Source organism: Serratia sp. PL7 (genome assembly GCF_945957435.1).
Genome location: NZ_CAMFLB010000018.1, coordinates 1 through 115,343, shown reverse-complemented (window position 1 = coordinate 115,343; position 115,343 = coordinate 1). Strand labels below are relative to the sequence as shown.

Below are 115,343 nucleotides of genomic sequence, written 5' to 3'. Positions count from 1 at the left end.
CACGGTGATATTCGCCAGCAGATGGTGTTTATCGGCATCGCTGGCGTGATGGACCCACCGCGCCCTGAAGCGGTCGCCGCCATCGCCGAATGCCAGCAAGCGGGGATCCGCGTGAAGATGATCACCGGCGATCACCAAAAAACGGCCATGGCCATCGGGGCTATGCTGGGTATTGGTAACAGCCAGGATTCTATCACCGGTTCCCAACTGGAACATATGGATGACCAGGCGTTGGCAGAAGCCGCCGTGCGTTACGATATCTTTGCCCGTACCAGCCCGGAACATAAGCTGCGTCTGGTAAAAGCGCTGCAGGATAAAGGTGGCGTGGTGGGGATGACCGGCGACGGCGTCAACGATGCGCCAGCGTTGAAACAGGCTGACGTGGGTATCGCTATGGGGATCAAAGGTACCGAGGTCACTAAAGAAGCCGCTGATATGGTGCTGACCGACGATAACTTCGCCACCATCGCCAGTGCGGTAAAAGAAGGCCGCCGCGTTTACGACAACCTGAAGAAAACCATCCTGTTCGTACTACCGACCAACCTGGCACAGGGCCTGCTGATCATCATCGCCATTCTGGCCGGTGCCATGCTGCCGCTAACGCCCATCCAGATCCTGTGGATGAACATGGCCACCTCCACCACCCTGTCCTTCGGCCTGGCCTATGAGCCCGCCGAAAAAGGGCTGATGCACCGTAAACCGAGGGTGCCGGGCAGCAACGTGTTGGATCTGCACGCTATCTGGCGCATCGGCTTCGTTGGTGTGCTGATCGCCATCAGCGCCTTCGCACTGGAAGCCTGGATGGCACCACGTGGCTACAGCAGCGAGCTGATCCGCACCGTGTTATTGCAAACTCTGGTCACCGCACAATGGGTTTACATGTTCAACTGCCGCACCGCAGACCGCTTCCCGCTCAACCGCCAGTTGTTCCTCAATAAGGGCCTGTGGTTGGTGAGTGGCGTACTGTTACTGCTACAGATGGCCATCATTTACCTGCCGTTTATGAACGCGCTGTTTGGTACCGCGCCGCTGCCGCTGTTCTATTGGGGAGTGACGTTGATGATAGCCATTGGGCTATTCCTGATCGTAGAAGTAGAAAAATGGGTGATTAACCGCATCAAAGCGAGCCGAAAAACGCTATTATAAGCGCGTAAGGACACGCAACTTTCACTAAAACGCCCGGCAAACCCTGCCGGGCGTTTTATAACGTTAAAAATACCTAGGAAAAATCTCATAAAACCGAGCATAAAGCGCACAACAAACGGCTCTTATAATACAATCCGCCCCCAAGACGGTCAGGTTATGCTTTTTGGGTAGTGCGATTGATTGTACGTGGCAAAGTTTTACCCTTTTCGACTAGGCTCAATTATTTAGTATCAGACTGCCGTGCCATCAAGCCGGCCGTAGGCAGGAATGGCAAATGAAGATGTCGATAAAGGCCAGAAGGTTGGCTGCCAGGACACAGGGTTTATATAGCAACCCGATCCGATCGCGTCGCATGCTACCGATCCTGCTGCTGGCTATGTTGATGTTTCCCAGCTTGGCCGGGGCTGATACACAAGATCCCTACCAAAAACGTATTCATACCGTCACCACCGTGGTGGTGGGGATTATCAGCTATGCTCGCTGGCCCGCTAAACCTGATCCGATCCGCTTGTGCGTGACTGCGCCTGTCCAGTATGCAGAAGGTCTGTTCGACCCGGTATTGCTGACGGCACCGCAGCCAATCAAAACCCTGCGGATCGAGATAGATAATCCGCAGTTGGCAACTAGCTGCGATGTAGTGTATTTGGGCGACGTCAATGCCGCTCAGAAACAAGATTTTTTCCACCGCATTTCGGGTCATTCGATCCTCAGCATTAGCGAAAAGGATATGGAATGTGCTGTTGGCAGTGCCTTTTGTTTGCAAATCAGCAACGATCAGGCGGGTTTTAAAGTGAATCTGGACTCACTGGCGCGCAGTGGCGTGCGTGTTCACCCTAACGTGCTGCAATTGGCGCGTAAAAAGGGGCCGCCGCAATGAAACTGTTAGGTCACAAAGGTTCGGCTACATCTCGCCCCACGCTGGGACAAGTGCTGCAACGGATGAACCTGGGGCTGGCGCTGATCGCCGTCAGCGCCGCGGGGATTTTCCTGACGTTGCTAGCGCTGTTTGCCCTGCGAGCCTACGCCAACCATAACCTGCATCTGATTGCCCGCTCGATCAGTTATACCGCTGAAGCCGCCGTGGTGTTTGAAGACCGCCCCGCCGCTCGCGAAGCATTGATGCTGATCGCTTCCAACGAAGAAGTGTCGGAGGCCAAGATCCTGGATATGCAGGGGATCGCCTTGGCCAGTTGGAGCCATCCAGCGGATAGCCCATTGCATGGGTTGGAACAGATGGTGGCCCGCTGGATCTTGCCGGAAGCGGTGGTTCTGCCCATCGCCCGTGAAGGCAAACAGATCGGCCTGGTCTGGCTGACCGGCAACGGCAGCAGCCTGCTGAAATTCTTGCTGCGCGGTATGGTGGGCATGATTGCCTGCCTGATGCTCAGTACGTTGTGCGCCCTGGTACTTTCCCGCAGAATGCTCAGAGGGATCGTGACCTCCTTGGACGATATCACCAACGTTGCCCATACGGTGCGTCGCGATCGGACTTTCGAACTGCGGGTGCCTTCAGCACCGATTGCCGAGCTGCACGAACTGAGCTGTGATTTCAACGGCCTGCTGGATGAAATCGAAGCCTGGCAACAGCACCTGCAACAAGAGAATGACGCTTTAACCCACCAAGCCACTCACGACAGCCTGACCGGGTTGCCAAACCGGGCCTTCTTTGAAGCTCAGTTGGGCCGCGCGCTGTCAGAGCTCGAACCTGATGAAAAGCTGGCGGTACTGTTTATCGACGGCAATCGTTTCAAGGAGGTGAACGATAACCATGGCCATGCTGCCGGTGATACCGTCTTGATCACCATCGCAGAGCGCCTGCGTAGCAGGTTGCGCAAGCACGATCTGGTCGCCCGGATGGGGGGCGATGAATTCGCCATCCTGCTGGCGCCACTCAAAGACACCAACGATGTGTTGCCGATTGCCGACATCATCATCGAGTGTATGCAACAGCCCATTGTGTTGCCCAACAAGGAAAGAGTGATCGCCGCACTGAGTATCGGCATCGCGTTTTACCCTGAACATGCCTCTACCACTCAGGAACTGCTCAACGAAGCGGATGACGCAATGTACCGGGCAAAACACCTGTCCCACGGAGGCTGGCGGTTAGCGATGCGCAAATAGCGCCAGCACCGGGCCTCAAACAACCAAAAAGAGAAAAATCAATGTTACAGCAAAATTTTAAACGGACTTATTCCCTACTGGCGTTAGTATTTATCACCTTGCTCACGCTGGCAGGCTGCCAGAGCAAACCACAGGGGCTGACGGCGGAACAGATCGCCTTACTGCAGGCGCAAGGGTTCAAACTGACGGATAACGGCTGGGAGTTTGGCTTTTCCGACAAGGTGCTGTTCGGTAACAACGTCGGTAAATTGAGCCCTCAAAGCACCGAGATCGTCGAGAAGATGGGCAAGGCGCTGAAGAGCGTTAACATCGTACAATTCCGCCTGGACGGGCATACCGATAACTACGGTGAAGACAGCTACAACGACCAGCTTTCACTACGCCGCGCCAACGCCGTGGCCGATGTCCTGGCCGGTGTCGGCATCCCGCGTGCCAATATAGAAACTCGCGGAATGGGCAAACGCCAACCGGTAGCCAGTAACGCCACTTCCAGCGGGCGCGCTGAAAACCGTCGCGTGGCGATCGTCGTCACCCCTTAAGAAACAGCAAAGTTCACCTAATGGTGAGCATTAGCGGTTATACTTGGCGATCGTCATAGGGGATCTGGGAACCGGTGCTGAAACGGGCTACACTCAGGCCGCCAGACATCCTATAAAAACTGATAGAGAGGCTCGGAGCAACGTGGCTCAATACGTCTATACCATGCACCGCGTCGGCAAAGTGGTTCCGCCGAAGCGTCATATTCTGAAAAACATTTCCCTGAGTTTCTTCCCTGGGGCCAAAATTGGCGTACTGGGCCTGAACGGTTCCGGTAAGTCTACCCTGCTGCGCATTATGGCCGGCATCGATACCGATATCGAAGGGGAAGCTCGCCCGCAGCCGGGCATCAAGATCGGCTACCTGCCGCAGGAACCGCAGCTCAATATGGAGCACAGCGTTCGCGAATCGGTTGAAGAAGCGATGGCAGAAGTGGTCGGTGCCCTCAAGCGCCTCGATGAAGTGTACGCACTGTACGCTGAAGAAGGGGCCGACTTCGACAAGCTGGCCGCTGAACAAGGCCGCCTGGAAGAGATCATTCAGGCTCACGATGGTCACAACCTCAACACCCAGCTTGAGCGCGCCGCCGATGCACTGCGCCTGCCGGAGTGGGACGCAAAAATCGCCAACCTGTCCGGTGGTGAGCGCCGCCGCGTAGCGCTGTGTCGCCTGCTGCTGGAAAAGCCAGACATGCTGCTGCTGGACGAACCGACCAACCACCTGGATGCCGAATCCGTGGCCTGGCTGGAACGCTTCCTGCACGACTTCGAAGGCACCGTGGTGGCGATCACCCACGACCGTTACTTCCTCGATAACGTGGCTGGCTGGATCCTGGAGCTGGACCGTGGCGAAGGCATTCCGTGGGAAGGTAACTACTCTTCCTGGCTGGAGCAGAAAGACGCTCGTCTGGCGCAAGAAGCCTCAACCGAAGCCGCTCGCCGCAAGTCGATCGAGAAAGAGCTGGAGTGGGTACGTCAGGGGGCCAAAGGCCGCCAGTCTAAGGGCAAAGCCCGTCTGGCACGCTTTGAAGAGCTTAACAGCACTGAATACCAGAAACGTAACGAAACCAACGAACTGTTTATCCCACCTGGCGCACGCCTGGGCGATAAAGTGGTTGAAGTTAACAATCTGCGTAAATCCTACGGCGACCGCCTGCTGATCGAAGATCTCACCTTCGCGGTACCTAAGGGTGCCATCGTCGGCATCATCGGCCCGAACGGCGCGGGTAAATCCACGCTGTTCCGCATGATGTCCGGCCAGGAACAGCCTGACTCCGGCAGCATCGTGCTGGGTGATACCGTCAAGCTGGCTTCGGTCGATCAGTTCCGCGACAGCATGGATAACTCCAAAACCGTGTGGGAAGAAGTTTCCGGCGGCCAGGACATTATGCGCGTGGGCAACACCGAAATGCCAAGCCGTGCCTACGTTGGCCGCTTTAACTTCAAAGGCGTCGATCAGGGCAAACGCGTGGGCGAACTGTCCGGCGGTGAGCGTGGTCGTCTGCATCTGGCCAAGCTGCTGCAGGTTGGCGGCAACGTACTGCTGCTCGACGAACCAACCAACGACCTGGATATCGAAACCCTGCGCGCGTTAGAAAACGCCCTGCTGGAGTTCCCGGGCTGTGCGATGGTGATCTCGCACGACCGTTGGTTCCTTGACCGTATTGCCACCCACATTCTGGACTATCAGGATGAAGGCAAGGTGGAGTTCTTCGAAGGTAACTTTACCGAATACGAAGAGTACAAAAAGCGTACTCTGGGTGCCGATGCGCTGGAACCTCGCCGTATCAAGTACAAGAAAGTCACCAAGTAACATCCGGTTGGCTATCTATGCTCTCAAGCCCGCATTTTGCGGGCTTTTTGTTATCCCCAATCCAGTGCCTGCGCATAATCCACAAAGACCGGATGCTGGATCACCACATCGATAAAACAGGCCAGAGCCGGGGAATTAAGCTTACGGCTCGGATAAACCAGATACAGTTCATTGCCTTCGGCTTGCCACTGTGGCAACACTTCCACCAATTGCTTTTGCGCGACCACCTCACGGCTGAGAAAAGCGGGCAACAGCGTAATACCCGCCCCCAAAATGGCACATTCGCGCGCATATAACAGATTATCGGTGGTATGCCGCAGCGGCAATTGCCAACGGTAGTACTCTTCACCCCGGCGCAATATCCAGGCAGGCCAGGCGCGGTGAGCGATGCAAAGATGCTGCTGCAACTGCTGCGGATGCAGCAATGGCGGGTGTTGGGCCAGATAGTCCGGTGCAGCCAACAAATAACGGGGAGCATGCCCCAGACGGCGGCCAATCAACGAGGAATCCTGCGGTCTGCCGGTACGCAATGCCGCATCAAACCCCTCCTGCACCATATCCACCATGGCATCTGACACTGACACTTCCAACGAGACATCCGGATATTGGCGCTGGAAATCTGCCGCCAGACGCGGAAGCAACGTCGCCCCCAGCCCGGCAGGCGTGGAGATGCGTAGACGGCCACTGGGGTTATCGCGTAAGCGCTGCAAGGCCAGATCGGCCCGTTCGGCAGCAGAGAGCATCTCCTGGCAATGTTCAAGATAGCGCTCACCGGCAAAGGTCAAATTTAACTGCCGGGTGGTGCGGTTGAGCAAGCGCAGACCGAGCTTTTGTTCCAACTGGCTGACACGCTGGCTGACGCTGGATTTAGGCAGCCCGGCCCGTTTGGCTGCCGCAGTAAAACTGCCGCACTCTGCCACCAGCGCAAACAACGCCATATCCTGCAACTGCTTGAACATAATTGTTCACCTCAGACGAACACTTAGTTAGTTATTGTCCATCTTATCACTCTACTCCTCAGGGTCTACACTGGGACTATTCATGCGAAGGAGCACAATTATGTTAATCAAAGCCATTGCCGTCGATCCGAAAAATCCAGCCGTTTTTATCGAGATCGCTCCAGAAAAACCCGCACCGGGTCAATACGATCTGCTGGTGGAAGTGAAAGCCGTTTCCGTTAACCCGGTCGATACCAAGGTTCATGCTGGCCTGCAAAAGAATGGTTTGCAGCAGCCACGTATTCTCGGCTGGGATGCCAGCGGCGTGGTGCTCGAAGTGGGCAGCAGCGTCAGCGGGTTCAAACCCGGCGATGAGGTATGGTATGCCGGGGATATTACCCGTCCAGGCAGCAACAGCACCCATCAGCTGATTGACTCACGTATCGTGGCACATAAACCGGCCAGCCTGGACTGGGCACAAGCCGCCGCGATGCCGCTGACCGCGCTCACCGCGTGGGAAGCCCTGTTTGAACACCTGAATATTCAGCATGCGGCTGCCGGTAAAACGCTGTTGATCATCGGCGGTGCCGGTGGCGTGGGCTCGCTGGCGATCCCCCTGGCGGCACAGCGTAGCAAGGTGAAAGTCATCGCTACGGCCTCTCGCCCGGAATCAGCTGCATGGTGCCGCGAACGGGGTGCTGAACTGGTGGTGGATTACCGCGACCTGAAAGGCAACCTGGCTAAAGAAGGGATTGAGAGCGTGGATTATATCCTGTGCTTGAACGATACCGACGGCCACTGGCAAGCCATCAGCGATCTGATCGCCCCGCTCGGCCATATCTGCACTATCGTCGAAAACAGCCAACCGCTGGATCAAAACGCGTTGAAGCTGAAAAGCGCAGCGCTGCATTGGGAATTCATGTTCACCCGCAGCATGTTCACCACGCCGGATATTGCCCAGCAAGGGGAGATCCTCAAACAGGTGGCGCAATTGCTCGATGAGGGTAAATTGACCACCACGCTGAGCGAAACGCTACAGGGGCTGACGGTGGATACATTGACCGCCGCGCATGCCAAGCTGTTGGATGGGCATATGCAAGGTAAGTTGGTGATAACTTACTAAGTTAGTGGGGTTATCGATGTGTCAGGTATCAATAACTTGCTATGGCCCCCTCACCCCAACCCTCTCCCACAGGGAGAGGGAGCTGATAGCCTCTGCTCGTTTGGAAGTGAAGAGAACATCTTGGCAAACTCGATCGCCTCCCCATCAAAGGTGAGTCACGACAATTTCAGATACACTCGATCGGTCCCCTAATCCAAGGTGAGTCACGACAATTTCAAACACACTCGATCGGTCCACTAATCCAAGGTGAGCCACGACAATTTCAAACACACTCGATCGGTGCCCTCATCCAAGGTGAGTCACGACAATTTCAAACACACTCGATCGGTCCACTAATCCAAGGTGAGCCACGACAATTTCAAACACACTCGATCGGTTCCCTCTCCCTGTGGGAGAGGGTTAGGGTGAGGGGCACTACATCGCCACTACACCGACATTTACCCGCCTAAAACGTCCCTAAAACTTCACCAAGCGGCTGGCATCCGCCGCCAGCAGTTGCTGCACCAGCTCGACACAGCGCAAGAAGCGTTCCTCGTAATCGCTCGACTCTACGTGCGCATATTCGATGTTATTGGCGTGCAGCATCTCTTCCAATAAATACTGAAACGCCTTGCGATCGACCGGGCTACCCAAGCTGCGCAATCCGTCGGCCACCCAAGGGGTATTATTCTCCAGCAGGATCACCAGATCGAAACGGTATTCGTCGATCAACGCTTGAACGAACGGATGCTCCCGCCCTTCATACTTTTTACAGAACGCCTGCGTGGTGACAAAGTCGGTGTCGATAAACGCCACTTTATTGGCGTATTTCACCGCAAAATCCACGTACTGGGCCTGTCCAAGCGCGATCTTGTCATAATCGGAATACTGCAACGCCATCTCGTCACCCCCAAGGTGGGAGAAGACGTAGTCACGGCCATATTCCCAGGCGCTGGTGGTGTTGAAGATGTTCGCCAGCTTGTTGACCAGCGTTGACTTACCGCTGGATTCACCGCCCAGGATCGCCACCGTACGAACAAAGAACGGCTTCACTTCAGTGGGGATGTAGTCCCAATAGCGGAACGGATCCTGACGGATCTGGCTGCCGCTGATATTCATAAAGGAACGCTCAGGATCAACCAGGATGGTTTCAATCCCCAAATGTTCGCGGTAACGGGGAGCATCAAGTTCTTCGCTGGAATAGATATAGCTCGGGACGATGCCCTTTTGCTCCATAAAACTCTTCACGCCGTTGCTCCACACGTCCCAGCCGTGCGGGTAAGGTTCAATGCCCTTTTCGTCGAAAGAGTGAATATGGATATTTTTCTGGTATTTAAAGGTCTGTAACAGCCAGCGCAGACGATCGCTGACCGTCGGCTGCTGTGACATAGAGCTGTTCTCGAACAGCAACAGATCGCGCGGCTCATCGTGGCACAGGATCACATGCAGCTCGTCAACCTGGCTACAGGCACGCTGGATCAGATAGATATGGCCGGTATGCAGCGGGTAAAATTTACCAAACACCACGCCGACTTTCTTCTCACGGCGTGGGAATTCCAGCCCCAGGAAACGGTGCAGGGCTTCCAGCTTCTGCGCGCTCGGGCTTTTGATTTTGTCGTTCAACAGCTGGCTGAGGTAGCCCTTGGTCATGCTACTGGCATCAGCTACCTGCTGTAAGGTACATCCCTGTTGCTTAATCGCTGCCTTGAGGTAATCGAACTGCCGCATAAACCCTCCCGTTTATTATGCTAAACAAAATAGCATATTCCGCGCAGCGGGCGGCAATTAATAAAACTGTTCCAGTACGTCCAGCGCATCCGCCAGCTTCTTGACGCCGAACACCTGCATATTGGCCGGTGGTTTCTTCGGCACGTTGGCATGTGGCACGATCGCCCGCTTGAAACCGTGTTTGGCCGCTTCAGAAATACGCTCCTGGCCGCTAGGCACCGGGCGGATCTCCCCTGCAAGGCCCACTTCGCCAAACACCACCAGATCGTTAGGCAATGGCCGGTCGCGCAGGCTGGAGACCAACGCCAGCAGCAACGCCAGATCGGCACTGGTTTCGCTAACCTTGACGCCGCCTACCACGTTGACAAAAACGTCTTGGTCGGACATCTGCAAACCACCGTGACGATGCAGCACCGCCAGCAGGATCGCCAAACGATTCTGTTCCAGGCCTACGGCAACGCGGCGTGGGTTAGACATCATCGAATGATCGACCAGCGCCTGGATCTCAACCAGTAGCGGTCGGGTGCCTTCCCAAACTACCATCACCGAACTGCCGGAAGTCACTTCATCACCCCGGCTGAGGAAGATCGCGGAAGGGTTGCTCACCTCACGCAACCCCTGCTCGGTCATGGCGAACACTCCCAGCTCGTTGACCGCACCAAAACGGTTTTTATGGCTGCGCAGCGTACGGAACCGGGAATCGGCATCGCCATCCAGCAACACGGAACAGTCGATACAGTGTTCGAGGACTTTCGGCCCGGCCAGTGAGCCATCTTTGGTGACGTGGCCAACCATTACGATCGCCACGCCGCGAGTTTTGGCAAAGCGGGTGAGATAGGCCGCCGTTTCGCGCACCTGTGCCACGCTGCCTGGCGATGACTGGATATCCGCCATATGCATGACCTGGATCGAGTCGATCACCATCAGCCGCGGCTGCTCCTGCTCGGCGATCAGGCAGATCTGCTCGATGCTGGTTTCCGACAGCATGTTCAGGCCGCCGGTGGGCAATCCAAGCCGATGGGCACGCATCGCGACCTGTTGCAGCGACTCTTCACCTGTGACGTACAGGGTTTTCATCTGCTCGGCGAGTTTGCACAGCACCTGCAACAGCAGCGTACTTTTCCCCGCGCCGGGGTTACCGCCGATCAGGATCGCACTGCCCGGCACCACACCGCCGCCCAGTACGCGGTCAAATTCCAGAAAGCCGGTAGAGAAACGCGGCAGCTCTTGCAAACTGATGTCCGAAAGCTTCTGCACCTTGCTGATACCGGCATCGCCCGCATAGCCGCTTAAACGCTCGCTACGGGCAGCGGAAGAGGAGACTGAAGCCAGACGCACTTCTGTAATGGTGTTCCAGGCCTGACAGGCACTGCATTGCCCCTGCCAGCGCGGATAATCAGCGCCGCATTCATTACAGACAAATGCCCGTTTTACTGCTTTTGCCACAGCTTACCTCACATCGTGTTTCAAACTGCCGCAGAGCACACAGAGCACTCCCAGCAGATCGGCATGGCGGATCGAGACCTGCGCCTTCTCATAGACCTTAGGCTTCGCGTGATAGGCAATACCCAGCCCGGCCACCTGCATCATTTTCAAATCGTTGGCACCGTCGCCGATCGCTACGGTTTGCTGCGGTGGGATCCCCAGCTTCTCTGCCAGCGCCACCAGAGTATCGGCCTTGAATTGCGCATCCACGATCGGCCCCAGCACCTCGCCGGTCAGCTTACCGTCGCGGATCTCCAGCTCATTGGCTGCCACGGCCACCAGCTTGAGCTTGTCACGCAGGTACTCGGCATAATAGGTAAAGCCGCCGGAAGCAATAGCGACATGCCAGTCCAGCGCCTGCAGCTTGCGCACAAGACTGGTCAACCCAGGCATCAACGGCAAGTCGTCACGCACCTGTTTGAGGATATTGGCATCGGCCCCTTTCAGCGTCCCCACGCGTTGGCGCAGGCTGGCGGTGAAATCGAGTTCGCCGCGCATCGCGCGTTCGGTCACTTCACTGACCTGCTCGCCCACTCCGGCCAACTTGGCGATTTCGTCGATGCACTCAATCTGGATCGCCGTTGAGTCCATATCCATCACCAACAGGCCCGGCTTGCGCAGGTTAGGAATTTTGCCCAGTGGGGCAACGTCTAGCCCGCTTTCGTTCGCCAACAGTTTGGCGCGCGCAGTTAGCGTGCCCGCCAGGCGTACCACCTGATAATCTTCCACCGCCCAGGCCGTCACGATCACCATCGCGGCCCCCAGCTTACGCTGGAACTGAGTAATACGCTCTTTATCCAGTTCTCTGCCATATAGTAGCCAACCGGTGTGGCCCGCCCGATAATCCAGCGGCATGACTTCGTCACCGCTCAACGAAAGGGGCAACCCCGGCCATTGAGAGATCTCGGCGGGGAGATCGCAATAGGTCAGACTATTTGGCATCCTTAACTCCTGAATAACACTGCATGATAAAACGACGCATCAAGCTATCCTATCGCCATTGCTTCTGGCAACATATTACCCTATGAATCTCTAGTTGGCCGCTCTAGCGCATCCATGCGCTCGCGGTATTGGTACATCTCGGTTCCGCACAGCCAGGTGGTCAATCGTGACTCCCGGATGACCGCCCTAAAGGAAGCCTAATGGCTAAAGCTAAACTGAAATTCCGCCTGCATCGCACCGCTATTATCCTGATTTGCCTGGCGTTGCTGGTGCTGTTGATGCAAGGTGCCTCCTATTTTAGCCTGAGCCACCAAATGGCGCGATCGGAACAGGTCGAAGAATTGGCACAAACCTTGACCAAGCAGGTGGCTTTTAGCCTGACTCCGCTGATGGATGGCGATAGCGACATAGACAACCAGCAGGTTGAGCGCATTCTCACGCAGTTGACCGATCACAGCCGTATTCTGGACGCCAGCGTCTACCAGTTGGACGGCACCCTGATCGCCCACTCCGGCGAGCAGATTAGCGTGCGCGATCGCCTCGCACTGGATGGCAAACGCGCGGGCAGCTACTTTAACCACCAGCTCGTCGAGTCAATCCAGGGCAAAGATGGCCCACTGGGCTTTATCCGCGTGACGCTGGATACCCACGTGCTGGCCACCGAATCCAAACAGGTGGATAACACCACCAACCTGCTGCGCCTGATGATCCTGCTGGCGCTGGCCATCGGCATTATTCTGGCCCGTACCCTGCTGCAAGGCCGCCGCAGCCGCTGGCAGCAGTCGCCGTACCTGCTAACCGCCAACACGCCGCTGGCAGAAGGTAATACGGTAGACGATGGTGATGACGAGAAACCAGCAGAGCAGGAAGAAACGAAGAAAAGCTGATGGTATTCTGAGATTGATGCCAAAGTGGCAATGTTGCTGAATCTCATGCTCGAGCGTAGAGGCGTTGCATGCTGCGCCCGTTCAGATGCCCCATGAATTGGCAACGTAGCGAGTCGGCTGGTGAATAGAATACAAAAGCAGTAACAATCTGAAAAATAACAAATATTTGTATTATTTTACGGCAAAATGAATAGATAAAATGGGGCGCAGCGTGCTGCGCCCGCGAGGTCATTACGCTTTGTCGCCCAGCAGGACAGATTCCAGCGCGATAACGATCATCTCGTTAAAGGTGGTCTGACGCTCGGCAGCGGTGGTCTGCTCATGACGCAGGATATGGTCGGAAACGGTGCAGATGGTCAACGCCGTGCTACCGAACTCTTCATACAGCTCTGCGGCCACGCCGTAGATGCCTGCCGCTTCCATCTCTACGCCCAGGATGCCGTACTTCTTCATCACCTGGAACATATCCGGATCTGGCGTGTAGAACAGATCGGCGGAGAAAATGTTACCCACGCGTGCAGGGATGCCCTGAGCAGCCGCAGCGTCTACCGCATTACGCACCATGTCAAAATCCGCAATGGCCGCATAGTCGTGGCCTTTGAAGCGCATACGGTTAACCTGGGAATCGGTGCAAGCCCCCATGCCGATCACCACATCACGCAGTTTGACGTCATCACGCACCGCGCCACAAGAGCCGACACGGATGATTTTCTTCACGCCAAACTCGGCAATCAGTTCACGCGCATAGATAGAGCAGGATGGGATGCCCATGCCGTGGCCCATTACCGAGATTTTACGACCTTTATAAGTGCCGGTGAAACCCAACATGCCACGCACGTTGTTCACTTCCACCGCGCCTTCCAGGAAGGTTTCTGCGATGTATTTTGCCCGCAGCGGATCCCCCGGCATCAGCACTACGTCAGCGAAATCACCCATCTCAGCGTTAATATGTGGCGTTGCCATAATCACTTCCCTCAATTCATTGAAATAAAGACGCTGGCGTGAAGGCCAGCGTCATTAAAAGCGGTATTAAAGCATGGATTTGCCGTAATCCATCGGTGACACGCCAAAATAGCTGGCGACGGTCTGGCCGATGTCGGCGAAGGTTTCGCGATGCCCCAGCGAGCCTGGTTTGACTTTCGGGCCATAGACCAGAACCGGGATATGCTCACGGGTGTGGTCGGTGCCTGGCCAGGTCGGGTCGCAGCCGTGGTCAGCGGTGAAGATGATGATGTCATCCCCTTTCACCAGCTTCAGCAGCTCTGGCAGGCGACGGTCGAACAGCTCCAGCGCGGCTGCATAACCTGCTACGTCACGGCGGTGGCCGTAGGAGGAGTCGAAATCAACAAAGTTGGTGAACACTATGGTGTTGTCACCGGCTTTTTCCATCTCGACCAAAGTGGCGTCGAACAGGGCGTCGATCCCGGTAGCTTTCACCTTCTTGGTGATCCCCACGTTGGCATAGATATCGGCAATCTTCCCGATGGAAACCACTTCGCCGCCCTTCTCATCAACCAGCTTTTTCAGCACGGTCGGAGCTGGGGGTTCCACGGCCAGATCGTGACGGTTACCGGTACGCTGGAACTCACTCGGCTTATTCCCCAGGAACGGACGGGCAATCACACGGCCGATGTTGTAGCCACCTTCGGTCAACTCTTCACGAGCGATCTCACACAGCTCGTACAGGCGATCCAGGCCGAAAGTTTCTTCATGGCAGGCAATCTGGAACACCGAGTCCGCTGAGGTGTAGAAAATCGGCTTGCCGGTTTTCATATGCTCTTCGCCCAGTTGATCCAGGATCACGGTACCGGATGAATGGCAGTTCCCGAGGTAACCCGGCAGGTTGGCACGCGCCACCAGCTTGTCCAGCAGTTCCTGCGGGAAGCTGTTGTGCTCGTCAGAGAAGTAGCCCCAGTCGAACAAGACTGGCACACCGGCAATTTCCCAGTGGCCTGATGGCGTATCTTTACCGGAGGAAAGCTCGCTGGCATGGCCGTAAGCACCGATGATTTCAGCGTCTTTATCCAACCCTTCCGGGAACTTGCCGGTCGATTCTTCCGCCGCTTTGCCCAAGCCCAGACGGCTCAGGTTTGGCAGGGTCAGCGGGCCGCTACGGCCCACGTTGGCTTCGCCACGTGCACAGGCAGCAGCAATATGGCCAAGGGTATCGGAGCCTTCATCGCCAAAGCTTTTGGCATCTTCACTCGCGCCAATGCCGAATGAGTCTAATACCATAATAAATGTACGTTTCATCATACTCTCCTGCGTATTCACGCTGAGGGCGACAGCGAAAAGGCCGCTGCCACTCCTGATTCTTTAGACAGAGGTTATTCGGTGATGCGTTTGTAGACCACCGGCGTGACTTCTGGCGCTTTGTCGCCCAGAACCATCGCGCTGCGTACCGCATCTGCCGCCTGCTGCCAGCTCTCTTCGTCGTTGGCATGGATCACCGCCAATGGACGCTGGGTATCGACAGTGTCGCCCAAGCGAGCCACATCGGTCAGGCCCACGCTGTAGTCGATGCTGTCGGTCGCGCGACGGCGGCCACCGCCCAGTGACACCACCGCCATACCCAGTGCACGGGTATCCATCGCGGTAATGATACCTGGTTTCTCGGCATAAACCGGCTTGGTTAACGTCGCGGCTGGCAGATAACTGTCGTAACGCTCGATAAAATCGCTTGGGCCTTTCTGTGCCGCCACCATGCGGCCAAAGATTTCCGCCGCTTTGCCGTTATCCAGCACCGCCTGCAGTTTGGCGCGCGCGTCAGCATCGTCGGTGGCCAGGCCGCCAGACAGCAGCATTTCCACGCTCAACGCCATGGTCACTTCCAGCAGACGCGGATTGCGATATTCCCCGGTCAGGAAGCGTACCGCTTCACGCACTTCAACCGCATTACCGGCGCTGGAAGCCAGCACCTGATTCATATCGGTCAGCAGCGCGGTCGTCTTGCAACCGGCTCCGTTGGCAACGCCCACAATCGCCTGCGCCAGATCGTCAGAAAGCTGATAGGTCGGCATGAAAGCACCGCTGCCAACTTTCACGTCCATAACCAGCGCATCCAGCCCTTCGGCCAGTTTTTTCGCCAGAATAGAACCGGTGATCAGCGGAATGGAGTCGACGGTAGCAGTGATATCACGCGTCGCGTAGAAACGCTTGTCTGCCGGAGCCAGTGAGCTGGTCTGGCCGATAATCGCCACGCCAACGTCTTTGATGATCTTACGGAACGCGTTGTCGTCCGGGAAAATATCAAAGCCAGGGATCGCTTCCAGCTTGTCCAGCGTACCGCCGGTATGACCCAGACCACGGCCTGAAATCATTGGCACGTAGCCGCCACAGGCTGCCACCATCGGGCCAAGCATCAGCGAAGTCACATCGCCCACACCGCCGGTGGAGTGTTTATCCACAATCGGGCCGTTCAGCGACAGGCTTTTCCAGTCCAACACCGTGCCGGAATCACGCATTGCCATGGTCAGCGCCACGCGCTCTGGCATGGTCATGTCGTGGAAATAGATGGTCATCGCCAGCGCGGCAATCTGTCCTTCTGACACCACGTTATCGCGAATGCCGTTAATGAAGAAGCGGATCTCGGCTTCGCTCAACGGTTGCCCGTCACGTTTTTTACGGATTATTTCTTGTGCCAAGAACAAAGTAGCCCCCTGTTTTAGCTAAATAGAGTCATTCGATACGCCTGCGCGCTGCGTTAACGGGGCCGCTTGGCAGCCCCAACGCAACAAGACGTGAGAGAAAATCAGTAACCGTTGCCAGCGGCTTGGGTGCTATGCCCCAGCGTGGTCAGCAGGCTGGCTAACAGGCTCGACGCACCAAAGCGGAAGTGGCGCGCATCGGCCCAGTCTTCTCCCAGCAGACGCCCGGCAAGTTGCAGATACTGTTGAGCATCTTCTGCGGTACGCACGCCACCGGCTGGCTTGAAGCCAACGGTTTTGCCTACGCCCATATCACGGATCACGGTCATCATCAGCTCAGCGCTTTCCAGCGTGGCGTTGACCGGCACTTTACCGGTAGAGGTCTTGATAAAATCAGCCCCGGCCTTGATGGAGATCTCGGAGGCTTTGCGGATCAGTTCCGCCTGCTTCAGCTCACCGGTTTCGACGATCACTTTCAGCAGCACGTTGGCAGCAGCGCAGGCTTGCTTGCACTGTTTGACCAGCTCAAACCCGACTTCCTCGTTACCGGCCATCAGGGCACGATAAGGGAATACCACGTCAACCTCATCGGCACCGTAGGCGATAGCCGCACGGGTTTCCGCCAGGGCGATGTCGATATCATCATTGCCATGCGGGAAGTTGGTGACGGTGGCGATACGGATATCTGGAGTACCCTGCTCACGCAGCGTTTTGCGGGCAATCGGGATAAAACGCGGATAGATACAGATGGCGGCAGTATGGCCTGCCGGGCTGTTCGCCTGACGACACAACGCGATCACTTTCTCGTCGGTGTCATCTTCGTTCAGCGTGGTTAAATCCATCAGGTTCAGCGCGCGTTGCGCTGCTGCGGTTAATTCGGTCATAAAACTCTCCAACTGAGCATTCTGATGTTGGCGAGCGGACTTGGTTCCTTGAAGATAGCGCGTGGGATAGTCTTCCCACGCCAGCAACTGAGATCCTTCTCACCGCACATAGCCCTTCGATTTTCGCATAGCCAGCAATCGCCATTTGAACACGATCACTCTGGCATATTTGTGTTCTGATTCACACTACACAGGATAGCACTGTAACAGGACTGAATTATATGTGAAGATCATCACAAAATAACGCGATATTGTTCACAAATTCACTAAAGAGACGGCGGTCATCAGGCGAATGCCCTTTTGGCAGGCAACCAGGCCCCTTCAGGAGCCTGATTGTTGATACCAAGTATAGCTTACAACGCCAGGAAGAATCCGGCGATGGTGGCACTCATCAGGTTGGATAAGGTACCGGCTGCCACCGCTTTCAACCCGAAGCGGGCAATGTCGTGACGACGACCGGGTGCCATGCTGCCTAAACCCCCCAGCAGGATCGCTACGGAAGACAGGTTGGCAAACCCGCACAGCGCAAAGGAGATGATCGCCTTGGTGTGCTGTGACAGTACCTGTAGCCCCTCAGCGGCCACCACGTCATCCGGGCGCAGGTAAGCACCAAAGTTCATGTAGGCCACGAATTCGTTAACGATCACCTTCTGGCCGATAAACGACCCCGCGACCATCGCTTCACTCCAAGGCACACCAATCAGGAAGGCGATCGGCGAGAACACCCAGCCCAGGATCAGTTCCAGTGACAGCTGTGGGAAATCGAACCAGCCACCAATACCGCCAAGAATACCGTTAAGCAGCGCGATCAGAGCGATAAATGCCAACAACATCGCCCCCACGTTCAGCGCCAACTGCATACCAGATGCCGCACCCGAGGCAGCGGCATCGATGACGTTTGCCGGGCGCTCGTCTTCGGCGATCAGCTTCATCGCATCGGCTCGGTCTTGGGTATTTTCGGTTTCCGGCACCATCAGTTTGGCAAACAGCAACCCACCCGGTGCGGCCATAAAGGAAGCGGCAATCAGGTATTCCAACGGTACGCCCATCTGGGCATAGCCCGCCAGCACGGAACCGGCTACCGAAGCCAGGCCGCCGCACATTACGGCAAACAACTCCGACTGGGTCATGGTGGCGATATAAGGGCGCACCACCAGCGGCGCTTCGGTCTGCCCCACAAAAATATTGGCCGTGGCTGACAGCGATTCGGTCCGCGAGGTACCCAACAGCTTATGCAAACCACCGCCTAAGAGCTTGATCACCACCTGCATGATGCCCAGGTAATAGAGCACCGCAATCAGCGAGGAGAAGAACACAATCACCGGTAACACACGCAGGGCGAACACGAAGCCGCCACCGCCGAACACTTCAAACATTTTGTCGGAAACCAGGCCACCAAAGATGAAAGAGATGCCCTCGTTACCGTAAGCGATGACGTTTGCCACCCCTTCCGACATGCCACCAAGAATACGGCGTCCGATCGGGACATAGAGCACCAGCGCGCCAATGCCAATCTGGATGATAAACGCGCCGAGTACGGTACGCAGTTTAATAGCGCGCCGGTTGCTGGAAAGCAGCACCGCAATGGCGATCAAGACCACCATACCGACCAGGCTCATGAAGAGTTGCATACGAGTATGTCCCTGTTGCGAAGAAGAAATGCCCCCGGCCCGCTGGATGAAACGGGTTGCCCAAGGGCGATAATGGGACGCAATTATACTGAGCGCGGCGGGATGAGACTCGTTTTATGTCACAAATATATACAAGTGGAAGCAACTGAAAATCACACAATGTGATTCAAGTCACATTTAAAGTGAGAGGTGCGGCCCTAATGCAAACAGGGATTGGCTATTTTGTTGTAGCTGTTCGGCAATCTCGTCGGCAGATTCAGGCCGTAGTTGGCAAAGCACCTGAAACACCTCCGCAGCCCGTTCAGGCCGGTTCGGCTGCCCTTGATAACCCGCCAACGGCATGTCCGGTGCATCGGTTTCCAGCAACAGCGAGGTCAACGGCAACTGCGCCATCACCTGACGGGTTTTCTGCGCCCGCTCGTAGCTGATCGTGCCGCCAACGCCAATGTAATATCCCAGGCGAATAAAGGCCTGCGCCTGAGCCAGACTGCCAGCAAAGCCATGCACTACGCCACGGCGCGGTACCTCGGTACGACGCAATGCGGCAGCTAACTGATCGTGGCTACGGCGAGAGTGCAGGATCACCGGCAAATCATACTGCTTTGCCAGCTTTAGCTGTGCTTTGAGCAGCCCCTGTTGGCGTTCGAACTGCGGTTCGGCCATATACAGATCCAACCCAATCTCCCCTACAGCCACCAGCTTATGCGGCTTGCTTGCCAGGAAACTTGCCAACTGTTGAAGCTGCTCATCATGGTGCTGGGCGATATACAGCGGGTGTAACCCCAGCGCGGCAAACAGCGGAGTATGTTCACGCGCCAGTTTGAGAATACGCACAAAGCGATCGGCCGTGACCGCTGGCACAATAATTTGCTGCACCCCGGCTTGCGCGGCCAATGCCAGGCTCGTCTGCTCATCCTCGCAAAAAGGTGGGAAATCAAAGTGGCAATGGGTATCAGTAAAGGCGTAACTCACAGCACATCTCCGTCACCCGGCAGGATGATTTTTGGTGTCGCTTCAGGCTGCACGGCATGGCCCTGCGGGTTGAGCACATCGGTAATAATCGGCGAAGGCATCCGCACGGTTTCCGGCTGGATCAGTCGACGCGAGAGCGACTTTTTCACCTTCATACCATCCATCTTTTCCTGCTCCAGCAGCCAGTGGCCTACCGTCGCCAGGAAATAACGCCCACAACGGCGGCCCAGATGATAGTCGCGATTCAGCGCAGGCAAACGGCTGCCGAGCGCATTGCTCGCCAGCGGCTTAGGCGGGTATATTTCGAAGATACGCAGTTTGCCGGGCGGCTTTTCAATAAATTGCTGGATACGCAAATAGCTCTGCTCATGATGCTGCAACACCCGCACCATTTGCTGCAGGCTGCTTTCACCCAGCCATTGCTCCATGCGTTTCATCCACTTCGGCGTATAAACCATCTGTGAAGGTACGGTGCGGATCACCACGATGGTATCCGCCCCACGGCGATAGGCCTCTTCCACCGGGATGGCATCGCTGATGCCACCATCCTGATAGCTGACGCCGTCCAGCTCTACGCCCATGCGGTAAAAACCGGGGATAGCGCTGGAAGCCTTGATAGCCGGTAACCAGTTATCCCGCACCGCAGGCAAATAAACCGGCGCAAAGTCATCGCTGCGGCAGGCACACATCAAAAATTCACGGCCATTGACCAGCTGTTGTTCCGCCACGTCAAACGCCAGCGGCAGCTGTTGCGAAGTGATATCCAGCAACCAGTCGAGATCGATAAGATGCCCACCACGCACAAAGCGTAGCGGGTTAAAGAAATTGGCGGAAGTGGTGTAACGGGTGATCACCCGCCGTGCGTAGCCCATCTGGCCACAAATAAATGCCGAGAGGTTCTGCGCACCGGCAGAGGTGCCGATCATCAGATCAAATGGGTTAAAGCGTGCGCGTTGGAATTCATCCAGTACGCCAGCGGTAAAGATACCGCGCTGTCCGCCGCCCTCACACACCAGCGCCATTTTACCGGGCCGGTATGGTTTATACGCCAGGGGTTCTATATTACCGAGCGTGATGGGTATTCTGTATCCCAACCCCGTATCCTCAATGTGGCCGTTTTCCCGAGGATACCTCTTCTTGCTCTCTTCCGTAATCTTCTTGTAATACGCCAGAGAGGCAGTCATTGCTCCCTGTCAGCCACAGGCCGTCATTGCCGGAAAACTCCGCCCATGCCTGCCAAACCTGGCCTTTCAGCTGTTTCCAACGGCCAACAATGATGTCGCTATTCATGACCTGCCTCCTGGCGCCGAGAAAAAGAATCAAGCTTTGTTACAGTTTAGAGAGACGCTAAGGGCGCCGACGGCCGGTAAACAGGCTGACCAGGAACAAGATGATCCCTACCACGAACACCACTTTGGCGGCCCAGGCAGCAGTACCTGCCAACGAACCAAAACCCAGTGCTGCGGCGATCAATGCAATCACTAAAAATATAATGCCCCATCGAAACATAAGCCTCTCCTTACCATGGTGATAAAAATTTCGCGTTTGGCTCGCCCCTGTAAGGTGCGGCTTAAAACTGCGGATTATTCTATTTCTGGTAGTGCATCCCAGGCGTTAGCCTGGGAGTTATCGCTTACTGTTACTGACGATTAAGGTTTTACCGCCAGATCGTTCTTGACGCTTTTCACGCCATCAATGGCTTTGGCAATACTTTCTGCACGGTCAGACTGTGCCTGGGTTTTCACCTCACCGGAAAGCTGCACCACACCATCGGTGGTTTCTACTTTCACGTTGCGTGAAGGCACGATGTCATCGGCCAGCAGTTTAGCTTTCAGCTCGCTGGTAGTTGCGGTGTCACCGGCATAGGATTTCACCGACTGGGTCGCTTGATCTTTCACGTGCAGCTTATCGCTGACGGATTTGACCCCTTCCACCCGGCCTGCAACGCTAACCGCTTGCTCAGCCTGAGCCTGAGTGGCGACAAAGCCGCTCAACGTCACCACACCTTTTTCGGTTTTCACCGAGATGTCGGTGCTTTTAATGGCTTTCTCGTCAACCAACGCACTTTTAACTTTAGCCGTTATGCCGCTGTCATCCATATAGTTGTCGACTTTTTTCATGGAGCTATCGATTTTGGCACCAGTACTATCAACTACGCCTGATGCTTTGTTCATCATGGTCTCTTCAGCCAAGGCCGAACCACTAACCAGTACCGAACCCAAAACGACTGCCATCAGCGAATGTGCAAACTTGGTATTTTTCATCGATCTCTTCCTTCTTGTTGTAGAACCCCAAACTGCTGTGGGCTCTGGTGCCGCCAGAGTGCGGCTAACTCAAATGAATACTTCACGATCTCTATACAATCAAACGTTCACGACCGGACTATTGCTCTACGGTAAACATACCTGCAATGCCCGTGCCAAGTTAAAAACGCCGTTAAAAATCAACAACAACAAAACAAATGAGCAACAATTAAGCGTAAAACTGTCGTCTATTGGAGACATATAGCGGTTGATTTGGGATCCACATCACTATCTTATTGATATTGCTAAGATAGGACTGTCTCCTATCGGCAACACTACCGAATAACTCTCTAAAATATGTGGGTACAATAGTATTTTACGCTCAGATGTCGCTATGCACCCTGATAAATATAGACCATCAGCGAAAATTTGCCGCCAGATCGCGGAAAATCTTGTTCAGTTTAGACAAAATGATTAGTGAGAAGGGTTTAATAATTAGCAGGATGGGGGCTGAAGAAGGAAAACACAGGGCGCTTAGAAGCGCCCTGTTGACGAGATTAATGCTCGCGAGTTTTGCGGAACACCACTTCTGGGTAACGTTCCTGAGTCAGATTGAGGTTAACCATGGTTGGTGCGATATACGACAGGTTGTTGCCGCCGTCCAGCGCCAGGTTCAGCTCGTTCTTACGCTTGAACTCTTCGAATTTCTTCACGTCGTCGCACTCGACCCAACGGGCTGTGGAGACGTTAACCGATTCATACAGCGCTTCCACGTTGTATTCGCTTTTCAGACGGGCAACCACCACGTCAAACTGCAGTACACCCACCGCACCCACGATCAGATCGTTGTTGGCGATTGGGCGGAATACCTGCACCGCGCCCTCTTCCGACAGCTGGACCAGCCCCTTCAGCAGTTGTTTCTGCTTGAGCGGATCGCGCAGGCGGATACGGCGGAACAGTTCAGGCGCAAAGTTCGGAATACCGGTGAACTTCATATCCTCACCCTGGGTGAAGGTGTCGCCGATCTGAATGGTGCCGTGGTTATGCAAGCCAATGATGTCGCCTGGGTAGGCTTCTTCAACGTGCGAGCGGTCACCGGCCATAAAGGTCAGCGCATCGGAGATCACCACGTCTTTGCCGGTACGAACCTGGCGCAGTTTCATGCCTTTCTCATAGCGGCCAGACACCACGCGCATAAACGCCACACGGTCGCGGTGTTTAGGATCCATGTTAGCCTGGATCTTGAACACGAAGCCGGTGAATTTCTCTTCGGCGGCGACCACTTCACGGGTATCGGTTTTACGTGGCATTGGCGCAGGCGCCCAGGCCACCAGCCCATCAAGCATATGATCGACACCGAAGTTACCCAAAGCGGTACCGAAGAACACCGGGGTCAATTCGCCTGCCAGGAAGGCTTCCTGCTCAAACTCATGGGAAGCCCCTTGCACCAGTTCCAGCTCATCACGCAGCTGGGCGGCCAGATCTTCGCCTACGGCAGCATCGAGATCCGGGTTGTTCAACCCTTTAACGATGCGCACTTCCTGAATGGTGTGGCCTTTACCGGTCTGGTACAGATAGGTTTCATCTTTATAGAGATGGTAAACCCCTTTGAACAGCTTGCCGCAGCCGATCGGCCAGGTGATCGGCGAGCAGGCGATTTTCAGTTCGCGCTCAACTTCGTCCATCACTTCCATCGGATCGCGGATGTCACGGTCAAGTTTGTTCATGAAGGTCAGGATCGGCGTATCACGCAGGCGGGTAACTTCCATCAGCTTGCGGGTACGATCTTCAACGCCTTTTGCGGCATCGATCACCATCAGGCAGCAGTCCACCGCCGTCAGGGTACGGTAGGTATCTTCGGAGAAGTCTTCGTGCCCCGGGGTATCGAGCAGGTTAACCAGGCAGTCGCGGTACGGGAACTGCATCACCGAGGTGGTGATCGAGATACCACGTTGTTTCTCCATCTCCATCCAGTCGGATTTGGCGTGCTGGCTGGAGCCACGGCCCTTTACCGTACCGGCGGTCTGGATAGCGTGTCCGAATAACAGCACCTTCTCGGTGATGGTGGTTTTACCCGCATCGGGGTGCGAGATAATGGCGAAAGTTCTTCTTTTCGCAACTTCGCGGGCGAATTCACTAGGAGACATGTTTTTCACGTTTCTATGGTTAGTCCGCCCTGCTCATCATCACAACGCGCCGATCGCGGCGCCAGGCAAAGCGGTAATAAAAAGATAGTAGCCGAGTATTTTCGCTGATTTACCAACCGGTGACAATCAATGGTTTCTTCGGCATAAGATAATGGCAGGCCAAACCGGCTGCACAAAGGGAGGACTGTAAGTCGCTATCCCAGCGGCAGTGCCATAACGATCGCGTCTTCGCGGCCACTGGCTGCAGGGTAATAGTTGCGGCGTACCGTTACTTCATTGAAGCCAAGGTCTTCGTAGAGCGCTATCGCACCACTGTTGGAAGCTCGTACTTCCAGCCATAGAGTGACCACTCCACGCGCTTCCAATTGCTCGATCACGGCAGTCAGCAGCATGCGGCCAAAGCCCCGGCGCTGCCAGCTTGGATGAATAGCAATATTAAACAGCGTGGCTTCGTCCAGCACGATTTGGGTAATGGCAAAACCCGCCATTTGCCCTTCGGTTGCCAATTTCAGGTTAAGGTAACGTTCGCCCTGATTGCTGGTTAGCGTCGCCTCCGTCCAGGGAAACGCATGGCTGGCTTGTTCAATCTTGAAGGCTGTGGCCAGATCGGCCGCTGTCAGGGTAGAAATGCTGTTCATGATGACAAATCTGCTGCCAGAGTGCGCGTTTCGCACCCGCATCTTGAGAAAGCTCGGCCAGCGCCGGGCTATGTAGCTGCGCGCCGGCCACCGCTAGCGGCTCCGTGACGCCCAACCGCCAACTGTTACACTCGGTATCTTGCGGCAGCATCGCTACCTGATCCGGTGTCAGGCCATAGGTTTGTGACGCTGTCAGCCCCAGGCTGCGCAGCACGTCACAAAACAACGGGTCGTGCTGGTCTGGCAATGCCTGCGCCACCACCAGCAGGCGCACGTTCGGGGGCACGCTTACCGCCACCTCTCCCTGCAACACTCCAGGGCGGCGTAATGTCCACTGCGTAATCCCCAGCTGTTGTAACAACCAGTCGCGTTTTGATGCCATGCCGATCCCCGTGTGTGACGCACCCTACCTGCCCTATTGCCGCGCTATGCTAACAAACCCAGGCAGCCTGCGCCAACAAACCCGTCGAACATCTCGCCACAAAGCTCTATAATCTCCGGCTAAATCTTGAGGAGCCGAAAACTGATGTCTGCATTAACCCCCGCCAGTGAAGTCATGCTGCGCCACAGTGATGAATTTATGGAACGCCGCGTGCTGTTTGCCGGCGATCTGCAGGATACCCTGCCGGCCCAATTCGAGGCCGCGGATGTGCGTGTCCATACCCAGCAATACCATCACTGGCAGTTACTGAACCGGACGATGGGAGAGCATGCACAGTTCGGCCTGACGGTCGATCCTGCCTTCGTCGCCGAGTGTGATACGCTGGTGTATTACTGGCCAAAGAGCAAGCAGGAAGCGCAGTTCCAACTGTGCAACATCCTGGCCCTGCTGCCGGTTGGCGCAGAAATTTTTGTCGTCGGTGAAAACCGCAGTGGCGTACGCAGCGCGGAACAAACGCTGGAAGGCCATGCCACGCTTGCCAAGATCGACAGCGCTCGCCGCTGTGGGTTGTATCATGGCCGCATCGATGTGCAGACCCAGTTTGATCTGGCCGACTGGTGGGAAAGCTATCAGTTGCACGATCTGGAAGTGAAGACGCTACCTGGCGTGTTCAGCCGTGACGGCCTGGACGTCGGCAGTTCACTGCTGCTCTCCACGCTGGAAAAACACATGAAAGGCAAAGTGCTGGACGTGGGTTGTGGCGCTGGCGTAATGGCTTCGGTGCTGTCTAAACTGTCGCCGAAAATGAAGCTGACCCTCAGCGACGTCAACGCCGCAGCGGTGGAATCCAGCCGAGCAACTCTGGCTGCCAACGGCATTGAAGGGGAAGTGATCGTCAGTAACGTCTACTCCGACATTACCGGCCGCTTTGACCTGATCATCTCCAACCCACCGTTCCATGACGGCCTGGCCACCAGCCTGACCGCCGCAGAAACGCTGATCCGCGGGGCGTTAAAACACCTGCCAATCGGTGGTCAACTGCGCATCGTCGCCAACGCCTTCCTGCCTTACCCGGACATTCTGGATGCCACCTTCGGCAGCCATGAAGTGTTGGCACAAAATGGCCGCTTCAAGGTGTATAAAGCCACCGTAGCCCGCCAGCCACGCGATGCGAAGAAGAAAAGGTAACAGGCCCCTCACCCTAACCCTCTCCCACAGGGAGAGGGGATCGATCGTGCCACCATTTGACTACAGCACCCTACCTATAAATTCAGCCACGCGACTGAATAACTTGTGTACCTGACCATGGCTCCGTACCCGCCCCCTCTCCCTCGCACAAGTGTTCCTGACGCCTCCGATTTGTTCATCGGGAGAGGGTTGGGGTGAGGGGAGATTGCTCGCCTGACGAACATTTATCCCCAAGGTAGGCCATCAGCCGTTAATCAACTCCATACCCACCGTTGTATAGCGTGCCCCCGCCACGCCTGCCAGAGGGAATACCGCCTCGATCGCCGCCAATTCCTGCTCGCTCAGCGTGATCTCCGCTGCTGCCACGTTTTCTTCCAGATAGCGCCGACGTTTGGTACCAGGAATTGGAACAATATGTTCCCCCTGCGCCATCACCCAGGCCAACGCCAGTTGCGACGGAGTTACGCCTTTCTGCCTGGCCAGTTCACTGACCTTGGTGACTAGTTCCAGATTGCGAGCAAAGTTTTCCCCCTGAAAACGTGGATTATCGCGGCGGAAATCATCTGCCGCCAAGTCCTCGAGACTCTGGATCGCCCCGGTCAGAAAGCCACGTCCAAGCGGGCTATAGGCGACAAAACCAATGCCCAAACGTTGGCAAGCGGCCAGTTGCCCCTGCTCAGCGTCCCTGCTCCACAAGGAATATTCAGTCTGCAACGCGGTGATCGGATGCACCTGGTGGGCGCGTTCCAACGTTACAACGGAGGTTTCACTCAGGCCAATATGACGGATCTTGCCCTCTTTGATCAGATCAGCCAGGGTGCCAACCACCTCTTCGATCGGTACCGTCGGATCGACCCTGTGCTGGTAGTAAAGATCGATGGTTTCTACCCCTAGCCGCTGCAAGCTGCCTTCGACCGAGCGACGGATATAGTCCGGTTTGCTGCTCACGCCCCGCGCAGTGGGATCGGCCGGATCGCGCACAATACCGAATTTGGTGGCCAGAAATACCTGGTCACGTTTGCCTTTGATCGCCTTGCCTATCAGTTGTTCATTGGTGTGCGGGCCGTACATATCTGCAGTGTCCAGTAGAGTCACCCCCAGTTCCAGAGCCCGATGCAGCGTGGCGATAGCTTCCTGCTCATCATAACCCGTGGAGTAGAAATCGCTCATCCCCATGCAACCTAAACCCAGGGCAGAAACGAGGGGGCCATTAGTACCTAATTTGCGCTGTTGCATTGTGTGGTCCTTATTGAACATGGATGTCGAAACAAAGTCTGGTTGTTTATGCCACAAAGATAAATAATGCAGATTGCACATCACTGTTCATAAATCACCAACAATGCGGGCGGCAAAATGGATCAGGTTCAGGCTATGCGCATCTTTACCCGGATCGTGGAACTAGGCAGCTTCAGCCGTGCGGCCGAACGATTGCAACTGCCGCGAGCCACGGTAAGCAACGTGCTCAAACGCCTTGAGCAACGGCTTGGCGTCAGATTATTGGTGCGCACCACGCGTCAGGTACAGGTCACCGCCGAGGGAACGCTGTACTACCAACGTTGTCTGCATCTACTGGACGCCCTGGAAGAAGCAGATACCCTGTTCAGCCACCACAAGCTGCAACCCACCGGTAAGGTGCGGATCGATATGCCCCATTCGCTGGCGCGAGAAGTCGTCATCCCAGCGCTGGATGAGTTCTATCAGCGCTATCCAGAAATAGAAATTGCGCTGGGGGCCAACGACACCCATGTCGATCTGCTGCGCGAGGGGGTAGATTGCGTGCTGCGGGCCTGGGAGACCGAAGACGATACGCTGGTAGCCCGACGAATTGCCCAACTACCACAGCTCACCTGCGCCTCTCCTGGCTATTTACAGGCGTTTGGTACCCCGCAGTCGATCGACGAGCTGCAACACCATCGAGCGGTGGGCTATTTCTCCTTGGTGAATAACCGCAACTACCCGCTGGAATTTTGCCGTGATGGCCGCCTTGAGCTGCGCGAATTGCCAAGCAGATTGAGCGTTAGCGGGGCCGATGCCTATACCAGTGCCTGCCGTGCCAATTTGGGGCTGATCCAGGCGGCGCGTTATATCATCTCCCCTTGGTTGCAAAGCGGCGAACTGGTGGAAGTGTTGGTAGATACGCCACCACCGCCGATGCCGATCTACATCATGTATCCGCCTGGTCGTTTCCTCGCGCCGCGTGTCAGGGTATTGATTGATTGGCTGATTACGTTGTTCGAAGGCCATAAAAAGCGCTGATATGCCGTTTTTTACAGCAAACGCCTCCAATCCAGGAAATAACTATTGACGTACCCGCCAAAATCTCTAGAATTCGCCTCCGTGGTAGCGTTACTCCGGTAGCGTATCTGGTAAGCGAAGGTGGCGGAATTGGTAGACGCGCTAGCTTCAGGTGTTAGTGTCCTTACGGACGTGAGGGTTCAAGTCCCTCTCTTCGCACCAAATAACCACATGATTTATATTGCACAGCATCGAATGCGAAGGTGGCGGAATTGGTAGACGCGCTAGCTTCAGGTGTTAGTGTTCTTACGGACGTGAGGGTTCAAGTCCCTCTCTTCGCACCAAGCTGGTGATATAAATCGACATCAAAGCAACACATCAAACTGTGCGAAGGTGGCGGAATTGGTAGACGCGCTAGCTTCAGGTGTTAGTGTTCTTACGGACGTGAGGGTTCAAGTCCCTCTCTTCGCACCACTTGATGGGTTCTCTTCCAGCTGTTCCTGCGTTAAAACTCACTGAAAAAACCAACACGCTCAGGCGTGGTTTTGTCGTTTCAGTTAAAGCTGAAATGCAGGCTGATTGCGGCCAGTCCACCTGCTAGAGCCATGCAGGAAGGGAGCAGCAGGTAATGACGCCAGCGGCTGTTAAACAGCATCACCAGCGTAGCCAGCATGGCAACCACTATCAGAGTACGCAGTTGCATCATATCCAGGTCGATCAGCGCCAGAAACGGCATCAGGGCGCAAGGCAGCAACACGCCCCATGCGCTGGCAAGCCGATTCCCCAGGCACCAGCTGATGCCCCACAATCCACAAGCGGTAACCATGGCAGCTAACATGATAACCCTACCTTTCAAGTGATAATGATAACCAATATCATATAACACTTTTTTTAGGCCCGCACTCTTTTCAAGATCCGGCTGAACGCGGATGACAGCCTGCGCGAAAAATGTTAGTTTCACATAAGAAAATTCTTAACATTTATAGTCTGTTAATAATAACCAAATGGAATTATTCAACAGGCGTTGTCTAACATTTTTCCTTCGACCGGCCCCATTGGTAAAGAGTGATCCCCGTATGAACTCGCGTTCTTATCAGCAACTGCAAACCAGCAAACAGCGTTTATCCCTGTTTCTTTTCTTGTTGATGAATGCCGCCTCTGCCATTTTTACTTTATTCGTGCCCTTTAAAGAAATGCCGGCATTCACGCTGCCGCTAATCTGCATTCCGGCGATTTGCCTGGCGGCCATGCTATTTACGCTGTATTCGCCCCGCCACTACGTCCAAAGGCTCAACCTGCTCGCCATCATCCTTGGGCTACTGTGGGCGGCGCACATCTATTGCAAGAGCCAGCTTATCGCCAGTGACAACCACGGTTTTTTGCTGATCAGCCTGTTCAGTATTTTCTTTATCAGCGCGATCTCACTAACGGATAACCTGCTCGCCTTCTGCCTGCACGCCATACCTTCGGCACTGATTATCCTGTGGCTGGACGGTATGCATAACACCATGCGTATTCTGTTCACCACTCTGCTGCCGATTGTTGCTTTCTCGGTCCATCATTTGCTGTTGAAGCGCAGTGAAATGTTTACCCAACATCTGGTGGCCAACCTGTATCACGAGCGGGATAAGTTCAGCGATCTGAGTATGCTCGATCCGCTAACCGGCCTGTATAACCGCCGTGGGCTGGAGAGCAAACTCGATCAGTTGCTCTCACCGACCTCAGGCAACCACTTTGTGCTGCTACTCGATATCGACCATTTCAAGGTTTACAACGATCGCTACGGCCACACTCTGGGCGACCAAGCACTAGTCCAAGTGGCAGCGACCATCCGGGATGCGGTACGCTCACGGGATATCGTGGTGCGTTACGGCGGCGAAGAGTTTTTGGTACTGTTGACCAACGTCGGTGAAGACTACGCGGCCTATCTGGCGGAAAAGGTGCGCCAATGCGTGCAGGAATTGACCATTTCCCATCGTTTCCAAACGCAGGAGACAACCAAGGTGACGTTAAGCGCCGGGATTTCTGCGCTGGATAAGCTGGATATCGACTCAGCGATCTGTGCCGCCGACGCCGCGCTGTACCGGGCCAAAAACTGTGGCCGCAACAATATTCAGCTAGCCTCCAGCCAACTCGCCATGTAGTGGTGCCCGTTTAGCAGCATACGGCGCCCCTATCATTGAGCAACATTGCCACTTTTACCACATGCCAATCGCGCCGTAGCGCATTACACTAGCGGACAACTTACGCCTTCCCTGTCACATTTTTAAATGGAACACGACCGTTGAAGACCTCACTCTCCACGTTATTGCTGGCGCTTGGCCTGTGTGCCGTGCCGTTAGCCAGCCAAGCGACCGACGCGCAGCTAACCTCACAGATTGTCGATCAATATGCTGAACATATCTTCTTTAACAGCGGCGCAACCGGTATGGCGCTGGTGGTTATCGATAATAATCAGGTAGTTAACCGCAGCTTTGGCGATACCAAACCGGGTAACGATCTGCGCCCACGGCCAGACTCGCTGATCCGCATCGCCTCCATCACCAAGCTGATGACCAGCGAAGTGATGGTCAAAATGGCAGCGGAAGGTAAGGTCAAACTCACCGATCCACTGCGCAAATATGCTCCCAAAGGCGCTATCGTCCCTGCCTACAATTCACGCCAGCCGATTACCTTGCTGAACCTGGCAACGCACACCAGCGCCCTACCGCGTGAGCAACCCGGTAAGAAGCCACCGAAAACGCCGGTGTTTACCTGGCCCACCAAGGCACAGCGCTGGCAATGGTTGTCTCATGCCACCATTACCGTGCCACCGGGCGTGCGGGCGGCCTACTCCAACCTGGCCTACGACCTATTGGCCGATGCGTTGTCACGTGCCGCTGGCAAGCCTTATAACGCCTTGCTGCGTGAGAAAGTCACGGGTCCACTGGGGATGGTTGATACCACACTGACGCCAAGCGCAGAACAATGCTCACGTCTGATGGTGGCCGCTTCTGGGCCAAGTGCCTGCCGCGACACCACGGCCGCCGGAGGCAGCGGTGGCGTTTACTCAACGCCGCGCGATATGCAACGCTGGATGCAACAGTTCCTCTCCTCCAACGTATCTGGCGCACGCAAGCCAACGGCCTTGACCGAACAAACCATGTATTTCCAGCGCAAAGATCTGGCATCACTAAAAGGCATGGATGTACCGGGTGAAGCCTCTGCTTTAGGATTGGGCTGGGTATATATGGCACCGAAAGACGGCCTGCCGGGGATCATCCAGAAAACCGGCGGTGGCGGCGGCTTCATCACCTATATGGCGATGGTGCCGCAGCAAAATATCGGCGTGTTCGTGGTCGTTACCCGCTCGGAATTGACCAAATTCACCAATATGAGCGATCCGGTCAACCGGCTGGTCGCGGATTTGGTGGCGAATAAAGGCTAAGCCGATCCCACTTACGACAGGACATGTTGCGTAGCGCGATAGGCGGAAGGTGAGCAGCCTTCCAGCCGATTGAAGAAGCGAGCGAAATAGGCGGGATCTTTAAACCCCAGGCTGTAGGCCGTTTCATGCACCGTGCAGGCGCTGAACAGCAGCAGCCGTTTGGCTTCACGCAACAGGCGATCGAAGATCAGCCTTTTGGGTGGCCGGTTGGCAAAGCGGCGGCACAGGTCGTTGAGGCGTGATTCCGTCACCCCCAGCGACTGGGCATATTCCGGCACCGACAGGTGATCGCGAAAACGCTCGTCCACCATCTTGTTAAAACGCTGGAACAGCTTCAGTTCACCGCGCACGCCGCTGGCGGCCTTATCATCCAATGAGGTATTGCGCAGCATCAGCGTGAAGACCGCCTGGGCCAGCAATGCCAACGTCTGCTCGCGCCCGGCCATCTTTTGGCTAAACTCGCGGGCGATCAGTTCCCAATAATGCCCAAGCGCCGCCAACTCCTGTGGCACTGCGGCCAGCGAAAGGCAAATCCCCGGCATATCCAGCGCCAGATTGCTGCCCGGGTACAGGCGCTCCAGCAACGGCCAGATCAGTTCCTGGCGCACCGTTAACACGTGGCCGTCGCTGTCTGGTTCGGTGAAAAAGGCGTGTGGCACCGAAGGCGGGGTGAGGATAAACAGCGGAGCCTGCACCGAATAGTGTTGATCGTCCAGCTGCAGCTCTATCCTGCCGGTGGCCAGATAATGCAGTTGGAAGAAACGGTCGTGCCAGTGCACCTGCATATCCCGGCCAAAAAACGCCGCCAGTCCGGCAAAGGTTTCGTAGTGCACCTCATCAGCGGCGTAACGCGCGTCATACTCTTTGCCAATATCGATATTGGCGATAAAGCCGGTACTTTTCTGCACGCTGTCCTCCGGTGAAAATAAGACAAGGAAATCCCCCGCTCCCAAAAGGAGAGGGGGCATCGCCTGAAGCAATATCCAAAGTTTATGGCGTGGCCCGTGGGCGTGAATCCTTCATCGGGATACGCCATACCAGCACGGCCCCGATAATCAACAACACCGAGACAAAATAGAGCCCGGAGTTAAAGCTGCCGGTCACATCCTTGAACCAGCCGATCAACAGTGGGCTGACCGCCGAGCCGATGTTACCGGTGGCGTTGATCACTGCGATCCCCACCGCTCGAGCTTCAAAGCTGATTGACTGATCCGGCGTGGTCCAGAAGATCGCCATCGCGGTAAACGAGCCGACCGACGCCATCACGATCCCTAACAGTTGGACCATACTGTGATTGGTCGCCGAAGCCAGCAGCCAACCCGCCGCGGCAAACAGATAAGGCAGTGCGGTGTGGAACTTACGCTCCTGCAGGCGATCCGAACGTTTACTCCACCAGATCATACCGGCGATGGTACAGATTTGCGGGATCGCCGCCAGAAAACCGATCATGATGTTACTGCTGCTCTGGTTGAAGCTCTGCAAGATCTGCGGCGTCCAGATATTGATGGCGCTCAGGGTATTGGTGAGGCAGAAATAGGCCAGCGTATACATCAGCACCACCGGTGTCAGTACCTCACGCCACAGGCTGCGCTGTTGCAACGCCCGGTGGCTGCTTGGCCCTTCCGGCTGCACCAGTTGCAGTTTGTCGGCTTCCATCATCGCCTTCAGGCTGGCCTTCTCTTCGCTGGTCAGCCACTTGGCCTTGGCCGGCGTGTCGTCCAGATAGAACCACACCACCACGCCGAGGATCACCGAAGGAATGCCTTCCAGCAGGAACAGCCATTGCCAACCTTTCAGGTTCATCATGCCGTCCAGCGCCAGAATATAGCCGGACACCAACGAACCCACCGCCATCGTGACGGGCATGGCAATCATAAACAAAGCGTTGGCCCGGGCGCGGTAGAACGCCGGGAACCAGTAGGTGAGATACACCAGGATCCCCGGCAGGAAGCCCGCCTCGGTAATACCGACGATCATCCGCAGCACGTACAGACTGGTTGGCCCAGTGGCAAACATGGTGCAGGTAGAAGCAATGCCCCACAGCACCATGATGGTGGCGATCCAACGCCGTGCCCCCACCCTGCTCAGCATCATGTTGCTGGGGATGCCGAAGATCACGTAGGTGACGTAAAACAGCGTTGCGGCCAGGCCGAACATGGTGGAGCTAAGACCGAGGTCCTGCTTCATGGTCAAACCGGCAAACCCGATGTTGATACGGTCAAGGAACGAGAAAACAAACAACACAAATAAGAAAATAATCAGGCGCCGAAATAACTTTTTAATCACCGACTGCTCGGTGGCGGTTAACGCTTTATGTTGCTCTGCCGGGTTCAGTGGCTTGAGCGAATCGACGTTGCTCATGATGACTCCGATTAGTAAACGCTCTGGGATGGAGGTGGCTCCGCCGCTTTATCCTGTTTGAAACTGCTGAGCAGGGAGTCTGCCGCCCGTACCAGCAGAGTGGTATCCACGCCAACGGCAACAAACAACGCGCCGGATGCCAGATAGTGCTGCGCCAGTTCCTGCTGTGCCATCAGGATGCCCGGTGCCTTGCCTGCGGCACGGATGCGGGCAATGGCATCATCAATAGTGCGCTGCACTTCGGGATGCTGCGGATTACCGGCAAAGCCCATGTCGGCACTCAGATCCGCCGGGCCGATAAAGACGCCGTCGACCCCTTCCACCTCCAGGATGGCATCCAGATTTTTCACCGCCTCTCGGGTTTCGATCTGTACCAACACACACATCTGGCTGTCGGCAAGATGCAGGTAATTCGGCACCCGGTTCCAGCGCGAGGCGCGAGCCAACGCACTGCCAACCCCGCGAATGCCGTTTGGAGGATAGCGGGTCGCCCGCACCGCCTCCTGCGCCTGTTCGGCGTTTTGGATCATCGGGATCAACAGGGTTTGCGCACCAACGTCCAGCAGTTGTTTGATCAGCACCGGATCGTTCCAGGCCGGACGCACCACCGGATGGCTGGGATAAGGCGCCACCGCCTGCAACTGCCCCAATACCGTTTGCACATTGTTAGGCGCATGTTCGCCATCGATCAGCAGCCAGTCGAACCCGGCGCCGGCCAGCAGTTCTGCGCTGTAGCTGCTGCACAGCCCCAGCCACAGGCCGATCTGCGGGCGTTTTTCCTGCAAGGCCTGTTTGAAATGGTTAGTTATCATCGTGTTGCTCCTTAGACAAACCGGCAGCTGATGCAGCCCATCGGACCATAGTCGGCATGGAAGGTATCGCCGCGCCGTGCCGCCACCGGGCGGGTGAAGGAACCGCCAAGGATGATTTGCCCGGCCTCCAGCTCCACGTCATACGGGGACAGCTTATTAGCCAGCCAGGCCACGCCGTTGGCCGGGTGATTGAGCACCGCCGCCGCCACGCCAGATTCTTCAATCACGCCATTGCGATACAGCAAGGCACTGATCCAGCGAAGATCCAGCGCATCAGGCTTGATCGGCCTGCCGCCCATCACCACACCGGCGTTGGCAGCATTGTCAGAAATGGTGTCGAACACCTTGCGTGGTCGCTGGGTTTGCGGATCGACGTTATGGCTGCGGGCGTCGATGATCTCCAGCGCCGGGATCACATAGTCGGTAGCGTTATAGACATCAAATAGCGTGCAGTTCGGCCCACGCAGCGGCTTCGCCAGCACAAACGCCAGTTCGACTTCGACGCGTGGCACGATAAAGCGATCGATCGGAATGTCGCTGCCATCGTTAAAGAACATGTCGTCCAGCAGCGCGCCGTAGTCCGGCTCGGTGATCTGCGAGCTGACCTGCATGGCTCGCGAGGTCAGCCCGATCTTATGCCCCTTCAGCGTGCGCCCTTCGGCGATCTTCAGCTCAACCCATTGGCGCTGGATAGCATAGGCATCTTCTATAGTGATCTCCGGGTGATCCAGCGATAACGCGCGGATCTGTTCCCGGCTCTGCTCGGCCTGATGCAGGCGCTGCACGGCTCGGCTCAGTACGTCTTTATCCAGCATTTACCACCCCTTGTTCAGTCCTTGCTAAACAGCGCATGAACGTTGTTTTGCTTGTAATTCAGCACCGGATCCAGCTCTTCCATGGTGAAAGAGAGGGCCAGATAGCGCTTGGCCATCAGCGCTGCAAAGTGATCCTTGATCAGGATGAACAGCATTTCGCCCACCTGTTGGCGGCTCTCCAGACTGCGGCCGTGGCCAATCTTCAGCGTCATATGTACAAAGGCATAGTTCTGCTTGCCGTCGGCCATCTGCCAGGTATCCAGCCAGATGGCGCGGCTCCGGATGCCAGCCAGCGGGAAGATGCCGGTTTCCGCCAGCGCGTGATTAACCTTGTCGAACAGCGCTGGCAAATCCGCCTCCCGGCGGATGTTGTCGGTACATTCAGCGTAAAAATGGGGCATTGGGTATCCTCAGGCTTGAGCGGGAAGCGGGAATATGCCGTTGACCTGGCCGGTTCCGGAACTGGCAAACAGCGGGGTAACGAACTCCACCTTGCCCTGGTACTTGTCCCAACCCAGCAGGCCCAGCAACATCACGGTGTCGTGCATATTGCCTTCGCCATAGCAATAATCGGCGTACTCCGGCAGCATTTCGCAAAACTCGCGGAAGCGCCCTTCTTCCCACAGTTTCACTACCCGTTCGTCCATCTGCTGGTCGAACTGGCGGGTGTAGCTGTTCATGCCCTGCTCGGCACGTTGATCGTCGATAAAGCGGTGTGACAGCGAGCCGCTAGCCAATACCGCCACGGTACCGTCGTATTTCTCAATCGCAGTTTTGATCGCTTCGCCCAGGCGGCGGCTATCGGCAAAGTCATGCACGGTGCAGAAGGCAGAAATGGAGATCACCTTGAAGTGGCGGTCGCTGTTCATGTAGCGCATTGGCACCAGCGTGCCGTATTCCAACTCCAGGCTTGGGATCTCATGGGCCTTGGCACGTACGCCAAGCTTGCGGGCTTCATCGGCAATCATCTGCCCCAGCTCCGGGTTGCCGTCATATTCATAGGTCATGTCACGAATGAAGTGCGGCAGCTCGTTGCTGGTGTAAAGCCCTTTAAAATGCGAGTTACAGTTGATGTGGTAGGCGCTGTTCACCAACCAGTGGGTGTCGAATACGATAATGGTGTCGACGCCCATTTCACGACAGCGGGCGCTGATCTCTTTGTGACCATCAATGGCGGCTTGACGGCAGCCATGGTGTTCTCCTGGCAATTCAGACAGGTACATCGAAGGAACGTGTGTAATCTTTGCGGCTAATGCTAATTTACCCATATGTCCTCCTATCCCCTTTATCTTTCAGCCTGCAGCACGGCAGGCCGCAGGCTGATATCTATCGGGTCTAGTCCTTGGTTGTTGTTTTAAAGGGCACGGAGCTATCTCACACTCCCCAACGTGGGATCGGGTGATCCCCCATGGAGATACAAACGTTTTTCATCTCGGCAAACACTTCGAAGCTGTACTCACCGCCTTCACGGCCGGTGCCAGAGGATTTCACCCCGCCAAACGGCTGGCGCAGATCGCGTACGTTCTGGGTGTTGACGAAAACCATACCCGCTTCAATATTGCGGGCCAGACGCAAGACTTTGCTCACATCCTGCGTCCAGATGTACGACGCCAGGCCGTACTCCACATCGTTGGCCATGCGCAGGCCATCTTCTTCTGATTTGAACGGCAGGAGGCAGGCCACCGGCCCGAAGATCTCTTCCTGCGCGACACGCATACTGTTGTTAACATCGGCCAGCACCGTTGGGCGCAGGAAGTTGCCATGGCTCAATCCGGCCGGTTTGTCCGGGCCACCAGCCAACAAAGTGGCTCCTTCTTCGATACCCAAGCGAATATAGCCGGAGACTTTTTCCCAGTGCTGCGGGCTGATCAACGCACCGACCTGGGTATTGGGATCCATCGGATCGCCCACGCGCAGGCGGTTGGCACGCTCGGCAAAGCGTTTGACGAATTCCGGGTAAATACTTTCCTGAATAAAGATGCGTGAACCTGCGGTGCAGCGTTCACCGTTAATCGAGAAGATGGTGAACAGCGCAGCATCCAGCGCCCGTTCGATATCGGCATCCTCAAAGATCAGCACCGGTGATTTGCCGCCCAGCTCCATCGAGAATTTCTTCAGCCCAGCGCTTTCAATAATGCGGCGGCCGGTTGAGGTCCCCCCGGTGAAGGACACCGCACGCACGTCTTTATGGCGTACCAGAGCATCCCCCGCCGTTGCGCCATAGCCTTGCACCACGTTCAGCACCCCGGCAGGAATACCGGCTTCCAGCGCCAGTTCACCCAGGCGATCCGCCGTCAGTGGCGACAGTTCGGACATTTTCAGCACTGCGGTATTGCCCAGCGCCAGGCAAGGCGCGGTTTTCCAGGTGGCGGTCATAAACGGCACGTTCCACGGCGACACCAGCGCACACACGCCCACCGGTTGGATCAGCGTGTAGTTGAGCATCTTGTCGTCTACCGGGTAGGTGCGGCCATTCATCTGCTGGCAGATCTCGGCAAAGAACTCAAAGTTGTGCGAGGCGCGTGGGATCAGCACGTTTTTGGTCTGGTGGATCGGCAACCCTGTATCTGCGGTTTCCATCTCGGCAATCTGCGGTACGTTCTGGTCGATCAGTTCACCCAGGCGACGCATCAGACGTGCCCGCTCTTTCATCGGCGTATTGGCCCATTTCGGGAAGGCTTCTTTTGCCGCAGCGACTGCCTGGTCGATTTCGAGCTGGCCACCGGACGCCACTTCCGCCAGCACTTCGCCGTTAGCCGGGTTGGTGGTGGTGAAATACTCTTTGCTGGCGACGTTTTTGCCGTTGATCCAATGGTTGATGGTTTTCATCCCTTGCTCTCCTCGTAATCTTTTTCACTGATGATGTGGTTAACCAAGCGGCCAATGCCTTCGATCTCAACCACAATTTCATCCCCAGGCTGCACGTCGGCCAGCCCTTTCGGCGTGCCGGTGGCGATCATGTCGCCAGGCTGCAACGTCATAAATTCACTCAGGTATTCGATCAGGAACGGGATGTCGAAAATCATGTCAGCGGTGGTGCCGCGCTGGCGCAGTTCACCGTTAACGTAGGTGCTGAGCGTCAGGTTATGCGGATCTGCGACATCGTCACGATCGACAATGTAGGGGCCGATAGGCGTCAGAGTGTCGCGGCTTTTCACCCGCAGGTTGGGGCGGTAGTAGTTTTCCAGGTAGTCGCGGATGGCGTAGTCGTTGCACAGGGTGTAACCGGCCACGTAATCCATCGCCTGTTCACGGCTGACGTTACGCGCAGTTTTACCGATCACCGCCACCAGCTCGGCTTCGTAGTGCATGTATTCCACCTGCGCCGGTCGCACGGAAACCTGGCGGTGACCGGTCAGGCTGTTTGGCCCTTTGAGGAACACCAAAGGCTCTTCCGGCGCTTTAAACTCCAGCTCACTGGCGTGATCGGCATAGTTAAGGCCGAGGGCAAATATCGTGCCCTGCGCCGGTGGCAGCCATTCCACATCGTGCTCATCGAGCTTGCTGCCATCGGGCAGGATAACGCTTAACTGGTCGTCTACGGTGACGTTAACAATCTGGCCATGATGGCGGATACGAGCATGTCTCATGGTTATTCTCCTGCCTGCGTCACTTGGTTGGTAAGGGTTGGCAAACCTGCGGCCCGCACCGTCACTTGATCACCCGGCTTGATCTCAACCCGCTGGTGTGGCGTGCCAATCAGCACCGCATCCCCCGGTTGCAGGGTAATAAAATCGCTGATGGCGGCGATCAGTTCCGGCACCGAACGCACCAGATCGGCCGTTGACCAGCGATCCTGCTCCACGCCGTTGATTTCGGTGATAATTTCCAGATTGCGGGTGCTAGCCAATGAAGCCACCTCTCCCAGCGGGCAGAAACCGTCACGGCATTTGGCCTTGATCGCCGGGCGATAGAAGCTGGTTTCCGGCAGGCTGACGTCGTTAGCCAAGGCATAACCGGCCACATAATCGGCCACCTTATCCGCCGCCACCTTGCGTGCGGTGCTACCAATCACGACTGCCAGCGTTGCGCCACTTTGCACGGTTTCACCGGCCGGGAACGGAATGCTGCCGCCGTTGGCAAGATAGGTATTACGCGGTTTGATAAACCACACCGGCGTCTTGGGCGGCGTTTGGTAAGGGGCGGCGCGAAACGCCTGATCCCAGGCATCAAGCTGGCTGCGGTGGTTAAGTGCTACGGAAAATACGGTGCCTTTCATGCAGACTCCTTCTACGGATCGCCAATCATTAATATGTTAATGAATACTTTTATACGCTGTTCAGCATTTACGCAACGTTGTTAATTTAATTTGTGATCGTGATAACGAAATATTCACAAATTATGCACATTAGCGTTAATAATCAGCAAATTAACCTTTTTTGCAGGATTTTTACGTAACGGATCGCGTTTTGCCGTTCTCCGCTGGTCAAAAATTGGCTACTATTAAGTTGTTAATAAAATTAAGCCAAGGCCATCGACATGCATGAATCGTTAACCATCGCCCTGTTGCAGGCGCGTGAAACCGCCATGGGGTTCTTCCGCCCGATCCTGAAAAGCCACAATCTGACAGAGCAGCAATGGCGCATCATTCGCGTATTGGCCGATAACCGTTCCATTGAGTTTCACGAGTTGGCCGCAGAAACCTGCATCCTGCGCCCCAGCCTGACCGGCATCCTGTCGCGCATGGAGCGGGATAAGCTGATCTTTCGCCTCAAGCCGGTTAACGATCAGCGCAAGCTATACGTGTCCTTGACCCAGCAGGGTCAGGAGTTGTATGAACTGGCACGCCACCAGGTGGAACAGGGATATGGGGAGATAGAAGCGGCATTCTCGAAGCAGAAGATGGAGCAGTTGATGGTGTTGCTCGACGAGCTGATCCGCTTGGGGGATCAACATGCCAACAACGTAGTTGCTCACAAATAGCCCAGTCCCCCAACCCAGGGAACTGACAGTCCCTGCTCTGTTGGGAGAAAGAGGGTAATCTCAGCAAACTCGATCGCCCCCTAATACAAGGTGCGTCACCGAATTTTCAAACCCACTCGATCGGTCCCCTCGCCCTGTGGGAGAGAGTTAGGGTGAGGGGGCATCCTCAGAGACTAGCAGGTTGAGCTTCCGGCAACAGCGCACCACCATCCACCACCAGCGTCTGGCCGGTGATATAGCTCGCAGCCGGTGAGGCTAAAAAGACCATTGCGGCAGCGATATCCTCCGGCTCCCCCAGCCTGCCTAACGGCACCGCAGAGGCAATCGCCTGGTTCACCGCGTCCCCGCCCAGATTTGCCATCGCGGGCGTGCGGATCATCCCCGGCTCCACGCCGTTCACCGTGATATTGTCAGATGCCAGTTCCAACGCAGCAGCACGAATAAAGCCGTTAACTCCCGCCTTGGAAGCCGCATAGTGCGCCAACCCTGGGTAGGCCACCCTTGGCCCTGTGACCGACGAGGTCACCAGAATGCGTCCGCCCCCCTGGCGCTTCATCCACGGCAATGCCGCCTGCGCCAGAAAGAACGGGGCCATCAAATTGACGCTTAACGTACGTTGCAGCAGTTCAGCATCTATCTGGCTAAACGGCCTTAGCGGAAAATAAGCGGCGTTGTGGATCACCACGTCCAGCCGTTGATGCTGCTGCGCTGTCAGTTCTACCAGCTCGGCAATCTGCCCTGCATCAGCCATATCACAACCTGCGGCTTGCACTTGCCAACCCAGCTGGCACAGGCTTTCAGCCACCTCCTGCGCCTTTTGCCGTTGTAGATCGGCCATCACCACCTTGGCCCCCAAACGAGCAAAGGCGCTGACGATCGCCAGCCCAATGCCCTGCGCACCGCCGGTCACCAGCACCACCTGCCCGGTAAACGCATCACTGGCATAAATCGCCGTCATCGGCTCAGGCCTTTGGGTAATGCGTGGTGTTAAGGATCTGCGCGTGAGCGCCCACGGCAAAGTTGCTCAGGCTGCTGAAATCACTGCCCTGATAGCCGAGGATCTTGCCATCGGTGCGCATCTCTTGCAGATCGATCATCACCACGCCCAGCGTTGGGATGATTTTTTCGCGCCAGACGAACAGATAAAGCTTCTCCGCCACTTTGACGTAATGGCAGCGATCAACATCCGCCAGCCCTTTCTCGACCCCATCCAAACACTGCCAGGCGTAGAAATTATTGTTCAGATAAATATGCTCATAGCGCTCCGTCGGGCTGTAGGTATACATATTACGCATCCCGATCAGTTCGTCGGTAAACTGTGGCAACGCTGCATCGCTGTTGTCCAGGCGGCCAAAGCGGAATTCAGCATTCACCGCAGTCAGCGGCAAGCCCTGCTCCACCCGGCTAAAGGCATCCAGCCGCGCCTGTGACTCATCCGGCAGTTGGCCATAGACGGCGGTAAAGTTACCCTGCTGACGATCGCACACCAGCGTAACGCTGCCGTTGGGCCGCTGCGGATCGAGGAAATCGATAAACAGGATCCCTGGACGAATGCCGGTGGCTCGGTAATCAACCCGTTGATCTCCCCACTGCAGGGTTTGATCGTCGTTAAAGCTGCAGTGCACCGTTTCCCCTTCGGCAAAATGGAACGCCAGCGTAGTACCGGCTAAATCCTGCTGTGCCAGCGTATGACTGTGAGGAGCGAAACCTTCCGCCAATGCGCCAACCTGAATAAATACCGCTTCTGAACTCATGACAATCTCCTTACAGGGAAGTGAAAGCTAAGGTCGGCACATCGACAATGGTGGAGCCGCCATCGGCCACCAGCGTCGCACCGGTAATAATTGACGCCTGCGTTGAGCAGAGAAAACGACACACTTGGGCAATCTCTTGCGCACTGGCCGGGCGGCGCAGCGGCACATCGCGACAGACATGTTGATAGGCCTGCTCGAGCGTTAAGTTATGTGCCGCCATCAACGGCTGCATTTCTTCATCGGCCATCGGCGTGGTCACCCAGCCGGGGCAAACGGCGTTGGCACGTACGCCCTGTGGGCCATAATCGCGGGCGATGGAACGCATCAGACCGATCAGCGCATGTTTGGCAGTGACATAGCCACATACCTCCGGCCCGGCGGCCAACGAGGCAATCGAAGCCACAAACAGCAGATTGCCACCGTGCTTCACCAGCTCCGGCAAACAGGCCCGGGCGCTGGCAAACGCGCTGTTGAGGTTGCTGTCCAGCGCTTGCTGCCATTGGGCATCGGTGACTTCGGTGATACGGCCCAACCCCATCCCGCCAGCGCTGGCGATCAGGCAGTCGATACGTCCGGCCTGCTGTAAAATCGCTGGCAGAATGTCGGTGTGCCAACTGGCTCCGCTGGCGGCGTCCCCAACTACGGCATGTGCTCCAATCTCCGCAGCCAAGACGTTCAAGGGGTCGCGGCGGCGGCCAACGATAAACACCTGGTCCCCCTCCTGCACCAGCAAACGCGCACAAGCAGCGCCAATGCCGGTTCCGCCGCCGGTAATGACCACCACTCTACTCATTACATTTCTCCATCAACTGGCCGATCATCAGGAAACTACTCAGCAGCAAGCGCTGCTGCTCGGCCTCCAAGCGCAGATAGCGACGGCTGGCGGGTAGGCGGCTGACCACTTCGGAAGCGGCAAAATGCTCAATATCCAACTGCCAGCGGCCCTCTGTTATCGTGAGCGTGGCGCGGCGAAAATCGAGCTTGGCTAGCGTGTCGCCGATTTGTGGGTATTGCTGCAACGCGGCGATCAACTGCCGAGCACCATCATGTTTGGCCTTGGTGCGATAAATCACGCCATTACGGCGCAGCCAGCCACCGGTGATGATGTTGAGCACCTGCGGCTCGGTAAAGCGTACGCTGCCCTGCAAACGAAAACGGTGGGTGACGATATGCGCCAAAAACAGTGATTGCACCTGTTCGGCCACCTCGATCACCGGCCCTTGTGGCAAGGTGAGGCGTAACTGAGTCGCAGCCACCCGTTCACAGGCGTAAGGCCGCAGGTTATTGGCCAGGCGATCCATCGTCGTTCCCGGCCGATAGCCCGAAGGATCGCGGTGCCAATAACGATTAAGTGAGGGAAGTAAGCCGATCAAATTCCACCTCCGCAGCTTCTGCCTTGTTGAAGGCACTCTCCAGCACCTCTTCCACCGGCACCGGTTTAAACGGATTCACCTTCTGTACGCACAGGGTCCAGAACAGTGCATAGGCGGAAGTCAGGCCGATCATGATGCCAAACGGGATATACACATCGCGCGGGTTCATGCCCGGTGGTGTGATGTAGAAAATCGCCAGCACGATACCGACGCTGGAGACAATCTGTGGCAACGGGAACCAAGGGGATTTATAGGCGCGTGGCAGATCCGGACGGCGGATACGCAGGATCACCACCGAGCAGGTCACCAGCAGGTAAGCCACGCCCCAGGCACATACGGCGGCCAGCACCATCGGCATAATGCGGTCCAGATTGCCCTGAATGGCAAAAGCATGAACGCAGGGGATCAGCACCGCAGCGGCAATCGCGACTACCGGAGTTTTAAAGCGCGGGTGCAGATAGGCGAAGATGCGTGGCATAGCGCCATCCAACACCATGCCGTAGATAATACGTGGTACCGCCGCCATCAGGGTGTTAATGGTGGCCGCCCCGGCCAGCAGCAGCCCGACGCCCAGCCAGTATTTGCCAAAGTTACCCATGATCTGGCCAGCAAATGCCGGGATGGCCATTGGCGTATCCAACAGGTGCACGTTATTGGCCGCATCAACCACCACGTTTTCCACCTGGTGGCTCAGTGCCGCACCGTATAACGCCATACACAGCGCTACACCGCACAGCCCCAGGGACATGGCCCGTGGGATCACACGGTGAGAACGCTTAATCTCCGGTGCCATCGGCGTCACCAACTCGCAGCCGACGAACATAAACATCGCCATGCCGACCAGGCTGAATACCGCAAAGGGATCGCCGACATCCAGTGTGGTGCCAAACCAGCCTTCCAGCGGTACGGCATGCGGCAGCAACAGCCCGGCGATCGAAAAGATCATCAAGGTGCTCCACATGCAGAACGTCAGCACGACCTCAGCCTTGCCAAAGGCTTCGATGCCAAACGCATTCAGAATACCGAAAATGATCACCAGCCCCACGCCGATCATCCATGAGCTGTTATTGCTCTCCATCAAGGTGTTGAGATGCTCAAAGTTCACCAACGCCATGATGCCGGAAAGAATGGTTTCGGCGGTCCCGGCAAAGATATGGACGATCAGATAAGCAGACAGGGTGCCGGTAATGGCAAAAAAGCGCCCCATACCGCAGGAGATATAATCATATACCGAGCCGGTGGTGGGCAGGATTGCCGCCGCTTCGGAGAAGGTGGTGAGCTGGGCTTGCATCATGATAAAGGCGATCAGCATCGCCAGCGCGAAGGTGTCACCGCCGATACCAAAACCGCTGGTAACGGTGAGGATCACCGGGCTGGCCATGATCACCCCAACCGAACTGGCTAACGTGGTGGGGAACCCGACCTTGCCCCGTTCTAGCTGGGCATTGAGCCGCGACGACAGGTTCATGGTATTTCCTCTTATAGTGGTTTTGACCCGGTGTTGTAGCCGCCAAGGGCGGTAATCTCACTATAGGAAGGAAAGCAAAAGGCTGGCTATCGTCCTTAAGGACGAGGTTGATTAACTTGTGGCAGAAATCACGCTGGAGCGCCACATCATCGCCCCTTGCGACGTTCTGGCAAAACTACGTAACGGTGCCAGCACCTCAGAGAAGAAAGCGTAGTAACCGGCACACAGTCGGTTGTAGCGATCCTTACCGATATGCGCCGGGCAACCACCCTGACACACCATCTTCACGCTACAGCTCTGGCATTCGCGCCGCAGGCTCTTGGTTTTACCAAACTCCATCTCGATGGCAGTATCCACATACTCGGCAAACTGACTGGCAAGATCAAAACGGCCCAACCTATGCTTGGCGTCGATCAGATGATCGCAGGCATACACACTGCCGTCCGGCTCCATCACCAGATTGCCACCACAGCGGGCAGAGTGGACACAGTTGGGGCTGACGTGGGTGAAATACTGCGCGTAAACGTGCTCAATATTCATGATAAAAACCTGGCCGAGATGGCCCTGGCTACGCCAGCGGCGGTAGATCGTCACCATAAAGCGTCCCCAGTTGGCGGCACTCAAGCCATAACCTGCCGCCGGGGCATCGCCTTCCAGCATCAGTGGCTGAAACTGTAGGTAACGCACACCCAACGCGACAAAATGGTCGTACATCTCCTGTGCCCGCTCAGCTACACCATCATGTACCACCACCAGCAAATTGAATTCAATCTGATGCCGCTGCAATAACGCAATACCACGCAGCGCCGCGTCATAGCTGCTGTTGCCACGTTTATCCGGTCGATGGGTATCCTGGATCTGGCGGTCGCCGTCCAGACTGACGCCGATAATAAACTGGTGCTGTTTAAACAGGCGGCACCAGGCCGCGTTCAATAGAGTGGCATTGGTTTGCAGACTGTTGCTGATCGATACGCCCGGCGGCGCATACTTTTGCTGTAACGCCAGTGCCCGTTTGTAGAAACCGATCCCCGCCAACAACGGCTCACCGCCCTGCCAGACAAAGTTGATCTCCCGGCTGTAGCGCGGCTGGCTGGCGATATACTGGCGGATAAAACTCTCCAGCAGCGCCTCATCCATCTTCTGCGCTTGGTCCCGCTGCGGGTAATAACAGTAGTTGCAGGCCAGATTACAGCCTGCACCGATCGGCTTGACCAACATATGAAAAGGCACGCTGGCGCGCGGCACAGCATTCACCGGGATCTGCTGCGCGCGCAGCAAGGCAATATTCACTCTGCCGCCTGCAATACTGGTTTCTGGGTCACAGGATCTAAACCGATGTAGCGATGGGTTTGTGGATCAACGCCAAGATAATCAATCTCTTTACCTGCCGCCTCAACCACCATGCCCTTATCGGCATACTGCTGATATTCGCCACTCAAGCGTTTAACGCGATCGGGCTGGCTAGCTGCCAGATCGTGGGTTTCTAACGGATCGTCCTGCAGATTGAACAGCCCCCACGCCGCCATATTCGCCTGCGGCCCACCGGCGACTAACCGCCGCAGCTTCCAGATGCCATCGACATAAGCCGCCTGGTTATGCAGCTCTACGCCATAGGTAGAACGCGGTGCGGCGGCGATATCACCGCTGAAATAGCGTTTAAAGCTCACGCCAATCATCGGGATGGCTGGCTTGGCCTTCAGGGGTTTGCTGGCATCAATATTGGCAAACTCATACAGCGTTGGCGCAATATCGTAGACCGCCATCGGCGTTTTATCGATGCCACCTCGCTGCTTCAACTGCGGGGCAGAAATGATGAAATCGGTATTGATCCCGCCCTGCGCACTGGTGGTTTTATGGTAATTGGCATAAGGCGCGTTGCTGACGTTGGCCCAGTGCGGCCCGTAAGAGATAAACGATCCCTTGCGGCCCAGGTTGGCGTAACTGTTGTCGAACTGATGCCAGAATTCAGGTTTGGAGCCGTAGTAAAAACCGCTGGCCGGGTTGGCACCGTTGTCGGTGGCAAAGATGATAATGGTGTTCTTATCACGCCCGGTCTGTTGCAGTGTTTTCATTACCCCGCCGATCTGATCGTCCATATAGGCGATCATCGCCGCATACACCTGCATGGTTTTGGCCGCATATTTCCGCTGTTCCGGCGTCATGGCCTGCCACTCTTTTTCCAGTGCCAAATGCGGCATTGGCGTGCTGTCGGAAATAATCCCCAGCGCCTTCAAGCGGTTGATACGTTGCTGGTATACCTGCTGATAACCCGCATCATATTTGCCGTCAAATTTGGCGATCCAGTCGTCAGGAGCCTGTAGCGGATCGTGTGGCGCGGTAAACGCCAGATAGGCAAATACCGGCTGGTCTTTTGGCGTGTCGGTGATCCATTGCTCCAACTGTGTGGCGTAAGCTTTGCTGGAGTAAAAATCCTGTGGTAGGGAAACGCGCTTGCCGTTCAGGGTATAGAAAGTATGGAAGGCTTCAACCGTTCCCAGGGGTACGGCGTCGTCAAAATGGCTGGTACCACCGCCCATAAAGGCAAAGGCGCGTTCAAAACCGCGATCGGTTGGCCCGGATCCGTCGGTATAGCCCAGGTGCCATTTGCCCGCCATCATGGTGGCATAACCAGCATCTTTAAACCGTTCCGGCATGGTGGTAACCCGATCGGTCAGCCGCATCTCATAACCGGGGCGGGCGACGGTGCTTTCGTACCACCACATGCCACCCATGCCAGCCTGCTGGTTGGTGTTGCCGGTCATCAGCATCGAGCGCGCTGGTGCAGACATTGGCGAAGTATAATATTGGCTCATACGTACACCCTGTTCCGCCAGAGCTTGCAGGTTGGGCGTGGGGATCTCACCGCCAAATGGGCTGATGTCGGAGTAACCCATATCATCCGCAATAATGATCAACACGTTAGGCCGCTCACCGTCTGCCGCATGAACCATGCCCGATAATGCGCTGCTCAATGCCACCGCCAAGGTCTTTTTCTTCATCACTGTCAGGCCTCATCTTTTTATCTGGTGTAGAACGCCAAGTTTTGCAGTGTAGTAAGTCATCGAAAAGTTTGGCTATCGTCCTTAAGGACTAGCCCGGAGGAGAGCGAAAATGGCAAGGGCGTGGCGCGGAGCAGAAGAGGGAGAAACGAGAAATCACTTTAAATTCAGCAGCAACCGTCAATATCATTCATTAATGTATTAATGAAACCACTACTCATCGGCTGTTGGATACTCCACCACTCAGCATGGGGATGTTGTTATTAATGTATTTTATTGCAATCCGGCTCACGTTGTTAATATGTTTTCGTTGTGTTGCATAATTGCTACACCTATGCTTGTATCGTTCACATATTGTCCAGATACCTTTGCAGGTGTCCTTCAGGGTACTGAGCGATCAACGGAGGAAAATGCATTATGACCACCACATCATCCTTCATGCGTAACGACGCTTTTATCTCAAGCTGTCTGAATACCATTGCGCATCTGATCCCAGTTTCAGCCGGGGTTTTTTATCTGGTGGACCCGGACCTGCGGCCAGATCACTACATTCTTCATGGTATTAGCGATGATACCCATCAGCAATATCTGGACCATTTTCAACAACTGGACCCGTTAAAACCGGCCAACTTCCACCAGCAAGACATCCAGATGGTGAACATGACGCCAGCGGCGATCGCCAATAACCGCCACTATTATCACGACTTTATGCTGCCCAATCGCATGCGAGACATGACGGAGATTTTTATCCGCCAGCGTAAGCGGATTATTGCCGGGGTTTCTCTGATCCGCGATACGCCGTTCACCGAACTGGAGCGCAGCCGCTTACGTGCGGTGCTGCCGTTGATCGAGTTGGCCACCCGCGATCTGCTGCCAGACAGTGAAGCCCAGTTGCTCACCGCCAAAGAGCAGGAGATCGTCAATATGGTGCGTGAAGGGGCCAGTAATAAGCGTATCGCCTTGAAGCTCGGCATTTCTCTATCGACGGTGAAAACCCATATGCGCAACATCTTTGCCAAAACCGCCGTGGTCAACCGCACCGAACTGGTCTCCAGCGGTTTTATTGCCTACGGCTGATCCTGACTAAAGCAGCAACAATCAACCATCCGCCAATGCTGGCGCGGCTTCCCCATGCTTAAAAAGCGTGGAGGGTAACGATTGACGAAACGCAAGGATAACGACGATGTCCAGTGATGCAGTTTCTGTGCCTTCTACCGGGGCCTTGCTCCCCTGCCCACTCAGGCTGTTAACGGCGATTATCGTGTTTGCCGCCATCGCGCCGGGGATCCTGATGACCGCTCCCGCCGTCGCTGCCCAGTTAGCCAGCCAGTGGCACCTCACACCTGGCCAGATCGGCCATCTGTTTTCCACCGAACTGGGAGCCATGAGCATTGCCACGCTGCCTGCCTGGTGGTGGATCAGCCGGATCAACTGGCGCAAGATAGCCGCGCTGGCGGCTGTGGTGTTCCTGATCGGCAATCTGACCTCGGCCATGGTCACTGATTTCAGTCTGCTGTTGGTCTTGCGATTTATCGCTTCACTGGCCGGTGGTACGTTGATGATCCTCTGCATTTCTTGTGCGGCAGGTACCGCCAACCCCAGTCGAGTCTATGCCTTTTGGGTGCTGGGCCAACTGCTGCTAGGCGTGTTCGGCTTGCTGGCATTGCCCCCGCTGTTTGCTCATTTCGGCCTGATGGCGGTTTACCTTATCCTGGCGGCGATCATGCTGTGTTGCCTGCCGTTACTAAGTGCATTCCCCAGCGGCTTCCGCCATAGCCACAGCGCGGCCAGTCAGATGCCTCCAAGCCCCCCCATCTACAAACTGTTTGCCGTGCTGGCGGTATTGGCCTTTTACATCAGCCTGAGTGCGGTCTGGACCTTTATCGGCACTATCGCCGAAGCCGCGGGCCTTTCACCGGTGCACAGCGGGCAGGTGCTGGCAGCCGCCACCCTGTTTGGCATCATTGGGGCTGGCGGGGCGGCACTGGTTGGCGCAAGACGCAGCCACAAGCCGTTGTTGTGGGTCGGCTACGGCCTGTTGATTGCCAGCGTCCTGCTGCTGAGCCGCAACCCGCTACTCATTCGTTTCACCCTCGCCGCCGTGATGTTCAAGTTTACCTGGACCTTTGTGCTGCCCTTTATTCTGGCGCGCGTTTCGGTGCTGGATAACAACGGCAAGCTGATGAACAGCATCAATCTGGTGATTGGCGGCGGCATGGCCATTGGCCCTACGTTGGCGGGTTATCTGATCGAATCTTCCGGCGGGATCAACGCATTGCTGATCGGCGCATTGAGCTGTGCGCTGCTGTCACTGCTGCTGATCTCGCTGGCTTCACCGCGCGCGCCGCGCCGTTTAACAGGAGTCATAAGGTGAAAAGAACAACCGGCTTTTTCTTCGATGAACGCTGTTTCTGGCATAGCACCGGCTTACATGCCACCACGCTGCCGGTGGGCGGCTGGGTGCAACCGCCATCTGGAGCCGGGCATGCCGAGTCGCCGGAAACCAAGCGGCGGATGAAAAACCTGATGGACGTTTCCGGCCTGTCGCGTCAGCTCAAGCTGCTGAGCGCCGAGCTGGCCGATGAGGAAGATTTACTGCGCATCCATCCGGCACATTACCTGCAGCGTTTCAAACAGCTGAGCGATAACGGCGGCGGCATGTTGGGGGAAGAGGCTCCGCTGGGGCCTGGCAGCTATGAGATCGCCAAACTTTCCGCTGGGCTGGCCTGTGCTGCGGTAGAGGCGGTGCTGAAGGGCGAACTGGACAACGCCTATTCCCTCTCACGCCCGCCGGGCCATCACTGCCTGCCGGATCAATCGATGGGGTTCTGCTTCCTGGCTAATATTCCCATTGCCATCGAACGCGCCAAAGACCGCTTCGGGCTGGGCAAGGTGGCAGTGATCGACTGGGACGTGCACCACGGCAACGGCACCCAGCACATTTACTGGCAGCGCGACGACGTGCTGACCATCTCGTTGCATCAAGACGGCTGTTTCCCGGCGGGCTACGCCGGTGAACAAGATCGCGGTGAGGGAGCCGGAATGGGTTACAACATCAATATTCCGCTGCTGGCCGGGGCCGGTGACGACGGCTATCAATACGCCATGCAGCAAATCGTCATTCCAGCGCTAGAGCAGTTTAAGCCAGAGATGATCATCATCGCCTGCGGTTACGATGCTAACGCCATCGATCCTCTGGCGCGGATGCAGTTACACAGCGACAGCTTCCGAGCCATGACCGCCCAGGTGCAAAGCGCTGCGGATCGGCTCTGCGGTGGCAAGCTGGTGATGGTGCACGAAGGGGGCTATGCCGAAGCTTATGTGCCGTTCTGCGGCCTGGCGGTAATGGAAGAATTGAGCGGCATACGCACCGAGGTGCAGGACCCAATGCTGGAATTCATTCAGCAACAGCAACCCCGCGAGGCCTTCAACCAGTTCCAGCGCGCTGCTATCGACCAGCTAGCACGCCAATTCAATTTATAGTTACATTCAGAGGCGTGGCAATCCACGCCTCTGGCCAGTACTTATCGGATAAAACGGAAGGTTTTCGACTGGCAAGGCGCCAAGGTAGTGAAATCCCCTTTTGCTATGCCTTGCTGTGGCAACGGTTGCTCGTCCATACCGGTTTCCAGCCATTCCTGCGCTGGAGCCGCCAACGTTAACGCTCCGCCGATCGACACCTGCTCCGAAGGGTTATACACGCGAATAATCAAAGCATCGGCATCCTCAGCCTTCTTCAACACGCTCAATACTGGGCCTGATTCTGGCATCGAAAGCAGGCTAAAGTGCAGCGGCGTGCGGAAGGCCGCCAGATTGAGCTTCATCGCATCAAACGGGATTTTGTTGTAACAGCGCACCGGAGTGACGTAGGCCCGGGCCTGCTGCATCACGCCCGCCTGGTGCGGATCTCCTGCAAAACCGAACAGGCTGAACCGACAATGCAATTTGCCACGCATCTGGGAGTCTGGCGTTGGCAGTTTGATGCCGGAAGGGCGACCCGGCCGCAACAGCAATTCCTCTTTACCCAGCACGCCTACCGAGCGGAACAGCGTCAGGGCAAAGGTATCGCGGCGCTCACCCACAATCTCGAACTCACGCAACCCCTCGGTAAACAATGCCATGCCATGCAGATCGTCATACAAGGCGGCAAAGTTCATCAGTTGCCACACCGGGATCGGCGCCTCTTTCCAGCCCTCTTGCTGCCAAACGGCCATGGCCGGATCGTCCACCGGGCGAGTAATGCAGCCAAACTGGTTATCCGCCAGCACGTTTTCACTGGCGAACGGCGTTGGGATCAATACCCGCACGCGGTGATCGTCGGCCTGGTTATCCAGCCACATCTCAATGTCGATGCGGCGGCTGTTGTGCGCCAACGTCACCTGGCACTGTACATCCAGGTAACCGTCGCTAAGCCGCTCCGCCCGCTGTTGCAGATTGGCTGGCAATGCCATGCGCAGTTCCAGTGTGGCGATACTCTGCCAAGCCTCATGTTTGATGGCGGTAGCCACTGCGCTTTGCGTGGAATAGATCAACCACTCTTCACGGGAAGGCGAATAGTCATACTCATCGCCATCGTCGGAGCCATCTTCCAGTTGCAACACCTGCTGATAGAGATAGCCGCTCTGTTTATCGGTAATATCCAACGTACCGTTGGCATTCAGGGCAATGCGGTAATACTCGTTTTCCAACAGTTCTGCCGGTTGCGCCGCAGCTTGGCGTTGCTGACCTGCGTGATTGGCATGAATATGCAGGGTGCAATATCCCATCGCGGGCAATGGGCGACAGAGCTGAATGTCGTACTCCATAAAGGGATCGTAGTTGCCGTAATGCACAATCTGGCGATCCACCAGCCCAGGATCGATCTCCCGCGCGGCGCGGATAAAATACTCCACCGGCTGGCCCTGTTCATCCATCAGCGAGAACTGCTGGGCACGAATACGAATGGTGGTGTTGATCACCTCTTCACGCGGGTAAGGCAGCAGGTTGAAGAACGTCAGTTTGTCGGCATCTGCGTGCTGTACCGGCATATTGTCGACAATCTTGCGCATGTAAAAGCGCACCAGGTTTTCCGCCATGTCGTCCGCCAGAATAAAGCGCGTCATGATCTCCTGATGTACCTTGTCGCTACAGCAACAGCCGATACTGTCGTGGGCGTGGTTTTTCAGGATCTCTTTCCACATTTTCTCCAGCAGGCCGTGATGGTATTCAAAGCCCAGTGACCAGGCGATCGCCGCCAACGGCTCGAGGATATTAACGATCTTGTTCTCGATCTCGGTGTGGGCGATCTTGATATCCATGCGGGTTGACGAGATGGTGCGGTGCACGCGCATGTATTTACCGTCGTTAAATTCGCCCTTCAGCGTCGCCAAACGTTCACGACTGGCTTCGATCCGCTCAAAGACCTCTTCAAAACGGCTCATGACAAACTCACGCTGTGGGTAAATCTCGCGCAGTTTGGCCATCACCTGGAAGATATTCTGTTGCAGCGGCATCTGATCGTGGCCGTTCGGCAACAGGATATCTTTGGTAACCGAGGCGTTTTCCAGCACGGTGAAATAACTGTCCAGCCGTTTGCGCAGCCCGGCTTCATCTTCGGGCAGGTATTTACCAATCGCGTAACCCAGCGGCAGCACCTGTGCCGCAACTTCGCTGCCGTCGTTGCTTTGCCACAGGAACTCAGTCTTGTCGGTACCGTGGCGCTCGGAGCAGCCGCGCCAGAACATGGCGCGCGTGATACCGAACCCGTTGAAAATATGCGGTAACTGCGAAGACATGCTGAAAGAGTCCGGCAGATAGCCGATCTTCATCGGTTCGCCAAAGGACAGGCAGTCGCGCATGCCATACATCAGGTTGCGCACGATCGATTCCCCTGACACCACCATGGTATCGGTTTGGGTATACCACGGCCCAACGATCAGCTTGCCAGCCTGCACCAACGCTTTCACCCGCTCGTGATTTTCTGGCTTGATGGCGAAGTAGTCTTCCAGCACCGCCGTTTGCCCATCCAGCACATAGAAACGGTACTCGGCATCGGTTTCCAACCGGGTCAGGATCTCTTCCATGTTGTTTATCAGCAGGATGCGTGACTCCTCGGTGGTGAAATACCACTCACGATCCCAGTGCATATGCGGCGTAATGTGAACACGTGATACAGCTTTCATAATCAATTCCTAAGATGACGTAACCAAGCCCCTCACCCCAACCCTCTCCCCAGAGAGAGGGAGCTGATGACTCCTGCCCTTTTGGCAGCAAAGCGGTAATCTCAGCAAACTCGATCGCCCCCTTATCCAGGGTGCATCACCGAATTTTCAGATCCACTCGATCAGTCCCCCCTCACTAAAGGAGAGGGTTAAGGTGAGGGGAAATCAACTTACTGCGGCTGAATGAGGGTGTATTTGCCCTGCTTCATCGCCTGACGCCGCCAAAGGATCAGCACCAATGTGGAGATCGCCGTACCAAGCAGCGCCGCCCCCAGCCAAATGGCTGCCGACAGCAGGCCACCGAGGCCATTATCGTGCAGCAGGAACAGCGAGAAGATCCCCGCGCCCGGCGTCGAAAGGCCAATCCCCATCCCACCGACGATCGCGCCGGTCACCAGCGATCCCACCAGGAAGGAGCCGATCACCCGCACGGGATCTTCGATCGCCATCGGGATCGCCCCTTCGGTAATGCCTGCCAGGCCAAGCAACCAAGTGGATTTACCGGTTTCAATCTCGAACTGTTGGAACAGCCGTGGAGCCAGCAAGGTGGAGGCGGTGACCGTAAAGGCCGAAACCATTTTGACCGCGCCAAAGATCGCATAGGGGCCGAACACGCCGTTGGCCATCGCCCCCAGGCAGAACGCATAAGCCGCCTTGTTCACCGGGCCGCCGAGGTCGAACGAGCACATAAAACCGAGGATCGCTCCCAGCACCAACGCGTTGGTACCAGACAGGCTGTTAAGCCAGGCGGTCAGGCTGTTGTTCAACCAGGCCACCGGCTCCCCGATCACAAACAGCATCAGGCTGCCCGCTACCAGCGTGCCAATCACCGGGTAAAGATAAAACGTCAGGAAGCCGTTGAAGTTGGGGCTGAGGCGCACATGGTTCTTCACCCAGCGCATCAGATATCCGGCGATCAGGCCGCCCACAATACCGCCAAGGAAACCGGAGCCAATCATGTTTGCCGCCAACCCGGCCGCAAAGCCTGGGCCAAGAGCCGGTTTATCCGCCAGCGAATACGCCGTGTAGGCCGCCAGCACCGGTACCATCAAGATACCCAGCATGCCGCCGCCCAGCTTGCGGTACATCCACAACCAGGAGTTCTCTTGATCAAACAGATGCTGCAGGCCAAAGATCTGTGCCAGTAAAACCGAAACAGCCAAGACCGTGCCCCCCGCCACAATCAGCGGTACCGCAAAAGAGATGCCGCTGAGTAACGCCTGTTTGAGTTCGGTCTTCACGCTATTTTTCTGCACCGGCACTTCGCTCTGCTGCACCCGTGCAGCACCGTTAGCGGATTGGCCCACAGCCAATGCCTGCTGCAAAATGCGTTCTGCGTGCTTGATGGGCTCGGCGACCGGCGTTTCGATACGGGGAATACCGTTGAAGCGCTCCACTTCTTTAATCGCGACTTCGGCAGCGAACACGCAGGCCGTCGCGCTATTTAGCTGTTCCGCCGTCAGGCGGCCTTCGATCCCGTTAGCCCCTTGTTTCTCAACATACACGTTGATGCCGAGCTTGCGCCCCGCCTTTTCAAGATATTCCGCAGCCATATAGGTATGGGCGATACCGGCCGGGCACGCGGTGACGCACACCACCGTAGGCCGCGTATCATCCTGCGGTTTTGGTGCAGATTCCGGCGTCCCTCCAGCCAGCAGGGCCAACAACTGTTCCGGCGTACGAGCATTTAGAACTGCCGCGCGGATGTCGTCATCCACCAGCGCCGTCGTCAGGCTGGTCAGTAATTGCATATGCGTGGTACCAGCCTGTGCCTGCGGGATCGCCAGCAGGAAGATCAGGTTGACGCTTTCCGGCCCATCGATCCCTTCCCACTCCAACGGCGTGTTCAGCGTGGCAACGGCAAATGCCGCTTCCTTTACCGCATCGCTTTTACCATGGGGCACCGCCAGCCCTTCCCCCAACGCGGTAGGGCCTTGCGCTTCCCGGGCAAAGACCTCGCGGAGAAACGCAGCTTTGTCATGCAATTTGCCTTGCACGTCTAGTTGGTCGGCAAGCTGATGAATGGCCTGATCGCGCCCCGCAAAGGCCACTTGCAGGTTTATCAGGCTGGGGTGGGTCAGGCTGCTCAGGTCCATCTTTATCCTCACGCTGAAGCCAGGGCGGCTCCGTCAATAAACAGGCGGCGATCATACCAAGACAATCCACACCAATTTGTGATCAATTTCAAATCAACGCTATTTTTGTATTAAATTTGTATTAATTCAATTTAAGGACAACTTAACGAGGTATGGCGTTATTGGTTTGTTTATCCCTGGCCTGGGGCTAGAATGCGCACAGCAGATCCAACAACCAGCCGGGGACACCAAAGCGTGAGCAAAAAGCCTATTTATCGCCAGATTGCGGATACCCTGCGCCAACAGGTTGCCGATGGTGAACTCAAGCCCGGCGATGCGTTACCGACCGAGGCTTTACTGCGCGAACAGTACAACGTCAGCCGGGTAACGGTGCGTCAGGCGTTGAAATTACTGACCGAAGAACAGGTGATTGAGAGCATTCAGGGCAGCGGCTGGTACGTCAAAGAAGAGAAGGTGAATTACGATATCTATCAGCTCACCAGCTTTTATGAAAAGTTGGCGGATCGCAACGTGGAAACCCACAGCGACGTGCTGATCTTTGAAGTCGCCAAGGCCAGCCCAACCATCGCCGAAGCATTGCACCTGACCACTGAAGACAAGGTGTATTACGTCAAACGGGTGCGCTATATCAAGCAAAAACCAGTGACGCTGGAAGAGACCTGGATGCCGCTGGCACTGTTCCCCGACCTCAGCTATGAGGTGATGCAGAAATCCAAATATCACTACATCGAACAGGTCAAAAAGCGGGTCATTGACCGTAGCGAGCAGGAGATCATCCCGGTAATGCCAAGCGAAGATGTGGTGAAGGCGTTAGGGATTGATCCACAGAAACCGATCCTGGAGAAGGTCTCCACCGGTTTTCTCAACGACGGCACGGTGTTTGAGTTCAGCCGCAACTTCTTTAAAAGCGAAGATTACAAGTTCACCCTGGTGGCCAAGCGGATACGCTGAGCTTTTCCCATAAAAAAAGACGCCCGAGAGCGTCTTTTTTATCACAATAGCAAAAATCAGTTCACTTTAACCGGCATACCGGAACGCGCCTTGATGGCCGCGTCCACGACGCTCTGGTCAACGGCTGGATCCATCAGCACTTTGCCAACCGGCGCGGTGATGGTGATTGGCACTGGCTCTTTCGACTTCAGCTCATCTTCGTTGGCAGACAGCGGGTTGTGCACTTCCAGGTAACGTGAACCGTCTGGCTCTACGGAGGCCTTCACCGGCTCGTTGATGAACTGCACGCGAGTACCTACCGGTACGCTGTCGAACAGGTATTTGATGTCGTCAGCACGCAGACGCACACAGCCGTGGCTCACGCGCAGGCCGATACCGAAGTTGGCATTGGTTCCATGGACCGCATACAGACGGCCAACATAAAGGGCGTACAGACCCATCGGGTTATCCGGGCCTGCCGGGAATACCGCTGGCAGGATTTCACCATCGGCAGCGTACTCTTCACGCATTTTAGCGGTTGGCGTCCAGGTTGGGCCTGCTTTCTTGCGTTGTACGGTGGTGACCCAGTTCAGCGGCGTATCTTTACCCAACTGGCCGATACCAATCGGCAGTACCACGACGGTCTTGGTGCCTTTCGGGTAGTAGTACAGACGCATTTCTGCGCTGTTGATGATGATGCCTTCACGCGGGGCGTCAGGCAGGATCAACTGCTGTGGGATGGTCAGCGTGCTGCCTGGCAGCGGCAGGAACGGGTCAACGCCAGGGTTAGCTTCCAGCATGTTGCTCAAGCCCATCTGGTATTGAGCCGCAAAGCTCTCCAGCGGCAGTTTGCTGTCTGCAGGCACGGTGATCTGAATATTTTCCCCAACCAGACGGCTGTCTTTGGCGGGCAAAGGGTATACAACGGCGAAGGCAGCCTGGCTGAATGCAACCAGAGCGGTAAACAGGGTTAATAACGCGCGAATGCTCATTTTCATCTTCGTAGTAAAGTGGTGGCCGCACTGGCTAAAAATGGTATGTGTTCTGCCCGGCCTGGTTTGACCGGATGCGCATTATATGTGCACTTGCCGCCAAGATGGAAACATTACTCGCGCCGATACCTCACTTTTTTGTAGCCGGATATGGGGAAAAGTGTTCTTTTGGTAAATTCCTGCCTTAGCGTAGCCCACTGACCTCTTCGCTACGGCGGATCGGGATAAGATATTCACAGCTGATCGCCGCCTGTTCGTCACCGTAGCAAACGCCTAATGCCGGGTAAAAACGCTCAATATCCTGCCCTGGCCGCCGTACCGCATTCATCTGCGGAATGGCCGTGTCATACAGCCGGGCGATAAAGTTCTGGAGCCCTGCAACCTGCCCCTGATAGGCAAAGCGGGCATACTCCCCGGGTTCGATCGTCACCGTTTCACCTGCCGCCTCTTCCTCTGGCAGTGCCGCCGTATACACCATCTGTTGACGATCCCGCTGCTGGGTGTCTGCCTTCAGGCTCATCAGGCCATACGCGACGGTGGGTAATTCCTGTTCCGGATGCAGCAAATGCCGCCAGGCGTGTTGGCGTAGCCGCTTTTTCGAGGGCCCCAATTGCCCCAACGTGCAGCTACCCTGCTGAGTATGGCCGACTAGTTTCATCGAAGGCAGCACAATAATCTGCGCCTCTTGCATTGGCTCATGGGTCATATTCAACGGCGGTTGCAAACCATAACTAGGCCAGTCCACGCTGCGACGATAAGCCGCCGGTGGCAAACCAAACTGTTTTTTAAATCCACGGGTGAAAGTCTGCTGCGAATCGAACTGGTATTTATCTGCGATACAGGCCACCGTGGCGCTGGTCAGGCGCAACTCACGTGCCGCCGCCGTCAACCTTCTGCGCCGGGCATAGGTCCCCAACACTTCGCCGGTGTGCTGCTTGAACATCCGTTGCAGGTGCCATTTGGAATAGCCGGATTTGGCCGCGATGCTGTCCAGCGTCAAGGGCTGATCCAGGCTTTGCTCAATCCAGGCCAGAAGCTGACTGATAACATTTTCCTGATGCATGGCCTCTCCTCTGCGTTGTCGGTCATGAGCGTGTTACCACAAAACACGCCAGTGGCGCTTACTCTATCGACGTTGGCGCTAGACCACATTGCACAATCAAGACATAATATTGCTCAAATACGCCAATATGATAATTGTTCTCATGAAAGCCACTTGCCAGGATCCCAGACCCGATATCGATAACGTGCCCCGCGCCATCTTCGCGGTTCAGGCATCAAGCGTGCAGAAAGACTGGGAATGCACCCATCATCGCCACCGCAAGGCGCAATTGATTTACACGGTGCGCGGCATGATCCGCTGCGAGGTTGAAAATGGCCTGTGGCTGGTGCCACCACAATGTGCCTTGTGGATGCCCAGTAACGTCAGCCACAACGCGCGAGCTACCAGCCAAAGCGAGTGCTATTGCCTCTTCGTTGAGCAGGATGCCATCCCTGGTTTGCCACAAAACTGCTGCACCTTGACGGTATCTCCATTACTGCGAGAACTGCTGTTGCAGGCCAGCCAGTTCGATATTCTCTATCCGGAAGAGGGTCCGGAAGGCCGCATTGCGAAGGTTTTGTTGGATCAACTGGCCGCCGCGCCGCTGGAGAACCTGCACCTGCCGGTGTCCAATGATGCCCGCATCCGCCAATTGACCGAGCAACTGCTGGCCAACCCGGCCGATAAATCCACGCTGGGTCAGTGGGCGCAACGCATTGGCATGAGCGAACGTTCGCTCAGCCGAACGCTGCAACAGCAGATGGGCATGAGCTTTGGCCACTGGCGGCGGCAATTACATGTGATGCTGGCTCTGCAACGCTTAACGCAGGGGGAAAGCGTCCAGACCGTAGCGTTAGATCTCGGCTACGAGAGCGCCAGCGGTTTTGTCACCATGTTCCGTAAAGCGGTAGGTAAGCCTCCGGCCCGTTATCTGGCGGAAAAAGCCGCCGCAGACCAGGCGCTTGCTGGTGCGATAAGACTGTAAGCCCACACCTCGACCGATCATGTTGCTGCATCTGTTCTGGTTAATTCTTACACAACCTGCTATAACTGAGGATAGTTTGGTTAGAATAGTTAAAACGGTTAGCTTTAGCTAACAGGAGAAGAGAATGCTGGCCCGAGAAATCGACATCAACAGAGATGGCCTCAGGATCAGGGAAGATGGGCTGCAGATGGTCATCAGTAAAAGGAAAATGAAGGCGCAGAAGCCTTTCTTTCAGCTGAAAGTTGATATAGACAACTCAACGTCTCTCGGTGTGGTTGAAGAACACCTGAAAATCATGTTGCAAACTCTCCGCCAGGTTAGGGAAGCTGAAAATGATCATGGCGACGTTTGCCACATCGACGAGACACGTTTTGAAGCCATGTTTCATAGCCTGGAGCAACAGATCAATCCAGATGACACTGCCAGGATAATTCTTCCGCGGGATACGCAAGAGCCCGTCAACCACAGCGGGCTGGTTGATATTTCCAAGGTGGAACGCGGGCGTGAGCACATCCTGGCGGCCAGCGAATGGCTCACGGCAGAGCAGATTTCCCATCTGGCAGGCTTTGCTACCGAGAATCCCTCGGCCCAGCCAAGCAAATGGAAGAGTCATAACCGCATATTTTCATTGAAGAAAGGGGCAACACAACTCTTTCCCCGTTATGCGCTGGATGATAACTATCGTCCTCTCCCCGTGATGGCAGTGTTACTCGCCAGCTTTAAAAACCTGAAACGCGGCTGGGGGCTTGCCCAGTGGTTCGCGACGTCAAACAACCTGTTGGCTGGCCGCCGCCCCATGGAGATGTTGCAGTCATATCCGGCCAATGTGATTGCGGCGGCGGAATATGAAGCGAAAAGGATCGTCGATGGAGCAGAGCAAAGTTAAACAGAAGGGTGAGCCCAAAAAGGAAGATTTTGGTTCACCCGTTTTTCTTGGCCGCAAGATAGCCGCCCCTGGCAAGACCCTGCGGGTAAGAATCGAAGCCATCCCCAAAGGCACGGTGTTACATCGCTGCCATGATGCGCAGTACCCCGGAGACAGTTTTAATCCCGGCAGAATATTGCTTCCCCATGAGTACGGAGCCCGTTTCAGCCCTATCAGGGATGCAGCTTTGGATCTGATCCCCACCATGTACCTGGCCAGCAGTTGCGAAGCCGCTATCGCGGAATCGGTTTTTCACGATGTGGTCGCCACAGGCAAAACAGAATTTTTCGATTTACGCCCATTTACCCATATGCATTACATCCAGCTGAAACTGGAGCGGGATCTGAACGTCGTCAGTTGCCGAGCACAGGATTGTCTCTATATGGGCATCGATCGCGATGAATTGATCGGCAGTACCCAGCTCGAATACTCGCAAACCCGAGCCTGGTCACAGGCTATTTATCAACAGCATCATAACGTTGACGGAATGAAGTGGTACTCAAAAAGAAATGACGATCATTTTGCCATGATCCTGTTTGGCGGCCAACGGGTCATGGATAGTGAACTCTCGATAGCCGAACCCTCAAGCCGTCTCCTCAGCCATAAAGCCATTGGCCAAATTATCCAAAAGACCGCCGAGCGTCTGGGCCTGATCCTGACCGAAGAGTAGACACTGGCCGGATATTCTCTTCTCTCTGATTGCCCTAAACGTGACTCTTATCGCCCCAAGCAACAAAAGTGCTCCCCTTCCGTAAGAATAATGATTATCATTCACAAATATAGTGAGCCGCATGCAATGACATGACCGGCCAGATTTTGCTTTCGATTCAATGTTGAGCCCGATTTAGCCACCGAGCAGCAGCCCGGTGGCGGCCTGTATTTTGATCAAATGGAGCTTTTATGAACGCTATGATGACCACCAGCCGTAAGTTTGGCGGACGTGCGGTTTACCCTCTGTTGCTTCTCAGCAGCCTGATGTTTTCCACCTCTGTACTGGCACAGACAGAAACGGAACTGCTGCGTAAGCCGGTAGGTAAAGGCGCTTACGAGATGGTGTACAGCCAGGGCGAGAATGCGCTGTATCTGGCAACGTCACAGAGCCGCAAGCTGGATAAGGGCGGCATCGTCTATCGCCTTGACCCACAAACGCTGGATATCACGCAGATCATTCATAACGATATCAAACCGTTCGGTGCCGCCATCAACACCAAGACCGATACTCTCTATTTTGGTAACACCACCAGTAACTCGCTGACCGCGATCGACGGCAAATCCGGCGAAGTGAAAGGCCGCCTGGTGCTGGATGCGCGTAAACGCTCTGATACCGTGAAACCATTGGCCCCACGTGAGCTGGTGGCAGACGCGACCACAGACACCGTCTACATCACCGGCTTGGGCGAGTCCAGCGTGGTTTGGGTTGTGGATGGCAAGGATCTGACTCTGCGCACCACCATCACCGAAACCGGTAAATACGGTACCGGCCTGGCGCTGGATGCAGCGGCAAGCCGCCTGTATGTGACCAATGCCGATGGCGAGTTGGTGACTATCGATACCAAAACCAACAAGGTGCTGTCACGTAAGAAGCTGGATGAGTCGAAGGAGCACTTCTTCCTGAATATCAGCCTGGATCCGGCAACCCACCGTGCGTTCATCACCGATTCCAAGCAGCCGCAGGTACTGGTTGTTGATACCAACAACGGCAACATTCTGCAGAAGATCGACGTGCCGGAATCCCTGGCCGTGTTGTTTAACCCAGCACGCAATGAAGTGTACGTTACTCATCGCCAAGCGGGCACCGTGAGCGTGATCGACGCCAAGAGCTACAAGCTGTTGGAAACCATCAAGACACCAACGCATCCGAACAGCCTGGCACTGTCACCAGATGGTAAGACGCTGTACGTGAGCGTGAAGCAGGCTTCAAGCCGTGAAAAAGAAGCCACCGATCCAGATGACGTGATCCGCATTGCGTTGAAATAATAGCGTTATTCTCCCTCACCCTAACCCTCTCCCCAAGGAGAGGGAATCGAACGTGCTACGGTTTACGCCTGCGTTTGACCGCCACACCGCTGGGGTGAGGGAAGAATAGTGTCATGTTGTCTGCAGGCAACCTGGCTTTTTTATCCTTTGGCTCCCGCTAATGTCAATCCACGTCAAGCTCCTTGACGAAGCTTATCACTTAATTTACCTGAGCTTATCTTGAGCTCGCGATCGCGATGTCCTACGGTATCGGTAGTTTGAATGGATAGCTAACTGACCGTAAAAAGGATCAATGATCATGGTTAAGTCTTTGAGAAATCCGCTGATTGGTTTGCTGTGTTTGTCGACGGTGGGTTGTGCCAATATGACCAACGATGAGGTCGCGATCACCGGTGTGGTGATCGGGCTAGGTGCACTGGTCGCATTGGCACTGCTAAGTGATGGTGACGACGATAAGGGTCATAAAGTGCCGCCCCGCAAGGAGCATGGTAACAGAGGTGATCACAAAGGCGGTGATAAACATGGGTATGGGAAGGATCATGGAAAAGGTCATCCCGGACGTCGTTAATCCCTGGCAAAATCCGCAGACTCCCGAGACTACAGACATTTATTCATCGGCTCGCCAGCATATTGTTAAACGGACATATCATGCAGCGCCCCTTCGGTCGAACATGAGCGGTCCCTACTAACCTTGGCATTACCGGGGAGCCTTCCTTCTCCCCGGTTGATTACACCATCACCGTGCGATAAAGCAGTTCATCCAGCGATTTGTCGCTGCGGGCCGGGCTGTCGGGCAAGGCTTCCTGCCGGGCATCCGCCGTCAGCTCCTGCGTGATAAACGCGTGGATCCTTTCCCTACGCGGGCCGTACTCCGCCTCGCCTGCGCGCCGTTTCGCCGCCAGTAATTCATGGATTTCCGCCAACAGCAGCGGATCTTCCACCGTGTCAGCCAACAGTTGGTCAAAACGCATCGGCGGCACGCCCTTGCCCGCTTCTATCCAGCGCACCACCAGCAACGGGCGCAGCACGTAGAAGTATTTCTTCAGCCGTACCTGCTCCCCCTGCAAATAGCCACGGAAGTTTTTCCTGGCCATCGACAGGTAGTGCCAACGCGCCCGCTGCGCGGAGAACCATTCAGGCACTACACCTCGCAACGCCGCAACGCTCTCAGGGGCTTCCTGATATACCACCGGTGAATCCAACCACTCGATCAACGTTGGGTTGGCCCGCTTCAGCAGACCAAGCGCCTTGCGCCATTCCCAGCCACAGATATCCAATTCATGATCGATTGGTAGTTCGATCACATCCCGGTGTGGCTCCACCCGTAAATACCATTCCGGCGGGTGGACATACAAAAAGCGCACGTCGTAATCGCTGTCCGGCGAGGCAAAGCCCCAGCCGCGGCTACCGGATTCGCAGGCATAAAGCACCCGCACGTCGTAACGCTTTTCCACCTCACCCAGCACCTGCCGGACTCTTTCCCGCATGGCGCTATCCACGCCGTTTACTCGCTGTTCCATCACGTTATCCTTTTACGCATACCACCTGACGCAGGGTATGGACGATTTCCACCAGTGAGGACTGTGCCGCCATCACCGCATCGATATCTTTATAAGCCATTGGGATCTCATCGATCACCTCGCTGTCCTTACGGCATTCCACATGTTCGGTTGCCCGGATCTGATCGGCCACGGTGAAGCGTTTTTTTGCCGCCGTACGGCTCATGGTGCGGCCTGCGCCATGGCTGCAAGAGCAGAAACTCTCTTCGTTACCCAATCCGCGCACGATGAAGCTTTTCGCCCCCATAGAGCCAGGGATGATCCCCATCTGGCCTTTCTGCGCAGACACGGCCCCTTTACGCGTCACCAACACCGGCTCACCAAAGTGCGTCTCACGCTGCACATAGTTATGGTGGCAGTTCACGGCCTCTTGCTGGGTAGTGAACGGTTTGGTCACGATACGCGACAGCGCCGCCAGCACGTGCTCCATCATCACTTCCCGGTTATGGCGGGCGAAATCCTGTGCCCAATCCACGGCTTCCATGTAATCGTCAAAATGCTGGCTACCTTCCTCGAAATAGGCCAGGTTACGATCCGGCAAGTTAGCGATATGCTGTTGCATATCCTGCTGTGCCAAGGCAATAAACAGTGAACCGATGGCATTCCCCACGCCACGGGAACCGCTATGCAGCATCACCCACACCTGCTGCGTTTCATCCAGGCAGACTTCGATAAAGTGGTTACCCGTTCCCAACGTTCCCAGATGCTGATAATTGTTGGTTTTCAGCAACTGCGGATATTTGTCGGTCAAGCGCTTAAAGCGTGGCAGCAAAGTGGCCCAATGCTGATCGACCGTTTGCGGTGGCGTTTCCCAGGCCCCTTTATCTCTTCTTGAACGGGTCGAGGTACGGCCATGCGGCACCGCCTGTTCGATGGCGCTACGCAGCCCAGCCAGGCTATCCGGCAGATCGGCGGCCACCAGCGAAGTACGCACCGCAATCATGCCGCAACCAATATCCACGCCAACGGCCGCCGGAATAATCGCGCCACGGGTAGGGATCACACTACCAATGGTGGACCCCTTACCCAAATGCACATCCGGCATAACCGCCAAGTGTTTAAAAATAAACGGCATTTTCGCCGTATTCAGCAACTGCTCACGCGCTTCTGGCTCTACGGGCACGCCCTGTGTCCACATTTTGATCGGTGCGCTATTAACCGGTGCCATCAACTCATAATTATTCTTCATTCTTTAGTCATCCTTTTTCTTTTGACGTAGTGGATATAGCGAAAGGCGTGCCAACTCGGTCAAAAATACCCATTAAAAATACAATTAATTGATATTTAACCAATAAATAATTAATCACAGATGACTGGCGATGTTGCCAACAAGCCGGTATTTTATCTTTCAGGATAGTATTTTATCGCAAGGGATAATATGAAACGCAGGGTTGTGATTGGAGTGCTGGGCACCACGCTGGATAAACGTGGCAAACGGGAAAACCGCTGGAGCAAATGGCGGCCAACGGTGGGTCTGTGCCAGCAGCCCGATCTGCCGATCGATCGCCTGGAGCTGCTGCATCAGCCGCGCGATAAAGGCATGGCGCAGCAGGTGGCGGAAGATATCGTAGCGGTTTCGCCAGCCACTCAGGTGGTGTTACAGGAAGTGGCACTTAAAGATCCCTGGGATTTGGAAGAGGTGTACAGCGCCTTTCTGGATTTCGCCAGCCGCTATCCGTTTGATACCGAGAACGAAGACTATCTGGTGCATATCACCACTGGCACCCATGTGGTACAGATCTGCTGGTTCCTGCTAACAGAGGCACGATACCTGCCTGCTCAACTACTGCAAACCGCCCCCGGTGACAAAGCCGATCGCCCGTCTCCCCAAGGGATTTACTCGGTGATCGATCTTGATCTCAGCCGCTATACCGCCCTCACCAGCCGATTCCTGCATGAGCAACAGCGCTCGGTGTCGTTCCTCAAAGCCGGTATTGAAACGCGCAACGCTACCTTTAACACGCTGATCGACCAGATTGAGCGCGTCGCCCTGCGTTCAAATGCGCCCATGCTGCTCACCGGCCCCACCGGAGCCGGGAAATCCTTTTTGGCCGAGCGTATCTATCAACTCCGGCATTCTCGCCATCTGGTAAAAGGCCGTTTTGTCGCGGTGAACTGTGCCACCCTTCGCGGCGATAACGCCATGTCGACCCTGTTCGGCCATGTGAAAGGGGCGTTCACCGGTGCGTTGCAGGCACGAGCAGGCCTACTGCGTGAAGCCGACGGCGGCGTACTGTTCCTTGATGAGATCGCCGAGCTGGGGTTAGACGAACAGGCGATGCTGCTGAAAGCCATCGAGGAAAAAACCTTCTTCCCCTTTGGGGCCGATAAAGAAGCCAGTAGCGACTTCCAGCTGATTGCCGGCACCCATCGTGATATGCGCGACTGGATAGCTCAAGGCCGTTTCCGTGAGGATTTATACGCCCGTATCAATATGTGGACCTTCCCACTGCCCGGCCTGGCTGAGCGCCGCGAAGATATCGAGCCGAACATCGATTACGAATTACAACGCTTTGCTCGCAGCAACCAGACGCAGGTCCGTTTCGACAAAGACGCCAGACAGCGTTACCTGGCTTTTGCCCGTTCCCCACAGGCGGTCTGGCGCGGCAACTTCCGTGAGCTGGGATCTTCCATCGCACGCATGGCAACGTTGGCAGAGCAAGGGCGCATCAACCAGCCTTTGGTCGATGAAGAAATCGCCCGGCTGAAATCCCATTGGCAGGGGAACACCAGCGTGCAATTACCTGTCGAGCTTGCCGATATCGATCTGTTCGAGCAAAGCCAGTTGGAGACGGTGCTTAACGTGTGCCGAGCTTCCACATCACTTTCCGAAGCGGGTAGACAGCTGTTTGCCGTCTCGCGCCAGCAGAAAAAGCAGCCCAACGATGCAGACCGGCTGCGTAAATACCTGGCGCGCTTCGGTCTGAGTTGGGATGAGGTGCGAAATAGAGGCTGAATGGGCGCAGCATGAAGTGCCCCCTACATTAAGACACGGGTGTTATAGTAATAGTCGTACATCGCGATTAAATTGGAATTTTCATGACCCAGCAGCATGTCGTTTTACTTGATGAACAAGGTCAACCCACCGGCGTGATGGAAAAATATGCGGCCCACCAGCGACAAACGCCCCTGCATCTGGCTTTCTCCTCCTGGATCTTCAACCCGCAAGGCGAGTTGCTGATCACCCGCCGAGCGCTGAGCAAAAAAGCCTGGCCAGGCGTTTGGACTAACTCGGTCTGTGGCCATCCGCAGTGGCAGGAGAGCACCGAACACGCTATCGAGCAACGCTGTTTGTATGAAGTGGGCCTGAGCGTGGAACAGATCACCGCCATCGACCCCGATTTCCGCTACTGCGAGACAGACGCCTCCGGCATTATGGAAAACGAAATCTGCCCGGTTTACGCGGCATTGGCTACGGGTGCCGTTGCAGCCAGAGCAGATGAAGTGATGGACTTCCACTGGGTTGATTTACGCGCGTTGATCGCTGCGGTAACGGCAGCCCCCTGGGCCTTCAGCCCTTGGATGGGGCAGCAGTTGACGAATGCCAAAACGGAGCAAAACCTGATCGCCTTCGCCACTCACACTTCTGCCTAAACCACTCACCCCGCCATTCCAACCGTTCGCCAGCGTATAAAACCGCTGGCTGAAATTCAGATGTCTTTCCCTATCCAGCCTGGCAATGATGAGCTGTTCCTAAACCTGACCCTAACCAGGGGAAGACGCTACAGCTAAATGTCCGACATCTAAGAATCGGATTTATCACTCAATTTTTGCAGATAGGATAAGGATACCTCATGAAACGCGAGGGGATTTTAAAACACCTCCCATGGATGCTGCTGGGGATACTCGGGGCTTCCTGCCTGGGTGTCATCGCATTGCGCCGTGGCGAAAGTATTAGTGCACTGTGGATCATCGTTGCTTCGGTAGCGGTCTACCTGGTGGCTTATCGCTACTACAGCCTCTACATCGCCACCAAGGTGATGCAGTTGGACGCCACCCGCGCTACACCGGCGGTGGTAAACAACGACGGCCTGAACTACGTCCCCACCAATAAAAACGTGCTGTTCGGCCACCACTTTGCGGCAATCGCCGGTGCGGGTCCGTTGGTTGGCCCAGTGCTGGCAGCACAGGTCGGCTATCTGCCCGGTACGCTGTGGCTGCTAGGCGGCGTGGTGTTGGCGGGGGCGGTACAGGACTTTATGGTGCTGTTTATCTCCTCACGCCGTAACGGTGCCTCGTTGGGCGAGATCATCAAAAAGGAAATGGGCCCAATCCCTGGCACCATCGCGCTGTTTGGCTGCTTCCTGATCATGATCATCATCCTCGCGGTGCTGGCGCTGATCGTAGTGAAAGCCTTGGCCGAAAGCCCATGGGGCGTGTTCACCGTCTGTTCTACCGTGCCAATCGCGCTGTTTATGGGCGTGTACATGCGCTTCCTGCGCCCTGGCAAGGTGGGTGAAGTGTCGGTCATCGGTATCGTGCTGTTGATCGCCTCCATCTGGTTCGGCGGCGTGATTGCCCACGACCCATACTGGGGCCCGGCGCTGACCTTTAAAGACACCACTATCACCTATACGCTGATTGGTTATGCCTTCGTTTCTGCCCTGCTGCCGGTATGGCTGATCCTGGCTCCGCGTGACTATCTGGCCACCTTCCTGAAAATCGGCGTGATCGTCGGGCTGGCGATCGGTATCGTGATCCTCAACCCTGAGCTGAAAATGCCTGCGGTAACGCAGTTCATTGACGGCACCGGCCCGGTCTGGAAAGGCACCCTGTTCCCGTTCCTGTTTATTACCATTGCCTGTGGTGCCGTTTCCGGCTTCCACGCGCTGATCGCTTCAGGTACCACACCGAAACTGCTGGCCAACGAAATGGACTCCCGCTTTATCGGTTATGGCGCCATGCTGATGGAATCCTTCGTTGCCATCATGGCACTGGTCGCGGCTTCTATCATCGAGCCTGGCCTGTACTTCGCCATGAACACCCCACCGGCGGCACTGGGCATCACCATGCCAGACCTGCACCGTCTGGGCACCGAAGATGCACCGATGATCATGGCCTCTCTGCGTGATGTCTCCGCGCATGCTGCCGCAACCGTCAGTTCCTGGGGCTTTGTGATTACCCCTGAGCAGATCCTGCAAACGGCCAAAGACATCGGCGAACCTTCGGTACTGAACCGTGCCGGTGGCGCGCCAACTCTGGCAGTCGGTATCGCTCACGTGTTCCATCAGGTCATCCCTGGCGCGAACATGGGCTTCTGGTATCACTTCGGTATTCTGTTCGAAGCGCTGTTCATCCTGACCGCTCTGGATGCAGGTACCCGTTCCGGTCGCTTTATGCTGCAAGATTTGCTGGGTAACTTCGTGCCATTCCTGAAGAAAACCGATTCGCTGGTGGCCGGTATTGCCGGTACTGCAGGCTGCGTTGGCCTGTGGGGTTACCTGCTGTATCAAGGCGTGGTCGATCCATTGGGCGGCGTCAAGAGCCTGTGGCCGCTGTTCGGCATCTCCAACCAGATGTTGGCTGCCGTAGCACTGGTACTGAGCACCGTAGTATTGATTAAGATGAAGCGCACCAAGTACATCTGGGTGACCGTGATCCCAGCAGTTTGGCTGTTGATCTGTACCACCTACGCGATTTGCCTCAAGCTGTTCAGCGACAATCCGCAGCTGGAAGGCTTCTTCTACCAGGCTAGCCTGTACAGAAACAAAATCACCGAGGGCGGTGCTGAACTGACCGTACAGCAGGTTGCCAACATGAACCATATCGTGGTGAACAACTACACCAACGCCGGTTTGAGCATCCTGTTCCTGCTGGTGGTGTACAGCATCATCTTCTTCGGTATTAAAACCGCCATGGCGGCGCACAAAAACCCGAAACGCACCGATCAGGAGACACCATACGTGCCGGTTCCTGAGGGTGGCGTCAAAGTTTCGTCGCACCACTGATGGTGATTTGATGGATACCCTGCATAATGATAATACGTTATGTAGGGTATTTTTCTTTGGAGTGAACCCATGTTCGGAAACCTCGGCCAGGCGGGTAAATATCTCGGGCAGGCTGCACGCATGTTAGTGGGCGTGCCTGACTACGATACCTACGTCCAGCATATGAAAGACAACCATCCGGACAAGCCGGTGATGACCTATAAAGAATTTTTCCGCGAACGCCAGGATGCCCGCTACGGTGGCGATGGCAAAGGCGGTATGCGCTGTTGCTAGTTAAGTAAGTACAAGGACCAGGCATGAAACCCATTGCAGTCACCATCCTGACGGGCTTTTTGGGCGCGGGCAAAACCACCCTGCTGCGCCACATTCTGAATGAAAACCACGGTTACAAGATTGCCGTCATCGAGAACGAATTCGGTGAGGTGCCGATCGATAACGCGCTGATTGGCGACCGCGCCAGCCGCATCACTACCCTCAGCAACGGTTGTATCTGTTGCAGCAAATCCAACGAACTGGCAGACGCGCTGCTGGATCTGTTGGACGGCGTCGATCAGGGGCAACTGGAGTTTGACCGGCTGATTATTGAATGCACCGGCATGGCCGATCCCGGCCCGATCACTCAGACCTTCTTCTCGCACGAAGTCATCGGCCAACGCTTCCTGCTGGACGGGATTATCACGCTGGTGGATGCGGTACATGCCGATCAGCAGTTGAACCAGTTCACTATCTCGCAGGCCCAGGTGGGTTATGCCGATCGTATCCTGCTGACCAAGACCGATGTGGCAACGGATAACGAAGCGCTGATCCAGCGTTTGCAACTGATGAACGCCCGCGCACCGGTATATAAGGTGACACACGGTGATATCGATCTCGGCGTGCTATTTGATATCGAAGGCTTTGTGCTTAACGATAAGCTCAACCTGGCAACCCCCGTTTTCCGCCGCATTCCGCAAGCGCAAAATAATATCCAGTCAATCGTGGTGTATCACGACCAGCCGCTGGAGCTGATGCAGATTTCCGAAGTGATGGAAGGCTTATTATTGAAGTTCGCCGATAACCTGCTGCGCTACAAAGGGATTTTGTCGATTAAGGACGAACCGCGCCGCCTGCTGTTCCAGGGAGTGCAACGCCTGTATAACGCCGACTGGGACCGTGAATGGCTGCCGGAAGAAGAGTGCAAAAGCACGATGGTGTTTATCGGCATCGATTTGCCGGAAGATGAAATCCGCTCTGGGTTTGCTGCGCTGGGTTGATGAGTTGGGGGGCGGTGTTGGGTGTTAGAACTGCCAACGCTGTCTTTCTTACCATGGAGTTATTGCATAAACATAATAAAAGCACACCTAATATATTGTATAGATGCAATAAAGTAATATGGAGCAAAGTTAAAGACCCAACCAAAAGGAACTCAGCATGATCGCCAGGCTTCAACGCGCTAACTCTCTCCGTGATACAACATTCGCCGGCCATCCTTTATCGCGCTTGTTGCTCTGCCTGAGCCTGGCGTTCGGGGCCAATACGGCGGTGCAAGCCGCTTCTTTCGATTGTGAGAAAGCCACCAGCGATATCGAGCATAGCATCTGCAATAGCCCAGACCTGAGCAGCCTCGACAGCCAACTGACCGAAAATTACCGGTTAGCAATGGCAAGCCTGCCAAGTGATCAGGCCGACGCATTACGCGCCGAGCAGCGTAGCTGGTTGAAGCAGCGGGATGCCTGCAACGGTCAGGAAAGTTGCCTGAGCGATTTATTTAGCCAACGCGCCGCCCTGTTGCAGAATACCGCCAAGCAGGCCGCCTCGGCACTAGATAACATCATTGCCAGCATTCCGGCAGACCCGGTTACAGCGGCACAGCAGTTGCAGCAGTATCGCGGCCCGCTGGCCTCCGCCTGGTTGATTTACCTGCATCAGTTTGCCCCCACCAGCAAGGTCACGGATGCCGAGGTAGAAACCAGGCATCAAAGCGTGATCAAGGCGATGAACGACGACACATTCTCCCAATCAGTGTTACGTGATATCGAAAACGATCCCAAAACCGGCCATGATGTTGCAGTTTTAACGCTATTGCGCATGACCATTGAGCGAGCCGGGTATGAAAATGCCGATGGCCGCCCCTATGTGCATTGCTTCATCTTCAAACAGCAGGGCGCAGCGGCTTATGAAGCCTTTGGGGCATTATATGGATCGTCTCGTGATTCACAGGCCCCCATTTGTTCACCGCAGGGCGATCTGTTTGAACGACCAGCCTGGCAGCAACTGACCAAGTCAATAGAACCGATGATTGGCAAGGCCAGTGAGAATTCCGGTACCATCCGCTTTGCCAGCTATGCCGATTGGGCCATGTTCCGCCTGCGCGCCACCGTCTCCCCCGAGGATTTCCTTAAGCCAAGCCAGCGCACGCCAGCCACGGACGATCCTGCACAGCTAATCCGCAGTTGGTCTGACGATAAAGTTTGGCCGAAAGAACAACGCGAGCAGTTGCTTGTCGCCATTGAACCAACACGTCTGGCGACCATGGGCTGGTTGCAAACCGAGAAGCATTTCTCTGCCAGCGATGCGGCTAAAGCCGCAGATGCGATAGTGAACACCTGGCTCAGTGACAGAATGGACTTTATCGGCGAGATGAGCGGACCGGAGGACTGATAAGTTCCGTGATGCCCCTCACCCTAACCCTCTCCCGAAGGGAGAGGGGACCGAATGTGCCACGGAATAACTCCCACATCTGATCTCAATACCGAGAATGCTAAACAGCGAAGCATGCGGTGACACAGGTTAGTTTCTGTACCTGACTACAGCGCCGTACTGGCTCCCTCTCCCTGTGGAGGAGGGGACCGAATGTGCCACGGATTAACTCCCACATCTGATCTCAATACCGAGAATGCTAAACAGCGAAGCATGCGGTGCCATAGGCTAGCTTCTGTACCTGACTACAGCGCCGTACTGGCTCCCTCTCCCTGTGGAGGAGGGGACCAAATGTGCCACGGAATAACTCCCACATCTGATCTCAATACCGAGAATGCTAAACAGCGAAGCATGCGGTGACACAGGTTAGTTTCTGTACCTGAGTACAGCGCCGTACTGGCTCCCTCTCCCTGTGGAGGAGGGGACCGAATGTGCCACGAATTAACTCCCACATCTGATCTCAATACCGAGAATGCTAAACAGCGAAGCATGCGGTTCCATAGGCTAGCTTCTGTACCTGACTACAGCGCCATACTGGCTCCCTCTCCCTGTGGAGGAGGGGACCAAATGTGCCACGGAATAACTCCCACATCTGATCTCAATACCGAGAATGCTAAACAGCGAAGCATGCGGTGCCATAGGCTAGCTTCTGTACCTGACTACAGCGCCATACTGGCTCCCTCTCCCTATGGGAGAGGGTTGGGGTGAGGGGCAATCACCGCACTCAATGTTGCCCAATAAAGCGAAGGGGCTTAAAACGCATCCTGCTGCAAGTAACTCCAGGCATACTGCGCATACAGCTCCGCGCCGGTCGCCATCACGTCTTCATCGATATTGAAGCAGCCGTGATGGTGCGCCCAATCGGTGCCTTTCTCCGGGTTGCCGCAGCCCAACAGGGCAAAGCAGCCAGGGATATTTTCAATAAAGAAGCTGAAGTCCTCGCCGCCGGTCGTCGGTTTTTCGGCAAACAGCACCTCGTCGCCGAAGGCCGAACGCACCACCGATTGTGCCAGCAACGCGCTGCGCTCCTCGTTGATCACCGGCAAAGTGCCGTAGGTGTATTCCACCTGTGCGGTCGCGCCATAAATGGCCGCGGTATGCTCGGCGTAACGCTCAATCGCCGCCTTGATACGCTCACGTGCCTCGACGTTAAAGCAGCGCACCGTGCCGTCCAGCACCGCATTTTCAGCAATCACGTTAAACCGGGTGCCGACTTCCATTTTGCCAATGGTCACTACCGCTGACTCTAACGGAGAGGTTTCACGGGAAACGATCGCCTGCACGTTCATCACGAAGGCAGAAGCGACAACCGCAGCATCCACACAGGCCTCTGGCATTGAGCCGTGGCCGCCGCGCCCTTTGAACTTCACCTTCAGCAAATCCGCAGACGCAAAAGTGGAGCCGACATTACAAGACACCTTGCCCGATGGGCTGGTGGTCCAGATATGCATGCCAAACGCGTTATCCACGCCCTCGATTGCCCCCTGCTTCACCATTTCACGCGCGCCTTGAGCAATCTCTTCGGCAGGTTGGAAAATCAACCGCACGTTGCCACGCAGGCTCTCACGGTTTTCATACAGGGCTTTCGCCGCCGTCAGCAGCATGGCGGTGTGGGCATCGTGGCCACAGGCGTGCATCTTGCCGTCGGTCTGCGATTTATAACTTAATGAGTCGTTGAGTTCCTGCACCGGCAACGCATCCATATCGGCGCGTAAGGCCACAGTCTTGCCTGGCTGCCCACCCGTAATCTCGGCAATCACGCCCGTTGGCGTCGTCAGGCGATAAGGAATACCGATCTCCTCCAGCGCTTGCGCCACCTTCTGAGTGGTGCGCACCTCCTCCCAAGGCAGTTCAGGGTGAGCATGCAGATCGCGACGGAACGCAATCATCGCCTCCACGTGGGCTTTTATGGATTGCGCGATAGCTTGATTAGTCATAACTGCTGGCCTCTGTGATCTCTTTTACTGTCTGAAAAATAACGTCGATACCTTTCTGAATTTGCTCATAGTCGGTCCACTCATCGGGGTGATGGCTCAGGCCGTCCTTGCTGGGCACGAACACCAGCCCCACGTCGGTGATCCCGGCAAAAATCATTGCATCATGCCCGGCTCCGCTGACCATGGTCCGGTGGCTCAGGCCCAGCGCTTCGCTGTGTTTTTGTAGCTGGCTGTGGATACCGCTGTGCAGACGCGTTGGCTCTACCAGCAACGGTTGTTCAATCTGGCAGGCGATCCCTGCCCCGGCCTGCTGCTGGATACAGGCCTTGGTCTGCTCGACCACCTGTTGCAGCTTATCCAGCCGCTTGGAACGGATGTCGACGGTGAAAATCACCTTGCTCGGTATCACGTTCGCTCCATTAGGGAACACCTGAATTTTCCCCGTAGTGGCGACCGTTTCATCACCGGCCTCACGGGCAAAATCGCCAACGCGGGCGATCACCTGGCTGGCGGCCACCAGCGCATCGTGGCGGCGATCCATCGGCGTGGTGCCCGCATGCCCGGCCTTACCGGTGATGGTGACAACCAACTGAGTGATACCGACGATCACGTCTACCAGGCCAACGTCTAACCCTTCCTGTTCCAGCACCGGCCCTTGCTCAATATGCAGCTCGATAAACGCCTTGAGGGTTTGCGGCTCCCGCACCACGCTGGCCACCCGATCGGCATCAAAACCCACCTTGGCCATGCATTGTGCTGCCGATTGCCCCTGACTATCCCGCAGGCGATGCAACTCTGCAGCATCCACCTTACCTGCAATCGCACAGGAAGCCAGCAGGCCACGACCAAAGCTGGCCCCTTCCTCTTCCACCAGCGCCACCACTTCTAGCGGGTAACGCGGCAATAATCGATGTTCTTGGAACAGCTTGGCCACTTCCAACCCCATCACCACTCCGGCAGGGCCATCGAAAGCACCACCGTTGGGCACCGAGTCAAAGTGGGAGCCGATCATCACGCTCGGCAATGCCGGGTCCTGCGCCTGACTCTTGCCGAAGATATTGCCGATGGCATCCTCACGTACGCTGAGGCCCGCCGCCTCCATCTGCGCCTTGATATAAGCCCGCGCCTGTTGGCCTTGTGGGCTGTAACTCATACGCGTCGTGCCTTCGCCCGGCGTAGCGGTGAACTCGGCCAGTTGTTCCAGGTGCTGCTGAATACGCAGCTGATTTGCATAGCTCATGACTTATCCTGCGATTGGGGTGATGTAACCGACCATAACGCCCGCCAGCACCACGGAAACCATCGTCACGGAAATAAATCCGCCGACCAGCATCGGTGCCAACATATGGTGCGTCAGGATCTCACGCTCTTTTTCGTCTTTGGTCAGCGCTGTTATCGCTTCGTTAGTGATGATGTAATCCGCCGGGAAGCCATACATCGCCGTCAGGGAGATCGCGAAGGCCATCTCCATGCTGACGCCAAGGAATTTACCCACGATCCACGAGACGATAAACATGCCCACCACCGCCACGGCGATCAGCACCAGCATCGGGAATACCAGCCGCAGCAGCATTTCCGGGGTTGCTCTGTTCAGGGTGTCAAAGATAAACAGCATCAGCCCCATCACCGCAAATCCGAAGCCGTTGGCCTTCTGCAGCGGCTGTTTTTCCAGGAAGCCGATCGTGGCGGCCACTACGCCAAACAGCAAACACAGCACGAACGGACTGATGGTGACCACCGGGGCCAGCAGGTCCGATACCAGATAAGCCAGATAGCCTACCAGCGCCAGGCGCAGAAACTTGAAGTAGCTGGTGTTGTAATGGGCCGGGATCAGGCCAAACATACGCGGCATTTTTTCTTCCGCGCTGACCGTGGTTGGCATTTTATCGGCTGGCAATTGCGTGGCAGACTCGTGCCATTCGCCATTGCGATATTTTTGCAGCACGCGTTTACCTTCCCGTTGCAGCATGATGGCAGTTAACGGATAACCGGCAAACCCTTGCATTACGTAGATCAGGATAGCGAATACCGAGAGATCGACCAGGCCCGCACTGGCTGCCCCCTTCGACATGATCAACGCCGAAACGATGCCGCCAACCAATGGTGGAATGGTCACGATGGCGGTATTCATATCAAACATCAGCATACAGGCCGCAAACACGGCGGCGATAATGCCAGCGATCCCCGATAGCGAGATCACAATGGTTTTCCATTGCCGCATCAGCTCAGGCACCGAGAGCAGCGTCCCCATGTTGGTGATCAGCAGATACATCAGCATCACCGCTACCGCCGGTGTGATACCGGCCAGGCTGACGATATCCTTCGGGAAAAACGTCCAGTAGCCGAACAGGAACAACACCGCACAGACAAATACAGAAGGGATCCAGGCTTTAGTACGCACGGATACCGCATCTCCCAGGTATAAAATCACCATTACAATCAAAAGCGCTAACATCTGTGACATAGAATATTTCCGTTCTTATATTTTTTAGAAATCCGTTTAGGATAGTTAAATCCACTAAGTTACAATGATAATGTAGTTAACAACTCTGTCATTTCGGGAAGGGATAGCCGATTTTCAGAACAAAACCTCAGAAAATGGGTCATTCTCACCAATTCCGATACTAAACAGCTATGGCTGGGGAATAAAGGAAAAAATCAGAAATAAATCTGCTGAGTGACCTTAATTTCTGCCATAGAGGCTCGCCCAGATTGTACTCCCCGGCCAATTGGCAAACTGCGGCAATCCAATGAGGCGCCTCAATGCTTAACGGTTGCTTATAAATAACTTACCGTCAATAAAAGGGGGTAAATGACCAACGGCTGAATCTGCTGGTTCAGGCTAGCGAAATGTTTTATAACCCTATTTAGTGACCTTGAGTGGCAAACATTTTGAAAAGGACCTTGAGTTTGAAATATGCATCGGTACCGTTAAATCAAAACCAAAATGGTTGGTTAAAACCCGATCTGCGCCCCACCGTTTACCCAACGCTGATCGGCGATACCGAGGCCGACTGGGTCGTGGTAGGCTGCGGTTTCGCCGGGATTTCCTTCGCCAGAAGGCTGGCTAACCACGATCCCAAACTGAAAATCATCATCGTTGATGCGGCCTGTGCGGCGGAAAGTTCTTCGGCCAGAAATTCAGGGTTTATTATCGGCTTACCTCATAATATTGGCAGCTCGACGGCGGAGTTGAAAAAAGCCCAGTCGTATCGATCTTTATTACAAGAAGGGATCAATCAATTAACCCAGCAAATTGAGCAACAGGGGATCGAATGTGAATGGGAGAATGCCGGGAAATATCACTGCCAGGTTGATGCCGCTAATCAGCGGGTGCTCAAAGAGTACACCGATAATCTCGATGCCATGAACGAGCCTTATCAAATAATGGATAAGGAAGCGCTGTATAGAAAATTGGGTACGCGCTTTTATAATAAGGGCATCTATACCCCAAGCTCGATCCTGGTTAATCCTGCCAGCCTGATCGTTGGCCTGGCAAATAATCTGCCGGACAACGTAACGATGTATAACCATACCCCGGTGATGGCGATCCGCCACGGTAGCGTGAAACACGTAGTCACCTCCTTTGGCACGATTAGAACGGCCAACGTGATGTTAGCCACCAACGCCCTCTCCAGAGAGCTGGCCCCGGTCACCAGTCAGCAGGCGGCAATGGCCACCTTCGCCAGCATCACCGCGCCATTAACCGCAGAGCAACGCCAAAAGCTGCCAACCATGAGCAGTTGGGGGCTAACGCCGGTCAACGCAATCGCCGGGGCAACGGTGCGCTATACCCAGGATCACCGTTTCCTGATCCGCCAACATGTGACGCCAGCCTTGAATGGTCGGATCACCGCTGCGCAGACCTATCAGGCAACCCTGTTACATCAGCAGATTTTCAACAAGATTTACCCGCAGCTGAGGGATGTGCCGCTGACAAGTACCTGGTCTGGCACCATCAGCGTCACCCGCAATGGCGCGCCGGTTTGGGGCGAGTTGAAGAAAGGTATTTATACCGCCGGAGGTTGTAACGGCGCAGGCGTGTCCAAGCAAACCATTGCCGGGACGTTATTGGCGGACTATGCGCTGGGGATCGACCATCCGCTGATTGGCGCGATGCAGGAACTCGGTAAGGCAAATTACCTGCCGCCTTCCCCGGTGCTGGATATTGCGATTGGCGTTTCTTTGATGAAAGAGCGCTATTTGGGGCGCAAGGAAGTTTAGCTTTGGTGGTGAACTGGGGTGGGGGTACTATCCCTGCCCCTGTTCGAAGCACTGCTCCCCCAGCCGTAGGTACTTGTTAAAGCCAACAATAAACTTGCGATTCTGCCCACGCAGATCGGCACCTCTGTAGCTTTCCCCCGGCAACAGATTGAACACCTTGGCGGTGTCATCCTGCCCGTCGCAGCCTTGATGGATCATCACGCGGAAATAGGTATTGCCGGTGTTTTTCAACACCCCGGCCTGCGGATCATAGTGATAAGTGAAACGCATCTTGCGCGGGCGAACTACCATGATGGTATCTAGCGCCATGGTCGGGGATACCAGCGGTGTCTTGTCTTCCCCCTGCATCTCCATTAAGTTGGCCGGGATCTCTTGGATCACTATGCGATAATAGCGCTCGCGCTCGTCCGCCGGGCCGCGATAGAAGATCTTGAAATATTCCCACGCCCCCGGCTCCAGTATTTTGCGCAGTGGGGTATAGAGCAGTTCGCCCTGTTCTAGCGGCTGAGGCTGTTCGTCAACCCCCGGTTTGGCTATCCGATAGGCGCCGATCACATACAGATTGGTCTCTTTGGTGTTGTTAACAAACTGGCGCGAGAAGAAGGGACGATCGCTCTCCAGAGTAAATACGCCGGAAGAGAGATAAACCGCCTGCGCCGGGAACGCCAGCATCAGCCCCGCTAGCCACCCCCCTAGTCTTATCGTCATTTTCAATCCTAATGGATATCAGGGCCGGTCCAGACCGCCCTGACCCTTACCTCACCGGTGGCGCTGACAATCCCCATCCAATCCCGCCCATCCAGGGTCCACATCGAATTGCCCTCATTCATCGGGAAGCTGAGAGACAACTCGGTTCGATAAAAGCTGCCGTCGTTTTGTGAGGGAACCGGCCAGGCGGTTCTTACCCAACGCGCCGCATCCAGGCTGATAGGAACATCATCACAGCTGGCACGCGTGCGGACAACTTGCCCAACGTTATCGGTATAAGCCAGATAGGCCGAGAACGGCACCCTAAGCTTACCGTCGGTGGAGGAAAAGACGCAGTACGGGCGCCCATTGACCTGCCCTGCCGGACCGTAAACCTGCGCGGTAATGCTATCGGCCTGCCTTGGGCCAGAGGTAGTCAAAATATAGTCGAACACGATCGGCGGTTCTGTGCTGCCGACTTTGCCTTCACGCTTGGGATTAAGTACCAAGTCCTTGGAGATAATGCTAATCCCATAATCGCGCGGAACCAGCAAGATAGTGTTCGAAGGTGAAAATTCGTAATATCCGGACTGCGGCGCCACCGTACTGGTGAACAGGAAAGTGAAGAAGTCCTTGCTGTGGCTCAGATCCACTCCCCGATCGATCAGGTTCTTCAGGAAGGTCTGCGATAAAAAGACATAAATACCGCCGTTACCGGCTTTGATCAAATTCGCCGCGTTAGTCGTGGCGCTGTAGTTTACCCAACCACTGGCACCATCGGCACTCAGGCGAATGGTATTTGCCGCAGGCGTAAACCCAAGCGCAGCAGTGTTGAGCTTCATGTTCATGCGCATCGGCGAAAGGGTACTCCCCTGCATCTGATAAGACACCAGCTTACAGATCGCGCCGCTCAGTGAGCCAATGTAGCCCACAGAGCAGAACTGAGAACCCGTTCCCATCACCGGATTGCCATTGCTGTCGATAAAAATTTCCTGCAGTGCGTTGGTAGATTCCAACCGCAAATTACCCGCTTTGGTGATGGTGAACTCATGGCTGGTCTGCGAGCCGCCAACGCTGACGCAGCTTTGCCCTGCGGCAGGGTTGTAGTCCGTGCGGGTAGAGCAAAAACGGTATTTATACGTCTCAGTCAAGCCTACCGACACATTTTTAAAATACTCATAAGCCGAATCAGAGAAAATACCACGCCCATAACGCGCTTCGCCGTTGCTGGTGTTAACCGCCACGTGATAAACACCATTATCTCCAATATAGCCCGGCAGATAACCGTTCGAGGGGCAAGCACTACCATTATTCATACAGCGGTTACCGATAAATGGCCGAGCGATGGGAGAATCCTCCAGCCAGATATCGGCGAACGAATTGGTCTGGATCAGCCCGGTATAGCCCATATAGCCCAAACTGCGTTGATCGCCTGACGCATATTTGGTAAATGCGTTGGCACCGCTGAAACGGGGATCGGTGCTCTGAGGCGTGATGAAATACTCTCCATCCACCTGATTTTCGATAAAGAAATAACTGTTGCTCACGTTGGCCGCCTGGCTAGAGAAGGAAACCAACATCAGCACCCCAGCCAACTGGCAAATATTACGCCGTTTCATGTCAAACCCTTTCCTCATCGTTGTGCCAGAATGGTCTGCACGTTGCACACCACATCGCCGACCCACTTCACGCCCTTGGCCTTGGCCAAATCCAGATCAACCTCGCAAATGCCATGATCTGGCATGGTCAATGACACGCTCGGGTAGCGTTTATCAACGTCCATCTGGAAGGCGCCCGTCGCATCCGTAATGGTTTTACCGATGTGGTTACGCACAGCGGCATTGGCGATCGCCCGGCCATTCTCCATGGTCATCCGGCCGAACACCGTCACTAACTGTTTCACTTCCGGCTCATAAACGGCGACGTTGCCCGGATACAGCGTGACGTTGCGGGTGCGCCCCTTGACGATGTCAAAGCTGTCCATCGAGTTTTTGTCGTTCATCAGTTCAACCTTGTAGCTTGAGTACGGCGGCAACGGGATAAAGTTATTAGCACCGCTCAGCGGATAGCTGCGGCCATCGATCTGAGCCGACAGCACCGCATCGTCGATGAAGCCGGTTTTTACCAACACCCCGGACTTCTCCTGAATACCGCTGGCGGCGAAGTTCTTATCACTGTAGGCCACCGCACCGCGCGCAGTCAGGTTGCCATTGAGGCGATTGTTGTCCGGCCGTGAGAGCGACAACGTGCCCACACTGTATTTGGTATCGAAGGCGGCATAGCCAGAGGCCGAATAAGCGCTGTCACCGTTGTGCTTATCCTTGACCAGCTTGGCCAGGTTGAAACCGGCAGAGGTAAACGCCGAGTCATCGAAGCTCTTGTTGGCGGCCAGATTGGCCCGCACGTTGCCATTGTTGGAAGACACACCGGTGCTTAACCAGGCGGCCAGCGGCAACGAGAAGTCCAGCGAGATATAGCGCTGGTTGGTGCTGTTGGACTGGTAATCATAGCGATAACGCTGGATACCGGCGCGTAGGTTGACCGTGCCATAACGCCCGGAGAACAGCGCCGTGGAGTATTCCAGGTTGTTAGAGGTGCTGCGATCGCGCTTATCTACCGTGCGGCTCAGCGTAAGCTGACCACCACGTTCAAAGAACCGGCTCAGGCTAAGGGTGCCGCCATAGGAATAGCTGTCCGACTCATAGACCGGCAACCCCTTACCGATATGGCTCTTTTCCCGGTTGGCCCACACACTGCCGAAGCCTTTCGGTAGCATCAGGCTGGCGCTTAAAATATTGCGGTAACGCCCGCCCTGTGACAGCAACCCCTGCCAGCCCAAGCTCGCGAACTGGTTCACGTTGAGGTTGACCGAGGTTTCATTCACCACCTTCTTGTCGAAGGTATAGGTCGAGGTTTGCACTGCCAGGCCAAATATCGCCGGGACCGAGGCGATCTTGAGAATTTCCGGGATCGACATCGCCGCCGACGCCCCAGCCAGATAGGTTTCGTTGGTGGTGCTGTCGTTGGTGCGGTTATTGCGGTTGTCGTAATTAACATATCCGCCATATAGCTGCCAGTTCAGTTCTTGCGCCACGCCATTATTGCCAGAAAAGGCTTTGTTGATTGTCTGGCGCATACGCGACTGGGTTTTGCCGTCGATCACCACTTCGACATCAACGTCATAAATCCCATACGGCAGGCGGCTGGTATCGACCTCAAAGCTGCCCATCGGGAAGTTCTGAATGTTCAACAGACGCCCCTGCCGGTAGATATGGACTTCACCCGCGCTAGGTAAGAATACGGTAATTGGCGTCAGCGAATATTGGGTATTCTGGATCTTGGTAGCGGACTTATTGCCATAGGTGACGCCATACACCTTGCTGGAGTTAAGTGCCGACAGGCTCCCCAACGATTGCAGGTTCCAGGTGTCAACCAAGCCAAATGCCAGACGGCGCCCGCTCATATCCCGTTCATACATGGCACGGTAAAGCTGAGAATCCTGTTGAGACTCCCCAATACCGTAAAACGAGCCGTTCACATTGAAATGATGCTCCGCGAAGCCAAAGGTATTATCCAGGGTCAAATAGTTATTCGAGGTGTTCTCACCCTTTTTTAACTGCGAGCGGTAAACACCGAGATCGTAATTCAGCACCGAACTGAAATGCGGCACCGAAGAGATCCCCAGCAAACTCGTTCTTGGGATAATGGAAGTCCCCAAGCTTTTTTCACTCACGTCCAGCGTCAGTACAAATGAACGGATATTCAGGTTCAGATCGGCATCGGACGAAACGGCAATATGGGTATTTTGATCAAAGAAACGATCTTTCAGACCGCGGATCAATGTCTGGGTCGTCTCCGCCAAGGTTGCCCCTTCAGACTCTTCCGCCAGCGTAATATCTCTTATCATCAGGCGGCCTTTTTCCAGCACCACCAGCGCATCCGCTACCTTTTGTTTTTCTTGTTGATCGCCGCCTTTGTAACGTAGCAGTACAGGAATGGTCATACCTTCGGTCAGCGCCTGACCAAATACCCCCGGGATAAGATAATTTCCTAAACGAACATCCTGTAGGTTTCTGGCGTTAGCCTGCATAGACATCAGAGCCGCAGCGATACATAGCGCTACGGCCTTGGTTCTTGTCCTTAAGATGAAATTATTACCCATTTGCTTCCCCAAATAGCTTCCCTACTCCACACCTGGAAAACACGTACGATGCAGGCAATGGGTAAAGAGGCTATTTCACGTTGATATAATCTTCGTTGTGCCAAATGCCAACGCTGAGTTTTTGATTATTGATATCAACAAATTTCAAATGCACGCCGAGTCCTGGCATGACGTAATAACGCTCACGGCATCCTTTCGTTTTCTCTTCACTGGTTTTTGCCTGCTTACAGGGGCCAAATGCCACCACGCGGAAAGAGCTGTTACCGGTGTTATACGCAACACCATCTCGGTACTGATAATCGAACTTGTCCCTCCGTGGTGTGACGACCATAATGGTACTTATGGTTGCCGAGGTGGTTGCCGAAGCGGCTTTTTTGGTCTTTGACAGCCCCTCTTCGGTAACCGGATTATCATTCCAGATTAAACGGTAATAACGCTCCTTATCGTCCTTCGGCCCGGAATAGAAAACGCGGAAAACATCTTTACCTTTGCCTGGCAAAATCAGGTTGGATGGCGTGGCCATTATTTCCTGCTTGCTCTCCATTGGGATCACTTTGCCACCTTCCATCGGGGAGGAAATACGCTCGACCCTCAGGCTGACCAGACGGGCATCATCCACAGTATTAATCACCTCCTTGGCGATAACGCTCTGGCCAGGGGAAATGATTGATGTAATCTCGCCAACGTTAATTGCACCGGCGTGAGTACAATAAAATAGTGCTGAGCACATCAGCGTAGGAAACCATCTGTTCATCATGCGTTCCATAAGGACCGGGGCTATTCACCCCGATCCTGATTACGTTAAGACAACAAAATCGCTTACAGGGTGGAGAAAGTACCGTCCCAGGTTGCTGTGAATTCAACGTTTACGTTGCCATCCCAGTAACCGTCGGTCAGGTCTTTGAACGCAGTGTCAGTGCCGGCAACGGTTGCTTTAGCGATCTCAAAGGCGAACACGCCCTGAGTGCTGGTACGGTTAGCACCAGCATAAGCGCCTGGTACGGCCAGTGCAGACAGACCTGCGCTGATACCTGCAGAAGTATCGATCATCACCATCTCGCTGCTTTCAGACAGTGCTTTGCCATTCCACTTAACGCCAACGGTCAGTGCAGAGTCATCGCTTGCGCGGCTCAGGGTGTTGGAGATGATTTTAGAGGTCAGTTTGAAATCACTCGCGCCAGACTGGCCAGCGATGGTGATATCGAACGCGCCGTCTTGAGAGTTAAAACGCTCCAGACCTTCTGCATAATTAAAGGTCAGTGACTTTATCGGGGTAACAACCAGCATACTGCTGGTATCTTTAATAGCTTTTGCATCCCAAGACGCTGTCGCGTTCGCAGTACGAGTGTCCGCATTAGCCAGATTAATTGTTCCCAACGCTGAAGCTGCAATCAAAGCCAGAGCTAACTTCTTCATAAAATTTCTTCCTTTATTTATATCAATTAATTTCCCGCCAATATTTACTGGCGTGGCACAATAAATGCGACACAAGGGCGCATTCGAAAACTAACATTTTCGAAAAGGTCCTACGGCAATTAAATAATGAAAACCCTGCGATATACAATTACCGCATATTTTATTTCGTTTAGATAACCCTATGACAATAGGTAGTTATAGTTTATCTAACAGAGTGATAGGCACGAGTGAAAATATCATTCATTTTAGTCAACCCCATCTTGCCCAAAATATTATGGCGCAGGGCATAAACTGTTTTAGGACTAAGACGCAACCTGTTGGCGAGATCGCCCACGGTGACACCATGGATCAGAGTGCGTAATAAACATATCTCACGCGAAGACAGCCTGACTTGCGATGTTGAAGAAACCCGCTCCCCGGCAATAACATGATCGATTTTAGCAAAAATGTCACTGGATGCCCCCGTTCTCTGGATCACAGAATCAACCTGCCGAAACATGCTCTTATAGTAATTTGCCAAGGGTAACAGGTAACTATCGGTGACCAGCACAATGCGATTACAAGCAGAATACATTAGCCAGTCCTGCTCCAGAAAAAGGCGCAGGTTAGCCAATTGAAAGTCAATAAATACGACTTTTAGCTGCTCTGGGGAAGTATTAACTGAGTCACAGTAGCCTACGATACCTTCACGGAAATACTTATTGGTATCTGGCCAGGTTAAAGGTCTTTTTGAGCGAGCACCGCCCTGTGGGGGATACCCACAATCTACTATCTTTAGCATAAGACTCCCTTCCTTTCTTCATCATTTACCAACTCCATTACGCCGTTGGATGAGCAGAATACTATTTACTGAAACTAAGTTATTTCTTAATTTCCAAAACAATATTAATGGCTAAAAACAATTATTCAAAATCGGTTAAAACGATCGCGAATGACCATATTCATCGATAATACCTATCAAGTTGTTATTATTCATCCTGAAGATTCCTAGGATTAACAGTATATATTTTAGTTTAAAACGTTAATTAGGAAGCTCACAATGGACTAAGAATATTCTTCAATAATCCACACATCACAAATAAGCTTTTTCTTAAAAAATGCTGGCACAGCAGTAGATAAAGGGTATTAACGGACAGATAATACACAAGGATGATCAAGAACATTTCCATAAAAGGAGCGCTATAACGTGTTGCTTAGCTCGTGAATCAGAATAGTCTCACCCTCTCCCGCTCACCAGACACGACAATGCAACATAATGGCAACAAAATGACCATTTAATGAGCGATTTAAGGGTGTTTATTTGTGATTATCATCACTTTTTCATTGAAAAAAATCCGTTTTATCTCATAAGAACCCGTCTGAGAGCGGTTTCAAGGCCTCCAGCCCACTGCTGAGACCTCAATTTTTAGCTATCGGTGAAGATCAAGCTTCGGATTACCGTGACAACAATCTATTGAGCAACACAATGATCTCACCCGATAAGAGGTGCCAGACGCCTCCTCCACTCGGGAACAAGGCAAAATCAACGGCTGGCCGCATAGCACAACTCCCCTTCGGCACGAGCCAGCCCCACCCGCTTTTGTAGATACAGAATGTATCCAGAGAAGTCCTGCATGGCGAACCTGTTCCACCCAATGATATCAACAGCTCGATTAGCGTCTTATAGCAGGCTGTAAACGGCAATAATGCGGACTCAATATGGTTATATTGAGGTCTTACAAGCGTTTTTCGTTATAAAAGCAGGCCCAGGACTGATCAAATAATGATCAAATAGTGGTAAGTGACCAACGCAACTCTGAGTAACCCCCTCAGATAATGCCAAGAGTTAGCAGCAAGAATATCAATGCAGATACCATGCCGCTGCAATGATCAACGTAAGGCAATACTAATCCTAGACCGGATAATGGTGATAGATAGCCAAAATCCAGCATTGAGCGCTTGCCTCAACCAAGAAAATGGCTTTAAGATAATGGCAGTAAAAATTTCCCTGGTGTTGGCCAATGTGGCAACCTGACCCAACGAGGTCAGGTTTTTTTTTACTATTTTGTCGAAAATCGCCAGCAAGCCAGTATATTATCTGGTGTTCAATAACGGTTAGGCTAGACTATTGTCCCACAAGTTATGTTAGTAGCATTATGATTTCAGGCTGAGGTAATTTGATGTCTACATTGTTTTCTGCTAGCCACGATGAAAAAAAAACATTTAAAAACCATCTGGATAAAGAAATAGCGGAATTTGGCGATTTCAAATACGCCTATATGATACTTAACAAGAAAGACCTTATGGAGACAGTGATAACCTCCAGCTACCCAAGCCAATGGATTGATATCTATAAAGAAAGGAACTACCAATGCATCGATCCCGTGGTGCTCTGCGCCCTGCAAAGAGTCTCGCCATTTCCCTGGGATGAAAGCACGCCAATAAATCCAAGTCTAAAGCCCTCAGATATATTCAGCCATGCAAAGAACTATAATATTACCACTGGCTATACCTTTGTATTGCATGACCACGATCATAATTTGGCGATGCTGACGCTAACGATTAATGATAACAAATCCATCGATATAGAGGACCAAATACACCCTAACAAAGCCCGTTTGCAGATGCTGCTGGCTAACGTCCACGAAAGGATCACCACCCGGCACCGGGAAACCGCGCGAAATAATCGCGATAACTCCAGCGTAGAAAAAGATCCCCTGACAACGCGGGAGAACGAAGTGCTCTATTGGGCCAGCATGGGTAAAACCTACCAGGAAATTGCCATTATTTTAGACGTGAAGATCCGTACGATAAAATTCCATATCGGCAATATTGTGAAAAAGATGGGTGTGGCCAATGCCAGACATGCCATCAGGCTGAGGGCCGAATGGCAGCTTGTCAAACCGATCACGCGTTGAAATAAAGACTCCCACTGCCCCTGTAAGAAGGTCAGTAAGGTAGAGGCTGAACGGCTGATGCTTGCCTAGAAGCTGTTGAATCCCTTTCGTTTTGCGAGCATGAAACTACTGGTTTCAGCAGACGTGAACGGCAGCCAGATGGTCAAGCGGCTGTTCTGGGATTTTGCCGGCAAGGCGATTTGGCTTCCCAAGAGTGCCGAACATTATCCTTTGGATAGGTTTGTGGAGTGGCACCGGGGGCAGGTATTTAAGGGATGAGAGAATACCCACGCAGCTTTCACCCCAAATACCGATACCCCATCCCATGCACGGTGCGGATCAACACCGGACTATTCGCATCAAGCTCAATGGTCTTGCGTAGCTTGGAGATATGCTGGTCCAACGTGCGGCTGTTAGGCAGAAAGTCATAACCCCAGGCGGCATCGAACAGCATCTCACGCGTGACGACCTTGTTCTTGTGCTGATAGAGGCACTCCAGGATTTTCACCTCGCGCAGTGAAAGCTCCAGCCGCGCCGCTTGGCGCAGAGCGCACAGCTCATTGGGGTACACGGTTAAATCACCAAAGCAAAAGCTGGCATCTGGCTGCGCGGTTTTGCTGCGCAGGCAACGCCGGGCGATGGTCTTTATCCTGGCACGGATCTCGTGAATGCCAAACGGCTTGCTGATGTAATCATCTGCTCCCAGTTCCAACCCGACCACCCGGTCGATCTCTTCATCCTTGGCAGATAAAAAGATAATCGGGATCTGCTCATCCTGTTTGCGGATCTCTCGGCATACCGCGTAACCATCCAACTCCGGCATCATGATATCGAGGATGATAAAATCCGGTTTTTCCTGCTGATACATCTCCAGCGCCACTTTGCCATTCTCTGCGGCGATCAGGCTGTAACCCTCGCGGGAAAGCGCTTCTACCAATCCCTGGCGAATGTTCGTATCGTCTTCAACGACCAGTATTTTCATCATGACTCCCTGTGGTTGATGCTATTAGCGGTGATGTTCGATTATCGCCTGCGGTGCTGTGTTTTCCCCTCACCCCGCTCCCTCTCCCACAGGGAGAGGGAGCGGGTACGGTGCCGGAATCAGGTGCAGTAGCCCATTTGATGTCGTCAGTTATTTGATGGTATTGCGCGCGCCAGCCGCAAGGTGAAGCGCACCCCAGGCGACTGCGGTGCAACCAGGATCTCCCCGCCCAGGCTATGCGCCAGCTGCTGGGCAATCGTCAGGCCAATGCCGGTGCCCGAAACGCCCTCGGTAATGCCTGACTTCACCCGGTAAAAGGGCAGGAAGATCATCCTGAGCTCTTTCTCGGCGATACCGGCACCATAATCCCGCACGTGAATATCGACATGATCTGCACTGCACTGCACTGCACTGCACTCCACCAGCATATCGACCTGTTTACCGGCAGTGGCGTACTTCTCTGCGTTGCTCAGCAGGTTATTGATAATCTGCGTCAGGCGATCGATATCACTCTGCACCACCACGCTTTCGCCTAACGAGAGTGAGATCGCCATCCCCTTGGCCTGATATGACGGCATGAAAGTCTGCGCAATCTTCGTCAGCAGCGGGTTGAGATCGATGGGCTGAAAATGCAGCTTCGGTTCACGGGTAAAACTCAAAATGTTCTGGATCAGGCGCGATAAGCGCTGGCTCTCGCCGATAATCACGTCCAGATAGCGCTGTCCTTCGTCGTGCTGTTCGTCCAGCTCCTCTTTCAGCAACTCGGCATACAGCGTGATATTGGTCAGCGGCGTTTTCAGCTCGTGGGACACCTGGCTGACAAAACCCACCTGCTGGCGCGCCAACCGTGCCGTCTGGGTGTATTCCCGGTAGAGACGGAAAATGATCAAACCCATGATGGCCAACATTAGCAGGATAAACGCCCCGCCCCACAGGTAGACCGCCGTAGTGCTGACCGCTTTGCCGTAATAACTCACCTGCCAGCCGGTAAGTGGATAAGGCAGGCTTTGCTCGGCTAGTGGTTGCAGGTTTCCCAGGATGACGTATGGGTTGCTTTGGTACAGCAGGCGTCCGTTCTCTACCAGCACCAGCGTGTCGCTGCCAAAATCGACGTTGACCGCATTGATCACGTCCGACAGCAGTTTGATATAAGGAACACGAAATCCGATGGTATCGCTGCCGATAGTGCGCCAGTAGATCAACAGCGGCTCCTGCACCTCGCCAGTGATATACCAGCCGGATTGTGGGATAGCCATTTCGCTTTTTACGCTGTGGCCGTAAAGCAAAGAAGGATCGTTCACCAGCGGCGTGATGGCCTGAACCCAGGCGAGTTCTTTTTGGCTCAGCGGGCCGTTTTCGTTGGGATATAACAACCGATTCTTCTGCAGGACAAACACGCCATCAATGTCGTGATCTTTCTCGACCAGCTCCTTGAGCGCCTGTTCGTTGGGTTGAATGTAGTCGGTGATCGCGTCCAGCCGCGTCGCTTTCTGCCGCAGAATATCCATGACGCTGTCGCTGGCCTGAACGGCGCGCGTCTGCGCCATGGTCTGGGATTGGTAATGGCGTAACAACACTTCGTGCTCGAGGGTGCGCACTCCCAGATAGGCGATCAGGCTGAAGATCGCCACGGTGATGATGATAAAAACCGTTAAACTTCTGGAAGTACGCTGGCTCATTAGGCTCCCTGCTACTGGTTCTTCTGGGTTTTGATGTTGTAGTTCTGCTCTTTCACCGCTTTGCGGGTCGATTCCTTGCTGTCGCTCTCCATTTTACCCATCAGCTCTTTGTTCTTCTGCGCGCTGGCTTCGGCTTTTTGTCTGGCTGGGGCGGCACTGACGGGTAGGCTTTCCAAGGCTGCCGCATTAGCGCTAAATACCTGCTTGGCCTCTTCCATTTTGCCTGCATCCATCAGCTCTACCGCGCGCTCATTTTCAATCGCTGCCTTCTGAATGGCCGAATCCACCAACACCTCATCCACCTGCGCGGCGCTCACGTCCTTAGCGGACTGGCTATAACGTACCACCACCTTTTCATTGAAGGTATCGACCTGCTTGGTACTCAGGTTGGCGTAACGCACGTTAACATCGGCTAGCGGTTTGCTCTGGGCGTTGCTGCCCTTGGCCGGGATCACTTCCAGCAGAACATATTTTTCCTGATTGGAATACAGCTGGTTCAGTTTTACGGTGACCGTATTGCCGCTGATGCTGCCATCACGCCCCAGCAGGCGAACCGGCGTAACCTTATCGGCGGTTTTGATCACCACCACCACATCCTGTGCCACCACGGACATGGCGTCGTTAAACTCGTGGGCGAAGGTCTTTTCCAAATCGCTGGATTGCTCAACAAAGGCATGGTTGCCATCGCTATAGCCAGCAATGGTGGTCATCAGATCTTCGTTGTAACCATCACCAATGCCGATGGTAGTAATGGCGATACCTTTCTTGGCCGCCAGTTTAGCCAGCTCGGCTAGCTCACTGTTGGAGGTTGGCCCAACGTTGGCCTGCCCGTCGGAAAGTAGAACAATGCGATTAACCTGCTCTTTATCCAGATGCTTGCTCACCTGATCGATGCCCTTGCTCACCCCGGCAAACAGCGCCGTCATCCCACGCGGTTCAATACTTTTGTTAATTTTATTAATCAGTTCTTTGGTATCTTTGACCTTGGTCGCCGGGATCACCACCTCAACCCCGGAGTCATAGGCAACGACCGAAAGCGTGTCATTACCGTTAAGCATGTTAACAGCGGCGATCGCCGCCTTTCTGGCGTTTTCGATGCGATCGCCACTCATTGAGGTGGAGCGGTCGATGACCAACGCCAGATTGATCGGGCTACGTTTTTCCTGCGGCAGCGGATAGCCCACCAACGAGATTTTCAGGTAGTTTTTATCCTGGGTATTTTCCAACACCACGGGCGAGGCAACTTCAGACTTGACGACGACCTTGGGGGCCGCCGGGGCTGCGCTAGCACTCCAGGGCAGCACAGACAGGGTGAATAACGCAAAAATACATTTCAGATCCATGGGGAAGCTCCTTGTCAAAAGAATCGCATCCATTCTTGCCCGTCTCGGCCAGCGAGTTGTCTGTTATCTGTATAAAGATGTAAAAAATGGGTAAAAGTTGCCGCAGCTTGCAGCTCCCTCCGTTTCGCATACGCTAAGAAACATATCACTTTTAAGCCCGAAGTGCCGCCTAAAACGCCTTTCCCAGCACCGGCTAAAAACCAGTTAATTCCTATAATAAGGTTACGTAAATCTATTAAAAAGCATTATCATTCCTCTGTACCGGCATGCTCTTAATGAAACTTCACTGATGTTACCGGATGAACTTATCTCTATATATTCATTCACAGGTGACATTATGTTTAATATTTACAGCGTTAACTATGCTTCAATGAGCAATGAGAAATCTGAAGATCTCTTTATGTTAAGAAAAAATACCTTTAAAGACAGACTGCAATGGGCAGTCGACTGTTCGGATGGCAAGGAGGTCGATCAGTTTGATAATGACAAGACCAACTATATTTTTGGCGTGGAGAACGGCATGATTATATGCGGAACCAGGATGATAGATATGAAATACAATAATATGTTGAACAGTACATTTTCCTCATTTTTTAACAATGTCAACATTCCAGAAGGCAACTACATTGAATCCACGCGTTTCTTCGTGGATAAAGAAAGAACCCATTCGCTGTTAGGCCGTAAGTTTCCCGTCACTATGGCTTTGTTTCTCTCACTGATTAACTATGCGCAACAACATCATTATGATGGCATTCTTGCCGTTGCCAGCCATGCGATGATGCACATCATCAGAACCTCAGGTTGGAATGTCACCGTGTTGGAAACCGGTGTTTCCGAGAAAGATGAGCCGGTCTATCTGTTGCTCGGCCATGTCGACTCTGAGAGCCAGAGGAAGCTAAAAGCCAAGATATTCAGCAAGCACAGCGCAGCGGACGAAACCAGGTTGAACGACTGGCCGCTGGCGGCTGAGCCTTCTTTGTAATCAACTAACCGGTTTAATCAGTTGAAGTTCCACACCTAGACGTATTGCATGCCGGGCATTTGCGACTCCCAGCTTTTTGACGATGTTGGACATATGAAACTTGACCGTACGCGTCGTGATCCCGAGGATCATCCCCGTCTCCTGATAGGTTTTGCCCACGCTGGCCCAGTAGAGGATTTCGTTTTCCCGTTCGGTAAATTGGGCGCTTTTTTCCGAGCGAGAGGCGTTTTTTTCCGACAGCGAATTCAGGGTTAGGTAGATCTCATGCACTGACGCCAGTAAAACAGAAATATCACCTTTATTCTTGATCAGCGTTTGGGTTAATTCCGCTCTGGTTTCAGGAGCAAGAATAAAAGATAAGGTGACCAGGTTATTATTATAATCATGCAATACAAACGTATAGCCGTTATTCAGCCCAAATTTCCTGGCCCGCTCGAAGAGTTCGGAAAAATGAAAACCTCCGCCCGTCATCAGATTTTCATCCCAGGAAAAAGGCGTTAGCCGGTTTAGCGCGGTGATCACCACCGGATCGGTATACTGTAAACCATTGGCTTTATAATGCTCTACCCATTCCCCCGGATAGTTGGTTACCCCAAAGATACAGGACATATCTTTTTTCGATAACACCACATACGCCCAGATGAATTCCCCGAGATCGTTTAATGTCGCTTCGAGGTGCGTTTTGATAATGTTACTAATATGTTCTTCGTTTTCCATTAACGACCTGCCCCCGATTGCTTAAATAATTTCTACCTTGCCGAATATAGCAGATAAGGACGCCAGGCAGAAGGCTCCGAGTTTTCTGTCCCCTATCCCTTTCAGGAGCTGTGCTAGTCATAGCCAGGCAGCCCGTCCAGAGAGTCGCTCATAACAGCTGGCATGCTCAGCACGCCATCCAACACTGTGATAACACTGCAGATAACATCGGCTATACGATAGGCAGGAAGGCGAACGAAACGTAGGATCAAAGCCTTAACGAGGTGTATGAATAGATCTGCCCATAAAAAAATCCACGTCAAAACGTGGATTCAGTATCATGGCCAAGAGCAAGCATCTTTTACTCGAAGTAGACCTCGGGGTTATCCGCCAGCGAAACGAAATTCTTGGTATTTTTATCCAGCGTGCGGATCTCGCCACTTTCGATGTCGTACACCCAGCCGTGCAGGCGCAGGGCGTTGTCGCGCAGACCAACGGCAACGGACGGATGAGTCTTGATATTGTTGAGCTGGGCTATCACGTTCTCTTCAACCATAGCGTTAACTTTGTCGATTTCGCTATCCCAGGTTTTCTTCTCTACCACCGCTTTTGCCGCGTCCGCATAGTGCAGCCAGTGGGCAACAGCAGGCATCGGGTCAAGGCACTGGCAAGAAGCTATAGCCTTCATGGCACCACAGTTCGAGTGGCCGCAGATCACTATGTCAGTAACGCCTAGCGCCACAACCGCGTATTCGATGGTCGCCGACACCCCACCCGGCTCCGGGCCAAAGGAAGGGACGATGTTGCCAGCGTTACGGATAACGAAAAGCTGCCCCGGCTCTTGCTGGGTCACCAGCTCGGGTACCAGGCGGCTGTCAGAACACGAAATAAAAAGCGCTTTAGGGTTCTGGCTGGAGGCCAGGCTGCGGAAGAGTTCCTTACGCTGCGGGAAAATCTCTTTCTGGAAACTGAGAAAACCTTCAATAATATGTTGCATAGCACACTCTCTAGATCTGTAGTCTCGATAGTATGATAATCCTTGCAGGCTAAGCTGGAAAGCGGGCAAAACCTTAAGCTAGACGCCCCAGAGGTTCAGCGGGGTGCTTTTAGTATGAGTAGGCTATCTGCAAGGAACATAAGAGCCCAGGTAACACAGACGTTGCATAAATGGACGATGCAGATACGGGGCTAGTGAATACGTACAAATCCCCTTCCCTCCTTCGAAGCCATTTAAAAAGTGCTAATATTCTGGCGTTTTAAACCATTTTTAGTAAAAATATTAGTATCACACGTCATCCCCTTGCTGCTTCGTGTCAAAATTATGCTAATATTATGGTGTAATCTGTACTAAAAAGATAAAATATTGATTTTATGGCTAAAAAAACAGCACCACTACTTCCTACAACTAACCAGTTGCTGACTGATTTTGGTGAGCGGCTGAAGCTTGCGCGTCTTCGGCGCAAGCTGACGGCTAAACAGGTAGCAGAACGAGCTGGTATGTCGCCAATGACGCTACGTTCGCTTGAAGCCGGGGGAACAGGCGTAACGATAGGTGCATATCTATCTGTCATGCAGGTGTTAGGGCTTGAAAACGATCTGAATCAGTTGGCAGCCGAAGATCAACTAGGCCGCCAACTTCAGGATTCCCGGCTGATAAAGAAGGACATCGTTTTCACTTCCAAGGCAAAACCCAATAAAGCACCGGTAGACAAAAAGCCGCGCTCTGAGGCTGCCTACAGGTATGAAGGATCAGATAAGCAGGCAGCTACAACAACAAAAGCTGGCTCCGTAGCAAACAATACAGCCCACAAAGCGACAGGCACAACGTCGGCCGATCTGGCTGCCCTGCTGAAACCATTGAAGAAGTCAATCAAAGGGAGTTAACGATGGCGATGATTGGGGTATATGCAGACTGGGATGGAATGCGCGGGCCAAAGCGAGTTGGCTTGCTGCATAGCCGACAAACTCGTACGCGAGAGTTGTTTGAATTTCAGTATGACCCTCTAGCACTGACTGATCCCGACCTCAATCGTTTGCAACTTGATCCAGAAATTCTTTTATTCGAGGGTGCCCAGTACCCCACTCACCCACGGGATAAATTCGGTATATTTGGTGACTCCAGTCCCGATCGCTGGGGCCGAATACTGATGAAGCGTCGCCTTGAACGGGATATTCGTGCCGGTATCCAAGCTGAAGGAACCAGGCTATACGAATCAAATTATCTCTTGGGTGTACATGATCTTTATCGAGTAGGAGCTCTACGCTACAAGCTTAATGATGAAGGTGAATTTCTTGATAACCGAGCTGACGAAGCGGCACCTCCCTTTACCGAAATTCACGCTTTAGAAAGGGCAAGCCGCGCACTGGAAGATGATCCAGACAATACATCCCTACAGGGTCAGGAATGGTTGCGGATGCTTATTGCGCCAGGTGGCTCTCTAGGTGGGGCAAGGCCCAAAGCAAGTGTCGTGGACAAGCATGGCCATCTCTATATCGCAAAATTTCCCAGCACCAAAGATGATTACGATGTTGGCGGCTGGGAGATGGTAGCCAATGCTCTCGCTGTTGGCTGCGGGCTGAACGTCGCAACAGCTGAAGCGCATAAATATGCCAGCGATTACCACTGCTTTATGGTCCGTCGGTTCGACCGTACAGGATCCGGCCAGCGCCTTCATTTTGCTTCTGCCATGACAATGACCAGACATCAAGATGGTGATGATGCCTCTAGCGGCGCCAGTTATCTTGAACTTGCAGACGTTCTGATAAGACATGGCGCACAAACAAAAACCGACCTGCAAGAGCTCTGGTCAAGGATTGTTTTCAATATTCTTGTCTCTAACACCGATGATCACTTACGCAATCATGGTTTCATTTTGGTCCCTGGCAAAGGCTGGCGGCTTTCTGCAGCCTACGATATGAATCCCGTTCCCTGGTCTGACGGCCTAAAGCTTAATATCACCGAAGCAGATAATGCACTAGATCTCGAACTGGCACGCGAAGTCGCTGAATATTTCCGTTTGAACTTGGCACAGGCCGATGAAATTATTGAAAACTTTATGGGGATCGTGGCTCAATGGAGGACAATTGCTGATGGTTTGGGACTACCTCTTCGGGAGCAGGAACGAATGTCTGAAGCGTTTAGGCTTGCTAACGGTTAACCTTAAGCTCTGTACAGAGATCTGGAGGTAAAAGGGCATTGGTTAACTCTGAGAAATGAACCGGTTTGTATACTCACACTAATCTATAATGAAAAGATGTGGTGATGCCGCACAGCCCAAGAAAACTCTTGAGCTGTTTAAAATCTAGCCACACAAAATAGCCGTTCAGGATTGTTACTCTACTTTTTCGATGACAAGATCGTCGCTCCGAAAGAAGTCTCATTAACTTTTATTTTTCTCTGATATGTGATGAACCATACCCAGATCAAGCATCGATTATTCTATCTCAGGGAGACAATACGCCAAGCAGAGTTTAGCCCATTTTGTCGTATTCTGGCGATTTACAGATTTTTTGGTAAGATTATGCACCTCTGATTCCCTATAAAAGATACTTTTATCTATCTGTTATGAAGTATCCCCCCCTGTAGAACGCTCCATGGACTCATCCTGCAGAACGTGACTGAAATCATTTATGTTTAGAATATTTTTGATATAATCGTCACAAATTTTTGGAGGGTTCACCTTCCCTCCCTCTCTGACATGGTGTCGATGAAACACTAACGCCACCCGTAGGGTCATTATCACAGGAACAACAATGTTAGCTCAGTTATTTGAACATATTTTCCAATCTATCGATTCCACACTCGTCACCAATATATTCATTTGGGCCGTTATTTTCGTGTTTTTCAGTGCTTGGTGGTGCGATCATAAAAATATTCACAGTAAATTTCGAGAGTATGCCCCAACACTTATGGGAGCATTAGGTATATTGGGTACCTTTACCGGCATCATTATTGGGTTGCTTAATTTTAATACAGAGAGCATTGATACCAGTATTCCTGTATTACTTGGAGGTCTGAAAACAGCATTTATCACTAGTATTATTGGTATGTTCTTCGCTATTTTATTTAATGGGTTAGATGCATTTTTCTTTGCTAATAAACGAAATAAGCTTGAGAGGGCAGAACCTGAGTTGGTTACCCCAGAACATATTTATATGGAATTAAAAGAACAAAATCAACATTTTGAAAAACTGATATCAGGTATTAGTGGTGGCGAAGAAGGATCTCTTGTTGCCCAGATTAAATTACTGCGTAATGAAATTAATGATAACTCTCGATCACAAATTATAAACCACACTGAATTTAGTCATAAGTTATGGGAACAATTACAACAATTTGCTGATTTAATGGCCAAGGGAGCAACAGAACAAATCATCGATGCTCTTAAACAGGTAATTATTGATTTTAATAATAACTTAACGGAACAGTTTGGCGAAAATTTTAAAGCGTTAGATGCTTCGGTTAAAAAACTTGTTGACTGGCAAGAGAACTATAAAATTCAGGTTGATCAGATGAGTGAGCAATATCAACAGAGTGTAGAATCTTTAGTTGAAACCCGTAGTGCTGTCGCAGGGATTTGGGAAGAGTGTAAAGAGATCCCACTGGCGATGTCAGAACTGCGCGATGTCCTGCAGGTAAACCAGCATCAGATCGGTGAACTATCACGACATCTGGATACTTTCGTAGCTATACGCGATAAAGCGACTGATGTTTTACCGGAAATTCAGACCAGAATGGCCGAAGTAGGCGAACTGCTAAAACTGGGTGCTGCCAATATGAGCGCCTCTCTTACACAAACTAGTCAGCAATTACTTACTAATGCCGATTCGATGCGTGTTGCTCTAGATGAAGGCACTGAAGGGTTCAGACACTCAGTAACTCAAACTCAGCAAGCTTTTGCTTCAATGGCCCACGATGTGAGTAATTCTTCTGAAGCTCTGACCAACACTCTCGGAGATACCATTATCGAAATGAAACAAAGCGGTGATGAGTTCCTGAAATCTATAGAGTCTCATTCCAGAGAACTACATCTAAATATGGAAAAGAACACCACAAACGTTATTGATTTGTTTAGTAAAACTGGTGATAAATTTAATCAACAACTATCTAACAACGCCGATAATATGTTAGGTTCCATACAAACTTCATTTGATAAAGCAAGTACAGGTCTTACATCTCAGGTAAAAGAATCCATCGAGAAGTTTGGTAGTTCAATTAACGAACAATTACATGCTTTCGAACAGGCAACCGAACGCGAGATGAATCGTGAAATGCAGTCTCTGGGGAATGCACTTCTATCTATCAGTAAAGGCTTTGTTGGTAACTACGAAAAGCTCCTAAAAGATTACCAAGTAGTCATGAGTCAATTGCAATCATTACTATCTGCTAAACAAAACCGCGGGTAATCGCTGATGGATAAAATCATTGGAAAACAGATAGTAAAAAAAGATCAGGATAATGAACACTGGGTTTCCATGTCAGATCTGATGGCTGGCCTGATGATGGTCTTTATGTTTATTTCTATTGCATATATGCATTATGTCCGCATTGAGAAAGAGAAAATAAAAGAGGTCGCCGTTGCCTACGAAAATGCTCAGCTTCAACTTTACAATGCGCTGGAGATTGAGTTTGCGGAAGATCTTCCTGCTTGGGATGCAGAAATTGATAAGCAAACACTTGAGGTCCGCTTCAAGTCACCCGATGTTTTATTTGGTTTGGGGAGTACAGATCTTAAGCCAAAGTTTAAAAAAATACTTATTGATTTTTTCCCTCGTTATCTTAAAGTTATAGAAAAATATCGGGAACACATTACAGAGGTACGCATAGAAGGCCATACCAGCACTGATTGGACTGGAACTTCAAATCCTGATGTTGCCTATTTTAATAACATGGAATTATCTCAAGGCCGTACGCGAGCTGTATTGCAATATGTTTATACATTAAAAGAAAGTGCAACACACCAAAGATGGGTAAAAAGCAAATTTGCTGCCGTCGGGTACTCTTCAGCGCATCCTATCCTTGATAACGATGACAAGGAAGACCCTAACCGTTCTCGCCGTGTTACTTTCAAAGTCGTCACTAATGCTGAACTACAGATACGTAAAATTATTCAGGAGTAATTGATGAAATTATCTATCGATATTTCCGAATTAATTCAACTAGGCAAAAAAATGCTGCCTGAAGGGATTGACTTTTTACTGGATGAAACGCCAGTTATTTTTGCCCCTATAGACATTGAACTGTCAGCGGGTAAAGAAGTCAGTATTGCCGATTTAGATCCTGGAAGTGGTTTGATTTCTTATCAGGGTCGCCAGGTCCTGTTATATATTCGCGATCATACACGAAGCTATGACATGGCTATTGAGAATGGTGAAAAAGGGAAAAGATTCCATATATCCTGGTGTAGAACTTTAGATGATATGCGCCAGAGAAATAGATTTGAGAGATATCATGCTACAAACCGTTCTGATGGCTTTTTTGAGATTGATGACGGACTAGGCCGAAGCCAAGATGTTGACTTAAGGGTTTGTATGAACTGCCTTGAACGGCTTAATTACAAAGGTAGCATTGATAAAAAACAAAAAAGAGCGGTATTTAATTCGTTCTCTTTAAATGATTTTTTCTCACATTATAGTACTTGTTTCCGTTATATGCCTAAAGGAATTCATGATAAAGCAAATAGTGGTTATGTAGATAACTGGAAAGAAATCTCTCGTTCTGTTCGTGAGCAAGAAAATTACACATGTAGTAACTGTCGCCTTAACTTAAACTCCTCGCGCCATCTTTGTGATGTTCATCATAAGAATGGAGTAAAATACGATAATTCAGCAGAAAACCTACGTGTCTTGTGCAAAGACTGTCATAGAAAACAACCGTTCCATCAAGGAATATTTGTCAATAAAACTGAAATGGAAACTATTCAACAGTTACGTTCTCAACAAGGATTATTAAAAACAGACTCTTGGAAAAATATCTATGAACTCACCGATCCATCTATTCATGGCGATATTAACATTATGCAGCATAAAGGGTATCAGCTGCCGGTGCTTGGACTAAGCTTACAAAGTACTGATCATAAAACGGTTGCAACCGTAGAAGTCGCGTGGCCTACATTAAAAATTGCAGTGAGCTTAACTGAAGTGCAGGTAGAAGATTGGGAAATATTCACCGTAGGTGAGCTCGTAAAAAAAATACAATCTGGAATTATCTTTTAATTTTTATAATATGAACTCAACTCTAGTCTGACAGAATCTTAATAAAAATTTTTCTGTCAGATCGGAGGGTTAAAATCATATAATATACCGAACTAATTCTATTAGCTAAACTCATATTGAGTTAAATAATCCATTTAATTTTCTATTCCCTACTGGCAAGACTCGCTTAAAGCACGGTGAGGTTTTGATTTCTAATACAGCAGCAGAGCCATCGGGAGCTGCGGGCATTAACTTACCAGTAATCGCATTCTGCCGCGCTTTGGTGTAGATACACTAACCTACTTTTCAGCAGTAGCCCTTCTTTAATCAATTCACGCAGCACTCTGCCAATCTGATCGTAGCCAGCGGGATCTTTGAAATCGTCACGAGTGAAAACATAACTCTTCGAACGTTTCAGCCGCGACTGAACACGGGCTGTTGTAGTCACGCCATCCTCCTCTGATCATTTTTAATCATAGTAAGCATATGACACATTACCTACTACTCCACTAGCGTCTTTGGACACTGGTTAGCAATGAAATCATTAAGTTTTTTCGTCCAATCAATCCGGTAGCAAAGCAAATGGCCAACGTTCGTACTTAAACCGTAAGTTGATGCCGATTGAATCAGGTTGACTAAAAAAGCGCAGAAGTCTTGCGGGGGCCAAACTCCAGGCACAAAAAAAGCCGCTCGAAGGCGACTTGATTTGCGTACTGACTAATGGTGCGAAGGCCGGACTCGCACATGCCAATCAACTAACTGATTTCAATATGATTTATTATTAACACTTAGAGTTTGTACCCGCACTTGTACCCACAAACGAAAATCCGTACAAAAATCAGACAGCGCAAGCGGGTACAGAGCTATATCAGTACAACACCGTTGTGGCTAATTGTACGAAAGAGAATAACACGGATTTTAAATCAAGCTTTTCCCATCAGGGAAACGCAGGCCAGAACTTTGCAAACTGGCACCAATGAAAAATGGCACAATCCATAAACGCAACGGGTTTTCCGTTTGATGGCTGAATTCATATGGATAAGGTAACGGCTGACTAAAACCCTCATGCGAAGGATAAATCAGCAGCATATCCCCTATCCCCTCCTGATAGTTCACACCGTAAGCCAGCATCTGGTAGAGGTCAGCCTGCGATTGTTCGAGTGTCGCCTTTCCGCTCTCCACCATTTTCCATTTAACATCACAAATCATCGCCTGATCCCCATTCTCCCCACGAGGTCGTAGATGGATATCGGGTCTAAGCTTAAATACTCCTTTGCCATTGAGACGAACCAAGGTGTGTGAATCCACCTGTGCCTTCACATGCCAGTTATCGTTATAACGATGACGCATCCATGCAGTCACAAAAGATTCAAACACAGCTTCCATTGGGAAAAGCAGTGAAATTGCGTTGGCGTCGCCCTGCATGCAGTGGGGCGACTGCCCCATCAAAATCAGCCGCGCCCACGCCAAGGCAAGTTCATAGTGACGCATATGTCGGTCAAAACGTACCTGGTCGAATGCGATGCGAACATCACCGACAGGCGTGATGTCGTCAAAGTGCACCTGCAAAGAGTTAACTTGTAGTAGTAGCTGTGGGTTGCTGATCTGACGGCGAATTTTATCGATGGCGGTTTTCAGTATCCGGTTCTCCGGACGTTCAGAGCTATAATCGTCAAACTCCACCTGAAAGCGATCCCGACGCACACAGTTTTTGCTTATTTGAGCTGAGACCCGTAACTTCCCTTTCATCCAAGGAAGATTGTCCTGCTGGCGTAAATAGTCACGCTTTAGACCCTGGCGCACAATCTGCTGTACGCTATCGATAAACTGCTGAATAAAAACATCCATCAGCGGCATCTTCGAGGTTCGAACTCTGGATGCTGAAGTGGCTATATGGCGAAATGATTTTAGCGTGCGTAGCATCATCAAAAGCTGCTGACGTGCAATATCAATGTTCTCATCACGCCGCCCCGTTTTTGGCAACACTTCAATAAACGCATTACCCGGAAGAGAGATAACACCAGCATAGTTTTTTACCTGCAGCGTTTTTACGCCTCCCCGACTTCCAAGGGTGAGCAGACGGTGAGTGTTATCCGCGTCATCTTTCAGGCAACGTTGCTCAAGCCACTCAAACAGGTGCGGAGGCAGCGAGACCGCATTATTTATGCGGCCACTGTCTTTGTCGCTAATCAGGTGCCCATATTCGAAGACGGTAAAGTCCTTACGAGACTTCATTCCCCACTCACCGGGTTACCTTTATGTGGCGCATAAATTTGTTGCCAGGCGAGCGGGTTATCCCAAACCTTGTCGTCCTCAGGGGCTAGATGGAAACTGGCACCTATATCATGCAGATCTTCAGTTCCGTTATTGCCAAAAAGATCGGCAAACTGTTTCTGGTCTTTCACCTCGCACACGAACTGTAGCTGCGGGTTTCCGCTTTTCTGATTGTCGCCCAACACCATACGAATTTTTTGCCAGTCGTTGTAGAAGTACTCCTCCAACAGAGGCAGCACCTTGTTTCGCATGATCCGCTTGAGCCTTTCAAATGCCAGGCCTTCGTCCTCTTTTACCTGAACTACTGGGATGAAAAAGGCATGGCCTAGTGTATGTTCTCTGTCGTATAGCACCTCAATCCGGTCATTCAAGGTCTGCAGTAGACGTGGCAGATCAATACCTTTGACAACAGTTTCTTTTAGAACGGTGATATCCGGCAGCATCGCTTCAAACTCGAATCGGCGACGCAGGGCGGTATCCAGTGCGGTGAGCGAACGGTCAGCAGTGTTCATGGTGCCGATTAAATAGAGATTATTCGGTACGCTGAACGAACTGGAAGAGTAAGGCAGCATCACGCTAAGCGCCTCCGGTTCCCCGGCACGTTTAGAGGTTTCTATCAGGGTGATCAGTTCGCCGAAGATTTTGGAGATGTTGCCCCGGTTAATCTCGTCAATAATCAGAACGTAGTTTTGCCGTTTTTCAGATACAGATTCCTGTGGGTTGGAAGGCAAACCTTCCTGTTTAATGAGGTAATTAAGGATACTACGTACATATGAAGGATTGTGTACCTTTGCCTGAGGGTTTTGGTAAACCAGACTGATATTCTTGAGGTAAGCATTGTAACCCTGCCCTAAATCCTCTTTTTTCGATTGCGACGGGAAGATACCAAAGGTGGTCTGGCTCTTGTAAGCCAGTTGGAAGGTTTTGCCCTGCAGCGTTTCAAGGGTAATGCTTCCACTTTCAGATAAACGTTCTTGTAGGCGGGCAAGCGCCTCGTCAAGCTTCTGCTGAACACCGGCGTGACCAAAAGCAGCATCTTCACAAATTTGCTTAAAAATGCCCGCTTTGATTTCGTAGCGTACATTGCCATCATCGGTGGTTTCTGCTCTTAGCCCTTCGATAAACTCTTCATAGCCAAAACTCTGATGGAAGGTGATAAAGCGCACCCGCTTTTCAGCAATCAGGCGGTCATAAACCTTTTTCAGCTCACGGCGTTTTTCGTTCTCTTCTTTGCCTTCCTGCAGCGAGTAGGCTGCTGGTTCGCAGGCGCGTACGGCTAGCTCGATGGTACAGTAAGTTTTACCGGTACCTGGAGGTCCGTAGAGGATAGTATTTTTTGGCAGTTGCGGAGTGGTAAGCTCCTCGTCTTGCTCGTCCTCCGGCAAGGCAGTCTCACTACCGATTAACCCAATATCATTCTTCTTCTGAATCACCTGCGTGTAGAGATGCCAGAGCGACATATTCAGTTCGATAGGATCGACATCATCGCCCAATGCTCGGTGCAACGCTTTCTTGAGATCAAGGTTGCGAGCGAACCACTCCTGCCCCTCAGAAAGGCCAAGTTGAAAATGGTTATTGCAATAGTTGTAACTGCTGAAAAAATTGCTGACATTCACGACGTTAGTAATTTTCGACGGGTAGAGCGCAGCAAAGGCTCGATGGCAGAGTGCCATGTACACCTTGTTCAATATCCCGTCTGTTTTCAGTTTAACAAGGCCCTTAATCACCCGGTCGTAGTTGTCCTGCGTACACTTCTCTGCCATCTGGCGGGTAAGATCGAGTAGCTGTTTTTGCGCCATTTCGAATTCAAACTGGGACATGCCACCTCGCTTGAGGCTAGAGATGCCATTTTTGCGTTCATACCAAATCTGCCGAATCGTATCCTCAGAGAAGTTAGGTTTTTCGGCTTGGATCTGTTCTACGAGCTGGCGATAGTCCTTGCCCCAGTTTGAGTCGTACTGGTTGTTTTTTGAGATATGAGAACGAAAGAAAGGGGCTAATGCAGAGGAATCCTGAACCATCACATACTCCGTGTGTAGGGTGATTTAAAATTGGGATACTCGCATCTTATCGAATTAATCTAAAGTTCTCACTGCCTGTTAAGGGAAGGCAGCGAGAAATTCAGTTAAGTGCGATTAATAACATATTCAGTGAGTTACTTACTAGGTAGCTCACTTCACTATCCGAAGGCACAAAACTCACAGTAACTATTTCCCCAACATTCCTGGATAGTGCTTTGCGATGATGTCGTTCATCTTTTCTATGAGCTCTGGACGCTTGAACGTCAGATGCGCGGTTCCCTTCTGAAAGTAACGAATGCTGAAGAAATCATCTACGTACGACTGCACACTCGGATGATCGCGAATATGTTCCATTAGCCGGGTCGTGACATCACCGCGATTGTCAGGGATCGGTTTACCATCCAGCAGGTACAGCATTCTCTCCAGGTCAGCCAGTTGGTCTCGCCGCCAGCCCCAGTTAAGACTGAATCCCCAGCGGTTATGCTTCACCAAGTTGTTAATGATGATCTTCTTACCGAACCTGCAGGGACTATTAGTTTTATAATCCCATGACAATCCTCTGAAAACATTGATGATCCCACGCTCAAATACATCTATTTTATTCAGATGCAACTGCTCAAAGGTACTGAGGATATTCGCCTCGCTGATTGCAGGAAGCTCCCCCTCCTCTAGGTTCTTATGCCACTGATCGCGAGCCTGAGCATCCATCAAGGCCATCATGCCAGACTTCAACATTAAATCGCGCCAGATACTGCGATCGATATTGCGAGTGATCGCAGGCATCGCTTTATCAGCCTTTTCTGTCAGCCAACTGTCGTAGCGGTGTTCAGCCTTCATCGCCCAGTCTTGCGCTGTACCACCGCCGATTTCTGAGGTTAACCGGGAAATAGCATCAAGCTGCTCGATGATTTGTGTAATCTGCATCAGTGCAGAATCGCGACCAGTGACAATGCGTTCGATACTGGTCGAAAGGATGAGTTCATTGTGTTCCGTCAACACGTCGGGTTCTGTTTGCATCGCTAATCGTCCATAAAAGCAAACACGCCTGCCGGGAGTGGCAGGCGCATTATGCGATGAATAAAAAGAGTGGAAAGTGCAGAGATAAAAATCAGGAATGAGGATCGAAAAATTTACGTATTCATCAGCCCGGTAGCACGTCTTGCTCTGAGAATATCGGTAGCAGTCAGGAATGGTGTCTGCTCCTGCCATGTGAAACCCTTACGATCAGTGCGCACCAGTTCATAGCGTTCCACCAGGAAATTCACTGCATCAGCAAGTGTTATTCCCGCTTCAATATGTTCCTGAATGGCCGCGTCGTTGTGGAATGGCGTGTCGTTAAGCGTCAGTCCGTAATGGTGATCCAGCAGATACGTTAACAGTTGCTGCCAGACCTGCACGGGCGACAGGCGTGACGAAACCGGCACCGTGGCCGGTACAGATGAAATGTGCATGAGTTGAATCCTGATAATAGAAGAAGAGAGAAGGTGTTATTGGGTTGGATAAATAGAAATGTAAACGTAGCCGCAACTACCACGGGTATCAGCTATGCAGGTTAAACTCGCAAGCTGAATGGTCACCTGATGTTGCTGGTGTGGGTTTAGCTCACCGGAATGCAGCATTGCTTCCAGCAGATCTATAAACAGCGGGAAAGCCTGATCCAGTTTATGTAATTGCTCCGGGCTAAAGCTCCCCGTCAACCCAGCCCTGTCAGCTAGGTAATGCAGCCGGTTACCTTCCTGAACCAATCTTGCGCCAAATCGTGGGGTGATATCGCTTTGTAAACCCCATTCATGAGGTGGTGTTAATGGCATGAAAACCTCCGTTTAAAGCAACCCCTGCTCAGCAAAAGAAACCACTTCATTCCCAACCACAAGATGATCCAGCACTCGCACTTCGACCAGTGCCAACGCTTTTACGATCTGCTGAGTAACATGTTTGTCCTGCTGGCTGATTTCTGTCGTACCTGACGGATGGTTGTGCGCCAGAATTACTGCAGCGGCGTTGTGGCGCAGAGCCGCTTTCACCAGCTCACGGGGATGTACTTCGGTATGGCTGATGGAGCCTGTAAACAACGCTTCGTGCCCCAGCAGGCAATGTTGGTTATCAAGGTACATCACGAGAAATACCTCCCGCTCCTCGCTAGCCAGTTGTAACTGTACCCAGCTTTTAGCAACACTGGTGGCGGTAAACTGTTCACCCGGCTGGCGTTGATATTTCTCCAGCAAGCGCAGGGCTCGCCGGATAATGCGCTGCTCGTTTGCCGGGAATACCGGGGATAGATGAAGTACAGACATATCAGTTCCTTAAAACACTAAGCCCCGCCGGTTTATCGACAGGTCCTGAAGGGAGTGAGGGCAAAAAGATTCATGAAGCAAGCTGCAGCATATTCTCGGCCATCACCCACAGAGCGCGGTTAAGCTTCACATCACCGTCGATACCTTTTACAGCACGAGTGTGGGCACGTTTGCCTTTGGTCGTTCGCCCTGACAGCCCGCCTTTAATCAGGTTTTCCTGAATACGCTGGTAAGTGGTCCACAGGTCATTGTTTTCGTCCTGCCAGCGGCGGGGGGAAAGGATCTGCGATTCCGTTACCGGCTGATGCTCTTCACCAAAGCGATAGGTTAATGCTGCTTTTGCCATCGCCTGTTGAGCGGGTGGTGGTAACAGCAGCGACTGCATGGCATCGCGCTTCTCTTCCACTCGGTCAAATATCCCCAGTATTTCGTAAGCCCCTTCAATGACTTTCTCCACCACATTGCCTTTATGCGGCACGCACACCTCACCAAAACTCTCACCGCAAATCAGTCCATTTTGGCAAACAGATCTAAATAGCCCCGGCAACATCTGGTATGAACTGGAACCGTCATGGCTGTTAAGCAGAATGATTTCTGGCACCTGCTTGCCAGTGATTTGGCCTTCGCGGCGCAGACGCAGCATGTGTTTGGTATGCTCTCGCTTGCTCTGATCGCGTACACGGGTCTGGCAGGCAAAGAACGGCTGGAAGCCTTCACGTTTTAGGTTATCAAGCAGGGTAATCGTCGGAATGTAGGTATAGCGTTCACTGCGGGATGCATGCTTTTCTTCGCTGAATATGCTCGGCACATAGTGCGCCAGTTCATCACGGGTTAGCGGGCGGTCGCGGCGTACAAGATTGACCGCACCAAAGCGGCTGGCTAATCGAGTCATGGTTAGTTCCTTATTCTGAGATTAAAAACGAAAAGGCCATGTTTCCCGAAGGGAGCATGGCCTGATGTGTAGTGAGGAGATTGTGTTAAGTTAAGGTTTGGCAGATGCATAGCTAAGCCAGTTATGATGACTTATTCCCGGCAACCGATACTGACAGTGGCTGGTAATACTGTGGGTCGAAAACGGACAGTGGCAGCCTAACCTGATGGCCGTTGCGCTCTTCGGTCGCCTTCATGATTTCAACGGCACTGACGTTTTCAACACATTCATGCTCCAGAAAAGCCTCCTGAGAACGGGTAGCGTCGCTATCGCCAAAGGGGGCAACGTCCATGGTTCCCGTCGCCAGCGTGTTGCCCGCCTTGTCTTTCAGCCTCAGCGAAACAGACAGTGGGCCAAAACCCACACCGCTACCACCATCATCCAGACGGAACTGATACGCGCAGATATTACCGGGAGTCCACACGGTATCGGTGTTGCGGATGCTGATATAGCGTTGTTCGTCAGCATAAGCGGATGACAGGTGGCACAGCATTAAACCGGCGATGACAGGTAAGGCTTTAACAAATTGGCTCATGGGTGGCGCGATTTTGCGGTAAATAGGCTTTGCCCATACCCTTGCCGTCGTGAGAGCCGGTATCGCAATAACCTTCTGATAATCCTTTTCCATCGATCTTTGCCTTTAGTGGTATTGAGAAGAAGTCAGCAGTTTCTTGTGCGGCGACATAATTCAGCGAGACTTTGCTGTGCCACCCATTGCTGGAGCTTTCGGTCTTCTTCCGAACGTTTAGCAGCCAAAACGGCCTGCTGTTGTTTATTCACACAGTTATCCGGCATGACCATAACTACCTGTGGGCTGAATTGCTGCCTGATTTTAGCCAGCTCGTTTTCCACATTATCGACGCGAGGATAGCCATAGAGAACATTCTGCTCGGCCTCGTCTCTTGCCCAGAATTTGTTATCAATAATGGCGAAATAACATCCATTTCCGTTATTCTCTCCCTGGTAGACCGTTTCAATATCGTTGTAATTACCGCTAAGTGGATTCAATTTCAGCTGACGGATGGTGTGAGCTTTCTTGTCAGCCAGGAAAATTGCACCGCCGCCACGGACACGTAGCAGAAACTGTTTCGTCCACGGGTAGTTATCAATCACGCTGGCTTGATAGAGCATGTTGTGCAGCTTATTGTCATCCATGCCATCGGCGGATTTCCAACCGTCAGCCTGCATGTATTGCCAGGCTTTGACTGTGCCGACGGTGTTTCCAGCGTTAGCCGGAAAAACAGCACCAAGGCAAAAACTGGCGGCCAGCACTGTAGTGGTAAGCAATTTCATCGTGATTATTCCTTCTGAGGTATAAGCCCGCCGTCAGTTGCGACAAGCAATGAATGGAAAAAGCGAAAGTGGGGTAAAGCCTGAAGAAAATCCGGGTGAGAGAGGATGTCGCGCATCACTATATCCGGGGCGAAGCTGCCGTTGTGGAGCGTGACCGCCCGAATATCGGTCAGGGGAAAAACGGCAATCCGGGCCTGATGCTCACCCGTCAGATACCACTCGCCCTCACGCAGAACCAAGCGATAGGGAGCAAGGTCTGTGCAGCGACAACCGCTTCCCAGTAGCGTCACCTTCCGGTGTTCCGATACTGCGCTCACCAGTCGTGTGAACACGCCCAAGTCTGGGGATGACGCTTGGGCCACTCCCTGCCAGATAAGGCAGGGAGACTCACCAGGACCGCTCAACAGTGAAGCGACCAGATGGTTATCCATACCAGGAAACAGTGCTTCAACGCCCGACTGGCGGGCAAATGTCATCACAGCCAGCTCTCTCTGGCGGCCGCCGGACAGCAAGCGACACTGACCCTTGCGATACTCTAGATCCAGATACATCAGCCGTTCCCGAAAGTCCCGGCGCAGGGTACGAACCGACACGCCAAATTCAGTTGCCAACGTTCGCAAATCCAGCGTTTCACCCGCAACCAGACGGCTGATAATTAACGACAGCCTGACGGCAAGCCGGTCATGACGGCGTTCAGCCTGAGTCATGAGACAGGTTCTCCAGTGAGATAATTAGCTGAAAATAAAACAGTTATTTTAACGAGGGGCAGGGACAGGGAATGGACACAAGAAGACGTATTTTTTACTGTTGCCGAACTCAACTGTGACGGGGCTTAGAGAGAAAACATACCAAATTCGATAGCTTATAAAACGTCATAACGGACAGGGTATGTCCCTAAGATTACGGCAGGTGCGCCAGCTCAGAAGAAAATCCAGTCCCAAACGGCACGGGCAACGGATACCACGGCCTCGCGGACGGTACGAATGATCGCTTTTAGTGGTGCGGGAATAAATGATGCCACTTCCGCAGAATCAAACACTTCTCCAACCGCATGACCAAAACCCTCACGCGCCTGCTTTTTTACCGGTTCACTGCATAACCTCCCGTGCAGTTGCGTCGCCAGAGGGCTGGTGGCACGGTCAGGCAGGCAACGCATCATGGTTTCGACCATTGACGGTAGATTCCATTCTGTCCTTGCTGAAACAGCGCTCACTGGATGGCTCGGTGAAAACAGCTGGCGAATGGAGTCCAGCTTGGACTCGATATTAGCCAACTGGTGCGGTGATGGCGTATTGCTGGTGGCGTTCCATTCATGGCAAGGTTCGATTTTGTCGACCTGGTTAATGACAAACAGTATTCGCTGTTGGTAGCCCGTCATCCCCCGTCGGTAGAAACGTTCATCGACGGAGAAAGCACGATCATCGGCTTTGATAACCCACAGGATTAAATCCAGCTCAGGGAGGATACGGCGATACAGAGATTCATATTCGCTATCCCGTTGCTCACTCTCGCCTACACCGGGTAGGTCTACCAGTATCAGGCTATGCTCACCACTGCTCAGCCGCAATCGCAGTACGTCACGGGTGCAGGCTTGGACATCACTGACGGGCGTGACCTCACCCTGGAAAAGCGCATTGCAGAGCGACGATTTTCCTGCACCTGTTTTTCCCATGATACCTATGACAGGTTCGTAGTGAGTGAGCTTTTGAATATGGTCAAAAATATGCTTGCTGATGGCATGGGGGAGTGAAGCCAGCGGCTTTTCGATAGCCTGCAAACTTTCTGATTTTTTCATGAAACAACCTCAGACAGAAAAACAAAACCCTCGAGCCTGAATGGTTTCGGGGGGGATTCACAGAGATAATATCTGTCTGAAATTTTTTTGAATATTATTATTTCTTTGCGATTTTATTTTTGTATGCAACTTTAATTGCATGTTCAACTACCTTGTCGTTCGATATGCATCCGTCCAAAGCCAAAGTCCTTAACATTCGATGACTATCTTCAGAAATGTAGATATTAAGTGGCTTTAGTTTTTTAGTTACTTTGTTTTTCAATCTATTTTTTTGTGTCGCCCATGCACTTTTGAACTTAATTTTAAATAAACTTACAGTATCAGGTGACTCTGAGTTTTTCTTTTTCCATTCGAAGTATAGGGCGTAGCACCATGCAAGAGTTTCGTCTCTAGCATTACCACAAACACGCACACCTGAAGATGGAATATGCTTCTCTAGATAACCTTTTAACCAACCATAAACATCATTTTCTTGAGAGTGAAAATCACTAAAAATATTTTCATGCTCAATTAATTTAGCCCATTCTATTGCTTTAGATTTCATAAACTCCTTAGGTGTTATACTAAGTGGCCAGCTGTGAATTACCTTTCTGATATTCTGTATCCTGACAAGATGATCGGGCGGTAAAGAATCTGGAGACAAAATATCAAGAATCCCCGTTCCCAACGTCATTCCTTGCGTTTTAGAATATAATTCACATGCCAACCACAGGCTCGCACGAGCATCACTTTTAAACCATCCAAGATCAACTTCCGTAGGGAAGGAAAATGATTGATAGCTTTCCACCTCAGCAAATAAATTGTCTAAATCCTGCTCATTATGACCAAGAGACTGGCAGTGTTTTCTGACACGTTCGAGATAGGTGCGATAATTTTTATCACCTGCATGTGATGGGCAATTAATATTGTATCGCTGTAGTGCATTTTCCAGGATTTTTATCATCTCACCATCATTACGAACTATCCGAACCATTTTCAATCTCCCACACCAATAAAATCACTTAGTGATTTACAGTAATTTAAAGTTACATATCATTTTGTTTTACAGGCATTTCACATTTATTTCAAGTGAAAAAATTTGACGTGATCATGGTCTAATGTTACGCAATTACTGGATGCATTGGTATCTGAGTGGTGATTCTATTACAAAAATTTAGCGACAGGAACGTCTATCAGGGCGTGGAACAGTTCAAGGATAAGACAGTCATATCCACAAATTCAGGGTGACTCAAAAGTTAGTAAGAACAAAACTGCGGTACTATTACTTTTTTGATGGCATATTCGGTCTATGATCTTGTTGCCAGTTCGTATCCTCCGTCGAGCGTGATTTTCCATCATCCTCGATTATCGCCTCAGAAAAGGGGGTTATGCTGTAAGCAGTCATGATAGGGAATTAAGGTTAATTAATATTATTAAAAGAAGTACATATACCTATCACCTCCCGTATACGTTAAAGATGATAAGCATGTACTGGATAAACCTATCGACTTATCCAAGTAAAAATTACAGGACTACATCTTCCTTTGAATCACTACTGAGGAAGAAAAATGAAAAGACCATTTAACGCCAACCCAAAGTATGAAATGGATAGTCTATTGCTAACTGATATCAATATGCATATGGAGGCGATGTTCCAGCGCTTTGCAAAATTACTACCTTTCAGGATCGACTTTGCCTATAAAAAGAACTCAGCAAGCTTTGGGCATGCCTGCAAACATTCAATGTATAACGAAGTCCAAATATTGATTAAAGAGTTCGAAAAATCCTTTCCAATTGTGGGCTATTACTGGGTGATAGAGTACACGAAGAGAAAAGGACTGCATGCCCATTTTGTTTGCTATCTGAATGGGCAATTTCAGAACTGTCATTATCCTGTGTCCCGAGCTATGGGGGATATTTGGAAACAAATAACAGATAATGATGGATATCATTACCTTTGTGTCTACAAAGATATTTACAAAATCAAAATTGGCAAGATTATCCGACATTTTGATACAGACGAGATCGATAATCTGCGTTATGTCATTAGCTATCTGGCTAAATGTGAGCAAAAGGAAAATGGCATCATCGCGGGTAAAAGCGTGATACCGGTAAAAAGCAAGCGAGGTAGACCACGCATACGCTGAACAACCTTCACTGACTTTTTACAGATTCACCGGTTGGTATGTCGGAGCTGGCATGAGTAATCATCAACCACGACTCCGGCTAACCCAAATGCTACCGGAGAACTCAATCATGACCATCAAACCTTCCTTACTTGAAGACCAATTTGTCGATATGGCATTTATCACCAGTCTTACCGGCTTAACCGATAAGTGGTTCTATAAGCTCATTAAAGATGGTGTCTTTCCGAAACCCATCAAGTTGGGGCGCAGTTCCCGCTGGCTACAAAGCGAAATAGAGTCCTGGTTGCAGGAGCGTATCAGCCAGTCTCGTCAGTAATCACCTTTCTGAAAACCATCAGCGTCATCTCCCCAAAGCGCAGTATGACGCTAGTTTGAACACTGCACATACGGATAATTCCCCCATGCAAGATACAATCGCTCGCTATGATTTTTTACTCAAAACTTACCAAAGCTGGCTTACTGACTTGACCAAACTGACTGTCAGGCATGGAATATGCCATC

104 protein-coding genes, 3 tRNA genes and 2 pseudogenes (1 of these 109 running past the window's edge) are annotated in these 115,343 nt (G+C 53.2%); 41 read left to right on the top strand and 68 right to left on the bottom strand.

The genetic code is table 11. The annotated features are described in order from the left end of the window. The 5 genes from N6G83_RS39820 to ettA form a co-directional block, all read left to right on the top strand. Positions 1-1,146 carry the end of a cation-transporting P-type ATPase gene (locus N6G83_RS39820; protein ID WP_211135590.1) on the top strand. The gene continues 1,584 nt to the left of window position 1, outside the view, so the window shows 1,146 of its 2,730 coding nt (coding positions 1,585-2,730); its start codon lies beyond the left edge, outside the window; it ends in the stop codon at positions 1,144-1,146. Between the two features lie 274 nt (positions 1,147-1,420). After that, entirely contained in the window at positions 1,421-2,023 is a 603-nt protein-coding gene (locus N6G83_RS39815; protein ID WP_024527227.1) for a YfiR family protein, read from the top strand. After that, the gene (locus N6G83_RS39810) at positions 2,020-3,267 is read left to right on the top strand and encodes a diguanylate cyclase domain-containing protein (protein ID WP_024527228.1); all 1,248 of its coding nucleotides are present in this window, start codon (positions 2,020-2,022) and stop codon (positions 3,265-3,267) included. The genes N6G83_RS39815 and N6G83_RS39810 overlap by 4 nt, the downstream gene beginning before the upstream one ends. A gap of 41 nt (positions 3,268-3,308) precedes the next feature. Next, on the top strand, positions 3,309-3,806 hold the full coding sequence (locus N6G83_RS39805) for an OmpA family protein (RefSeq protein ID WP_024527229.1): 498 nt from the start codon (positions 3,309-3,311) through the stop codon (positions 3,804-3,806). Positions 3,807-3,948: 142 nt separating this feature from the next. Continuing rightward, positions 3,949-5,616 (top strand): energy-dependent translational throttle protein EttA, encoded by a 1,668-nt coding sequence (gene ettA, locus N6G83_RS39800; RefSeq protein WP_211135589.1) that lies wholly within the window; start codon positions 3,949-3,951, stop codon positions 5,614-5,616. A 50-nt stretch (positions 5,617-5,666) separates the two neighbouring features. Here ettA and N6G83_RS39795 read toward each other — a convergent pair whose 3' ends face one another. Beyond that, positions 5,667-6,575, bottom strand: coding sequence for a LysR family transcriptional regulator (locus N6G83_RS39795; RefSeq protein WP_029710777.1), 909 nt, complete (start codon positions 6,573-6,575; stop codon positions 5,667-5,669). Positions 6,576-6,675: 100 nt separating this feature from the next. On the opposite strand from N6G83_RS39795, the gene N6G83_RS39790 reads away from it, so the two are divergent. After that, complete coding sequence (locus tag N6G83_RS39790; protein ID WP_211135588.1) at positions 6,676-7,677, top strand: zinc-binding alcohol dehydrogenase family protein; 1,002 nt, start codon at positions 6,676-6,678, stop codon at positions 7,675-7,677. A 456-nt stretch (positions 7,678-8,133) separates the two neighbouring features. On the opposite strand, the gene nadR is transcribed toward N6G83_RS39790, so the two are convergent. The 3 genes from nadR to serB are packed head-to-tail and all read right to left on the bottom strand — an operon-like array spanning position 8,134 to position 11,811. Then, positions 8,134-9,384: a multifunctional transcriptional regulator/nicotinamide-nucleotide adenylyltransferase/ribosylnicotinamide kinase NadR gene (gene nadR, locus N6G83_RS39785; RefSeq protein WP_074028452.1), complete on the bottom strand. Its 1,251-nt coding sequence runs from the start codon at positions 9,382-9,384 to the stop codon at positions 8,134-8,136. A gap of 57 nt (positions 9,385-9,441) precedes the next feature. Beyond that, entirely contained in the window at positions 9,442-10,830 is a 1,389-nt protein-coding gene (gene radA, locus N6G83_RS39780; RefSeq protein ID WP_021808023.1) for a DNA repair protein RadA, read from the bottom strand. Between the two features lie 3 nt (positions 10,831-10,833). After that, positions 10,834-11,811, bottom strand: coding sequence for a phosphoserine phosphatase (gene serB / locus N6G83_RS39775; RefSeq protein ID WP_199061239.1), 978 nt, complete (start codon positions 11,809-11,811; stop codon positions 10,834-10,836). A gap of 200 nt (positions 11,812-12,011) precedes the next feature. Here serB and N6G83_RS39770 point away from each other — a divergent pair, with 200 nt between their 5' ends. Continuing rightward, a complete protein-coding gene (locus tag N6G83_RS39770; protein ID WP_024527233.1) occupies positions 12,012-12,698 on the top strand; it encodes a YtjB family periplasmic protein in 687 nt (228 codons plus the stop codon). A 231-nt stretch (positions 12,699-12,929) separates the two neighbouring features. On the opposite strand, the gene deoD is transcribed toward N6G83_RS39770, so the two are convergent. The 13 genes from deoD to N6G83_RS39705 form a co-directional block, all read right to left on the bottom strand. Further along, positions 12,930-13,661, bottom strand: coding sequence for a purine-nucleoside phosphorylase (deoD, locus tag N6G83_RS39765; protein ID WP_021179222.1), 732 nt, complete (start codon positions 13,659-13,661; stop codon positions 12,930-12,932). 66 nt (positions 13,662-13,727) lie between these two features. Beyond that, the gene (deoB, locus tag N6G83_RS39760) at positions 13,728-14,951 is read right to left on the bottom strand and encodes a phosphopentomutase (protein WP_211135587.1); all 1,224 of its coding nucleotides are present in this window, start codon (positions 14,949-14,951) and stop codon (positions 13,728-13,730) included. A gap of 74 nt (positions 14,952-15,025) precedes the next feature. After that, entirely contained in the window at positions 15,026-16,348 is a 1,323-nt protein-coding gene (gene deoA / locus N6G83_RS39755) for a thymidine phosphorylase (RefSeq protein WP_024527235.1), read from the bottom strand. A 101-nt stretch (positions 16,349-16,449) separates the two neighbouring features. Continuing rightward, positions 16,450-17,229: a deoxyribose-phosphate aldolase gene (gene deoC, locus N6G83_RS39750; RefSeq protein WP_199061300.1), complete on the bottom strand. Its 780-nt coding sequence runs from the start codon at positions 17,227-17,229 to the stop codon at positions 16,450-16,452. A gap of 353 nt (positions 17,230-17,582) precedes the next feature. Next, positions 17,583-18,848, bottom strand: coding sequence for a NupC/NupG family nucleoside CNT transporter (locus N6G83_RS39745; protein WP_024485506.1), 1,266 nt, complete (start codon positions 18,846-18,848; stop codon positions 17,583-17,585). Between the two features lie 189 nt (positions 18,849-19,037). Next, complete coding sequence (locus N6G83_RS39740) at positions 19,038-19,832, bottom strand: TatD family hydrolase (protein WP_211135586.1); 795 nt, start codon at positions 19,830-19,832, stop codon at positions 19,038-19,040. Then, positions 19,829-20,926, bottom strand: coding sequence for a patatin family protein (locus N6G83_RS39735; RefSeq protein ID WP_074028448.1), 1,098 nt, complete (start codon positions 20,924-20,926; stop codon positions 19,829-19,831). Before N6G83_RS39735 ends, N6G83_RS39740 begins: the two co-directional genes overlap by 4 nt. A 10-nt stretch (positions 20,927-20,936) precedes the next feature. Beyond that, the gene (locus N6G83_RS39730) at positions 20,937-21,122 is read right to left on the bottom strand and encodes a CsbD family protein (protein ID WP_211135585.1); all 186 of its coding nucleotides are present in this window, start codon (positions 21,120-21,122) and stop codon (positions 20,937-20,939) included. A gap of 57 nt (positions 21,123-21,179) precedes the next feature. Then, positions 21,180-21,341, bottom strand: coding sequence for a DUF1328 domain-containing protein (locus N6G83_RS39725; RefSeq protein ID WP_004933089.1), 162 nt, complete (start codon positions 21,339-21,341; stop codon positions 21,180-21,182). Between the two features lie 140 nt (positions 21,342-21,481). Beyond that, entirely contained in the window at positions 21,482-22,096 is a 615-nt protein-coding gene (osmY, locus tag N6G83_RS39720; RefSeq protein ID WP_024527239.1) for a molecular chaperone OsmY, read from the bottom strand. Between the two features lie 536 nt (positions 22,097-22,632). After that, the gene (gene prfC / locus N6G83_RS39715) at positions 22,633-24,222 is read right to left on the bottom strand and encodes a peptide chain release factor 3 (RefSeq protein WP_199061243.1); all 1,590 of its coding nucleotides are present in this window, start codon (positions 24,220-24,222) and stop codon (positions 22,633-22,635) included. 194 nt (positions 24,223-24,416) lie between these two features. After that, a complete protein-coding gene (gene rimI, locus N6G83_RS39710) occupies positions 24,417-24,860 on the bottom strand; it encodes a ribosomal protein S18-alanine N-acetyltransferase (protein WP_074028446.1) in 444 nt (147 codons plus the stop codon). Then, positions 24,805-25,242, bottom strand: a complete 438-nt coding sequence (locus N6G83_RS39705; RefSeq protein ID WP_024527241.1) for a DNA polymerase III subunit psi — start codon at positions 25,240-25,242, stop codon at positions 24,805-24,807. Before N6G83_RS39705 ends, rimI begins: the two co-directional genes overlap by 56 nt. A gap of 144 nt (positions 25,243-25,386) precedes the next feature. On the opposite strand from N6G83_RS39705, the gene rsmC reads away from it, so the two are divergent. After that, complete coding sequence (gene rsmC / locus N6G83_RS39700) at positions 25,387-26,430, top strand: 16S rRNA (guanine(1207)-N(2))-methyltransferase RsmC (RefSeq protein ID WP_065683642.1); 1,044 nt, start codon at positions 25,387-25,389, stop codon at positions 26,428-26,430. A 243-nt stretch (positions 26,431-26,673) separates the two neighbouring features. Here the strand turns inward: rsmC and N6G83_RS39695 are convergent, their stop codons facing one another. Next, positions 26,674-27,666, bottom strand: a complete 993-nt coding sequence (locus tag N6G83_RS39695) for an aldo/keto reductase (RefSeq protein ID WP_211136846.1) — start codon at positions 27,664-27,666, stop codon at positions 26,674-26,676. Between the two features lie 117 nt (positions 27,667-27,783). Between N6G83_RS39695 and N6G83_RS39690 the strand changes: the two genes are divergently transcribed. The 4 genes from N6G83_RS39690 to N6G83_RS39675 all read left to right on the top strand — a co-directional run bounded on the left by N6G83_RS39690 (position 27,784) and on the right by N6G83_RS39675 (position 29,139). Beyond that, the gene (locus N6G83_RS39690) at positions 27,784-28,686 is read left to right on the top strand and encodes a LysR family transcriptional regulator (protein WP_199061247.1); all 903 of its coding nucleotides are present in this window, start codon (positions 27,784-27,786) and stop codon (positions 28,684-28,686) included. Positions 28,687-28,800: 114 nt separating this feature from the next. Next, positions 28,801-28,887 (top strand) — tRNA-Leu (locus N6G83_RS39685). Between the two features lie 35 nt (positions 28,888-28,922). Then, positions 28,923-29,009: transfer RNA gene (locus N6G83_RS39680), tRNA-Leu, on the top strand. A gap of 43 nt (positions 29,010-29,052) precedes the next feature. Next, a tRNA-Leu gene (locus N6G83_RS39675) sits at positions 29,053-29,139 on the top strand. Between the two features lie 79 nt (positions 29,140-29,218). On the opposite strand, the gene N6G83_RS39670 is transcribed toward N6G83_RS39675, so the two are convergent. After that, positions 29,219-29,503, bottom strand: a complete 285-nt coding sequence (locus N6G83_RS39670; RefSeq protein ID WP_021808011.1) for a DUF1435 domain-containing protein — start codon at positions 29,501-29,503, stop codon at positions 29,219-29,221. A gap of 238 nt (positions 29,504-29,741) precedes the next feature. Here N6G83_RS39670 and N6G83_RS39665 point away from each other — a divergent pair, with 238 nt between their 5' ends. Both N6G83_RS39665 and ampH read left to right on the top strand, forming a co-directional pair. Then, the gene (locus N6G83_RS39665; RefSeq protein WP_211135801.1) at positions 29,742-30,809 is read left to right on the top strand and encodes a GGDEF domain-containing protein; all 1,068 of its coding nucleotides are present in this window, start codon (positions 29,742-29,744) and stop codon (positions 30,807-30,809) included. A 140-nt stretch (positions 30,810-30,949) separates the two neighbouring features. Continuing rightward, positions 30,950-32,092, top strand: coding sequence for a D-alanyl-D-alanine-carboxypeptidase/endopeptidase AmpH (gene ampH / locus N6G83_RS39660; RefSeq protein ID WP_074028442.1), 1,143 nt, complete (start codon positions 30,950-30,952; stop codon positions 32,090-32,092). 11 nt (positions 32,093-32,103) lie between these two features. Here ampH and hpaA read toward each other — a convergent pair whose 3' ends face one another. From hpaA to N6G83_RS39615, 9 genes are all read right to left on the bottom strand, one after another. Then, complete coding sequence (gene hpaA, locus N6G83_RS39655; protein WP_024485495.1) at positions 32,104-33,000, bottom strand: 4-hydroxyphenylacetate catabolism regulatory protein HpaA; 897 nt, start codon at positions 32,998-33,000, stop codon at positions 32,104-32,106. Positions 33,001-33,082: 82 nt separating this feature from the next. Beyond that, complete coding sequence (gene hpaX / locus N6G83_RS39650) at positions 33,083-34,453, bottom strand: 4-hydroxyphenylacetate permease (RefSeq protein WP_211135800.1); 1,371 nt, start codon at positions 34,451-34,453, stop codon at positions 33,083-33,085. An 11-nt stretch (positions 34,454-34,464) separates the two neighbouring features. Next, entirely contained in the window at positions 34,465-35,265 is an 801-nt protein-coding gene (hpaI, locus tag N6G83_RS39645; protein WP_024527248.1) for a 4-hydroxy-2-oxoheptanedioate aldolase, read from the bottom strand. Positions 35,266-35,276: 11 nt separating this feature from the next. Continuing rightward, positions 35,277-36,080 (bottom strand): 2-oxo-hept-4-ene-1,7-dioate hydratase, encoded by an 804-nt coding sequence (gene hpaH / locus N6G83_RS39640; RefSeq protein ID WP_021808005.1) that lies wholly within the window; start codon positions 36,078-36,080, stop codon positions 35,277-35,279. 14 nt (positions 36,081-36,094) lie between these two features. Further along, a complete protein-coding gene (locus tag N6G83_RS39635; protein WP_024527249.1) occupies positions 36,095-36,481 on the bottom strand; it encodes a 5-carboxymethyl-2-hydroxymuconate Delta-isomerase in 387 nt (128 codons plus the stop codon). Between the two features lie 9 nt (positions 36,482-36,490). Beyond that, positions 36,491-37,348 carry a 3,4-dihydroxyphenylacetate 2,3-dioxygenase gene (hpaD, locus tag N6G83_RS39630; RefSeq protein WP_024485491.1) on the bottom strand — a complete coding sequence of 286 codons (858 nt, stop codon included), beginning with the start codon at positions 37,346-37,348 and terminating at the stop codon, positions 36,491-36,493. Between the two features lie 106 nt (positions 37,349-37,454). After that, complete coding sequence (gene hpaE, locus N6G83_RS39625; protein WP_024527250.1) at positions 37,455-38,909, bottom strand: 5-carboxymethyl-2-hydroxymuconate semialdehyde dehydrogenase; 1,455 nt, start codon at positions 38,907-38,909, stop codon at positions 37,455-37,457. Continuing rightward, positions 38,906-39,670: a fumarylacetoacetate hydrolase family protein gene (locus tag N6G83_RS39620; protein ID WP_199061260.1), complete on the bottom strand. Its 765-nt coding sequence runs from the start codon at positions 39,668-39,670 to the stop codon at positions 38,906-38,908. Before N6G83_RS39620 ends, hpaE begins: the two co-directional genes overlap by 4 nt. A 2-nt stretch (positions 39,671-39,672) precedes the next feature. Continuing rightward, positions 39,673-40,299: a fumarylacetoacetate hydrolase family protein gene (locus N6G83_RS39615; protein WP_074028437.1), complete on the bottom strand. Its 627-nt coding sequence runs from the start codon at positions 40,297-40,299 to the stop codon at positions 39,673-39,675. Positions 40,300-40,559: 260 nt separating this feature from the next. Between N6G83_RS39615 and hpaR the strand changes: the two genes are divergently transcribed. Next, positions 40,560-41,003, top strand: a complete 444-nt coding sequence (gene hpaR / locus N6G83_RS39610) for a homoprotocatechuate degradation operon regulator HpaR (RefSeq protein WP_024527253.1) — start codon at positions 40,560-40,562, stop codon at positions 41,001-41,003. A gap of 166 nt (positions 41,004-41,169) precedes the next feature. Here the strand turns inward: hpaR and N6G83_RS39605 are convergent, their stop codons facing one another. The 7 genes from N6G83_RS39605 to N6G83_RS39575 form a co-directional block, all read right to left on the bottom strand. Beyond that, positions 41,170-41,961, bottom strand: a complete 792-nt coding sequence (locus N6G83_RS39605) for an SDR family oxidoreductase (RefSeq protein ID WP_211135799.1) — start codon at positions 41,959-41,961, stop codon at positions 41,170-41,172. 4 nt (positions 41,962-41,965) lie between these two features. Beyond that, a complete protein-coding gene (locus N6G83_RS39600) occupies positions 41,966-42,757 on the bottom strand; it encodes a MoaF C-terminal domain-containing protein (RefSeq protein ID WP_024527255.1) in 792 nt (263 codons plus the stop codon). Between the two features lie 10 nt (positions 42,758-42,767). Then, complete coding sequence (locus N6G83_RS39595) at positions 42,768-43,550, bottom strand: SDR family NAD(P)-dependent oxidoreductase (RefSeq protein ID WP_211135798.1); 783 nt, start codon at positions 43,548-43,550, stop codon at positions 42,768-42,770. Then, the gene (locus N6G83_RS39590) at positions 43,543-44,130 is read right to left on the bottom strand and encodes a DUF3156 family protein (protein ID WP_211135797.1); all 588 of its coding nucleotides are present in this window, start codon (positions 44,128-44,130) and stop codon (positions 43,543-43,545) included. The genes N6G83_RS39595 and N6G83_RS39590 overlap by 8 nt, the downstream gene beginning before the upstream one ends. Then, positions 44,105-45,598, bottom strand: a complete 1,494-nt coding sequence (locus tag N6G83_RS39585) for an APC family permease (RefSeq protein ID WP_065683657.1) — start codon at positions 45,596-45,598, stop codon at positions 44,105-44,107. Before N6G83_RS39585 ends, N6G83_RS39590 begins: the two co-directional genes overlap by 26 nt. A gap of 111 nt (positions 45,599-45,709) precedes the next feature. Next, positions 45,710-46,888 carry an anaerobic sulfatase maturase gene (locus N6G83_RS39580; protein ID WP_211135796.1) on the bottom strand — a complete coding sequence of 393 codons (1,179 nt, stop codon included), beginning with the start codon at positions 46,886-46,888 and terminating at the stop codon, positions 45,710-45,712. After that, positions 46,885-48,597 (bottom strand): arylsulfatase, encoded by a 1,713-nt coding sequence (locus N6G83_RS39575; RefSeq protein WP_211135802.1) that lies wholly within the window; start codon positions 48,595-48,597, stop codon positions 46,885-46,887. Before N6G83_RS39575 ends, N6G83_RS39580 begins: the two co-directional genes overlap by 4 nt. A gap of 417 nt (positions 48,598-49,014) precedes the next feature. Here N6G83_RS39575 and N6G83_RS39570 point away from each other — a divergent pair, with 417 nt between their 5' ends. From N6G83_RS39570 to N6G83_RS39560, 3 genes are all read left to right on the top strand, one after another. Then, the gene (locus N6G83_RS39570; protein WP_024485482.1) at positions 49,015-49,674 is read left to right on the top strand and encodes a helix-turn-helix transcriptional regulator; all 660 of its coding nucleotides are present in this window, start codon (positions 49,015-49,017) and stop codon (positions 49,672-49,674) included. Between the two features lie 106 nt (positions 49,675-49,780). Next, positions 49,781-50,971, top strand: coding sequence for an MFS transporter (locus N6G83_RS39565; protein ID WP_211135795.1), 1,191 nt, complete (start codon positions 49,781-49,783; stop codon positions 50,969-50,971). Further along, the gene (locus N6G83_RS39560; protein WP_211135794.1) at positions 50,968-52,080 is read left to right on the top strand and encodes a class II histone deacetylase; all 1,113 of its coding nucleotides are present in this window, start codon (positions 50,968-50,970) and stop codon (positions 52,078-52,080) included. The genes N6G83_RS39565 and N6G83_RS39560 overlap by 4 nt, the downstream gene beginning before the upstream one ends. A 41-nt stretch (positions 52,081-52,121) precedes the next feature. Here the strand turns inward: N6G83_RS39560 and mngB are convergent, their stop codons facing one another. Continuing rightward, positions 52,122-54,758, bottom strand: coding sequence for a mannosylglycerate hydrolase (gene mngB, locus N6G83_RS39555; RefSeq protein WP_211135793.1), 2,637 nt, complete (start codon positions 54,756-54,758; stop codon positions 52,122-52,124). 209 nt (positions 54,759-54,967) lie between these two features. Beyond that, a complete protein-coding gene (mngA, locus tag N6G83_RS39550; protein WP_074028427.1) occupies positions 54,968-56,893 on the bottom strand; it encodes a PTS 2-O-a-mannosyl-D-glycerate transporter subunit IIABC in 1,926 nt (641 codons plus the stop codon). A 234-nt stretch (positions 56,894-57,127) separates the two neighbouring features. Here mngA and N6G83_RS39545 point away from each other — a divergent pair, with 234 nt between their 5' ends. After that, complete coding sequence (locus tag N6G83_RS39545; protein WP_024527265.1) at positions 57,128-57,844, top strand: GntR family transcriptional regulator; 717 nt, start codon at positions 57,128-57,130, stop codon at positions 57,842-57,844. Between the two features lie 56 nt (positions 57,845-57,900). On the opposite strand, the gene N6G83_RS39540 is transcribed toward N6G83_RS39545, so the two are convergent. Continuing rightward, a complete protein-coding gene (locus N6G83_RS39540; protein ID WP_024531171.1) occupies positions 57,901-58,821 on the bottom strand; it encodes a L,D-transpeptidase family protein in 921 nt (306 codons plus the stop codon). A 178-nt stretch (positions 58,822-58,999) separates the two neighbouring features. After that, a complete protein-coding gene (locus N6G83_RS39535; RefSeq protein WP_211135792.1) occupies positions 59,000-59,878 on the bottom strand; it encodes a helix-turn-helix domain-containing protein in 879 nt (292 codons plus the stop codon). A gap of 142 nt (positions 59,879-60,020) precedes the next feature. Here N6G83_RS39535 and N6G83_RS39530 point away from each other — a divergent pair, with 142 nt between their 5' ends. From N6G83_RS39530 to N6G83_RS39510, 5 genes are all read left to right on the top strand, one after another. Next, positions 60,021-60,842, top strand: coding sequence for an AraC family transcriptional regulator (locus N6G83_RS39530; protein WP_065683666.1), 822 nt, complete (start codon positions 60,021-60,023; stop codon positions 60,840-60,842). Between the two features lie 124 nt (positions 60,843-60,966). Then, a complete protein-coding gene (locus N6G83_RS39525) occupies positions 60,967-61,728 on the top strand; it encodes a hypothetical protein (protein ID WP_211135791.1) in 762 nt (253 codons plus the stop codon). Continuing rightward, complete coding sequence (locus N6G83_RS39520) at positions 61,709-62,437, top strand: RES family NAD+ phosphorylase (protein ID WP_211135790.1); 729 nt, start codon at positions 61,709-61,711, stop codon at positions 62,435-62,437. The genes N6G83_RS39525 and N6G83_RS39520 overlap by 20 nt, the downstream gene beginning before the upstream one ends. 230 nt (positions 62,438-62,667) lie before the next feature. Continuing rightward, the gene (locus tag N6G83_RS39515; protein WP_211135789.1) at positions 62,668-63,744 is read left to right on the top strand and encodes a YncE family protein; all 1,077 of its coding nucleotides are present in this window, start codon (positions 62,668-62,670) and stop codon (positions 63,742-63,744) included. 298 nt (positions 63,745-64,042) lie between these two features. Then, positions 64,043-64,312, top strand: a complete 270-nt coding sequence (locus tag N6G83_RS39510) for a hypothetical protein (protein WP_037435676.1) — start codon at positions 64,043-64,045, stop codon at positions 64,310-64,312. A gap of 160 nt (positions 64,313-64,472) precedes the next feature. Here the strand turns inward: N6G83_RS39510 and N6G83_RS39505 are convergent, their stop codons facing one another. Both N6G83_RS39505 and N6G83_RS39500 read right to left on the bottom strand, forming a co-directional pair. Further along, the gene (locus tag N6G83_RS39505) at positions 64,473-65,264 is read right to left on the bottom strand and encodes a nucleotidyltransferase domain-containing protein (protein WP_211135788.1); all 792 of its coding nucleotides are present in this window, start codon (positions 65,262-65,264) and stop codon (positions 64,473-64,475) included. A 4-nt stretch (positions 65,265-65,268) separates the two neighbouring features. Beyond that, positions 65,269-66,492 carry an RtcB family protein gene (locus tag N6G83_RS39500; RefSeq protein ID WP_211135787.1) on the bottom strand — a complete coding sequence of 408 codons (1,224 nt, stop codon included), beginning with the start codon at positions 66,490-66,492 and terminating at the stop codon, positions 65,269-65,271. A 189-nt stretch (positions 66,493-66,681) separates the two neighbouring features. Between N6G83_RS39500 and rtcR the strand changes: the two genes are divergently transcribed. The 6 genes from rtcR to N6G83_RS39470 all read left to right on the top strand — a co-directional run bounded on the left by rtcR (position 66,682) and on the right by N6G83_RS39470 (position 73,891). Next, positions 66,682-68,259 (top strand): RNA repair transcriptional activator RtcR, encoded by a 1,578-nt coding sequence (rtcR, locus tag N6G83_RS39495; RefSeq protein WP_074028418.1) that lies wholly within the window; start codon positions 66,682-66,684, stop codon positions 68,257-68,259. Between the two features lie 83 nt (positions 68,260-68,342). Then, positions 68,343-68,897 (top strand): isopentenyl-diphosphate Delta-isomerase, encoded by a 555-nt coding sequence (gene idi, locus N6G83_RS39490; RefSeq protein WP_211135786.1) that lies wholly within the window; start codon positions 68,343-68,345, stop codon positions 68,895-68,897. Between the two features lie 200 nt (positions 68,898-69,097). Further along, entirely contained in the window at positions 69,098-71,251 is a 2,154-nt protein-coding gene (locus N6G83_RS39485) for a carbon starvation CstA family protein (RefSeq protein ID WP_024531182.1), read from the top strand. Between the two features lie 69 nt (positions 71,252-71,320). Further along, positions 71,321-71,524: a YbdD/YjiX family protein gene (locus N6G83_RS39480; RefSeq protein ID WP_021179159.1), complete on the top strand. Its 204-nt coding sequence runs from the start codon at positions 71,321-71,323 to the stop codon at positions 71,522-71,524. A 23-nt stretch (positions 71,525-71,547) separates the two neighbouring features. Continuing rightward, complete coding sequence (yjiA, locus tag N6G83_RS39475) at positions 71,548-72,504, top strand: GTPase (protein WP_024531184.1); 957 nt, start codon at positions 71,548-71,550, stop codon at positions 72,502-72,504. A gap of 157 nt (positions 72,505-72,661) precedes the next feature. Beyond that, positions 72,662-73,891, top strand: a complete 1,230-nt coding sequence (locus tag N6G83_RS39470) for a lysozyme inhibitor LprI family protein (RefSeq protein ID WP_211135785.1) — start codon at positions 72,662-72,664, stop codon at positions 73,889-73,891. Between the two features lie 791 nt (positions 73,892-74,682). Here the strand turns inward: N6G83_RS39470 and N6G83_RS39465 are convergent. The 3 genes from N6G83_RS39465 to N6G83_RS39455 are packed head-to-tail and all read right to left on the bottom strand — an operon-like array spanning position 74,683 to position 78,331. Next, positions 74,683-75,867 carry a M20 family metallopeptidase gene (locus N6G83_RS39465; protein WP_021807871.1) on the bottom strand — a complete coding sequence of 395 codons (1,185 nt, stop codon included), beginning with the start codon at positions 75,865-75,867 and terminating at the stop codon, positions 74,683-74,685. Beyond that, complete coding sequence (locus N6G83_RS39460; RefSeq protein ID WP_211134684.1) at positions 75,860-77,107, bottom strand: Zn-dependent hydrolase; 1,248 nt, start codon at positions 77,105-77,107, stop codon at positions 75,860-75,862. The genes N6G83_RS39465 and N6G83_RS39460 overlap by 8 nt, the downstream gene beginning before the upstream one ends. 3 nt (positions 77,108-77,110) lie before the next feature. Then, positions 77,111-78,331: a hypothetical protein gene (locus N6G83_RS39455; protein ID WP_074028415.1), complete on the bottom strand. Its 1,221-nt coding sequence runs from the start codon at positions 78,329-78,331 to the stop codon at positions 77,111-77,113. A gap of 446 nt (positions 78,332-78,777) precedes the next feature. Between N6G83_RS39455 and N6G83_RS39450 the strand changes: the two genes are divergently transcribed. Beyond that, positions 78,778-80,091: an FAD-binding oxidoreductase gene (locus tag N6G83_RS39450; protein WP_211134685.1), complete on the top strand. Its 1,314-nt coding sequence runs from the start codon at positions 78,778-78,780 to the stop codon at positions 80,089-80,091. 27 nt (positions 80,092-80,118) lie between these two features. Here N6G83_RS39450 and N6G83_RS39445 read toward each other — a convergent pair whose 3' ends face one another. The 6 genes from N6G83_RS39445 to N6G83_RS39420 all read right to left on the bottom strand — a co-directional run bounded on the left by N6G83_RS39445 (position 80,119) and on the right by N6G83_RS39420 (position 87,137). After that, positions 80,119-80,799: a hypothetical protein gene (locus N6G83_RS39445; protein ID WP_029711913.1), complete on the bottom strand. Its 681-nt coding sequence runs from the start codon at positions 80,797-80,799 to the stop codon at positions 80,119-80,121. An 8-nt stretch (positions 80,800-80,807) separates the two neighbouring features. Further along, complete coding sequence (locus N6G83_RS39440) at positions 80,808-82,397, bottom strand: fimbrial protein (protein ID WP_074028412.1); 1,590 nt, start codon at positions 82,395-82,397, stop codon at positions 80,808-80,810. 14 nt (positions 82,398-82,411) lie between these two features. Next, a complete protein-coding gene (locus N6G83_RS39435; protein WP_139102325.1) occupies positions 82,412-84,874 on the bottom strand; it encodes a CS1-pili formation C-terminal domain-containing protein in 2,463 nt (820 codons plus the stop codon). Between the two features lie 136 nt (positions 84,875-85,010). Continuing rightward, positions 85,011-85,694: a hypothetical protein gene (locus N6G83_RS39430; RefSeq protein WP_024530871.1), complete on the bottom strand. Its 684-nt coding sequence runs from the start codon at positions 85,692-85,694 to the stop codon at positions 85,011-85,013. A 65-nt stretch (positions 85,695-85,759) separates the two neighbouring features. Continuing rightward, positions 85,760-86,356 carry a common pilus major fimbrillin subunit EcpA gene (locus tag N6G83_RS39425; RefSeq protein WP_024530872.1) on the bottom strand — a complete coding sequence of 199 codons (597 nt, stop codon included), beginning with the start codon at positions 86,354-86,356 and terminating at the stop codon, positions 85,760-85,762. 202 nt (positions 86,357-86,558) lie between these two features. Further along, positions 86,559-87,137 (bottom strand): LuxR C-terminal-related transcriptional regulator, encoded by a 579-nt coding sequence (locus N6G83_RS39420; RefSeq protein WP_024530873.1) that lies wholly within the window; start codon positions 87,135-87,137, stop codon positions 86,559-86,561. Between the two features lie 1,378 nt (positions 87,138-88,515). On the opposite strand from N6G83_RS39420, the gene N6G83_RS39415 reads away from it, so the two are divergent. Together N6G83_RS39415 and N6G83_RS39410 are read left to right on the top strand one after the other, a co-directional pair. Further along, a complete protein-coding gene (locus tag N6G83_RS39415; protein WP_260524145.1) occupies positions 88,516-89,253 on the top strand; it encodes a LuxR family transcriptional regulator in 738 nt (245 codons plus the stop codon). Positions 89,254-89,352: 99 nt separating this feature from the next. Further along, positions 89,353-89,511, top strand: a pseudogene (locus tag N6G83_RS39410) (restriction endonuclease); the annotation flags it as partial. Between the two features lie 19 nt (positions 89,512-89,530). Here the strand turns inward: N6G83_RS39410 and N6G83_RS39405 are convergent. From N6G83_RS39405 to N6G83_RS39395, 3 genes are all read right to left on the bottom strand, one after another. Further along, positions 89,531-90,214, bottom strand: coding sequence for a response regulator transcription factor (locus tag N6G83_RS39405; protein ID WP_098928903.1), 684 nt, complete (start codon positions 90,212-90,214; stop codon positions 89,531-89,533). Positions 90,215-90,360: 146 nt separating this feature from the next. Then, positions 90,361-91,893, bottom strand: a complete 1,533-nt coding sequence (locus N6G83_RS39400) for a sensor histidine kinase (RefSeq protein ID WP_211134686.1) — start codon at positions 91,891-91,893, stop codon at positions 90,361-90,363. Positions 91,894-91,904: 11 nt separating this feature from the next. Further along, a complete protein-coding gene (locus N6G83_RS39395; protein WP_186529849.1) occupies positions 91,905-93,236 on the bottom strand; it encodes a VWA domain-containing protein in 1,332 nt (443 codons plus the stop codon). Positions 93,237-93,573: 337 nt separating this feature from the next. Between N6G83_RS39395 and N6G83_RS39390 the strand changes: the two genes are divergently transcribed. Next, entirely contained in the window at positions 93,574-94,218 is a 645-nt protein-coding gene (locus N6G83_RS39390) for an acyl-homoserine-lactone synthase (RefSeq protein ID WP_074028406.1), read from the top strand. Here N6G83_RS39390 and N6G83_RS39385 read toward each other — a convergent pair whose 3' ends face one another. Further along, complete coding sequence (locus tag N6G83_RS39385; protein WP_021179139.1) at positions 94,219-94,935, bottom strand: helix-turn-helix transcriptional regulator; 717 nt, start codon at positions 94,933-94,935, stop codon at positions 94,219-94,221. Between the two features lie 340 nt (positions 94,936-95,275). Then, positions 95,276-95,911, bottom strand: a complete 636-nt coding sequence (locus tag N6G83_RS39380; RefSeq protein WP_024530881.1) for a carbonic anhydrase — start codon at positions 95,909-95,911, stop codon at positions 95,276-95,278. Positions 95,912-96,285: 374 nt separating this feature from the next. Here N6G83_RS39380 and N6G83_RS39375 point away from each other — a divergent pair, with 374 nt between their 5' ends. From N6G83_RS39375 to zorE, 5 genes are all read left to right on the top strand, one after another. Beyond that, a complete protein-coding gene (locus N6G83_RS39375) occupies positions 96,286-96,798 on the top strand; it encodes a helix-turn-helix domain-containing protein (RefSeq protein ID WP_211134687.1) in 513 nt (170 codons plus the stop codon). Positions 96,799-96,800: 2 nt separating this feature from the next. Continuing rightward, the gene (locus N6G83_RS39370) at positions 96,801-98,072 is read left to right on the top strand and encodes a type II toxin-antitoxin system HipA family toxin (protein ID WP_211134688.1); all 1,272 of its coding nucleotides are present in this window, start codon (positions 96,801-96,803) and stop codon (positions 98,070-98,072) included. Positions 98,073-98,667: 595 nt separating this feature from the next. Then, on the top strand, positions 98,668-100,320 hold the full coding sequence (gene zorA2 / locus N6G83_RS39365; RefSeq protein ID WP_211134689.1) for a type II Zorya anti-phage system protein ZorA2: 1,653 nt from the start codon (positions 98,668-98,670) through the stop codon (positions 100,318-100,320). A 6-nt stretch (positions 100,321-100,326) separates the two neighbouring features. Continuing rightward, complete coding sequence (zorB2, locus tag N6G83_RS39360; RefSeq protein ID WP_211134690.1) at positions 100,327-101,034, top strand: type II Zorya anti-phage system protein ZorB2; 708 nt, start codon at positions 100,327-100,329, stop codon at positions 101,032-101,034. Between the two features lie 3 nt (positions 101,035-101,037). Further along, the gene (gene zorE / locus N6G83_RS39355) at positions 101,038-102,129 is read left to right on the top strand and encodes a type II Zorya anti-phage system protein ZorE (RefSeq protein WP_211134691.1); all 1,092 of its coding nucleotides are present in this window, start codon (positions 101,038-101,040) and stop codon (positions 102,127-102,129) included. Between the two features lie 111 nt (positions 102,130-102,240). On the opposite strand, the pseudogene N6G83_RS39350 reads toward zorE, so the two are convergent. The 13 genes and pseudogenes from N6G83_RS39350 to N6G83_RS39290 all read right to left on the bottom strand — a co-directional run bounded on the left by N6G83_RS39350 (position 102,241) and on the right by N6G83_RS39290 (position 113,659). Continuing rightward, positions 102,241-102,556: pseudogene (locus tag N6G83_RS39350) on the bottom strand (S-adenosylhomocysteine hydrolase). A gap of 470 nt (positions 102,557-103,026) precedes the next feature. Beyond that, the gene (locus N6G83_RS39345; protein WP_211134692.1) at positions 103,027-104,343 is read right to left on the bottom strand and encodes an McrC family protein; all 1,317 of its coding nucleotides are present in this window, start codon (positions 104,341-104,343) and stop codon (positions 103,027-103,029) included. Beyond that, entirely contained in the window at positions 104,340-106,403 is a 2,064-nt protein-coding gene (locus N6G83_RS39340) for an McrB family protein (protein ID WP_211134693.1), read from the bottom strand. The genes N6G83_RS39345 and N6G83_RS39340 overlap by 4 nt, the downstream gene beginning before the upstream one ends. A gap of 186 nt (positions 106,404-106,589) precedes the next feature. Next, positions 106,590-107,420, bottom strand: a complete 831-nt coding sequence (locus tag N6G83_RS39335) for a DUF4942 domain-containing protein (protein WP_211134714.1) — start codon at positions 107,418-107,420, stop codon at positions 106,590-106,592. 113 nt (positions 107,421-107,533) lie between these two features. Next, positions 107,534-107,854, bottom strand: coding sequence for a TA system toxin CbtA family protein (locus N6G83_RS39330; RefSeq protein WP_161741367.1), 321 nt, complete (start codon positions 107,852-107,854; stop codon positions 107,534-107,536). Positions 107,855-107,890: 36 nt separating this feature from the next. After that, the gene (locus N6G83_RS39325) at positions 107,891-108,214 is read right to left on the bottom strand and encodes a type IV toxin-antitoxin system YeeU family antitoxin (protein WP_211134694.1); all 324 of its coding nucleotides are present in this window, start codon (positions 108,212-108,214) and stop codon (positions 107,891-107,893) included. 12 nt (positions 108,215-108,226) lie between these two features. After that, a complete protein-coding gene (locus tag N6G83_RS39320; RefSeq protein WP_211134695.1) occupies positions 108,227-108,697 on the bottom strand; it encodes a JAB domain-containing protein in 471 nt (156 codons plus the stop codon). Between the two features lie 70 nt (positions 108,698-108,767). Continuing rightward, positions 108,768-109,589: a DUF932 domain-containing protein gene (locus N6G83_RS39315; protein ID WP_211134696.1), complete on the bottom strand. Its 822-nt coding sequence runs from the start codon at positions 109,587-109,589 to the stop codon at positions 108,768-108,770. 121 nt (positions 109,590-109,710) lie between these two features. After that, positions 109,711-110,163 (bottom strand): IrmA family protein, encoded by a 453-nt coding sequence (locus N6G83_RS39310; protein WP_211134697.1) that lies wholly within the window; start codon positions 110,161-110,163, stop codon positions 109,711-109,713. A 125-nt stretch (positions 110,164-110,288) separates the two neighbouring features. Then, positions 110,289-110,921: a hypothetical protein gene (locus N6G83_RS39305; protein WP_211134698.1), complete on the bottom strand. Its 633-nt coding sequence runs from the start codon at positions 110,919-110,921 to the stop codon at positions 110,289-110,291. Between the two features lie 5 nt (positions 110,922-110,926). Then, on the bottom strand, positions 110,927-111,628 hold the full coding sequence (locus N6G83_RS39300; RefSeq protein ID WP_024484792.1) for a WYL domain-containing protein: 702 nt from the start codon (positions 111,626-111,628) through the stop codon (positions 110,927-110,929). A 212-nt stretch (positions 111,629-111,840) separates the two neighbouring features. After that, complete coding sequence (locus N6G83_RS39295; protein ID WP_211134699.1) at positions 111,841-112,716, bottom strand: GTPase family protein; 876 nt, start codon at positions 112,714-112,716, stop codon at positions 111,841-111,843. 97 nt (positions 112,717-112,813) lie between these two features. Further along, entirely contained in the window at positions 112,814-113,659 is an 846-nt protein-coding gene (locus tag N6G83_RS39290; RefSeq protein WP_260524144.1) for a hypothetical protein, read from the bottom strand. A 604-nt stretch (positions 113,660-114,263) separates the two neighbouring features. Here N6G83_RS39290 and N6G83_RS39285 point away from each other — a divergent pair. After that, positions 114,264-114,842 (top strand): inovirus-type Gp2 protein, encoded by a 579-nt coding sequence (locus tag N6G83_RS39285; protein WP_211134701.1) that lies wholly within the window; start codon positions 114,264-114,266, stop codon positions 114,840-114,842. A gap of 109 nt (positions 114,843-114,951) precedes the next feature. Further along, complete coding sequence (locus tag N6G83_RS39280) at positions 114,952-115,158, top strand: helix-turn-helix transcriptional regulator (RefSeq protein ID WP_021807839.1); 207 nt, start codon at positions 114,952-114,954, stop codon at positions 115,156-115,158. The last annotated feature ends 185 nt before the right edge of the window (positions 115,159-115,343 follow it).

Coding starts and splice junctions, on each gene's coding strand:
- N6G83_RS39815 (WP_024527227.1), top strand. CDS start 1,421: ATGAAGATGTCGATAAAGGCCAGAAGGTTGGCTGCCAGGACACAGGGT.
- N6G83_RS39810 (WP_024527228.1), top strand. CDS start 2,020: ATGAAACTGTTAGGTCACAAAGGTTCGGCTACATCTCGCCCCACGCTG.
- N6G83_RS39805 (WP_024527229.1), top strand. CDS start 3,309: ATGTTACAGCAAAATTTTAAACGGACTTATTCCCTACTGGCGTTAGTA.
- N6G83_RS39795 (WP_029710777.1), bottom strand. CDS start 6,575: ATGTTCAAGCAGTTGCAGGATATGGCGTTGTTTGCGCTGGTGGCAGAG.
- N6G83_RS39790 (WP_211135588.1), top strand. CDS start 6,676: ATGTTAATCAAAGCCATTGCCGTCGATCCGAAAAATCCAGCCGTTTTT.
- nadR (WP_074028452.1), bottom strand. CDS start 9,384: ATGCGGCAGTTCGATTACCTCAAGGCAGCGATTAAGCAACAGGGATGT.
- serB (WP_199061239.1), bottom strand. CDS start 11,811: ATGCCAAATAGTCTGACCTATTGCGATCTCCCCGCCGAGATCTCTCAA.
- N6G83_RS39770 (WP_024527233.1), top strand. CDS start 12,012: ATGGCTAAAGCTAAACTGAAATTCCGCCTGCATCGCACCGCTATTATC.
- deoD (WP_021179222.1), bottom strand. CDS start 13,661: ATGGCAACGCCACATATTAACGCTGAGATGGGTGATTTCGCTGACGTA.
- deoB (WP_211135587.1), bottom strand. CDS start 14,951: ATGAAACGTACATTTATTATGGTATTAGACTCATTCGGCATTGGCGCG.
- deoC (WP_199061300.1), bottom strand. CDS start 17,229: ATGACCGAATTAACCGCAGCAGCGCAACGCGCGCTGAACCTGATGGAT.
- N6G83_RS39745 (WP_024485506.1), bottom strand. CDS start 18,848: ATGAGCCTGGTCGGTATGGTGGTCTTGATCGCCATTGCGGTGCTGCTT.
- N6G83_RS39730 (WP_211135585.1), bottom strand. CDS start 21,122: ATGAATAGCGACATCATTGTTGGCCGTTGGAAACAGCTGAAAGGCCAG.
- N6G83_RS39725 (WP_004933089.1), bottom strand. CDS start 21,341: ATGTTTCGATGGGGCATTATATTTTTAGTGATTGCATTGATCGCCGCA.
- osmY (WP_024527239.1), bottom strand. CDS start 22,096: ATGAAAAATACCAAGTTTGCACATTCGCTGATGGCAGTCGTTTTGGGT.
- prfC (WP_199061243.1), bottom strand. CDS start 24,222: ATGTCTCCTAGTGAATTCGCCCGCGAAGTTGCGAAAAGAAGAACTTTC.
- rimI (WP_074028446.1), bottom strand. CDS start 24,860: ATGAACAGCATTTCTACCCTGACAGCGGCCGATCTGGCCACAGCCTTC.
- N6G83_RS39705 (WP_024527241.1), bottom strand. CDS start 25,242: ATGGCATCAAAACGCGACTGGTTGTTACAACAGCTGGGGATTACGCAG.
- rsmC (WP_065683642.1), top strand. CDS start 25,387: ATGTCTGCATTAACCCCCGCCAGTGAAGTCATGCTGCGCCACAGTGAT.
- N6G83_RS39695 (WP_211136846.1), bottom strand. CDS start 27,666: ATGCAACAGCGCAAATTAGGTACTAATGGCCCCCTCGTTTCTGCCCTG.
- N6G83_RS39690 (WP_199061247.1), top strand. CDS start 27,784: ATGGATCAGGTTCAGGCTATGCGCATCTTTACCCGGATCGTGGAACTA.
- N6G83_RS39670 (WP_021808011.1), bottom strand. CDS start 29,503: ATGTTAGCTGCCATGGTTACCGCTTGTGGATTGTGGGGCATCAGCTGG.
- N6G83_RS39665 (WP_211135801.1), top strand. CDS start 29,742: ATGAACTCGCGTTCTTATCAGCAACTGCAAACCAGCAAACAGCGTTTA.
- hpaX (WP_211135800.1), bottom strand. CDS start 34,453: ATGAGCAACGTCGATTCGCTCAAGCCACTGAACCCGGCAGAGCAACAT.
- hpaI (WP_024527248.1), bottom strand. CDS start 35,265: ATGATAACTAACCATTTCAAACAGGCCTTGCAGGAAAAACGCCCGCAG.
- hpaH (WP_021808005.1), bottom strand. CDS start 36,080: ATGCTGGATAAAGACGTACTGAGCCGAGCCGTGCAGCGCCTGCATCAG.
- N6G83_RS39635 (WP_024527249.1), bottom strand. CDS start 36,481: ATGCCCCATTTTTACGCTGAATGTACCGACAACATCCGCCGGGAGGCG.
- hpaD (WP_024485491.1), bottom strand. CDS start 37,348: ATGGGTAAATTAGCATTAGCCGCAAAGATTACACACGTTCCTTCGATG.
- hpaE (WP_024527250.1), bottom strand. CDS start 38,909: ATGAAAACCATCAACCATTGGATCAACGGCAAAAACGTCGCCAGCAAA.
- N6G83_RS39620 (WP_199061260.1), bottom strand. CDS start 39,670: ATGAGACATGCTCGTATCCGCCATCATGGCCAGATTGTTAACGTCACC.
- N6G83_RS39615 (WP_074028437.1), bottom strand. CDS start 40,299: ATGAAAGGCACCGTATTTTCCGTAGCACTTAACCACCGCAGCCAGCTT.
- hpaR (WP_024527253.1), top strand. CDS start 40,560: ATGCATGAATCGTTAACCATCGCCCTGTTGCAGGCGCGTGAAACCGCC.
- N6G83_RS39605 (WP_211135799.1), bottom strand. CDS start 41,961: ATGACGGCGATTTATGCCAGTGATGCGTTTACCGGGCAGGTGGTGCTG.
- N6G83_RS39600 (WP_024527255.1), bottom strand. CDS start 42,757: ATGAGTTCAGAAGCGGTATTTATTCAGGTTGGCGCATTGGCGGAAGGT.
- N6G83_RS39595 (WP_211135798.1), bottom strand. CDS start 43,550: ATGAGTAGAGTGGTGGTCATTACCGGCGGCGGAACCGGCATTGGCGCT.
- N6G83_RS39585 (WP_065683657.1), bottom strand. CDS start 45,598: ATGAACCTGTCGTCGCGGCTCAATGCCCAGCTAGAACGGGGCAAGGTC.
- N6G83_RS39575 (WP_211135802.1), bottom strand. CDS start 48,597: ATGAAGAAAAAGACCTTGGCGGTGGCATTGAGCAGCGCATTATCGGGC.
- N6G83_RS39570 (WP_024485482.1), top strand. CDS start 49,015: ATGACCACCACATCATCCTTCATGCGTAACGACGCTTTTATCTCAAGC.
- N6G83_RS39565 (WP_211135795.1), top strand. CDS start 49,781: ATGTCCAGTGATGCAGTTTCTGTGCCTTCTACCGGGGCCTTGCTCCCC.
- mngB (WP_211135793.1), bottom strand. CDS start 54,758: ATGAAAGCTGTATCACGTGTTCACATTACGCCGCATATGCACTGGGAT.
- mngA (WP_074028427.1), bottom strand. CDS start 56,893: ATGGACCTGAGCAGCCTGACCCACCCCAGCCTGATAAACCTGCAAGTG.
- N6G83_RS39540 (WP_024531171.1), bottom strand. CDS start 58,821: ATGAAAATGAGCATTCGCGCGTTATTAACCCTGTTTACCGCTCTGGTT.
- N6G83_RS39535 (WP_211135792.1), bottom strand. CDS start 59,878: ATGCATCAGGAAAATGTTATCAGTCAGCTTCTGGCCTGGATTGAGCAA.
- N6G83_RS39530 (WP_065683666.1), top strand. CDS start 60,021: ATGAAAGCCACTTGCCAGGATCCCAGACCCGATATCGATAACGTGCCC.
- N6G83_RS39525 (WP_211135791.1), top strand. CDS start 60,967: ATGCTGGCCCGAGAAATCGACATCAACAGAGATGGCCTCAGGATCAGG.
- N6G83_RS39520 (WP_211135790.1), top strand. CDS start 61,709: ATGGAGCAGAGCAAAGTTAAACAGAAGGGTGAGCCCAAAAAGGAAGAT.
- N6G83_RS39515 (WP_211135789.1), top strand. CDS start 62,668: ATGAACGCTATGATGACCACCAGCCGTAAGTTTGGCGGACGTGCGGTT.
- N6G83_RS39510 (WP_037435676.1), top strand. CDS start 64,043: ATGGTTAAGTCTTTGAGAAATCCGCTGATTGGTTTGCTGTGTTTGTCG.
- N6G83_RS39505 (WP_211135788.1), bottom strand. CDS start 65,264: ATGGAACAGCGAGTAAACGGCGTGGATAGCGCCATGCGGGAAAGAGTC.
- N6G83_RS39500 (WP_211135787.1), bottom strand. CDS start 66,492: ATGAAGAATAATTATGAGTTGATGGCACCGGTTAATAGCGCACCGATC.
- rtcR (WP_074028418.1), top strand. CDS start 66,682: ATGAAACGCAGGGTTGTGATTGGAGTGCTGGGCACCACGCTGGATAAA.
- idi (WP_211135786.1), top strand. CDS start 68,343: ATGACCCAGCAGCATGTCGTTTTACTTGATGAACAAGGTCAACCCACC.
- N6G83_RS39485 (WP_024531182.1), top strand. CDS start 69,098: ATGAAACGCGAGGGGATTTTAAAACACCTCCCATGGATGCTGCTGGGG.
- N6G83_RS39480 (WP_021179159.1), top strand. CDS start 71,321: ATGTTCGGAAACCTCGGCCAGGCGGGTAAATATCTCGGGCAGGCTGCA.
- yjiA (WP_024531184.1), top strand. CDS start 71,548: ATGAAACCCATTGCAGTCACCATCCTGACGGGCTTTTTGGGCGCGGGC.
- N6G83_RS39470 (WP_211135785.1), top strand. CDS start 72,662: ATGATCGCCAGGCTTCAACGCGCTAACTCTCTCCGTGATACAACATTC.
- N6G83_RS39465 (WP_021807871.1), bottom strand. CDS start 75,867: ATGACTAATCAAGCTATCGCGCAATCCATAAAAGCCCACGTGGAGGCG.
- N6G83_RS39460 (WP_211134684.1), bottom strand. CDS start 77,107: ATGAGCTATGCAAATCAGCTGCGTATTCAGCAGCACCTGGAACAACTG.
- N6G83_RS39455 (WP_074028415.1), bottom strand. CDS start 78,331: ATGTCACAGATGTTAGCGCTTTTGATTGTAATGGTGATTTTATACCTG.
- N6G83_RS39445 (WP_029711913.1), bottom strand. CDS start 80,799: ATGACGATAAGACTAGGGGGGTGGCTAGCGGGGCTGATGCTGGCGTTC.
- N6G83_RS39440 (WP_074028412.1), bottom strand. CDS start 82,397: ATGAAACGGCGTAATATTTGCCAGTTGGCTGGGGTGCTGATGTTGGTT.
- N6G83_RS39435 (WP_139102325.1), bottom strand. CDS start 84,874: ATGTCTATGCAGGCTAACGCCAGAAACCTACAGGATGTTCGTTTAGGA.
- N6G83_RS39430 (WP_024530871.1), bottom strand. CDS start 85,694: ATGAACAGATGGTTTCCTACGCTGATGTGCTCAGCACTATTTTATTGT.
- N6G83_RS39425 (WP_024530872.1), bottom strand. CDS start 86,356: ATGAAGAAGTTAGCTCTGGCTTTGATTGCAGCTTCAGCGTTGGGAACA.
- N6G83_RS39420 (WP_024530873.1), bottom strand. CDS start 87,137: ATGCTAAAGATAGTAGATTGTGGGTATCCCCCACAGGGCGGTGCTCGC.
- N6G83_RS39415 (WP_260524145.1), top strand. CDS start 88,516: ATGTCTACATTGTTTTCTGCTAGCCACGATGAAAAAAAAACATTTAAA.
- N6G83_RS39405 (WP_098928903.1), bottom strand. CDS start 90,214: ATGAAAATACTGGTCGTTGAAGACGATACGAACATTCGCCAGGGATTG.
- N6G83_RS39400 (WP_211134686.1), bottom strand. CDS start 91,893: ATGAGCCAGCGTACTTCCAGAAGTTTAACGGTTTTTATCATCATCACC.
- N6G83_RS39395 (WP_186529849.1), bottom strand. CDS start 93,236: ATGGATCTGAAATGTATTTTTGCGTTATTCACCCTGTCTGTGCTGCCC.
- N6G83_RS39390 (WP_074028406.1), top strand. CDS start 93,574: ATGTTTAATATTTACAGCGTTAACTATGCTTCAATGAGCAATGAGAAA.
- N6G83_RS39385 (WP_021179139.1), bottom strand. CDS start 94,935: ATGGAAAACGAAGAACATATTAGTAACATTATCAAAACGCACCTCGAA.
- N6G83_RS39380 (WP_024530881.1), bottom strand. CDS start 95,911: ATGCAACATATTATTGAAGGTTTTCTCAGTTTCCAGAAAGAGATTTTC.
- N6G83_RS39375 (WP_211134687.1), top strand. CDS start 96,286: ATGGCTAAAAAAACAGCACCACTACTTCCTACAACTAACCAGTTGCTG.
- N6G83_RS39370 (WP_211134688.1), top strand. CDS start 96,801: ATGGCGATGATTGGGGTATATGCAGACTGGGATGGAATGCGCGGGCCA.
- zorA2 (WP_211134689.1), top strand. CDS start 98,668: ATGTTAGCTCAGTTATTTGAACATATTTTCCAATCTATCGATTCCACA.
- zorB2 (WP_211134690.1), top strand. CDS start 100,327: ATGGATAAAATCATTGGAAAACAGATAGTAAAAAAAGATCAGGATAAT.
- zorE (WP_211134691.1), top strand. CDS start 101,038: ATGAAATTATCTATCGATATTTCCGAATTAATTCAACTAGGCAAAAAA.
- N6G83_RS39345 (WP_211134692.1), bottom strand. CDS start 104,343: ATGAAGTCTCGTAAGGACTTTACCGTCTTCGAATATGGGCACCTGATT.
- N6G83_RS39340 (WP_211134693.1), bottom strand. CDS start 106,403: ATGGTTCAGGATTCCTCTGCATTAGCCCCTTTCTTTCGTTCTCATATC.
- N6G83_RS39335 (WP_211134714.1), bottom strand. CDS start 107,420: ATGCAAACAGAACCCGACGTGTTGACGGAACACAATGAACTCATCCTT.
- N6G83_RS39330 (WP_161741367.1), bottom strand. CDS start 107,854: ATGCACATTTCATCTGTACCGGCCACGGTGCCGGTTTCGTCACGCCTG.
- N6G83_RS39325 (WP_211134694.1), bottom strand. CDS start 108,214: ATGCCATTAACACCACCTCATGAATGGGGTTTACAAAGCGATATCACC.
- N6G83_RS39320 (WP_211134695.1), bottom strand. CDS start 108,697: ATGTCTGTACTTCATCTATCCCCGGTATTCCCGGCAAACGAGCAGCGC.
- N6G83_RS39315 (WP_211134696.1), bottom strand. CDS start 109,589: ATGACTCGATTAGCCAGCCGCTTTGGTGCGGTCAATCTTGTACGCCGC.
- N6G83_RS39310 (WP_211134697.1), bottom strand. CDS start 110,163: ATGAGCCAATTTGTTAAAGCCTTACCTGTCATCGCCGGTTTAATGCTG.
- N6G83_RS39305 (WP_211134698.1), bottom strand. CDS start 110,921: ATGAAATTGCTTACCACTACAGTGCTGGCCGCCAGTTTTTGCCTTGGT.
- N6G83_RS39300 (WP_024484792.1), bottom strand. CDS start 111,628: ATGACTCAGGCTGAACGCCGTCATGACCGGCTTGCCGTCAGGCTGTCG.
- N6G83_RS39295 (WP_211134699.1), bottom strand. CDS start 112,716: ATGAAAAAATCAGAAAGTTTGCAGGCTATCGAAAAGCCGCTGGCTTCA.
- N6G83_RS39290 (WP_260524144.1), bottom strand. CDS start 113,659: ATGATAAAAATCCTGGAAAATGCACTACAGCGATACAATATTAATTGC.
- N6G83_RS39285 (WP_211134701.1), top strand. CDS start 114,264: ATGAAAAGACCATTTAACGCCAACCCAAAGTATGAAATGGATAGTCTA.
- N6G83_RS39280 (WP_021807839.1), top strand. CDS start 114,952: ATGACCATCAAACCTTCCTTACTTGAAGACCAATTTGTCGATATGGCA.